Here is a 115,343-nt window from a genome sequence, read left to right as displayed (position 1 = left end):
ACACAGACCCCCCCGATCACCGGGCGCAGCCACACCGGAATGCGGACGAACAGCCGCTCGACCGTCGGCGAGGCGCGCATCACCAGGATGCCGATGCCGGCGACGAGCAGCGCCAGCACGAACAGCGCGATGTATTGCTCGAAGCCGACCGCGCCGACCTTGGCGACCTCCAGCGAATACGGCGCGCCGGCGAGATATTGCGAGGTCAGCGCACCCGCCAGCGAGGCCGCCAGGATCGGCGCCGCGCTGCCGACGGAGTAGACGCCGACGATCAGCTCACAGGCATAGAACGCCCCCGTGATCGGCGCGCCGAAGGCGGCCGCAATGGCGGCGGCCGCTCCGCAGCCGAGGATGAGGCGCAGATCGTTGCGGCGGAGCGTGAGATACTGCCCGAGCAGCGAGGCGACGCCGGCCCCGATCTGGGTGTAGCCGGCCTCGAGCCCGACCGACGCGCCGGAGCCGTTGGAGACCAGGGTCTGGCCGCTCACCACGATGCTGTCACGCATCGACAGCCGTCCGCCGCGCAGCGCATTGGCCTCGACGGGGTCGACCGCGGCCGCGATCTTCCAGCGCCGCCGCAGCCATTCCATGATGCCGAGCGCAAGGCCGCCGCAGGCGGGCGCGATCAGGGCGACCACCGGGTTGACCCAGGTATGAGCGCTGAGCCGGACATCGATCGGGATGCCGTAAATGACCACATGCGCGACTTGCGCGATCAGGCTCATCACCGTCACGATCGCACCCGTCGCAACGCCGATCACCAGGGCCAACGGTATCAGGTAGAACTCATTGCTGCGCAGCAGTGCCCGCAGCCGCGTGACCACCCGGTTCGAAGCCTTGCGATCGATGATATGCGACAGCGTCGACAGCACGGAGAGCCGTTTCTTCTAAGATGAGGCCTCGCCGTGGCAATAACCCGTCGCAACTAGCGGAACAAGCGCGAATTCCTTTCCGGTCGAAACGTGGTTGACTGGTCCGGAAAGTGGAACCGCCGCGGCTCGCGCGATCCTGCGCCTCAACTGCGCCACCGCCAAAATCACAAATTGCCGGAGCACAAGACGACGGCGCCCGCCGCGGGAATCTCCGCAGCGGGCGCGCGCACCTCAAATCGAGGAGATGTACCGTTCAGACCCGCTCGATGATGATCGCGGGTGCCATGCCACCGGCCGCGCACATCGTGACCAGGCCGCGCTTGAGATCGCGCCGCTCGAGCTCGTCGAGCAGCGTCCCGATCAGGATGGAACCGGTGGCGCCGATCGGATGTCCCAGCGCGATCGAGCCGCCGTTCACATTGACCTTGGCGCGGTCGAGCTCGAGGTCGCGGATGTACTTCTCGGCGACGACGGCGAACGCCTCGTTGATCTCGAACAGGTCGATGTCATCAAGCTTGAGCCCGGCCTTGGCCAGCACCTTGCGCGTCGCCGGCACCGGGGCGTTCAGCATCAGGGTCGGGTCATCGCCCATATTGGCCATCGCCACGACGCGTGCCCGCGGCTTCAGGCCATGGGCGTGGGCATAGGACGGCGACGCCAGCAGGATCGCGGCCGCGCCGTCGACGACGCCAGAGGAATTGCCGGCGTGATGCATGAAGTCGATCTCGAGGCCGGGATAGCGCTGCAGGATCAGGTTGCGATACGTCGTGCCCTTCTCGTCCAGCGCGTAGTCGGCGATCGCCGGAAACGCCGGCTTCAGCCCTGCCAGCGCCTCGGCCGTGGTCTGCGGCCGCGGGTATTCCTCGTGGTCGAGCGCGAGGCTGCCGTCCTCGCGATGCACCGGCACCAGGCTCTTCTTGAAATGGCCGGCCGCAATCGCAGCCGCCGCGCGCTTCTGGCTCTCCAGCCCGAGCGCGTCGACGTCGGCGCGGGTGATGCCTTCCATGGTGGCAATGGCGTCGGCACAGACGCCCTGGTGCGACTGCGGATGCAGCGCGCGCAGATGCAGATTGCCGGCGTCCATCATCAGCGGCCCCTCGCCGCGCCGGCCCTCCATCGACATCATCTCGCAGCCGCCGGCGACGACGAGGTCCTCCTGCCCGGCCATGATCGAGCTTGCTGCGATGTTGACGCTGGTGATGCCGGAGCCGCAGAAGCGATCGAGCGTGACGCCCGAGGCGCGGATGTCGTAGCCGGCGTCGAGCGCCGACATGCGGCCGAGATCGCCACTCTGCGGACCGCGCTGCGACGAGCAGCCCCAGATGACGTCCTCGACGTCGCCGGTGTTGATGCCGGTGCGATCGGCCAGCGCGCGCAGCACGGTGGCGCCGAGATGCTGCGGGTGCAGCCCGGCGAGCGCGCCCTTTCCGGCCTTGCCAATACCGCGCGGCGTTCTGCAGGCATCGATGATGAGCGCGTCGACCATGGTGTTTCCCTTGCCCGATATTGTTGTGAGCTGACAGCCGCGCAGCATCTCGGCGCCCGCACGCCTCTCTTTGCTGTCGCATAGCATTGCGCATGCGGTCTTCACAACGGCGCTTGAAGCTGCCGGCGCATGACCAAAACGCACGCCACGGCGTTGACGCAACTCACCTTTCCGTCGCACGAACAATTCTGCAGATCGGCGCGCTCGGGCTGCCTTCTCGCAGACTGGTTGAAGAGCACTCGCCCAGTCGCGCTGCAACGCAGCTCGAACGGAGGGTCTCAGCAACGTTGGCAGTTGGACTGCAGAGCATTGTCCAAACAAGCGAACTGACCGTTCACCCAATACTTCTTGTCATGCTGCAGAGGCTGCAAGATCCTCGATCAGGAACAACTGGGACCACAGCGATCCGCCGGCTCCGGATCCGAAGCACGCCATGATCACGACGCCACGTTGAGAGGTCGCCTGACCTCTCCATCGTGGCGTGACGATAGCAAACACGAACGATGCCGGAGCCCGGCAGGCGCCGCCTGCCCGCGACCACAGCCATTCCGAGGAGGACGCTCTGATGTTGAGACGAAATCTGCTGGCCACCATGGCCGGACTGGGAGCGGCGAGCGTGCTCGGCGCTGTCCCTGCGCAACTCTCCGCCGAAGAGGTCAAGATCCCCAGCATCGCCGGCCCGGATCCGGCGACGAAGACCCCGAGCTTCCTGCCGCCGCTCGGCAGCGTCGATACCCACACGCACATCTTCGGGCCGGCCTCGACCTATCCGTTCTCGCCCACCCGCCCCTACACGCCGCCCGATGCGTCACTGGAGATGTTCCGGGCGCTGCACGCCAAAATCGGTGTCGAACGCGCCGTCATCGTCAACGCCACCGTCCATGGCACGGACAATCGCGTCGTCACGGACGCCATCGCGCAGAGCAACGGCAACTACAAAGGCGTCGCCAACATCAACGCGGCGATGTCCGACGCCGACCTCACGGCGCTCGGCAAGGCCGGCATCTGCGCCTGCCGGTTCGCCTTCCTCCGCCGCCTCGGCGGCGTCGGCGACATGAACGTCTTTCGCACCCTGGTGGACCGCGTCGCGGCGATCGGCTGGCACGTCGACATTTATCTCGAGGCCGGGACAATCCAGGAATTCGTGCCGATCCTGAAGGCGCTGCCGGTCACCTATGTGATCGACCACATGGGCACGATCAGCGCCGCCAAGGGCATCGACGATGCGGAGTTCAAGGCGCTGCTCGACCTGCAGGCCAGCGACGGCAAGTGCTGGATCAAGATCACCGGTCCCGAGCGCGCCTCGGCCTCCGGACCACCGTTCCACGACGCCGTGCCGTTCGCCCGGAAACTGATCGAGAATGCGCCCGATCGCGTCATCTGGGGCACGGACTGGCCGCATCCGAACGTCAAGATCATGCCCAATGATGGTGATCTGGTCGATCTGATCCCGCTCTACGCCCCGGATCCGGCCATGCAGCGAAAGCTGCTTGTCAGCAATCCCGAACGGCTGTTCAAGTTCGAGCCCAAGAGCTGAGTCACCGCCAGCTGCAACTTCGAGCCCTTCAGCGACAGGACCGATCATGACTGCCACGACCCTCACCGCCGACAGCAAGGCAGGCGCCCGCCGCGGCTGGTGGAAGGAGCTTTGGGTCCAGGTCATGATCGCGATGGCAGCGGGCATCCTGCTCGGTGCCGTCAAGCCGGATCTCGGCGCCCAGATGCAGCCGCTGGGCGATGCCTTCATCAAGGCGATCCGGATGCTGATCGCGCCGATCATCTTCTGCACGGTGGTCAACGGCATCGCCCACATGGCCGACATGGCCAAGGTCGGCCGCGTCGCGATCAAGGCGCTGATCTATTTCGAGGCAATCACGACGCTGGCGCTGATCATCGGCTTGACCGCGGTGAACCTGTTTCAGCCCGGCGTCGGCATGAACATCGACCCGGCGACCATCAACTCCGCGACCATCGAGCCCTATGTCAAGCAGACCGCTGCGGTCGGCTTCGTGCCGTTCCTGCTCAACATCATCCCGCAGACCTTCGTTGGCGCCTTTGCCGAAGGCAATATCCTGCAGGTGCTGTTCATCTCGGTCATGTGCGGCTTTGCGCTGATCTGGCTCGGCGACCGCGCCAAGCCCGTGACCGACGTGATCGATGTCGCCGGCCAGATGATCTTCGGTGTCGTTCGGATCGTGATGTGGGCCGCCCCGCTCGGCGCATTCGGCGCCATCGCCTTCACCGTCGGCAAGTTCGGCCTGGGCTCGCTGGCCAAGCTCGGCCTGCTGCTCGGCAGCTTCTATCTCACCTGCCTGATCTTCATCGCCGCCGTGCTCGGCCCCATTGCCGCCCTCACCGGCTTCAGCCTGTGGAAGCTGATCCGCTACATTCGCGATGAGGTGCTGGTCTGCATCGCCACCACGTCATCGGAGACCGTGCTGCCGCGCATGCTGGCGAAGCTCGAAGCCGCCGGATGCGAGCGCGGCATCGTCGGCCTGGTCATCCCCACCGGCTACTCGTTCAATCTCGACGGCACCTGCCTCTACCTCGCCACCGCCGCGGTGTTCCTGGCGCAGGCGACCAACACTCATCTCGACATCAGCCACCAGATCGGGCTGCTGCTGATCCTGCTGGTGACGTCGAAGGGCGCAGCCGGCATTGCCGGCGCCGCTTTCGTCGTGCTGGCAGCGACGCTCGCCGCGACCGGAACGATTCCGGTCGCCAGCGTCGCACTGGTGCTCGGCATTCACCGGTTGATGTCGCAGGGGCTGACGCCGACGAATTTGATCGGCAACGCCGTGGCCACCATCGTCATTGCCCGCTGGGAAAATGCGCTCGACAAGACGCGTCTCCAGCAGGTGCTCGATGGCGAAGCCGGCAGCGAACTGACCGAATCAGTCTGATATCAGCGAGGCGACCGATGGACTGCGCAGCTACCATCCTGAGGCAGGCCGTCATTGTCGCTTTCGTCGCGTGCGCGACGCTCGCTCCGGTTCGAAGCTATTCCGCTGATGTCGACGTGGCACGCACTCTCGCGCCGACCGGACATCTGCGCGCGGGACTCTATCCGGGCACGCCGACATCGATCCTGCCCGACGGGACCGAGAATCCCCGCGGCGTCGGCTACACCATCGGCAAGGAAATGGCGCGCCAGCTCCATGTCGACTACGAGCCGGTCGTGTTCGCCAAGAACGCCGAGGTGCTCGAGGCCGTCAAGACCGGCGCGGTCGACGTCGCCTTCACCAATGCTTCGCCGGCGCGCGCAAAGGAGATGGATTTCGGTCCTGTCTATCTCGAGATCGAGCTTGGGTATCTCGTGCCCGACGGCTCCCCGCTTTCCGACGCCGGCGATGTCGACGCGAGCGGCCGCAAGATCGGCGTCACGACCGGCAGCACGTCGGATGCGACGCTCGGGCGCGAGCTGAAGAACGCGACGCTGGTCCGGGCGCCGACCTTGAAGGATGCGGTCGCCATGCTGACGAGCCGCCAGATCGATGCCTTCGCCACCAACAAGGCGACGCTGTTCGAGATCGCCGAGCAGGTGCCAGGATCGCGCGTGCTCGACGGGCGCTGGGGCGAGGAGCGCCACGCCATCGCGATCCCCAGGGGCCGCGACGCCGGGCTCGACTTCCTGCGCAGCTTCACGGCCGAGATCCAGTCGTCTGGCCTCGTCAGCGCCGCTGCTGAGCGCGCCGGACTGAAGGGCATTGTGTCGCCAGGGAAATCGCCCTGACGCGTCGGCGCGCAGTGCCGCCGGGGATCGCGGTGTTCTCCGCATCGGACAGCGACAGACTGCGGATAAGTGCGACACCGACATGAGAAGCGAAGCGCATCGCCAAGGGCCTCTCACAATGACGCGCTGAAGTCCGAGATGAGCGCGTCATCCTGAGATACCGCCGCTATCTCGTTTCAGCCGGTCACCGAGAAACGTCAGTCGTGAATTGACATCATTTGCATAGACACCGATTTGCTTTCGCCGCATTGACGCCGATCAAACGGCGCATGACCTAAAATTAATGGTTATCTCCTTTCGTATGAGTGGTGCGCTCGGCTAATGAAAGCGCAACGGCGGCGGACTGATCTCGCAGCGTCGTCCAGCAAGAAACGATCTGAAACTACGGAGTGAGCGCCTGCGGACAACAGTCACGCCGCGTCGTTCGTGTGTGTGACGATCACTCGACGATCACTTGGCGAATACTTGGAGACGATCATGAACAAGCAGCTTCTGCTCAAACTTCACCGCTGGATCAGCCTCGTCTTCGCGCTGCCGCTGCTTGTCGTCATCGTGACCGGACTGATCCTCTCCTTCGAGCCGATGGCGCAGGTCGCTGCCGTCAAGCCGCAGAGCGTCGATCCGGCGCGCGTGATCGCGCTGATCAAGCAGCATGATCCCGACGGCAAGGCACGCGGCCTGTCGATCGATGCGTCCACACAGCACCTCACCTTGCAGGGTACGCCGGGCGCCGAGGTCGACATCACGACCGGCGCCGCGGTCGAGAAGCCCGCGATGGCGAGCGTCTTCCTGTGGGCGCGCAGGACCCACGAGCATCTGATCGGCATCCCCGGCCTCACCCTGATCTCGACCATCGCAATGGTCACCATCATGATCATCGGCATCCTGATGGGACTGCCGCGACTGCGCAACACGCTGTCCGGCTGGCACAAGGGCGCGGCCTGGTTCACGCTGCCTCTGATTCTGCTCAGCCCGCTCACCGGACTCTGTCTCGAGCTCGGCCTGACCTTCGCAGGCAGCGCTCCGCCCACCGCAGCCAAGCGCATCTCGCTGCCTGACGCCGTCAGCATCGTCGCCAGGGACCACGACCTTTCGGCGGTCAACTCGATCGGCAATCGCGGCGGGCGGATGATGGCGAGGATCATCGAGGACGATGAGCTCAGGGCCTATGCTGTGACGTCCGACGGGCTCTCCGCGTTGCCGCGCAACTGGCCGCGCCTGCTGCACGAAGGCAACTGGTCGCTGATCGGCAGCGCGGCCAACGTGCTGATCTCGATCGCGCTGTTCGCACTGCTGATCACAGGCGTGCTGATCTGGGCGCAGCGCCGGCTGCGGCGCCCGAATCGCGCGCGCACCGTGCCGGCAAAGCCGGTGGTCGCATCCTCGATGCCGTCCTGACGAGCGGCGACCGCCCCACGGAGCCGGCTCGACGCTGCGAGCCGGCCTCCAACTCCGTCTCGCGCGCTGCTTCGCCAAAGGCCGGCCCGCGCCGCGCGAGCTCGGCGGCAGACCTTTTTCGATCATTGTGACAAGAACGACGTCGCTGCCCGACCGCTGCGGAAATGGAAGCGGCGCGTTGTCTACTCTCACCTCAAAAATGATGCGCCCGTCCGGTGCAAGCGAGCACCGGCGCCGCGCAGGACGAAGCTGTGCGCATCACCGCCCTGTCATCAACGTGACTTGACTACGTCTGTGCTGCCCCGCATGGTCCGGATAGAAAACGAAACGGTTTAGTTTTATGTCAGATCATGTCCGAATGTTTCCCGCGCGTTTGAGGGGGGTCCCGACAGGCCGCGCGATGTCCGTCCCGCTCGGCCTTTTTGGCTGCAGCGTGCTGCTCGCATCCTGCGCCGTCGGCCCGGACTTCATCTCCCCCGAGGCGCCGGTCGCGACCGGTTACGTCGCCGAGCGACGCCTCGCCGCGACCGCCAGCGCCTCGACGCCGGGCGGCAATGTGCAGAGCTTCGCACCCGGAGGCGATCTGCCCGGCACCTGGTGGGCGCTGTTTCATTCCCGGCAGATCAACGCCTTCGTCGAGGAAGCGATTCGCAACCACCCGGACATCGAAGCCGCGCAATTGGCGCTGCGTGCTGCGCGCGAGAACGCGCTGTCGCAACAGGGCGCGCTGTTTCCGCAGCTGAGCGCGAGCGGATCCGCCGAACGCACCCAGGGCTCCACCACACAGAACGGGCAATGGCCCGGCCAGACCTCGCTCTACACGCTCTATGGCACGTCGGTAAGCGTCAGCTACGCGCTCGATCTGTGGGGCGGCACGCGACGCCAGGTCGAGGCGCTGCAGGCGCAGGCCGACTACCAGGCGTTCAAGCTGGAGGCGACGCATCTCGCGCTGACCGCCAATGTCGTCACCGCCGCGATCAGCGACGCCTCGCTGCGCGATCAGATCGCAGCGACCGAGGAGATCATCAAGGCCGAGACCGACCAGCTTGGCCGGATCCAACACCAGTTTGATGTCGGCGCCATCTCCAAATCCGACGTGCTGGCGCAGGAGGCGACGCTGGCGCAGGCCAAGGCGACCTTGGCGCCGCTGCAGAAGCAACTCGCGCAGCAACGCAATCAACTGATGGCCTATCTCGGCCGGCTGCCGAGCCAGGACCGCGGCGAGCATGTGACCCTCGCGGAGCTGCGGCTGCCGCGCAAGCTGCCGGTGTCACTGCCCTCCTCGCTCGTCCGGCAGCGTCCGGACATCCGGCAGGCCGAGGCTACGTTGCACCAGGCCACAGCGACGGTCGGCGTCGGCGTCGCCAATCTGCTGCCGCAGGTGACGCTGTCGGGCAGCTACGGCGCAAGCGGACCGGGCCGGCTGTTCTCGCCGACGACCATCGTGTGGGATGCGGCCTCGAGCGTCAGCCAGAAGCTGATCGACGGCGGCACGCTGTATCACACCAAGGAGGCTGACGTCGCCACCTTCGAGCAGGACTTGTCGCTCTACAAGAGCACGGTCATCACCGCGTTCCAGAACGTTGCGGATTCGCTGCGCGCCATCCAGTACGACGCCGAGGCGCTGAAGGCCCAGGCCGCCGCCGAGAAGGCCACCGCCGACAGTCTCGCCATGGCGGTCGAGCAGTTCAAGAGCGGCGCGGTGCCCTACGCCAACGTCATCAACGCGCAGCAATCCTATCTCAACGCGCGCGTCTCCCGCATCAAGTCGCAGGCCACGCGCTTCACCGACACCGCGGCGCTGTTCCAGGCGCTCGGCGGCGGCTGGTGGAATCGCCAGGACGAGACCCCGGCGGCGCTGCCCCGCGCCAATCCCGGCTACTTCGCCGGTCCCAATCGTACGACCCAGGAAGCAATGTAATGAAGAAACGCATGACGATCATGCTGGCCGCCATGGCGGTGCTGTTCGGCGGCCTCTACGGCTTTCAGACATTCAAGGGCATCATGATCGCCAAGGCGATCGGCGCCATGGCCAACCCGCCGCAGACGATCTCGACGGTCGTTGCGGCGACCGCTCCATGGCGCTCCAACCTCACCGCGGTCGGCTCGCTGCGCGCCGTCAACGGCGCCGATCTGGCGCTGCAGGCCGCAGGCATCGTGCAGGGCATCCAGTTCAATTCGGGCGACACCGTCGAAGCCGGCCAGCAATTGCTGCAGCTGGTCGCGACCGACGACGTCGCCAAGCTGCAGTCGCTGCAGGCGACTGCCGAGAACTATGCCATCGTCGTCAAGCGCGACGAGGAGCAGATCAAGTTCAACGCGGTCAGCCAGGCCACGCTCGACAGCGATCGCGCCAATCTGAAGAACGCGCAGGCCCTGGTGACGCAGCAGAAGGCGATCGTCGAGCAGAAGACCCTGAAGGCGCCCTTCGCCGGCCGGCTCGGCATCCGCGCCGTCGATCTCGGGCAGTATCTCGGCGCCGGCACCACCATTGTCACCCTGCAGAGCCTCGATCCGATCTTCGTCGATTTCTATCTGCCGCAGCAGTCGCTCGCCGACATTCGGATCGGCCAGGACGTCGCCATCACGGTGGATGCCTTCCCATCCGAGCGCTTCACCGGCCAGATCTCGGCGATCAACGCCAAGGTCGATTCCACCAGCCGCAACGTCCAGGTCCGCGCCACCCTGCACAACGAGGCCGCCCGGCTGTTGCCGGGCATGTTCGCCAAGGTCGAGATCGCGACCGGCAGCCCGGAGCAACTCGTCACGCTGCCGCTGACGGCAATCGTCAGCAACCCCTACGGCGATCTCGTCTACGTCGTCGACGATCTCAAGGACGGCCAGGGCAAGGCGCGGCAGATTTTCGTCAAGAGCAAGCCGGCCAAGGGCGACCGGATCGCGATCACCGACGGCGTCAAGCCGGGCGAGGCGGTCGTGATCGCGGGACAGATCAAGCTGCGCAACGGCAGCCCGGTGAGAATCGACAACTCACACGTACCGGTCGCGGAAGCCGCGCCGGATGTCGTCGACCAATAGTCCGGCCAGCCCGCGCTCATCAGAGTCATCACCATGCGTTTCACAGACATCTTCATCCGCCGGCCGGTGCTGGCGCTCGTGGTCAGCGCCCTCATCCTGGTGCTCGGCCTGCGCTCGATGACGACGCTCGCCATCCTGCAATATCCGCGCACGCAGAACGCCATCGTCACGGTGAGCACGGCCTATGCCGGCGCCGATTCCGACATCATCGCCGGCTTCATCACGACGCCGCTGGAGAACGCGATCGCCCAGGCCAACGGCATCGACTACATGACGTCGACCAGCGTCACCGGCAGCAGCACCATCACCGTGAACCTGCGGCTCAACTACGATTCCGGCAAGGCGATGACCGAGATCAACGCCAAGGTGAACTCGGTGCTCAACCAGCTACCGACCGGCACGCAGCAGCCGACCCTGACCTTGAAGGTCGGCCAGACCATCGATTCGATGTATATCGGCTTCGCCAGCGACGTGCTGGCGCCGAACCAGATCACCGACTACCTCACCCGCGTGGTGCAGCCGAAGCTGCAGGCGGTCTCCGGCGTGCAGACCGCCGAATTGCTCGGCGCCAAGAAATTCGCCCTGCGCGCCTGGCTCGACCCTGACAAGCTCGCGGCCTATGGCCTGACCGCGACCGACGTGTCGACGGCACTGTCGGGCAACGACTACATCTCCGGGCTCGGCACCACCAAGGGCCGCCTCGTGCAGGTCGACCTCGCCGCCGCGACAAATCTGCATTCGCTGGAGCAATACCGCAATCTCGTCGTCAAGCAGGTCAATGGCGCCATCATCCGCCTGCGCGATGTCGCCAATGTCACGCTCGGCAATGACGACTACGACAGCGCGACGCGCTTCAACGGCAAGACCGCGGTCTACATCGGCATCCAGGTGGCGCCAACGGCGAACCTGCTCGACGTCATCAACGGCGTGAAGGCCGTTTATCCGGAGCTGCAGCGACAGCTGCCGAACGGCATCACCAGCGAGATCCTGTACGACTCCACCGATTTCGTGAACTCGTCCATCGACGAGGTGATCCATACGCTGGTGGAAGCGATCGGGATCGTGATCGTCGTCGTGTTCATGTTCCTGGGCTCGTGGCGCTCGGTGCTGATCCCGGTGATCGCCATTCCGCTGTCGCTGATCGGCACCTTCGGCCTGATGCTGCTGATGGGCTTCTCCATCAACCTGCTGACCTTGCTGGCCCTGGTGCTGGCGATCGGCCTCGTCGTCGACGACGCCATCATCGTGGTGGAGAGCGTGCACCGCCTGATCGACGAGGGTGTACCGCCGGTCGAAGCCGCGATCCAGTCGGCGCGGGCGCTGGCGAGCCCGATCATCGCGATGACCGTGGTCCTGATCGCGGTCTACGTGCCCGTCGGCTTCCAGGGCGGCCTGACCGGGGCCCTGTTCACCGAGTTCGCCTTCACGCTCGCCGGCGCCGTCACCGTCTCGGCGGTGATCGCGCTGACGCTCTCGCCGATGAACTGCGCCTGGCTGCTGCGCCGGACCGAGCGCGACGCCACCACGTTCGAGGCGCGTTTGGTGAGGACGATCGACCATGTGCTCGAACGGCTCGCCCACTTCTATCGCCGCTGGCTCGAAAGCGTGTTCGCGACCAAGCCGGTGGTGGTGGTGTTCGCGCTGCTGCTGCTCGCGATGATTCCCTGGCTCTATGTCAGTTCCACCAGCGAGCTTGCGCCGGACGAGGACCAGGGCATCGTGCTGTCGCTGACGAATTCGGCGCCCTCGGCCACGCTCGAGCAGCGCCAGTTCTACGGCCAGCAGCTGTATGGCTTGATCGCCCAGCGCCCGGAGACGCGCACCGTGTTCCAGATCGACACCTCGACACAGGTGATCGGCGGCTGGGTTCTGAAGCCCTGGGATCAGCGCAAGGCGACGACCAAGACCCTGCAGCCGGAATTCCAGCAGCTCCTGAACGGCATCGCCGGCGCCCGCTCGGTGGCGTTCCAGCCCTCGCCGCTGCCGGGCAGCAACGGCCTGCCGGTCCAGTTCGTGATCGGCACCACCGGCGCGTTCGGCGAACTCAACGACGTGTCGCGCGATTTCATGGCCAAGGCGCTGGCGAGCGGCCGATTCATCTTCCTCGACAGCGATCTGAAGATCGACAAGCCGCAGACCACCGTGGTGTTCGATCGCGACAAGGCCGCCGATCTCGGCCTCAAGATGAGCGATCTCGGCGGCGCGCTCGCGACCATGCTGGGCGGCAATTATCTCGACTATTTCAGCCTGGAGGGCCGCTCCTACAAGGTGATCCCGCAGGTCCGGCAGAACGACCGCCTCACCGACAGTCAGTTGCTCGACTATTCGATCCGCACCAGCGGCAATGCCATGGTGCCGCTGTCGACCGTGGCCCGGCTCGAGCGCAAGACGATCCCTGAGTCGCTCAATCACTTCCAGCAGATCAATGCGGCAACCATCTCCGGCGTGGCGATGCCGGGTATCGCGATGGGCGACGCGCTCGCCACCTTGAAGGAGATCGCGAAGTCGCTGCCATCGGGTTACTCGATCGACTATGGCGGCGCGTCGCGACAGCTCGAGCAGGAATCCGGCGGCTTCGTCACCACCTTCGTGTTCGCGCTGATCATCATCTTCCTGGCGCTCGCCGCCTTGTTCAACAGCTTCGTCGATCCGATCATCATCCTGGTGTCGGTGCCGATGTCGCTGGCGGGCGCGCTGATCTTCATCAGCCTCGGCATCGGCGGCGCCAGCATCAACATCTACACCCAGGTCGGCTTGGTCACCCTGATGGGCCTCGTCAGCAAGCACGGCATCCTGATGGTCGAGGTCGCGAACGAGCTGCGCGAACAGGGCAAAGACCGCACCGAGGCGATCATCGAAGCGGCCACCGTCCGCCTGCGGCCGATCCTGATGACCACGGCGGCGATGGTGCTCGGCGTGATCCCGCTGATCACCGCGAGCGGCGCCGGCGCGGTGTCCCGCTTCAACATGGGGCTGGTGATCGCCACCGGGCTCGCGATCGGCACCCTGTTCACGCTGTTCGTGGTCCCCGTCGCCTATGCGCTGATCGCTCATCGCGGCACGACGCATGAGATGACGGTTCATGGCGGCGAGGCGGCGGCCGTGCGTTGAGATGCAGATGAAATGTGTGAGTTAGTCGGAGATCTTGGAAGTCACATCGACCGTCATCGATGCGGGTGACGGACAGCAACGTCCCTCGATAGCATCCGCGGTATGGGTCCCGGCGTTCGCCGGGACGACACCGTTGATGCGGCGCGGTCGAGCCAAACACACTGCTGTCGTCCCGGCCTTGAGCCGGGACCCAAACCGCGTGATGGTCGTTGGCGGAATAGCTCTCGGTCATCACCTTCCGCACCAAAAACCCCGCTGGAGCCGCTACACCGGCTCCAGCACCATCAATCCCGTCGCGGTATTGGAGATCGGGATGTGATAGTTGGAATGCTCCTTGCGGACCTTCTCCGGCAGGGTGCCGCGCGCGACCATCCAGTTCAGCAATTCGACACCCTGGGTGCCCGACAGCTCGACCAGCTCGGCGGTCGAATACTTCGTCGCCCAGGCGGGATCGTCGACCATGCTGGCCATGAACTTCTCGTCGAAATCCTTGTTGATGAAGCCGGCGCGCTCGCCGTCGAGCTGATGCGACAGGCCGCCGGTGCCCATGACGACGACGCGTTCGTCCTTCGGCCAGGATTGAATCGCCCGCGCCAGCGCCTGGCCGAGCCTGTAGCAGCGCGCGGCCGACGGCAGCGGCGCCTGCACCGTGTTGACGACCACGGGCACCACCCGCACCGGCCATTTCTGATCGGGCCAGCACAGCGCCATCGGCAGCGTGAAGGCGTGATCGACCACCATCTCCTGGCAGGTGGTGAGGTCGAAATCCTCCTTCACCAGATGCTCGATCAAATGCCAGGACAATTCGCTGTCACCCTTGAACGGCGCGGTCTGCGGAATGCCCCAGCCTTCGTCGGCATTGCTATAGCTGTCGGCCGCGCCGACGGCGAAGGTCGGCATCTTGTCGAGGAAGAAGTTGAGGCCGTGGTCGTTATAGACGAGCACGACCACATCGGGTTTGGCCTTGGCGAGCCATTCGCGCACATGCGGGAAACCGTCGAAGAACGGCTTCCAATACGGATCCTGCTGCAACCCCTTGGCAATCGCGCCGCCGATCGCCGGAACGTGGGACGTGGTGATGCAACCGACGATCTTCGCCATGATCAACCCCTTGCCGCCAGAAGCTTGGCCTTGAACTGCTCTTTCGTCAGCCCGGTCTGCTGCGCGCCGATGTCCTGCATGTCGAGCCCGAAGATGCCGGCGAACTTGGCGAGGTAATAGGCGTTGCCGCCGGCCTCGATCAGTTCCAGCACGTTGCGGTTCCTGATCGCCGCGCGCTGCTGCGCGTTGAGGCCGTATTTGGCGCAATAGCCGTCCTCGTCGGCGACGAAGGCCTTGCGGTTGGCGGCATCGTTGAACGAGTAGCACATCTTGTTGAGGGCGTAGCCTTTGCGGGCCTGCTCGCCGTCGAAGATGGTGGTGCCGGGCACGGGCTGCCGGGCTGACGTGGTGGACATCTGAGCCTCCCCTGGTCGTGTTTCGAACGGCCGCGCTTGATCTGGATCAAACGCGGCGTCGTTCGTGCCCGCCAGTATCGCTGACAGACACCGTCAATAAAGGCCGCGCGACCGATCCGATCCATGAGCCAATTCGATCATTTGGACCTCGACGGCCACCTGCTGCAGCTCCTGCTCGCCGTCATCGAGGAGGGCTCGGTCACCCGCGCTGCGCAGCGGCTCGGCGTCACGCAGTCGGCCGTCAGCCATCTGCTCGACAAGCTGCGCGCGATCACCGGCGATCCGCTGTTCGTGAAGTCCGGCCGCGGCATCGTGCCGACCGCGCATGCGCAGCTCTTGGCGCTGCGCGCCCGCGCGCTGCTCGACGACCTCCGGAGCTTCTCGCACACCGCTGCATTCGAGCCGGCGAAAATCTCCGCGCAAGTGACGATCGCGGCCAATGATCTGCAGCGCGACCTGCTGCTGCCGTCCCTGCTCCGCTACGCCCGCGCGCAGGCGCCGGGCCTCAGCCTGCGCGTCATCCCCTCCGGCGCACCGACGCCGGAGATGCTACGGGAAGAGCACTGTCAGCTCATCATCACGCCGCGCCCGCCCGAGGGCAGCGACATCCTGCAGAAGCGGCTGTTCGAGGACAGCTATCGCGTGTTCTACGATGCGGGCCAACGCGAGCCGCCGCAGAGCCTTGAGGACTATCTCGCCAGCGACCACGTCACGGTACTGTACGAGCCGAGGCGCCGCCTCGACATCGACGAGATCATGGCCGAGCGCGGCATCGTCAGGCGGTTCGCGGCGCAGGTGCCGGGCTTCGGCGGCATCGGCCCGTTCCTGCGCGGCAGCCGCATGATCGCGACGCTGCCGAGCCTCCTGCGCGCCTACATGCTGCGCGGCCTGGCGGTGGCGCCGGTGCCGGTCCCCTGCCCGGCGATGCCGATGTACATGGTCTGGCACCTGCGACACCACGAGGATCCGATGCACCGCTGGCTGCGCCAGCAGCTCGAGATCGTGGTCGCGCCGAGCTTGGCCGCGGCTGCCGAGCACATGCCGGTGATGGCGTGACTCATCCCGAGGGGTGAGCGGCCCTCACGCCGGCGCGTGGCACACCGCCTCGATATTGTTGCCGTCGGCGTCGCGCACGAACGCGCCGTAATAGTTCTCGTGATAATGCGGCCGCAGTCCAGGCGCGCCGTTGTCCCGTCCGCCTGCCGCGATCGCCGCCTGATAGAACGCATCGACCGTGGCGCGATCCTTGGCGTGGAATGCGACATGCGTCGAGGTCGCGGCCGTCCCGCCGGTGCCGATCCAGAAATCCGGACGACCGTCGCCGAAGCCGGCGTGATCACCGTGGCCGCCGGTCTGCTCGTTGGTGATCTCCATCATCAGGACGTAACCCAACGGCGCCAGGGCCGCCGCATAGAAGGCCTTGGCGCGGACAAAGTCGGAGACAGGGAAACCGACGTGATCGAGCATGACGATCCTTTCCATGGTGATCGGCGAATGCTAGCGCCGTGGGCCTACGGGCGCAACATCATGCACGCGGCGCGCGATCACATCGCGAGGATGCGCCGCGCCGTCTGTTGCCCGCTGGCCAGCGCCGCCTCGACCGTTCCCATGTCGCGTCCGCGATACAGTGCTTCGCCGGAGATCAGGACACGACCGTCATCCCAGCGCGAAAGCGTATCCTGCGCCTCGCGGGATCCTAGCGTCGCATAGGAATAGGCCCCGCGCGCGAACGGATCCTTCGCCCAATCCGTGACATGCGACGCGACGAGCTGCTGCCTCAGCGAGTCCACCGGCTGCGAGAAAATACTCGCAAGCGCCGAGAGACCCAACTCAATCAAGGCGACATCGTCGAGCGCGACGAAAGCGCCGGCCGGCGGCCCGGCGAGCCAGCCGGTCAGCACCGCATCATCGTTCGGATGCTGCGTCCACCACACCGGCACGTCGGCATCGGACAGCACGAACAGCATATCGGAAAGATTCTCGGTCCGAGCCTCCCGCCACCACCGGCGCTCGAAGCGCAGCAGCAGCTTGATGACGTTGCCGAAGCCGATGGCTTCGGCTGCGGCCAGTTGCGAGCGCATCGCCGGCGGCAGCGCGATGGTCCGCAGCAGCGGCAGCGGCACGGTCAGGAGGACGATATCGCCGCGCTGCGCGCGGCCGTCGGCGCAGCGCACGACGACGCCATCATCGGAGCTCTCCACCGCGCGGACCACCGCCTCGAACTGCATCGCCACGCCATGCGCCCGGCACTCCGCCAGGAGATGATCGAGCAGCGCCGCGTAGCCGCCGACGATGCGTGCCTGAGCACCGCGGTCGCCGCCCATCCACTCGTCGCGCAGCGCGAACACGCTGGCACGACCAGGATCGGCGGCATCATAGCCCTGCACCATCCCGAGCACCGACTTGCGCAGGGCGGCAAACTCCGCGCCGGCGAAATGACGCTCGAGCAGCGCCGTGACGGTCATATCCTGATCGAGCTGCCGCGCCACGCCGTGCAGTTGGCGCATCTGCCGATCGGCCGGATCCTCGCGCGAGAACGCGCCGTCCGTCACGTACCAGCGCGCGCCATCGACCGGCGTCGAGGTGAGCCCCGCCTCGGCCATCAGCGCGTGGGTGACCGGCGCCTCGCCATGGATGAATTCCGCGCCGGCATCCGCGCGATATCCAAACCTGCTCGCGGGCAGCGGATGGATGCGCCCCCCGCAGCGGTCGCGCGCTTCCAGCAGCGTCACTCGCTTGCCGGCGCGGGCCAGCTCACGCGCCGCCATCAGGCCCGCGGCACCGCCCCCGACGACGATGACGTGCATTCGCCGCTCAGCCATGACTTGCCTGGGCCGGCAAGGGCGAGCCGTTGGTGATCTTGTAGCGCAGCCACAGCGCGCCGCCCTCCAGCGCCGTGCTGCTTTCGAGCGTCATCGCCGTGATCGGCGCGCGCTCGCCGGACTCGGCTTCAGTCGAATCGAACACGCTGGGTGCCCCCTTGGCGCCGTCCACGGCCGGACACAGAACGAGGTTGAACTCGTCGACCAGACCCGCGCGCAGAAACGCGCCGTTGGCGCCGCCGCCGCCCTCGAGCAGCAGGCGCTTCACGCCGAGCTCCAGCGCGACGATCTCGAGCACGCGTGAGAGATCGAGTTTCGACTGGCCGGCGAAGACGTAGGAGACACCCTCGCCGCGCAGTCCCGCGAGATGCGCATCCGACACCGCCTCGGTCAGCACGACGACGATCGGATCACCGCCGATGTCGGCGCGGCCCCAGCAGATCTTGCCATGGGGATCGAGCACGATGCCGTAGGCCTTGGCGCCGCGTCGTGCGATCCAATGGGTGCGCGGGATTCGCTCCGTGGTCTCGGCCGGATAGGCCGAGCCCTTGGCGAACTCTTGGCCGGTGACGCGGCCGATCAGCCAGGCATCGCCCCCGAGCTGGTCATGCACCTGCTCGAACAGATCGCCCGATCCCTTCGGACGCCAGCGGCTCGGCAATGTCCGGCCGTCGACGCTCGACGCCATCAGGCAGATGACTTCCGGTTTCATGCATCCTCCTTGTCGCCGCTGAACGGGGTCACCGAATATCGCCTCGGCGGCGTTGTCAACGAAACGGCGTGCGTTTCGTTCGATCGCGGCCGCAACGCTCGCCTGCGCCGTCGCTGTAACCGCACGAGTTCCTGCGCCAGTTTTGGGATTGAAACGGAGCCGATCATGGACGCTGCGCCGCGCAGACGAGACGCCATCGGTTTGCGCGGGGCACGGCGCGGTGCCCTGCATGCTGGCCGACAGCATCGCCAACCAGGGCGGCCACGCCGCGCCGTGGCGCACCGTGTGGATTCGCGCCGCCTTCCTGGCCTCGCTGGGCGGGGCAGTCGCGCTCGACCTCAAGCGGCTGTTCTTCCTGCTCATCATCATCCCCGTGATCGTGCTGTTCCTCATCGTGTTCGGCGTGATCGGCGGCTGTGTCGGTCGCAGGACGTGCTCGCCGCTGGCCGAAGGCTTGGGTCTCGGCCTGATCCTGGCGTGGTCGCTCGGGGTGTCGTTTCCGATGTCCCTGCCGGGCTAGCGCGCGTTTCCGACGTGTGCGAACGAACGTGCTGTACGACGATCCGAAACGCGGACATGAAGCACGCGCTTGTGCCGCGCCGTCGCCCCTCGCAGACCCGACATGCCTCGCCTACGATCCGATGGAGTCAGCATGGCAAAACACCGCATCTACACGACGAGCTTCGCGAGCGTGTACCGATTGTACGTCGCGAAGGCCGAGAAGAAGGGACGCACCAAGGCAGAGGTCGATCAGGTGATCTGCTGGTTGACGGGCTATGGCCAAAACGAGCTTGAGACCCGGTTGGAACGTCAGACGGACTTCGAGACCTTCTTCGCGCAGGCGCCTGCGATGAATCCCGCGCGGACCTTGATCAAGGGCATGATCTGCGGCGTCCGCGTGGAGGATGTCGAGGAACCGACGATGCGGGAGATCCGCTACCTGGACAAGCTGGTCGATGAGCTGGCGCGGGGAAAGGCAATGGACAAGATCCTGCGCAAGGCATGATCGCGACCCGCGACGCGATCTTCCTCAGTCCTGCTCCTGCCCTGGCGCCTGCCGCAGCATGAAATGGCCGAAGGCGGTGGCGATCGGCTTCGTCGCATCGTCCTGCCAGGCGCGGGCCTCGAAGGCGACGACGCGGCGGCCCTGCTTGACGATCGACGCCGATGCGACGGTGTCGAGCGCGCGCCCCGACCTCAGATAGTTGATGGTGAGGCCGACCGGCTTCGGCGGCGCCGTGGCGCCGAGCTCGCGCATCACGGTGACGATCGCCGCGGTTTCGAGAAACGCGCCGGTCATGCCGCCATGGATCGCAGGCAGCACGGGATTGCCGATGATCCGGTGCGAGAACGGCATCACCAGCGTGTCGTTCTCGGCGAAGCGGATGCCGAGGCAGCGCGCGAACGGACTGGTGGGAAACGGCCCCATCGGATCGTCCGGTGCGTCGAGCGGCGGTGGCGCGCCGTCGAAGGCCGCCCGGTCGGTCAGCATGTTGGTGCGGTTGGCGCCAATCATGAAGCAGGCGGTCGCGGTGGCGACCGGTGCGGTCTCCTCCTCCTGATAGGCGGTGGCGCGCACGAACGCGATCGAGCGGGTGACGCGGAAGCATACCGCATGGGCCTTGATGTCGAGACCGGGGGTTGCCGGCTTCTGATAGTCGATGCGCAGATCGAGCGTGGCGATCGCCCGGCTGCCGTCGAGCGCGAGTTGCACCGCCATGCCACAGCTCTCGTCGAGCATCGCGGTGACGACGCCGCCATGGATGACGCCGGTCTCGCTGTCGCCGACGAACACCGGACGATAGGGCAAGGTCGACCAGGCCTCACCGGGCGCGAAGCGATCCATCCTGAGCCCGCTGATATGGCCATAGACCGAGCGGCGCTGCCTGATGGCCTCGGCGAGCTCGTCGAATGCCGGCGGTGTGGCGATGGGCGGAATGTTGGACATGCGCGATTTAGATCACGATCCCGAGGACGCACGAAGCCTTTTCCGACGGATTCGAATTGTGTGCCGGCGATCCAGGCCGGATCATCGCCGTCCTGCATCCGCACGATTGAGCGCCGCCGATCGTGCTCACGACTCAAGGCTGCGAGCCTGCATTCCCGCAAAACTACGTGGATGAAATGTTCCGCCGGCGCGGCGCGCTTAGAACATTGGCAACCTTAATATGATCATAATTGCTGCCATCAAATCCCGGAGACCTGTCGATGCGCAGACCCACCAAGACGCCGGACGCCCCGCCGAGCAGCGGCACGGCCTCTCTACGAATTGTCCTGAGCCTGGCGCTCGCAGCCAGCGCCGGTGCGATGTGGTGGAGCAGCGGCGGCGCCAACAGCTTCTCCTTCGGGACCGGAGCGCCTTCGCTCGAGACCCGCGTCGCCGCCCTGACATCGGAGCTGACGCAGCTCAAGGCCGAGACCGCCCAGTTGCGCGACCGCCAGAGCGACACCTCCGGCGAGCTTCTGCAATTGCGCGCCAGCCTCACCACGGCCGAAACGGGCCTGGCCGCCTTGCGCACCACCGCCGACGAGACCGAGGCGCGCCGCCGCGATACGGCCGACAAGATCGAGTCCGATCTCGCGCTGCTGAAGCGCCAGACGATCCGCCTCCGCGGCGCCCAGGAAGATGCGGCGACCGAGCTGAGCGGGCTGCGCACCGCGGCCGCGAACAGCGACGTCACCATCGAGCAGCTCCGGACCTCCACCGGCGAGATGCGTCAGCAGTTGGCACGCATCGAGACCGCCCGCGAGGCGACCAGCTCGATCTCCCGCAGGCCTCACCGTGTCAGGCGCGTGGCGCGCGCGACCGAAGCGCAGCAGCACGAGCCGCAGCCTTTCCTGATGCAGTGGCCCGGCGTCATCCCCGCAGGTCGCAACTGATTTGAAGTGCCATCCGGCCTGACCCGCGAACCCAGTCGGGCATCAGGCCGGCTGGTCACCACCAGCCCGGCTGCAGCGGCCGGTAATAGGTCGGAGGCGGACCGCGACGGCGCGGCGCCGCGACGGGCTGGCCATCCCAGCTGCGCTGGAAGAAGCTGCCGAAGCCATCGTCATATTCGTCGCCGCTGGCAACGTCGACATTGGTCGTCGGCCGGCGCGTGATGAAGCCGCCCTGCGGCTGGTTGCTCAGCACCGCGACGAACTCGGTCCGATAATTGGTCTCGCTCGACAGCGGCTCGTCCGAGACGATGATCGAGGAGCGCGGCACGGCCGTCGGCGCGATCCGGGCGAGCACGTCCTTCGGAATGGTGATGCGGTCGAGCGCGTCCTTGGCGGTGTCGCCGTCGTCGATGGTCACCGCCGTCCAGCGCAGCCCCGCGCCGTTCTGTGCCACTGCGGTGAACACATGCGTCCCAATCGGCCGGTCGGGATCGCGGATGGTCACCGGCGCCTCGATCGAGGTGTCGAACACCTCGCCGCCGCCATCGGGGGCCGGCTTGTGCGTGTTGCGCCTGACATAGAGCATCTGCGTGGAACGGCTGATATAGACCGAGACCGGCTCGGTCGCGAGCCTGGCGTCCGTCGCAGCCTTGCTCGTATCGGCCTTCCTGGCCGCAGCCGCCTTGGCGGCATCCTTGGTCGAGGTCGCCGCAGCGAGCTTCGCGGTCGCGTCCGACTTGGCGGCCTCGAGCTGCGCCGCCGCGTCGGTCGCCTTGGCGGCGGCCTTCTGCTTCGCATCCTCGGCCAGCGTCCTCGCCTGATCGGTCTTGGCGGCGGCCAGCTTCCTGTCGGCGAATTTGAACTCGGCCTCGCTGCGCACCTTGGCCTGCTCCAGCTTGCGCAAGGACGCCTTCAGAGCCTTGGCCTCGCGCTCGGCCGCGACAGCCGCCGCCTTGGCCTCGTCGGCGAGCCTGGCGGCGTCCTCGGCTTCGCGGCCGAGCGTCGCGGCGCGCGAGGGCACCGCGGCGAGCGCCTCTGCGGTCGGCACGAACAAGGCGGGATGGGAGAACTCGACCGGCGCCGGGTCACCGGGCGCGATGATCACCCGCATGCCGATCCAGGTCCGGTCGAACAGCTTCTCGGCAAAACCATAGGGCATGCGGACGCAGCCATGCGAGGCGGCATAGCCGGGCAGCGGCCCGCCATGCAGCGCCACCCCGTTCCAGGTGATGCGCTGCATGTTCGGCATCCAGGCGTCGTCATAGAGCGTCGAGCGGTGGTCCTTGTCCTTTTCCAGCACGGCGAACACGCCGGCCGGCGTCTCGCGGCCGGAGACGCCGGTCGACACTGGCGCCCGCCAGATCCAGCCGTCGGCGTCGTAGAACGTCACCTTCTGGGCCTTGATCGATACGATCGCCATGATCGGATCGCCATGCGCGCGCGGCGCCGTCGCTTCGGTCGCCGGCGCGGGGCGCGCCTGCCGCGCGTTGGCCGCGGAGCTGGGCATCGCCAGTGCCGCCAAGGCCGCAAGGGTCATCAAGACCGGTCCGCGACGCCGCATCGCTGCAAGGTTCTGAGCCGCCGTGGATCGTGTCACCATGCCTTGTCCCGATTCGTCATTGCTGTTCCGCCCGCGCCGGCGCGATCGGCGCAGGACGATCTATACGCTCGATCAAGTCTTGGGGTGAAGTGAGGCGAAGAAGCGTCCCCGAATCACGAGGCCCTCGCCGCAATTGTGTCAGGCTCAGGCAACAAATTAGACTCAAAGCACGCCGGTCTGCCTCTCATCGCTGGAACCCAACCCTCATCCAATCACCCGCCGGTTGCCCATCGCTTAACGCCGAGCAGGCCGACGGGGTCCGTCGCAGAGGTCCCCTAGCAATTCGCCGACCACAAGGCGCTCGCGTTCCTGAAGCCCGATGCACGAGCGCCGAGCGTCACGGGAGATCGACCTCAAACCTGCTTCTCGAAGAACAGATCCGGATACGGATCGTCGTTGAAGCGGTCGATCTCGGTCCAGCCGGTGCGGCGATAGAGCTGGACGGCCTCGGTCAGCGCGCTGTTGCTGTCGAGGCGGAGCGTCGTGATCGAGAGCTTTCGCGCGGCGTCCTCGGCCGCATCCATCAGCCGCCGGCCGAGGCCAAGCCCGCGCGCCGCGGGCGCGACCCACAGCCGCTTGATCTCGGCGACATCGCCGCCGCTGCCCTTCAGCCCGACGCAGCCGAGCGGCAGGCCGTCGGACAGCGCGACGAAGAAGGCCCCGCGCGGGGCCGCCATGTCGGAGGCATCGGGATCGCGCGACAGCGAAACGTCGAATCCGCGTTCGAACCGTCTCGACAGCTCGGCGTAGTACTCGCCGAGGCAATAGCGCGATTGCTCGCCGCGCGGATCAGCCTCGTCGATGGCGATGCGGCTGCGTCCGAGCGCGGCCGCGACCAGGTCCATCGCCGCCAAGAGCGCCTCGGGCTGCCCGTGACGCGCCAGCATCGATTCGGCCTGGGCGTTGGAGAGCGTCTCATAGGCCTCGAATTCGCGCCGCCCGGCGGCCGTGAGCCTGGCGATGCGGCGGCGTGCGTCGTCGGGATGCGGCCTGGTCGTCACCAGCCCCTCCTCCTCCAGGCTGCGCAGCAGCCGGCTCATCAGCCCGGAATCGAGCGCGAGATAGTCGCGCAGATCGGCGACGTCGCTGCGGCCATGGCCGATCGCATTGAGCACGCGGGCCGCCCCGAGCGGCCGCCCGCGCCCGAGAAACGAGGTGTCGAGCGCGCCAACCTCCGAGGTGACGGCGCGGTTGAAGCGGCGGACGCGAGAGATGGGGTCGAGCATGATGTCTGACTTTAGTCAGATATATCCCTCTGTCAATCGTCCGGGCCCGTGTTGCCCGCACTGTCATCATCCGCCACCGGGTCTCGCCTTCGGCGAGCCCAATGACAGGCTCCGGCGGATGATCCAGCACGCCGCGGCGTCTCGATTGCCCACGACCGTCTCTGGAATACTGGATCGTCCGCCGTCGCGGACGATGACAGTGTGGTGGAGGCGATCAGCAGCGTCTTCGTGGAGCGAGACAACGCAAACGCAGGCCGTCTTTGGTGCCCGCTCCACGCGACAAAAGCATCCCCAAACAAAAAGGGCGGCCCAGCCGCCGGCCGAAGCCGGTTGCCGGACCGCCAGGTTTTCCCCGGGAGGAACTCAGTTCAGGAGCTTGGCGACGTTGTCCTTGGTGACGAGGTCGAGGCCGGTGTAGATCACGTCCGGCACCTTCTCGCCCTTCTTGATCGCGAGCAGCGTGTCCATCGCCTTCTCGCCCATCTCGAACGGACGCTGGCCGGTCAGCGCGTTGGAATAGCCGTCACGCAGCAGTTCGAGCTGCATCTTGAGCGTGTCGGCGACGACGAGGGTCAGCTTGCCGGCGTCGATGTCCTTGCGGTTCTTGTTGACGAAGGCCTTGTAGCCCTCGGGCGCGAACATCGGCCAGCCGCCGATCGGCACGATCGCGCCGAGATCCGGCGTCGCGGTGCGCAGATCGGCCATCTGCTGGACGGCGAGCGCGGGATCGTCGTTGCAGAAGGTCGGCGAGCCCGCCACCTCCGTCCACTTCGAGCCCTTGAGCGCCTCACGCACGCCATCGACGCGCTCGGCAAGGTTCTTGGCGCCGGGGCCGCCGGAGACGACGGCATATTTGCCGCCGTCGGGTCGGAGCTGCAGCAGCTGCTTGCCGAGCGCCAGCCCGAAATCCTTGTTGTTGGTGCCGATATAAGCGATGCGCTTGGAGCCCGGCGCATCGGCATCGAAGGTGATCACCGGAATGCCGGCGGCGGTCGCCGCCTCGATCGACTTCGTCATCGCGGCGACGTCGGCGACCGAGATCGCCAGGCCATCGACCTTCTGCGTGACGAAGTCCTGGATGATCTGCGCCTGCGTGGCCGGCTCGTGCTCGACCGGACCCTTGTAGATGCACTCGACATTACCGAGCTCCTTGGCGCGCTTCAGGCAGCCGTCCCGCGCGACGTCGAAGAAGGGGTTGTTCATCGCCTTCGGCACGATGGCGAAGCGGTATTTGGTCTCGGCCTGCGCCGGGGCCAGCATGATCGCGAGCGACGCGACCGCATAGAGCAGCTTCTTCATGGGTTTCCCTCCTCCATGTCTATCCCTGATGATTGTCTGTTCCGGGTGAGGATAGACGCGCTTGTCATCCCGGCCAGTATTCGTCACAGCAGGCGTGCGCGGATGCGATCCACCAGCACGGCGGCGATGATGATCACGCCGACCAGCGTCTGCTGCCAGTAGGAGTTGACCTGCGCCAGCACCAAGCCGTTCCTGATCACTTCGAGCAGCACGCAGCCGACGATGGCGCCGAGCGGTCCGCCGAGACCGCCGGCGAGGTTGGCGCCGCCGATCACGGCCGCCGCGATCACGTTGAGCTCGTAGGACGTCGCCATGTTGGCGGGCGCGGAGCCGAGCCAGCCGGAGATGATGATGCCCTGCAGGCCGGCGGCGAGCGCGCCGATCACATAGACCTCGATCTTCACGCGGGGCACCGAGACGCCGGTCAGCTCCGCCGCCTTCTCGTTGCCACCGATCGCGAACACGTGGCGGCCGAACGCGGTGTGGTGCAGCACCAGCGCCATCACCAGCGCCAACGCAATCAGATAGATGAAGGGCGCCGGCACGCCGTAGACATCGCCCTGCGTCAACGCATAGAAATAATCGGCGTCGGGGCCGCCGGGGAAGCTGCCCTTGCCGTTCGAGATCACGTAGCTGAGACCGCGCACGATCGACAGCATGCCGAGCGTGGTCACGAACGGCGACAGCCCGAGCAAGGCGATGCAGACGCCGTTGATCAGGCCGACGACGAGCGAGACCGCAAGGCCTGCCAGCACCGAGACGATCAGGATCAGGCCGGGCACGTTGGCGACCACGGTCTTGCCGTCCGCGGCGACATGCACGAACAGCGATGACAGCGGCATCCCCGGTGTCGACAGCGTCGTCATCACCATCGAGGTGATCATCGCCGCGAAGCACATCATCGAGCCGACCGACAGGTCGATGCCGCCGGTGATGATCACGAAGGTGATGCCGAGCGTCGCAATGGCGATGAAGGAGAAGTTCTTGGCGACGTTCTGCAGATTGCCCTCGGTCAGGAAATAGGGACTGGCGAAGCTCATCACGATGATGAGGGCGATGAGCGCCAGCGTGACATAAGCGGTCTGCGAGGCGAACACGCCACGGTGCCACCATCTGATGGCGCCGACATTGGTGAAGGTGACTTCGGTGCCGGCGGAGCGGGTCTCGGATGGAACGGACATCACGCCGCCTCCTTGGCGCCGGTGATCAGCGCAGTCACTTCCTCGGGGCTGGTCTCGCCGACCGGCTTGTCGGCCTTCTTCTCGCCGCGACGCATCACCACGACGCGATCGCACACCGCGAAGATGTCGGGCATGCGGTGCGAGATCAGGATGACGGCGATGCCCTGCTCCTTCAGCCGATGGATCAGGCTCAGCACCTGCTCGACCTGGCGCACCGAGATCGCCGCGGTCGGCTCGTCCATCATCACGAGCTTGGCATTGGACAGCCGCGTGCGCGCGATCGCCACCGCCTGGCGCTGGCCGCCCGACATGTCCTTGACCAGATCATGCGGGCGTGTCTCCGAGCGCAGCTCGCGGAACAGCTCGAGCGCGCGCGCCTCCATGCCCTTGTGGTCGAGCAGCACCAGCGGGCCGAAATTGCGCTTCAGCTCGCGACCGAGAAACACGTTGGCGGCGGCGGTAAGGTTGTTGGCGAGCGCCAGGTCCTGGTAGACGACCTCGATGCCGACGCTGCGCGAATCCATCGGACGATGGAAATGCACCTCGCGGCCGCCGAAACGGATGGTGCCCTGGCTCGGCGGAAAATTGCCGGCGATGATGCGCACCAGGGTGGACTTGCCGGCGCCGTTGTCGCCCATCAGGCCGACGACCTCGCCGGCGTCGATCGAAAGATCGACGCCGTGCAGCGCGCGGATCGCGCCGAACTGCTTGCCGAGGCCCTTCAGCTCCAAGACCGGCTCCAAGACTGGCTGCGCGGCGGTGCTCATCACGGCTCGCTCAGCCTCATTCGTCATCGTGCGCAGGCCGCCGTCATCAGACATAGCGATTCACCACGCTTTCGAGATATTCCTGCCGGCCGGAGCGCGGCTGCGGATCGAGGCCGGTGTTGACGGCGCGGTCGGCGAGCTCGGCGAGCGAGCGGCGGCCGGCGAGGATCGCCTGCCCCTCCTCGCCGTCCCAGCCAGCGTAGCGCTGCGCGAGCGGCGCCGTCAGAGCACCGTCCTCGAGCATCTGATCGGCGGCGATCAGCGCACGCGCGCAGGCGTCCATCGAGCCGACATGGGCGTGCAGCAGATCATCCGGATCGATCGACTGCCGGCGGATCTTGGCATCGAAGTTCAGCCCGCCCGTGGTGAAGCCGCCGCCCTTGAGCATGTCGTGGAACACCAGCGCCAGCTCCGGCACGTTCATCGCGAACTGGTCGGTGTCCCAGCCGAGCAGATCGTCGCCGCGGTTGATGTCAAGCGAGCCGAACACGCCGAGCGCCTGCGCCAGCGCGATCTCGTGCTGGAACGAGTGGCCGGCGAGGATGGCGTGGTTTTGCTCGATGTTGAGCTTGACGTCGTCGAGCAGATCGTAGCGCCGCAGGAAGGCGTAGCAGGTGGCGACGTCGAAATCGTACTGATGCTTGGTCGGCTCCTTCGGCTTCGGCTCGATCAGCAGCGGCCCCTTGAAGCCGATCTTGTGCTTGTGCTCGACCACCAGCGAGACGAACCGGCCGAGCTGGTCGAGCTCGCGCTTCATGTCGGTGTTGAGCAAGGTCTCATAGCCCTCGCGGCCACCCCACAGCACGTAGTTCTGCCCGCCGAGGCGGTGCGTCACTTCGAGCGCGGCGCGGACCTGCCCCGCCGCATAAGTGAAGACATCCGGGTCCGGATTGGTCGCGGCGCCCGCCATGTAGCGGCGGTGCGAGAACAGGTTGGCCGTGCCCCACAGCAGCCGCACTTTCGCACTCGCCATCTTCTGCTCGAACAGGTCGGCGATGGCGTTGAGATTGGCGACCGACTCCTTCAGCGTCGCGCCTTCCGGCGCGGCGTCGACGTCGTGGAAGGTGAAGAACGGCACGTCGAGCAGCCGGAACAATTCGAACGCGACGTCGGCCTTGGCACGCGCCATCGCCATCGCATCATCGCCATGCTGCCACGGCCGCAGGAAGGTCTCGCCGCCGAACGGATCGCCGCCCGGCCAACAGAACGAATGCCAGTAGCAGACCGCGAAGCGCAGATGATCCTCCATCCGCTTGCCCCGGATGACGCGATCCTTGTCGTACCAGCGGAACGACAGCGGGCTGCGCGACTCGGGCCCGCCATAGGTGACGGTTGCGCCGGTCTGGAAGAAGGGAGCCTGAACGTTCACGAGGGTTTACTCCTTGAGAGCGGGATAGAGCTTGCGCCATTGCGCGTAGGCGGCGTCGTATGCCGCGCGCTGCGTGGCGCGGGGTTCGAAACTCTGCAGCCGCTGCGGCTTGCGGCAGACATCGGCCGGTGCTGCGCCGGTCGCGGCGAGACGGCCGAGCCGCGCGGCACCGATGGCGGCGCCGACCTCACCCTCCTCGACCCGGTGCACGGTGACGCCGAGCACGTCGGCCATGATCTGCGCCCACAACAAGGAGCGCGAGCCGCCGCCGACCAGATCGAGCTCTTTGATCGGCTGCGCGCTACGCGCGAGCGCGGCGAACATGTCGCGTGAGGCAAACGCCACGCCCTCAAGCACTGCCTGCACGAGATCACCACGGCCAGCGGCGCTGCGCAGGCCGACGAAGGCGCCGGCGGCATGGGCATCGTTGTGCGGGGTGCGCTCGCCGTCGAGATAAGGCAGGAACTGCACCGGGCTCGGACGTTCGACGCGCGTGCCGAGCGGCGCCAGCAGCGCGGCTTCCGGCGTCTCGAGAATGCGCGCCAGCCACGCCAGCGAGGCCGCGGCCGACAGCATCACGCCCATCTGATGCCACAGCCCGCCGAGCGCATGGCAGAACGCATGCACGGCCGCTTCCGGCGCCGGCGCGAAGCGGTCGGTCACCCGGAACAGCACGCCTGACGTGCCGAGCGACAGGAAGGCATCGCCAGGCCGGATGGCGCCGAGTCCGATTGCGCTCGCCGCGTTGTCGCCGGCGCCCCCTGCGATCACGACATCAGCGCCCATGCCCCAGCGCCGCGCCAGCTCGGGCGACAACACGGCGCTGCGCTCATTGCCCTCGACCAGGCGCGGCATGTGATCGAGACCGAGCCCGGTCGCCGCCAGCAGTTTCTCCGACCAGCGCCGCGCGCCGACGTCGAGCCACAGGGTGCCCGCCGCATCCGACATGTCCTCGACCATCTCGCCGGACAGCCGATAGCGCACATAGGCCTTCGGCAGCAGCACCGTCGCGACCTCTGCAAAGATCTTCGACTCGTGCTTCGCCACCCAGACGAGCTTCGGCGCGGTGAAGCCGGGCATCGCGAGATTGCCGGCGATCGTGTGCAATTCGGGGCAGCGGCGTTCGAGCTCGGCGCATTCGGCTTGCGAGCGGCCGTCATTCCACAGGATCGCGGGACGCAGCGGCCGGCCGTCGCGACCAAGCAAGGTCGCGCCGTGCATCTGGCCGGACAAGCCGATGCCGCGCACCGCTGACGTCTCACGCGGACGCTCACGCGCGAGATCATCCACCGCGCCGATGACGGCCTCGACCCAGTGATCCGGATTCTGCTCGGACCACAGCGGCTGCGGATGCGACAGCGACAGCGGACGCGAGGCGTTCGCGATCAGCGCGCCCGTCTCGTCCTCCAGCACGGCCTTCACGCCGGATGTGCCGACATCCAGTCCGAGAAACACGACTCCACTCCTCCCACACGGACCGCCAGGCGCCTCGGCGATCTGCGTCGCCTCGAAACCAGCGCCTCGGTCGTTTCTCATTCCGTGTTCGGGCCGACCGCGTCACCGCGGCCACCCGCTCACGGCAGATTGTCCCGCATCACGATGTCGATGCGGATCGTCTCCTGTTCGCTCAGGATCGGCTCGCCGCGCGCCAGCGCCAGGAGCACGCGCACCGCGGAGCGCGCCTCGTGTCCCGGGTTCTGCGAAATCGCCGCATCCATCACGCCGTTCAACAGCAGCTTGCGCGTCAGCGCCGTCACGTCATGGCCGACGAACACGATGTCATCGGCCCGCCCCGACTCGGTCAGCGCCTTGGCGACGCCGGCCGTGCCAGCGCCGACATTGTAGAGCCCGACGATGTCGCGATACTCGGTCAGCAGCTCGCGCATGAGGTGCTCTGAGCGATCGTCCACATCATGCCCCTCAGCAACCGGCAAAACCTCAAGTTGCCGAAACTCCGCCGCCAGAACCTGGCCGAAGCCGAAGATGCGCTCGGCATGATCGCGCAGGCCTTGCGAGCCGGCCATGATCGCGACCCGCCCCGCCCTGCCGCCGGCGAAGCGTCCGACCAGCGCACCCGCGGTGCGGCCAGCGGCGATGTTGTCGATGCCGACATAATGATGCCGCCGCGACGACGGCACGTCGGAGACCAGAGTCACGACCTTGGCGCCGGACTCGACGAGATCATTGATCGCGGCGCGCACGCTCGGATGGTCGAGCGCCACCACCGCCGCACCGTCTACGCGACCGACCAGATCTTCGAGCTTGCCGGCCAGCACAGCCGGATCGAACACGTCCGTCGTGACGACATCGACCGAGAGCCGGCGCGCGGCCATCCAGCTCGCCAACTCGCCGAGATGCGCCTGAATCTGCTGCATGAAGGGATTGGCACCGGACGGCATCACGAAGGCAAAGCGCCGCGAGCGGGCACGGGCGAGTTCGGAGGCCGCCGCATGCGGCTGAAACGCGCTGCGCGCCATCGCATCCTTGACGCGCCGCACCGTGTCCGGGCGCACGCCCGGCCGGTTGTGCAGCACGCGGTCGACGGTGGCGAGGCTCACGCCCGCCTGCCGCGCAATATCCCGCAATGTCAGCGGCGCGTTCATGATCCTCCCCTTTGGGTTGAGGACCATAGCGCGGTTTTTGAGGTGCGCAACTCATTTTTCAGGGCGCGCGGGGAGGCCGACAGACTTTAGCAGTTGGCGCTAATCCAACAGCGCGCCCCGATCATCTGTCCCCCGATCTCGAGCTGAGCGAAGTTGCACCAGCGAAACACGGCGTCATCCTCCAAGCGGCCGCGGAGCGGTGACGGGGCTGACGGTCGCGTGTTCGATCAAGATGCTGCATCCTGCTCATGGGGCTCGCGGGCAGCCGACGTTCCTGCGCGGCATTGAACGCGATCTGCCCGGCCCCCTTCGAAAATTTTCCGCTTTTCAGAAAATTTCTCTTTCGTCTTATCGGAAGATGTGCTTATCTCCGGCCATCCCGCCTCAACGAGAGGGGCGTTGCGCGCGATCGTCACGACACGCGAGGCGGGGATGCGGTGGCCGCGAGAGTTCGAGAGCAGGCTCGCGAGAGCATGCGGACGAGCGATCTCTTGCGGACGTGAAGTCGCAGCGTCCTGACACCCCGATGCTGGTGTTTCGTTCGCGACGGCGCTCGAGGCGCCGCGCGGATCATGGTGGCCAGAAAGCCCGGCGCACCAGGGAGACTGCGTATAAGCGTGAGACTGCCGCGCAGGGAATGCCGGAGTGTTCGGCTGCACCTGTGGTACCTGCCGCCTGCACTTTCTTACGCAGGCGGGCCATGGGTGAGGCCTTCACCCGGCATTCCCTGCGCCCTCTCGATTATGGGAGGGGCGAGTTGATCGCAGACCTCGGGCATCATGTGCCGCGAGACCGCGTTGCCACGTCCTGCCTGCGCTGTTTGAGACGTGAATCCGATCTATCCCAACCGTCGTCCCGGGCAAGCCGTGAGGCGCGAAGCGCGTCACGGCGCCGACCCGGGACCCACACTCCGCGGCAGTCATGATGGGCACAAAGCCAATCGCCAGCCTGCCTCAAACCGCTCCCTGGGGGTATGGGTCCCGGCGTTCGCCGGGACGACAGCGAGGCGACTGATGCGTGGTGCCATCAAGCAGCGCAGGCGAAACGCGTCGCGTTGACCTCGCTCAGAACGGCAGTCCGACATAGTTCTCCGCCAGCGACCGCTGCGCGGCCTCCGACGAGAACAGATAAGCGAGCTCGGTGTCCTGCAGTCTGTCGTCGTAGGACAACCGGTCGGGGAAACGATGCAAGAGCGTCGTCATCCACCAGGAGAAGCGCTGCGCCTTCCAGATCCGCGCCAGCGCCCGCTGCGAATAGCCGTCGATGCCGCGGTCGTCGCCCTTTTTGTAGTGATCGAGCAGCGCATGATAGAGATAGTAGATGTCGGACGCAGCCGAGTTCAGCCCGCGCGCACCGGTCGGCGGCACGATGTGGGCGGCGTCGCCGGCGAGGAACAGCCGGCCGTAGCGCATCGGCTCGGCGACGAAGCTGCGCAGCGGCGCGATGCTCTTCTCGATCGAGGGCCCCGTGATCAGCTTGGCCGCGATCTCCGCCGGCAGCCGGCGCTTCAGCTCCTCCCAGAACGCATCGTCGCTCCAGTCCTCGACCTTGTCGGTGAGCGGCACCTGGACATAGTAGCGGCTCAGCACCTGCGAGCGCAGCGAGCACAGCGCGAAGCCCCGCTCGTGCTTGGCATAGATCAATTCCGGCGACACGGGCTTGGTGCGCGACAGCACGCCGAGCCAGCCGAACGGATACACCCGCTCGTATTCCGTCAGCTTGTCGTGCGGGATCGATTTGCGGCTGACGCCGTGGAAGCCGTCGGCGCCGATGATGTAGTCGCAGTCGATGCGGACGACCTCTTCGTCCTGACGGTAGGTGACGTAAGGCTTGTCGGAGGCGATGTCGTGCGGCGTCACGTCGGTCGCGTTGTGCACGACCTTGCCGCCGAGCTTGTCGCGGGCCTCGTAGAGATCGCGCGTCAGCTCGGTCTGGCCGTAGACCATCACCGAGTTGCCGCCGGAATATTTGTGCAGGTCGACGCGGTCGAGCTTGCCGTCATGGGCGATGTAGAAGCCGTGATGAATCTCGCCCTCGCGGTCCATGCGCTCGCCGCACTGCGCCTCGCGCATCAGCTCGGCAAAGCCGTGCTCGAGCACGCCAGCGCGGATGCGCGACAGCACGTAGTCGCGGCTGGATTTCTCCAGGATGATCGTATCGATGCCCTGCAGGTGCAGGAGCTGCGACAGCATCAGGCCCGACGGGCCTCCGCCGATGATGCAGACTTGGACTTTCATGGGCGTGTTCTCCCGGATTCGTAGACGCAGGCTTGTTGGGTATGCTTTTCAATCGCTGATTTTAGCAAGGAATGTGCTGGGATCACTTGGATGGACGCGGCATTCTCTTGCACTTTTCCGACACCATGCCGCGATGCAAAACGAATGCGAAGGTGGTATCGGGCGGCGCCGATCACCCTTACGGCGGCGCCGCGCCGTCCCCCACCCCCATCGCACGGCGATAGTCGCGCGGGCTCGCCCCGGTGTGCCGCTTGAAGAAGCGGCAGAAATAGGCCGGGTCCTTGAAGCCGAGCTCGAACGCCAGCTTCGACACCGGCGCTGCAATATAGGTGAGCCGCCGGCACGCCTCGCGCGCCAGCCGCGCATGCACGATGTCGAGCGCGGACTGGCCGGTCTCGGCCCGCGTCAACCGATTGAGCCGCTCCGGCGTCATGCCGAGCTCGTCGGCGTAGCGCGCCACCGACCAGTGATCGCGGTGATGCGCCTCGACCAGCACGATGAAGCGGGTGAACAGCGCCGCGTGCCCGCTGCCGCGCCGCGCGCCTTGCGACTGCCGCGCGCTCTGCTGCGCCAGCCGCCACACGATCGAGCGACCGAGCCAATGCGGCACCGGCGAGGCCGCGGAATCGGCGGCGGCGAACTCGTCGGCGAGGTCGACGAACAGCGCGGCGATGCGCCGCGTCGCGACCGCCTGCGCATCGAGATGCAGGATCTGCGCGGTTGCGAACAGGTCGCGCAGCGCCTCGCCGGTCGCCGGGACGTCGCCCTCCACCACCGCCCGCGGATTGAACGTCAGCACATAGCCGTCGGTGTCGCGCGAGAAGCGGAAGGCATGGACCACGCCGGGCGGAATGATCACGGTGACCGGGCCGGTGCAGCGTTCGCGGCTTTCGTCCAAGGCGATCTCGGCCGGACCGGAGGCGACCCAGAGGATCTGGTGCAGGCCCTGGTGCGTATGCGCCTCGATCTCCCAGCGATAGAGCTTGCTGCGCACCTGGATCGGCTCGACATGCAGCATGTCCGGCTGCGCGGCCGACGCTTCGCCGTAGAGCGCGAACGCGGGGATCGACGGCTTGGTGCGAAAGCGGGGCATGAGCGAGAGCTAACCCTGAATGTCGGAAAAGTACAAGTCTTGGCCGGCTTTCGTGTCTCACGCCGCGGCCACGGCTCGGCTAGATCAGTGAAAAGAACAACAACGACCACACTCAATGGAGAGGAGGCCCAACATGTTCGCGTTCGACCCGTATTCGCCTGCGGTCGATGCCGACCCGTTCCCATTCTACAAGACGCTGCGCGACGAGCACCCATGCTTCTGGAGCCCGCAGGCCCAGGTGTGGATTCTGTCGCGCTATGCCGATGTGGCGGCGGCCGGAACGAACTGGCAGACCTATTCGTCGGCCAAGGGCAACCTGATGACCGAGCTGCCGAACCGTGCCGGCGCGACGCTCGGCACCACCGACCCGCCGCGCCACGACCGGCTGCGCGGCCTCGTCCAGCATGCCTTCATGAAGCGCAATCTGGAAAGCCTGTCAGGCCCGATCCGCGACATCGCGCGCGACTGCGCCGAGGCGCTGCGCGGCCAGGACCGGTTCGACTTCATCGAGGCGTTCTCCTCGAAATTCACTGTGCGCGTGCTGTTCGCCGCGCTCGGCCTGCCGCTCGGCGACGAGCAGACTGTGCGCGACAAGGCGGTGCTGATGGTGCAGAGCGATCCGGTGAGCCGCGCCAAGGGACCGCAGCACCTCGCAGCCTACAACTGGATGCAGGACTATGCAGCCGGCATCATCGCAGAGCGCCGCGCTCGGCCGCAGAACGACCTGATCTCGCATTTCAGCATGGCCGAGATCGACGGCGACAAGCTCGACGAGCGCGAGGTGCTGCTGACGACGACAACGCTGATCATGGCCGGCATCGAGTCGCTCGGCGGTTTCATGACGATGCTGGCTTACAATCTCGCCGATCACGCCGAGGCGCGCCGGGCCGTCGTCGCCAATCCCGACCTGATGGCGGACGCCGTGGAAGAGTCGCTGCGCTTCAACACCTCGGCGCAGCGCTTCCGCCGCTGCCTGCAGAAGGACGTCACCTTGCACGGCCAGACCATGCGCGAGGGCGATTTCGTCTGCCTCGCCTACGGCTCCGCCAACCGCGACGAGCGGCAGTTTCCCAATCCGGATGTCTACGACATCGCGCGGAAACCGCGCGGCCATCTCGGTTTCGGCGGCGGCGTGCACGCCTGTCTGGGATCGGCGATCGCGCGCATGGCGATCAGGATCGCGTTCGACGAGCTGCACAAGGTCGTGCCGGACTATCGCCGCACCCAGGAGCAATTGCCCTGGATGCCGTCCTCGACCTTCCGCAGCCCGATGTATCTCGAGCTGACGGTGCATTAGTCCGTCGCAAGGACGGGATGGCAGGCTCGAGCTCGCGCCTCGCTGACGGTACGCCCCCTCGCCCCGCTTGCGCCGGGCGAGGGGCACCAACGGGTCGACAAGAGCTTACACCAGCGCGCCGAGATCCGCCGCGCTGAAGCCCTTCAGGCCCGCCTTGTCGCCGGACTTGATCTTCGCGACCCATTCGGCATCGCTGATCAGCGCGCGGCCGACCGCAATGAGGTCGAACTCCTCCTTGGCCATGCGCTCCAGCAGCGCGTCGAGATCGGCCGTCGTCGACGGCTTGCCGGCAAACGCCGAGAAGAATTCATCGGACAGGCCGACCGAGCCGACGCTGATGGTCGCAGCCCCCGTGATCTTCTTGGCCCAGCCGGCAAAGTTCAGGCCCTTCTCGCCGTCCACGTCCGGGAATTCCGGCTCCCAGAAACGGCGCTGCGAGCAGTGCAGGATGTCGACGCCGGCCGCGACCAGCGGCTGCAGCCAGTCGGCCATCAGCGCCGGCGTCTCTGCGAGGCGCGCCGCATAGTCCTGCTGCTTCCACTGGCTGACGCGCAGGATGATCGGGAAATCGGGACCCACCGCCTTGCGGATCGCGGCGACGACCTCGCCAGCGAAGCGCGAGCGCTCCTTGATGGTGGCGCCACCATAGCGGTCCTCGCGCTTGTTGGTGCCGGACCAGAAGAACTCATCGATCAGATAGCCGTGCGCACCGTGGATCTCGACGGTGTCGAAGCCGACCCGCTTGGCATCGGCCGCGGCTTGCGCGAAGGCGGCAACGGTGTCGGCAATGTCGTTCTCGCTCATCGCGTTGCCGCGCGGCTTGCCCGGCGCAACCAGCCCGGACGGGCTCTCGACCGGCGCATCGGGCTCCCAGCGGCTCATGCCCCTGGTCGAGCCTGTGTGCCAGATCTGTGGCGCGATGCGGCCGCCGGCGGCGTGCACGGCCGTGGCGATGCTCTGCCAGCCGGCCAGCGCGGCATCGCCGTGGAAGAAGGGAATATTGGGCTCGTTGCGCGAGGCCGGGCGGTTGACGACCGTGCCCTCGGTGAGGATCAGCCCCACGCCACCTTCGGCGCGGCGGCGGTAATAAGCGGCGTTGGCCTCGCCGGGAATGCCGTTCGGCGCCGCATTGCGGGTCATCGGCGCCATGACGATGCGGTTCTTCAGCTCCAGCGTCTTCAGGCGGAAGGGACGAAACAGCACGCTGGTATCGAGGTCGGACATTCAGGGGGCTCCATTGCGTTCGGAACCGCTCCAGTATACTTCGTAAACCTGAAGTCAATCAGGCACCCAAAGTCGCTCAGGTATATCCGAGGAAACCGCTGTCGTGACCGCCACGTCGACATCAGAGACCGCCCCGCTCCGCTGCAAGCCGCAGCACTTCTCGTCGGAATGCCCGAGCCGGGTGCTGATCGACCAGATCGCCGACAAATGGTCGATGATGGTGCTGGCGGTGCTCGACTCCGGACCGCTGCGCTTCAACGCGATCAAGAAGCAGCTCGAGGGCGTCACCCAGAAGGCGCTGACGCAGTGCCTGCGCCGGCTGGAGCGCAACGGCCTCGTCGCCCGCGAGGTGATCGCGGACTCGCCGGTCGCGGTTCAGTACGAGATCACGCCGCTCGGCCGTACCCTGCAGCCGCCGTTCCGCGCGCTCTATGCCTGGACCATCGCCAAGATGCCGGAGGTCGAGCAGGCGCGTCAGGCGTTCGACGGGCGCCGGGGCCGCTGATCCCAGGCAGCCACGGGCCGCTATTGAAATGCGACTTCGGCGAAGCTGCGCAGCTTGCGCGAATGCAGCCGCTCCGACTCCTGGTGTTTCAGGAGCTCCAGCGCCTTCAGCCCAATCTGGAGATGCTGGCCGACGCGCTGCCGGTAGAAGTCGCCCGCCATGCCGGCGAGCTTGATCTCGCCATGCAGCGGCTTGTCGGACACGCAGAGCAACGTGCCGTAAGGCACGCGGAAGCGATAGCCATTGGCCGCGATCGTTGCCGACTCCATGTCGAGCGCGATGGCGCGCGATTGCGACAGCCGCCGGATCACCGCCGGACCGCTGATCTCCCAGTTGCGATTGTCGACGCTGGCGACGGTGCCGGTGCGCATCAGCCGCTTCAGCTCGAAACCGGAAAAGCCGGTGACCGCCTCGACGGCCTCTTCCAGTGCGACCTGCACCTCCGCAAGCGCCGGGATCGGCACCCAGGGTGGCAGCTCCTGGTCCAGCACGTGATCCTCTCGGACATAGCCGTGTGCCAGCACATAGTCGCCGAGCCGCTGCGTGTTGCGAAGACCCGCACAATGGCCGACCATCAGCCACGCATGCGGCCGCAGCACCGCGATGTGGTCGGTGACGTTGCGTGCGTTCGAGGGCCCGGTGCCGATGTTGATCAGGGTAATGCCCTGGTGCCCGGGCTCGACCAGGTGAAAGGCCGGCATCTGCGGCGTGCGCGCCGGCGCCGCGCCTGTCGTGCCGCCGCCGAGCCGCGCATTGCGCGTGATGACGTTGCCCGGCTCGACGAACGTCTCGGCGGCGCCCTGCCCCGCCGCGAGCTGCTGACGGCCCCAATCCGCGAAGGCATCGACGTAGAACTGGTAGTTCGTGAAGATCACGAAGTTCTGGAAGTGGTCTGGATCGGTCCCCGTATAGTGATAGAGACGGCGCAGCGAGTAGTCGACGCGCGCGGCCCGAAACAGCGACAGCGGCTCCGGCATGCCCGGCGTCAGCTCGAGCGTGCCGTCGGCGATGGCGTCGTCCATGGTCGACAGATCCGGCACGTCGAACACGTCGCGCAAGGAGCGCGTCACCAGCGGGCTCTCGTGATGCGGCAGCGCCGTCTCGATGTTGATGTCGCGCCGATAGGCGAAATGGACCGGGATCGGCTCAGCCGACTCGCCGATCTCGACCGGTACGCCGTGGTTTTCGATCAGCAGGCGGATCTGCTGGGTCAGGTACGAGCGGAACAGGTCCGGCCGCGTGACGCTGGTCTCGTGCACGCCAGGACCCGCAACGAAGCCGTAGGCGAGACGCGAATCGAGCCGGGCGTGACTTGCGGTGGTCAGCCGCACGAAGGGATAGGTGGCGCGGATCCGTGTCGCCGGCACGACGCCGTTGGCATAGGCCTCGAAATGGCCGCGCAGGAAAGCGGTATTGCGCTCGTAGATCTCCTCGAGCCGGGCCACCGCGGCGGCCGCGTCGGTGAAGGTTTCTGTTGCCACGGGTGGCGGAGATTGGACAGTCAATGGCGATCCTTTGGGTCCGGCGGACGGTCGTCGAGGCAGACTTGCGCAATCATAGAAATCACCCCTGGCTTTGCCCAGGGGGCGGGTCACGCGATGACGCCTATGAACTGGACATTGAGCCATGATGCGCTGCATTGCGACAAGGATTTGTGGCCGAATGTTTCAATTGCCTGTGCGCGTCATTGCTCATAAGACGGTTTCACATTGGCCGGGACAGGCCGATATCTGAAAAGGGAGGTCATCGCGCAGCATGTCGCAAGCGAATGGATTCGGATTGGCCGGCGTCATCGGCATGCCCGTTACTCACTCCCGCTCCCCCACGATCCACAATTTCTGGCTCAACGCGCACGGCCTGCGCGGCGCCTATGTGCCGCTCGCGGTTCAGCCGGAGCGGCTGAAGGATGCGCTCGCAGGACTGGTGGCGCTCGGATTCCGCGGCTGCAACGTGACCATGCCGCACAAGCAGACGGCGATGCCGCTGCTCGATCGGGTGAACGAAACCGCACGCCGCATCGGCGCCGTCAACACCATTGTCGTCGAATCCGACGGCACGCTGAGCGGCTTCAACAATGACGGCAACGGCTTTGTCCAGAGCCTGCGCGACGCCAGGCCGGACTGGCGCGCCGACGAAGGCCCTATTCTTCTGCTCGGCGCCGGCGGTGCAGCGCGCGCGGTCGTTGTGGCGCTGCTTGAGAATGGCGCCCGCGACATCCGCATCAGCAACCGCACCGCCGAGAAGGCGCAGGCCATTGCGGCCGAGTTCGGGTCGGCGATCAGCACGGTGGCGTGGGACGACCGCTCGGCGGCGGTGGCCGACGTCGCGGTGCTGATCAACAGCACCGATCGCGGCATGATCGGTAAGCCGGCGCTGGAGATCGATCTGGGGCGGCTCTCAGCCAAGACGCTCGTGGCAGACCTGATCTACACGCCGCTGGAGACGCCCTTCCTCGCGGACGCGCGCGGGCGCGGCTGCACGACGGTGAACGGGCTCGGCCTGCTGCTCAACCAGGCCCGCCTCGCCTTCCAGGCCTGGTTCGGGGTGCTGCCCGACGTCACGCCCGAACTGATCAAGGCAATTCAGGCGACGTTCTGAACGTCGGTCAGAGAGGGCTCGACCATGGCACTTCCGGCAGGCCCCAGGATCGATTGCCACATCCACGCCATCGATCCCGCGCGCTTCCCCTACGCGCCGGATACGCCCTATCGTCCGACCGGCCAGGAAATTGCGCCCGCCGCGCATCTCATTCGCGTGCTCGACGTCTTCGACGTCCGGCACGCGCTGATCGTCGCGACCAATTCCGGCTATGGCTTCGACAGCCGCATCCTGCTCGACACACTCAGGCTCGGAGATGGCAGGTTCAAGGGCGTCGCGGTCGTCGAGAAGGACGTCGACATCGGGGAACTGGAGCAGTTGAAGGCCGCAGGCGTCATCGGCGTCGCCTTCAACGTGCCGTTTCATGGCACCGACTATTACCGTGACGCCGCGCCGCTGCTGGACAAGCTGACCGACCTCGATCTGTTTCTGCAGGTCCAGGTCGAGCAGGATCAACTGCTCGACTTGCTGCCGCTCATTGAAAGGTCAAAAGTCCGTCTCGTGTTCGATCACTGCGGCCGGCCTGCCGTCGAACACGGGCTGCAGCGCGCCGCCTTCCAGGCGCTGCTCGCACTCGGCCGCGAGCGTGATGCCTATGTGAAGCTATCCGGCTACTACAAGTTCGCGCGGCAGCCCTATCCCTACGCCGATACGTGGCCGTTCATCGCCGCGCTCGTCGATGCCTTCACGCTCGATCGTTGCGTCTGGGGCTCGGACTGGCCTTTCCTGCGTGCGCCTGAACGGCTCGACTACGGGCCGCTGCTGGCCGGCATCACCGCAATCTTTCCAGATCCCAACGACCAGCATCGGCTGCTATGGCGAACGCCATCGCGGCTGCTGGGCTTTGCAGAGATACCGATGAGTTCGTCACCATAAGCAAAAAACAAGGGGGAGGATATCGTGAGACATCTGGGACGACTGAGCGGCGTTGCGCTGGCCGCTTCGCTGTGGGGCTTCCATGCGCATGCCGAGAACACTGTCTACATTCCGGACGTCGTCGAGCTGTCGGGCCCAGGCGCGGTGTCGGGGACGAACTGGCGCGATGGCGTCGCGCTTGCGGTCGACGAAATCAATGCCGCTGGCGGTATTCTCGGCCGCAAGATCGCGACCGAGCATCTCGACACCCAGAGCAATCCCGGCGTCTCCCGCGCCCAGGTCCAGAAGGTGCTCGACCGCGAGCCTTACGTCGTGCTCGGTCCGATCTACTCCGGCTCGGTCAAGGTCAACATGGCGCTGACGCAGCAGGCCGAGGTGCCACAGATCGTCGGCGCCGAGGCGGCCGACATCACCACGCAGGGCAACCCCTGGATCTTCCGCACCGCCTTCGGCCAGCAGTTCAGCATGCCGAAGATCGCCAACTATCTGCACGACCAGCTGAAGGTGAAATCGGTCGCCGTGGTCTGGGTGAATAACGATTTCGGCAAAGGCGGCCGCGACAGCTTCGTCAAGGAGATGAAGACCCGCGGCATCGAGGTGGTGTCGGACATTTCGACCGAGCAGGGCCAGGTCGATTTCGGCTCGGACGTGATCAAGCTGAAGAACGTCAAGGCCGACGCGATCTTCGTCTACACCAACGAGGAAGAAAGCGCGCGTTTCCTGATCGAGGCCAAACGTCAGGGATTGTCGGTGCCGCTGTTCGGAGAGACGACGCTGCTCAGTCAGAAGGTCGTGGAGCTCGCAGGCCCCGCCGCCAACGGCGTGCGCGGCCATGTCGGCCTGAGCGCGGATGCGCCGGTCCCAGCCATCCAGGCCTTTGCGAAGAAGTTCAACGAGCGCTACCGCTACTGGCCCGACCATAACGGCATCAAAGGCTATACCGCGGTCTATCTCATCAAATACGTGACCGAGATGATCGGCAAGTTCGACGGCCACGCTTTCGGCGCCACCATGAAGGGATTGACGCTGACGCCGGACAAGGCACCGGGCATGCTGATGGAGGCAAGCTGGGACCAGAACGGCGACATCGACCGTGAGAGCTTCCTGGCCGAGATCGTCGACGGCAAGCAGAAGATTGTCGCGACGCTGCCGAAGCTGAAGCCGTCCAAGGCGCCATAAGCGGCCGCGGGGCCGCGCCTGGGAAGTCCCCTCCCCGCGCCTACCACGCGAGGAGGGATAGTGTCAGCCCTTGGCGAGCTGCTCGTCGAGATCGTGCAGCACCTGGTAGCAGGGCAGCACCTGGGCCACGGAGGCGTTGGGCTCGCGGCCCTCGCGGATCGCGGCGAAGAACTCGCGGTCCTGCAGCTCGATGCCGTTCATGGAGACATCGACCTTGGAGACGTCGATCTTCTCTTCCTTGCCGTTCACCAGATCGTCGTAGCGGGCGATGTAGGTGCCGGTGTCGCCGATGTAGCGGAAGAAAGTTCCGAGCGGGCCGTCATTGTTGAACGACAGCGACAAGGTGCAGATCGCGCCATTGGCGGTCTTGAGCTGGATCGACATGTCCATGGCAATGCCGAGGTTGGGATGAATCGGTCCCTGCACAGCATTGGCCTTCACGATCGGCGAGCCCGCCTGATAGGCGAACAGGTCGACGGTGTGCGCGGCGTGGTGCCACAAGAGGTGATCGGTCCAGCTGCGCGGCTGGCCCAGCGCGTTCATGTTGGTGCGGCGGAAGAAGTAGGTCTGCACATCCATCTGCTGGATGTGGAATTCGCCGGCCTTGATCTTCTTGTGCACCCATTGATGACTGGGGTTGAAGCGGCGGGTGTGGCCGCACATCGCGACCAGCCCAGTCTCCTTCTGCAGCTCGACGACCTGCTGCGCGTCCTTCAGCGAGTCCGCCAGCGGGATCTCGACCTGTACGTGCTTGCCGGCCTTGAGGCAGTCGATCGCCTGCGCCGCATGCATCTGCGTCGGGGTGCAGAGAATGACGGCGTCAACCTCCGGCAGCTTCAGGCTGTCGGCGAGTTCGGTCGAGACGTGCTTGATGCCGTATTTGTCGGCGACTTCCTTGGTCTGGTCGAAGCGGCGCCCGACCAGCGACACCACCTCGACACCGTCGATGTTCTTGATGCCGTCGAGATGCTTGATGCCGAAGGCGCCGGCGCCGGCGAGCGCGACCTTGATGGTCTTAGAACCGTCTTTGGCCATATCAGTTGTTCTCCAGGATCAGATGGCCGACGGCGGTGTTACTGGCCGGCACATGGTAGAAGCGGTGACGCACGGTCGGCGCGTTGCCCTTCTTGGCTTCGTTGACGTCGCTCATGGCGCCGCGCGCGATCAGCCACATCACGAGCTCGATACCCTCGCTGCCGGCCTCGCGCACGTATTCGATGTGCGGCACCTTCGACAGCCCTTCCGGATCGTTGATCAGTCGGTCCAGAAAGGCGTTGTCCCACTCGCGGTTGATCAAGCCGGCGCGCGGCCCTTGCAACTGGTGGCTCATGCCGCCGGTGCCCCAGATCTGCACGTTGAGCGGCTCGTCATAGCTCTCGATCGCCTTGCGGATCGCCTTGCCCAGCATGAAGCAGCGGCGGCCCGACGGCACCGGATATTGCACGACGTTGACCGCGAACGGGATCACCGGGCACGGCCAGGCATCCACCTGGCCGAAGATCAGGCTCAGCGGCACGGTGAGGCCGTGGTCGACGTCCATCTTGTTGACGATCGTGAGGTCGAAATCGTCCTGGATCACCGACTGCGCGATGTGCGCAGCGAGCCGGGGATGGCCGATCACCTTCGGCACGGGACGCGGACCCCAGCCCTCGTCGGCCGGCCGATATTCGGCCGCAGTGCCGATCGCGAAGGTCGGGATCATCTCCAGGCTGAAGGCGGTGGCGTGGTCGTTGAAGACCAGGAACACGACGTCGGGCTTCTGCTCCTTCTCCCACTGCTTGGCGAAGTCGTAACCGGCGAACACCGGCTTCCAATAATCCTCGCCGGTCTTGCCAAGGTCGAGCGCGGCGCCGATTGCCGGCACGTGCGAGGTGAAGACGCTTGCGGAGATATGGGCCATTTACTTCTTCTCCCCGGTGTAGCGGTTGCCCTCGACCGAGCGGCCGCCCTTGATCATCATGTCGCGATATTGATCTTCGGTCATGCCGGTCATGCTGCCGGCCATCTGCTGAAAGCTCTTGCCGTCGGTCGCGCCGATCTTGGCGAGGAAGTAGATGTTGCCGCCGAGCGAAATGCAGCGGTTGAGGTCGCGGTCGAGCACGGCCTGCTTCTGCTCCTCGGTCATCGGCCATTCGTCGAGATAGGCACGCTCATTGGCCTTGAAGCGGGCGCGGTTCTCCGCCTTCATCAGCGACATGCAGAACTGGTTGAGGTGATAACCCATCCGCGACATGTCCGCGTCGAAGATGGTCGTGCCGGGAACGTCGGTATAGGGTTTGTCGAGCGACATCGCTTCTCTCCTTCAGGATTCGTCCGGCCAGTAAAGCCGCATCGGATTGTCGACCAGGAGCTTGTGCTGCAGCTCCGGCGTGACAGCGATATGCGGAATGAAATCGACCAGGAGGCCGTCGTCGGGCATGTGGTCCTTCAGGTTCGGATGCGGCCAGTCGGTGCCCCACAGCACGCGATCCGGGAAGGTCTCGACGATGCGCCGGGCGAACGGCACCACGTCGCGATAAGCGTTCTGCTCGCCGTTCAGCGCCGGCGGTCCCTTGACCGAGAGACGCTCCGGGCAGCTCACCTTGGACCAGACGTTGCCGTGCTCGCGCATGAACTTCACGAACAGCTCGAACTCGGGACCATCGACCGGCTTGGTCACATCGGGACGACCCATGTGGTCGACGACGACGGTGGTCGGCAGCGAGGTGAAGAAGTCCCACAGCTCCGGCAGGTCGACGGCTTCGAAGTAGATCACGACGTGCCAGCCGAGCTTGTTGATGCGGTTGGCGATCTCGATGAGCTCATCCTTGGGCGTGAAGTCGACCAGGCGCTTGACGAAGTTGAAGCGGACGCCGCGCACGCCGGCGTCGTGCATCGCCTGCAGCTCGGCGTCGCTGACGCTGCGCTTCACCGTGGCGACGCCACGGGCCTTGCCGTTGGAATGCACGAGCGCATCGACCATGGCGCGGTTGTCGGCGCCGTGGCAGGTCGCCTGCACCACGACGTTGCGCGCGAAGCCGAGATGGTCGCGCAGCGCATAGAGCTGCTGCTTGGAGGCGTCGCAGGGGGTATACTTGCGCTCGGGCGCATAAGGGAATTTGGCGCCAGGGCCGAACACGTGGCAATGCGCATCGACGCTGCCGGCCGGCACCTTGAAGCGCGGCTTCGACGGGCCGTCGTACCAGTCGAGCCATCCCGGGGTCTTCTGGAACTCCATGAGGTTCCCTACTCCTTGGACTTGATCTTGTTGAGAATGCGATCGGCCTCGGTGCGCCAGTCCGGGCTGCGCGCGAACTCCTTGCTGCCGCGCGTGCCGAACAGGCCGTCATCGGCGAGATCGGCGACCCAGGCCTGGCGCTCGGCGGTGCCTTCCGCCGACCACGGCGTCAGCCCGATGTCGCGCACGGTCTCGGCGACCTCCCTTACCTCCTCGGCGCGGCGGCGGCCATGCTCGATCACGCGCTGAAAGAAATAGGCGCCCTGCTTCTCCCAGTCGATGCCGGGGAACGTCTCCTGCAGCGAAGCCAGCACCGCATCCTCGACGCCATAGGCGCGCGCGGTGGTGAAGCTCTCGATCACCATCGCCTCGAGACCCTTGATCATGATGCTGCGGCACATCTTGGTCGCCGAGGCCACGCCGAGCTTGTCGCTGGCGAACTTCGCGGCGAAGCCGAGATCGTTGAGCAGCGGCGCCAGTTCGCGCGCGCCGGAGCCGCCGAGCAGCAGCGGCACCTTGATGCGATAGGGCGGCACCGACGTCATGACCGCGCCTTCGACATAGCGTCCACCGGCGCCGTCGATCAGCGCGGCGGCGCGCTGCTTGGCGCCGGGCGAGGCCGAGTTGAAGTCGAGGAACCAGGCGCCTGGCTTGATCGTGGCAGCACAGGCCTGCGCCACCGCCACGTCTTGGCTCGCGGTGACCGCGGAGACGATGAAGTCGGCCTGCGCTGCCAATTCGGCATGCGAGGCTGCGAGCGTCACGCCGATTTCAGCGGCGTGGCTGCGCATCGCGTCGCCCCTAGCGTCAGCCAACTTCACGTCGAAGGCGGAGACGCGCACGCCGTCCTTGCGCAGATCCTCGGCGAGGATCTTGCCGACCTCGCCGTAGCCGATCAGCCCGACATGCCATCGGTTCGAAGGACTTGGGTTGGGCGCTGCAGTCATTGCTGCTCAATCGATATATTTGAGCCCGGCCTTCGCCAAGGGCTCGCGCATCTTGTACATGTCGAGTCCGAGCACGCCGGACGCCAGCTTCTCGCGCTTGTCGGCCTCGTTGGCCTCGCGCGCGGCGGCGGCGTCCGCGGCCTGATGCGCGACCGCGGCCGGCACGACGACGATGCCGTCGACGTCGGCGACGATCACGTCGCCCGGATTGACCGCCGCACCGGCGCAGACGATCGGGATGTTGACCGAGCCCAGCGTGGCTTTCACCGTTCCCCGTGCGGAAATTGCGCGCGAGAACACCGGAAACTGCATCTCGGTGAGATCAGCGACGTCGCGCACGCCGCCGTCGATCACGAGGCCCTGGGCACCGCGGGCGCGGAAGCTGGTGGCCAGGAGATCGCCGAAGAAGCCGTCGGTGTTCTCGACCGTGCAGGCGGCGACGACGACGTCGCCGGGCTGGATCTGCTCGGCCGCGACATGCAGCATCCAGTTGTCGCCCGGCTGCAGCAGCACGGTCACGGCGGTGCCGCACATCTTCGCCGTCGGATAGATCGGACGCATATAGCACTGCATCAGCCCGACCCGGCCCATCGCCTCGTGGATGGTGGCGACGCCGAATTTCGACAGCTTCTCCACCGCGGCCTTGTCGGCGCGGGTGATCTTCGTCTTGACGATGCCGAGATTGTTCATGGGGGTGCTCATCGCTCGTCTGCCCTTAAATCACTTGCCCTTGGCCTTCAGCGCGGCGTCGAGACGCGGGAATACGCGCCGCGCATTGCCTTCGTAGATCTGGTGGCGCTGCTCGGGCGTCAGCTTGGCGGCCTCGATGTAGCGCTTGGTGTCGTCGTAATAGAAGCCGGTCTCGGGATCGATGCCGCGGACGGCGCCGATCATCTCGGACGCGAACAGGATGTTGTCGATCGGAATCACGCCGGTCAGCAGGTCGATGCCCGGCTGATGATAGACGCAGGTGTCGAAGAAGATGTTGTTGAGGAGGTGGTCCTTCAACAGCGGCTTCTTCAGCTCCTGGGCAAGGCCGCGGAACCGGCCCCAGTGATAGGGCACCGCGCCGCCGCCATGCGGGATCAGGAACTTCAGGGTCGGGAAATCCTTGAACAGGTCCGAGGTCAGGCACTGCATGAACGCCGTGGTGTCGGCGTTGAGATAATGCGCGCCGGTGGTGTGGAAGCAGGCGTTGCAGCTGGTCGAGACGTGGATCATCGCGGGGATGTCGAGCTCGACCATCTTCTCGTAGATCGGATACCAGTGCCGGTCCGACAGCGGCGGCGAGGTCCAGTGGCCGCCGGACGGGTCCGGGTTCAAATTGATGCCGACGAAGCCGTACTCCTTGATGCATTTCTCCAGCTCGGGAATGCAGGTCTTGGGGTCGACGCCGGGTGACTGCGGCAGCATCGCGACGCCAATGAAATTGTCCGGGAACAGCTTGCTGACCCGATAGCACAGCTCGTTGCAGATCGCGGCCCAGGTCGAGGACACCTGGAAGTCGCCGATGTGGTGGGCCATGAAGCTCGCGCGCGGCGAGAACACGGTGAGATCGCTGCCGCGCTCCTTCATCTTCTTGAGCTGGTTGCTCTCGATGCTCTCGCGCAGCTCGTCATCGCTGATCGAAAGCTCGGAGGCCTTCGGCATCACCGAGGGATCCTTGATGCCCGCGATTTGCCGGTTGCGCCACTCTTCGAGCGCCTTCGGGGCCGTCGTGTAATGGCCGTGCACGTCGATGATCACGTCAGTCTCTCCCTCAAGCTTCTCTGTCTTCCGGGGCGCCGCTCAATGCGCAATCACAGGGCTGCCGACATCCTTGCCGCTGGCGCGGCCTCCCGGTCCCACGGCCTGCTTTACCACAAGGGCGAGCGCCGCGATCAAGCCGGGAACTGCGATCACGGTGAAAATCTCGCTGAAGGTCAGATGGCGGGCCGTGAGCTCGGCGACCAGGAAGGAGCCGGCAATACCGCCGAAGCGGCCGATGCCCATCATCCAGGCCACGCCGGTGGCCCGGCCCTGGGTCGGGTAGAAGGAGGCGGCCAGCGCCGGCAGCGACGACTGGGCCGTGTTCATGACCACGCCGGCGACGAACACGATCACCACCAGCAAGCCGATGTTACCGACCGCCTGGCCGATCAGGAAGATCGTCACCGCGGTCAGGGCGTAACCGACCGCAACGATGCGGTTGGCGTTGAAGCGGTCCATCAGCAGGCCGAAGAACACCGCGCCGACGCCGCCGAGCGGGAACAGCGCCGAGATCAGGGTCGCTGTCTGCGGGTTGAGCCCGACATCCTTGAACAGGACCGGCATCCAGTTGATCAGCGAGTAGAAGATCACGAGCCCCATGAAATAGGTGACCCACAGCATCAGCGAGCCGACGCGCAGCACCGGCGACAGCACCATGCCGATGCCGGTGGCGTTGACGCGCCGGGTGGTCTCGGCATGCTCCGGCTCGAGCATCACGAACTGGCCGACATCGACGGCCGCGGCAGAGATCCTGCGCATCACCTTGCGCACGCGCTCGACGCTCGCGCCGCGCGACAGCAAATAATGCACGGATTCCGGCAGGATCACGATCAGCAGCACGGTCAGCACCAGCGGCGTCACGCCGCCGAGCACCAGCACGCTGCGCCAGCCCCATTGCGGGATCATCCAGGCGGCGAGAAAGCCGCCGCAGGCCGCGCCCAGCGGGAAGCCGCAGAACATCAAATTGGTCATGGTGGCGCGCAGCCGGCCCGGGCAATACTCGCTGAGCAGGGTCACGGCATTCGGCATGGCGGCGCCGAGGCCGATGCCGGTGACACAACGGAGCACGGTGAGTTCGGTCAGGTTGGTCGCGAACGCCGAGGCGAGACAGGCAACGCCGAAGATCAGCACCGAGCCGACCAGCACCAGCTTGCGGCCGAGACGGTCGGCCACGGGACCGGCAAACAGCGCGCCGCCGGCAAGGCCGAACAGGGCCGCGCTCAGCACCGGCCCCAGCGCCGACTTCTCGATGCCCCACTCCTTGAGCAGCGACGGCGCGATGAAGCCGATCGCCGCGGTGTCGAAGCCGTCGAGCAGCACGATGACGAAGCCGAGCGCGAAGATCAGCCACTGGAAGGCGGAGAACTTGTGATCGTCGAGAAAGGCCTGGACGTCGACGCGGCCGGTCGTTTGCATCGTTTCTGCTTTCCTTGGGGTGCTGTTCTGGCTCGTTCGCCGAGGTCCGCAAGGAGCGCGCGTCCGTGCGCGATCAGCCCTGCGCCTGCGGCGGCTTGACGAGATATGTGACCGGGCGCGACAGGGCGCGCCAGCGCCGGGCTGCGTCTATCAGCTATTCCAAAACGGCATAAGATATCAAATGAGCCATGCTGATTTTAGAATGGGTCTCAACGGGTCTGGGCTGCGGATTGCGCACCACGTCGACGCCCCGGTCTCCACCCTCCCCTGGAGGGGGAGGGTCGGCTCACTTGAGCGCAGCGCAAGTGAGCGGGGTGGGGTGATCTCTCCAGATGCACCGGTGCCCATGGCTTCACCCCACCCCGCTCGCCCGCTTCGCGTGCGAGCGCCCCTCCCCCTCCAGGGGAGGGTGGCACCGGTTGCGCGGCGCGAGTTGGCTACCGCGGCAGCTTCCTGATCAGCGCCGTCGCCAGCTTCATCGTGTGCTGCGCCAGCGGCGTCGGGCGCTTGTGCGCCGAGGTGACGAGGCACAGCACGCTGGTCGGCGCCGGCTCGGTCAGTGGACGGATCGCGAGCTCGCTCGCGCGCCCGGACGCGGCGACGCCGCTCGGGGTCAGCACGGCGTGGCCGTAGCCGGCGCAGACGAGGTCGATGATCGAGGGCACGCTCGACACTTCCCAGGCGATGTCGAGCTTGATCCCGGCGAGCGCGGCTTGCGTCTCCAGCAGACGCCGCATCGCATGCACCCGCTCCGGCATGATCAGCTGATAGCGCGACAGCTCGGCCATCGGCAGCGGCGCGGTGACGCGGCGCTTGCCCTTCGGCGCGTGGCTCACCAGCGCCAAGGGCTCCTGCAGCACCGGCGTAATTTCGATGCCGGCCTGGGCCTCGGGATTGTAGACCATGCCGACATCGATACGCCCCGTGGTCACCCACTCCACCACATGCGTCGACAGGCCTTCGACCACGGCGAGCCGCGCCGCCGGAAACTCCTTGCGGAAGCGGTCGATCAGCGGCAGCGTCAATTGCCGCGCGATGCTCGGCGGCAGGCCGATGGTGACGCGGCCGACCGGCGCGTCGCGGCTGGCGCCGAGATCCTCGCGCGCATGCGCCACCAATTGCAGCACGCCGACGCTATGGTCGAGCAGCCGCTTGCCGGCCTCGGTCAGCGCCACCCCACGGCCGTTGCGCGCGAACAGCTGCTGCTTCAGCTCGGATTCCAGCGCCCGCACCTGCCGCGACAGCGCCGGCTGCGCCACGTCGAGCACGCTTGCCGCCTTGCTGAACGAGCCGAGCTCGGCGACCTGCACGAAATATTCGAGCTGCTTGAGGTTCATGGCTGGAGGCCTCGAACATCATGCCTCAGTATGCCCAGCCGGCTGCCCCACCCTCCGCTGTCGTCCCGGCGAACGCAGGGACCCATAACCACCGGGGCCCTCTGTCGAGAAAGAAAGATGACGCAGAGCCGTTTCCAACAATCGGCCGTCCGCGGTATGGGTCCCGGCGTTCGCCGGGACGACAGCGGAGGATGCCGCGGCAGCCTGGCCAACCGTCCTAAGCTTCGCCCCATCAGCCGCCTCATCTCAGTTCAGCACGTTCACCGAAAAATTCAGCGCGGACGCAAACGCGACCCAGCAGGCATAGGGCACGAACAGCAGCGCCGCGATCCGGTCGTCGCGCCATTGCATGACGATGAAGGTCACGATCAAGACGAACATGCTGACGATGATCGCGAACGCCACCCACATCAGATGCGCGGTGAAGAACACAGGCGACCACGCGAAGTTTAGGACCAATTGGCCCCACCACACCTGCATCACGGCACCGCTGTCGACACGTTCATAGGTGCGCCAGCCGGCGAGCGCGATCATGATGTAGAGCGCGGTCCAGGCGATCGGAAACAGCCAGCCGGGCGGGGTGAACCACGGCTTGTTGAGCGAGCCGTACCAGGCGCCGGGCAGGTTCGAGGCGCCGATGATCCAGCCGCCTCCGACCACGAGGACCAGGAGGACGATGAGATGCAGGATGGATCGGTTCATATTCCGCTCGGCGTGATTTTCGGGGTCCGTCGATCCGGGACAGGCAGCCATGCTGCCCTGCCGACGCGCCCGCACTGGACAAGGATGGGCCGGGCGCGTAGCCAGGACATAACACAAAGCCAGCAAATGTCAGGGGTTTCGCCTGACGGGCATCGCAGGGACCGGACCGCCGATCACGTCAGCTCCAGGTCCGACTGCCCAAGGAAACGGAGTTCGATCAGTGGCTGATTCCCCGGCCCCCTCTTCAGCCATCGCCTCGATCGCGGCCGTCGAAGCCGGCCTCGCCGCCCAGGGCTATATCGCCAGCCGCCAGATCGCCACCGCCGTCTACCTGTCGCAGGCGATCGACAAGCCGATCCTGGTCGAGGGTCCCGCCGGCGTCGGCAAGACCGAGCTCGCCAAGGCGATCGCCGCCTGGCGCGGCCTGAAGATGATCCGGCTGCAATGCTATGAGGGGCTCGACGAGGCCAAGGCGCTGTATGAGTGGAAATACGCCAAGCAGCTGCTCTACACTCAGATCCTGAAGGACAAGCTCGGCGAGGTGCTCGGCGGCGCGCAGACGCTGCACGCGGCGCTGGCCCAGCTGCATGATTTCGGCGACGTGTTCTTCTCCAAGGAATTCGTCGAACCCCGGCCGCTGTTGCAGGCCCTGCTCGAGCCTGATGGCTGCGTGCTCCTGATCGACGAGATCGACAAGTCGGATGCCGAGTTCGAGTCGCTGCTGCTGGAGATCCTGTCGGACTTCCAGGTCACGATCCCCGAGCTCGGCAGCATCGCCGCCGCGAAGCCGCCGACCGTGATCCTGACCTCCAACTCCGAGCGCAATCTCGGCGACGCCCTGAAGCGGCGCTGCCTGCATCTGCACATCGGCTTCCCGGAGCAGAAGCTGGAGGAGCGCATCGTCGAGAGCCGCATCCCCGGCATCTCGCAAACCCTGCGGCGGCAGCTCGTGACTTTCATCCATGACATCCGCACGCTCGACTTGAAGAAGCAGCCGTCGGTCAGCGAGACCATCGACTGGGCGCGCGTGCTGGTGCTGCTGCAGGCGGCCGAGCTCGGCCATGACGTGGTCAAGGATACGCTCAACGTGCTGCTGAAATACGAGTCCGATATCGAGGTGGCGCTGCCGCAGGTGACGACCTTCGTCGCCAAGGCGCTGCGCCAGAACATCTTCGGATAGGGCCCCATGCAGGAGAACCTGCATCGCTTCTTTCGCGCCGCTCGCGGCGCCGGCGTGCATGTCTCGCCGGCCGAGAGCATCGACGCGATGCGGGCAGTGGCGCGCGTGGGCCTGTCCGATCGCACGGTGCTGCGCGACAGCCTGCTGCTGACCTTGGCCAAGAGCGAGGACGAGAAGAAGGCGCTCGGCGCCTGCTTCGACCTGTTCTTCGCCCATGTCGATCCGGCACAGGCAGAGACGAACGAGGGATCAGAGGAGGCGGCGCAGACCGAAGCCCAGCCAGCGCCGACGTTGGGGCAGCAGACCGGCAAAGCGAATACCGAGCTCGGCCCCCTTGCCCAGATGCTGCTCGCGCAGAGCACGGCCGAGATCTCGGCTGCGATCGCCAACGCCTCCAGCGCCGTCGGCCTTTCCGAGATCCGCTACTTCACCCAGCGCGGTCTGTTCTCCAGCCGCATGCTGGAGACGATGGGCATCCAGCGACTGCGCGACGATCTGGACGCACTGACCGAAAGCAATCCTGCGCTGGCCGAACGGCTGCAGGCCGGGCTCGATGGCCTGCGCGACACCGTGCGTGATGCCGTTGCGCAGGCGCTCGCACTGTACGGCCGCGAGGAAACCGAGAATTTGCGCCACGAGATCCTGCGCAACGCGCAGCTATCGCGCATTGAGCCGCGCCAGGTCGCGGCGATGCGGGCGCTGATCCGGCAGATCGCCCGCCGCCTGCGCGAGCGCTACAGCAAGCCGCGCAAGCGCCAGCGCCGCGGCCATCTCGACGTCCGCCGCACGCTCCGGCGCAACGCCGCCTGGGGCAGTGTGCCCTTCCTCACCGCGTGGAAGCGGCGGCATCGCGACCGCCCGAAGATCGTGGCGCTGTGCGACGTCTCCGGCTCGGTCGCGCGCGTCTCCGACTTCTTCCTGCTGCTGATCCACAGCCTGCACGACGTCGTCAGCGACGTCCGCTCGTTCGCGTTTTCCGGCCATCTGATCGAGGTCAGCGAGATCCTGGAGCAGAAATCCGCCGAGGAGGCGATGGCCGAGATCATGGACAAGGTCGGCTTCGGCTCGTCGGACTACGGCAGCTCGCTGGTCGATTTCGAGAAGCAGTTCATGGCCTCGGTCACGCCGCAGACCACCGTGATCGTGCTCGGCGACGCCCGCAGCAACAAGCTCGACCCACGCGCCGACATCCTGAAAGCCATCTCGGAGCGCGCCAAGCGCGTGGTCTGGCTCAACCCCGAAGGGCGCGTGACCTGGGGCTGGGGCGATTCCGAGATGCCGCGCTACCAGACCTTCTGCAACGTGGTCCGCCCCTGCGCGACCGCGCAGCAGCTGGAGCGCGCCGTCAGCGATATCGTGTCGGCGTATCAGTAGCCCCCGCTCTCACCCCGTCATTGCGAGCGCAGCGAAGCTGCGCGCCTCCCAATGACAACATGATGGAGCAGCGCGTCGGGGCCTTGGATATCTCTCCCATTCGGGCCCAAGGAAAGTCCCGCGGTTGGGGTCCCGGCGTTCGCCGGGACGACAGCGGTGGTTGTCGCTCGACTGGGGCAGTCCTACGCAGCTGTGCGCCCCACTCACAACCGTCGTCCCGGCGAACGCCGGGACCCATAACCACCGGCCGGAACGTGAGGCACAACTGGTTCTGACACCTGATGACACCGGTCCCGAGTCCACGGGGCGCGCCGACTAAAATCTATCAGCACAAGATGGTCAGCACGGCTGCTATCACACAGCATCGACAAACAGGCAATCGCGCAGGCACGCCTTTGCCCACGCTATTCAGCGGATCGCTGATCTACCGTCCCCCGGCCGCCCGCTTCAGCAACGCCGCGCGCTGCTGATCGGTAAAACTCACGCCGGACTTCTTCTCTACCACTTTCACCGCCCATGATCGCATCGGATCATCATCCACCCGCGCCGGCTCGCGCAGGATAGCGACGCCGATTTCCAGCATCTTGGCGTCGGCCTGATGCTCGATGCCGCCGCCACCAGCACTTGCCAACGCCAATGCACCGGCCGCAGCCCCGATGGCGGCAGCCAGCGCCGTCGTCACGAAGAATTTCCAGTCCAAATCTGCCCCCTGCTCTCACCCGCCACTGCGCTGCCACGCTCGAACAGGTTTTTGTCTGCGGCATGGCGATCCGGAGTCCGTCGTTCGGCGACATTCTCATCTGACGACCACATTTGTTCGTTCCACGAATGGCTCCGCACGAGATCCGTGACCTGCTATGTGACTGCCCGTCGCGTTACCATGTCGCAGCGTCACAGCCTTGTGTCGTCGGGCAAATCAGGACGATGGTTGCGCTCATCCTGCCTCGGCGAAGAGGGACGTACGCGTCGTCACGATACGTGGGGCAGGCTGCGATGGACGTGGTTGCATCATGCGCATCTCGCGCAGACGAGTGATGTAGCGGCGTACGGTGAAGTCGTGATGTCCTGATACCCCGATGCTGGTATCACGTGCGTGACAATGCCCAGCGCATTGCGCGCGCCATGGTGGCCAACAAGCCCGGTGCACCAGGGAGACCACGTATAAGCCGTCAGACCATCGCGCAGGGAAGGCCGGAATGTTCGGCCCACCTGTGGTTCCTGCCCCGTGCACTTTTTCGCACGGGGGCCGCGGGTGTGGTGGACACCCGGCCTTCCCTGCGCCCTCGATTTCAGGAGGGCGAACGAGACCAGCACAGCTCGGACGCATCTGCGCCGCGAGAGGGCAATGTCGCACGCCGAGGTGTGGTCGAAACCGCGTCGCGGATTTTGCTTCAATTATCTCCGAGCCCAGACCGGTGGGAGGAACGCATGCGCACGGCGGAGCCCGGCTTCGCAGCATTTTACGGAGATCTCCATGGTCTCGCGCCTCCCGCTCGAACGTCGCCCTCAGCGCGGCACCACCGCGGTCGCCTCGATCTCGACGCGCGCGGCCTTCTCGACCAACCGCACCACCTGCACCAGCGCCATCGCCGGATAGTGGCTGCCGAAGATCTCGCGATAGATCCTGCCGAGATCCTTCAGATTGGCGAGATACTCGTCCATGTCGACGACGTACCAGGTCAGCCGCACCAGATGCTCCGGCCCGGCGTTGCCCTCGGCCAGGATGGCGGCAATGTTCTGCAGCGCCTGCCGCACCTGCGCCACGAAGCCCTCGGCCAGCGTCTCGTTCGCGTCCCAGCCGATGACGCCGCCGGTCACAACGATCCGTCCGTCCGCGCTGATGCCGTTGGCATAGCCCTTCGGCATCGGCCAGCCGCTCGGCTGCAGGACGCGCAGGCCTTCGCCCTCCTCCTGCTTCACCACGGCGAGCGTGGGCGCTTTGGTCGTGCTCACGAACGTCTCTCCCTGTCTCTGCTACGCGCCCGTGCCCGACGATGGCGCAGCGGCGGCCTGTGCGATCGCGCGCAGGGCGAACCGCTTCAGCTTGCCGGTCTCGGTCTTGGGCAGCTGCGTCACGAACTCGATCGCGCGCGGATATTTGTACGGCGCGATCTCGCGTTTGACATGCTCCTGCAGCTCGGCCACCAGCGCCGGGGTGCCCTCGGCGCCTGGCGCCAGCACGACATAGGCCTTCACGACCATGCCACGGGCCTCGTCGGGCGCACCGACCACGCCGCATTCGGCGACCGCGGGATGCGTCAGCAGCGCCGCCTCGACGTCGGTCCCGGCGATGTTGTAGCCGGACGACACGATCATGTCGTCGGAGCGCGACTGGTACCAGAAGTAGCCGTCCTCATCCATGACATAGGTGTCGCCGGTGACGTTCCAGCCGTTCTGTACGTATTTGCGCTGACGCTCGTCGGCGAGATAGCGGCAGCCGGTGGGACCGCGCACCGCGAGCCGCCCCATGGTCCCCGGCGGCACGTCGCGGCCTTCATCGTCGATGATCTTGGCCTCGTAGCCCGGCACCGGTTTGCCGGTGGCACCCGGACGGATCTCGTCCTCGACGGCGCTGATGAAGATGTGCAGCATCTCGGTCGAGCCGATGCCATCCATCAGCTTGAGCCCCGTGGCCTTGAGCCAAGCGTCGAAGGTCGGCTTCGGCAAGGTCTCGCCGGCGGAGACGCATTTGCGCAGCGAGGAGATGTCGCGCCCCTCCAGCTTGCTCAGCATGGCGCGATAGGCGGTCGGCGCCGTGAAGCAGACGGTCGCCTTGTAGCGCTCGATCGCACCGAGCAGATCGTCTGGCGTCGTCTTCTCCAGCACGACATAGGAGGCGCCGATATGCATCGGAAACAGCACTCCACCGAAGCCGAAGGTGAAGGCGAGCGGCGCCGTGCCGATGAAGCGGTCGCCCTGATTGGCGCGCAGCACGTTGCGGGCGTAGCCGTCGCAGACCGCCAGCATGTCGCGGTGGAAATGCATCGTGCCTTTCGGATCGCCGGTCGTGCCCGAGGTGAAGGCGATCAAGCAGAGATCGTCGGAGGCGGTATCGACCGCGGTGAACTCAGGGCTAACATCCGCAATCAGCGCTTCCAGCGAGTCGGGCTTTCCATTGCCCCAGTAGACGACCTGCTTCAGCGCCGGCGCGACCGCGCGCGTCTTTTCCATCTCGTCGGCGAGCTTGCCGTCGCACAGCGCCAGCGCGATCTGCGCCTTCTGGATCGGATAGGACAGCTCCTTTGCGCGCAACAGCGGCATGGTGGCGACGACGATGCCGCCGGCCTTGATGACGGCCAGATAGGTGGCAACCATCATCGGGTTGTTGGCGGAGCGCAAGAGCACGCGGCCGCCGGGCACCAGGCCGAGCTTGCTGACGAGCACGTTGGCGATCTTGTTCACCAGGGCCTGCAGCTCGGAATAGGTGTAGCTGACCTCGGTGCTGATGATGCAGGGCGCATCGCCCCGCCCTTCCTCGACCCAGCGGTCGACGAAATGCGTCACACAGTTCAGCCGTGGCGGATAGTGGAATTCGGGCCGGCTGAACACGAAGTCGGGCCACAGCTCGCGCGGCGGCAGATTGCCCTGAGCGAAGGTGTCGACATGGGCGCTATGCGCCTTTGCGCTGTCCGGAAGTTGAGCTTTGGCGGCGGCGGCCATCACAGGCTCCTGTCTGAAAGGAAAGACGCCCGGTACGTTTCAGTCCTAAACATTTTAGACTTAAAACATCTGGACGCAAGAGCCGAAGATTGTGCACTGCCAGCAAATTGTTTGAGCGTTTGCCGCGCGCAGCAGCGTCGCCTGCGACGTCCTGTCAGGCTCGCGTCAATCCTGCCGGCGCTGCACGGCTTTCTGCGCCGATCCCTTGGTCTTGGCGAGCAGCCGCATCAGCTCACGCACGTCCTTCTCCGTGAGATCGCCGAAGATGTCCGCGATCCAGGTCTCGTGCTCGGCCGCCATCTTGCGGAATTCGGCGCGGCCGAGCTTGGTCAGGCGGATCACCTGAACCCGACGATCGGTCTCCGAAGTGCGGCGATCGAGATGGCCGGATTCGACCAGGCGCTCGACCAGCCCGGTCACGTTTCCATTCGAAACCATCATGCGCTTGGAGACATCGGACAGGGTCATGCCATCAGGCGCCTTGTCGAGCTGCGCCATCAGGTCGAAACGCGGCAGGGTCACGTCGAAGCGCTCGCGCAGCCGGCTGCGGATCTCGCCCTCGATCAGGGTCGTGCAGGTGAGCAGGCGCAGCCACAGCCGCAGCTCCTCGGCATGGTCCTCGGGCAGCTCGACGGCCTTGGTCTCGGAATCAAGCGTCATGACGGAATCACTTGGGCACGTTCAGCCTCGTCCAGCGAGGCTCGTGAGTTTGACCTTCAGGACCTTCCGGGAGCAAGGAAAAACGTACCGTCCTCGCGGCGGAGCATGAAGGGACGACAATTCCTTTAACCTTCAAGCAATTGGCGCGGCGCTTGCATGCACGCCGAAACCACCCTTTCCGCCAGCAGCTCGCTTGCGGGTAAGGGCGTCATCGGACTAGGCTTGAGACCAAGCTGCGGTCTGACGCATCATCTGGTCAGGTGCAAAAAACATAAACCTGAATTTCCGCATCCGGGGGAGTTGTCATGAAAGTGAGTTCGAAGCTGGTCGGTCTCGGCGCTGGACTTGGCGTCGTCGCGTGCCTGCTGGCGCAGCCGACGCTGGCCGCCGACAAGATCAAGATCGGCGTCATCGTCACCCTTTCGGGGCCGGCCGCCGCGCTCGGCGGGCAGGTCCGCGACGGCTTCAATCTCGCGATCAAGGACCTCGGCGGCAAGATGGGCGGCAAGGACGTCGAGGTGGTCGTCGCCGACGACGAGCTGAAGCCGGACGCCGCGATCACCAAGGCCAAGGGCCTGCTCGAGCGCGACAAGGTCGACTTCGTCGTCGGCCCGATCTTCTCCAACATGCTGCAGGCGATCCACCGCCCGATCACGGAGAACAAGACCTTCCTGATCAGCCCGAATGCCGGTCCGTCGAGCTACGCTGGCAAGGAGTGCAGCCCGTATTTCTATGTGACGTCGTACCAGAACGACCAGGTGCACGCGGTTCTCGGCAAGGTCGCACAGGACCACGGCTACAAGAAGATGTATCTGCTGGTGCCGAACTATCAGGCCGGGCGCGATAGCGTCGCCGGCTTCAAGCTCGACTACAAGGGCGAGATCGTCGAAGAGTCCTACGTTCCGCTCAACACGCTCGACTTCCAGCCCGAGCTGTCCAAGATCTCCTCGCAAAAGCCGGACGCCGTGTTCACCTTCATGCCGGGCGGCATGGGCGTGAACCTCGTCAAGCAATTCAAGCAGGCGGGCCTTGCCGACAGCGTCCCGGTGCTCTCCGCCTTCACCGTCGACGAGTCCACGCTCCCTGCGCAGCAGGATGCCGCGGTCGGAATGTTCGGCGGCGCCAACTGGACACCGAATTTCGACAATCCGCAGAGCAAGAAGTTCGTCGCCGGTTACGAGGCCGCCTACAACAGCGTGCCCGGCACCTACGCCATGCAGGCCTATGACGCCGCGCTGCTGATCGACAGCGCCGTGAAGGCGGTCGGCGGCGACCTCAGCAACAAGGATGCCGTGGCCGCGGCGCTGAAGAAGGCCGATTTCGCCTCGCTGCGCGGCAACTTCAAATTCAACACCAACGGCTACCCGATCCAGGACTTCTATCTAACCAAGGTCGCCAAGCGTCCGGACGGCAAGTTCCAGACCGAGATCGTGCAGAAGGTGTTCGAGAACTACGCCGACCGCTACGCCAAGGACTGTGCGGCCAAGTAAAAACACGGAGCGAAACCAACATGAGCCATCCGGAAATCGCCGGCATCACCCGGGCCAATGAGGGCATCCAGGGCATCTCCTGGAACATCCTCGGCCAGATCTATGTGCCGAAGAACCGCACCGAGCACAGCTTCTCCTGGCATGCGACGTTCCCGGTCGGCACCTTCGTGCCGCCGCACATCCATCCCGACCAGGACGAATATCTCTACATCCTCGAAGGCCGGCTCGACTTCTTCCTCGACGGCGCCGAGGAATACGCCACCGCCGGCGACACGGTGCGGCTGCCGATGGGCAAGCCGCACGGCATCTTCAACAAGTCGCAGCAGACGGCCAAGACGCTGTTCTGGGTGTCGCCAACGCGGCGGCTCTACGAGCTGTTCTGGGCGATCCACAACATGCGCGAGCAGAACCCCGACGACGTGGTCAAGCTCGCCGCCGAGCACAACATCCACTTCCTGCCCCCGCCTCCGGGGGCGTGAGGATCTGATGCTACGAGGCTTGCCGCGTGACCATCCGCGCGGCGAAGCCGGCCCGGCTGGCATAGCCGCGCACGATGCCCTCGCGGGCCTCGTAGTTCAGGATGGTGTTGATGTCGGTGAAGCCCTGCGGCGCAAGCTGCTCGACGGCATCGATGACGCCCTCGGGACCGCCGCGGCGGTTCGACGCGACGATCTCGGCGGTCATCGGCAGCCGCTTCTGCTCATAGGCCATCAGCGCCTGGCGCGGATGCTCGGAGCGGGCCAAGGCATCGGCGAGCGCGCGGGCATCGAGAATGGCCTGCGAGGCGCCGTTGGAGCCGACCGGGTACATCGGATGCGCGGCATCGCCGAGCAAGGTGACGCGGCCGCTCGACCAGGTCGGCAGCGGATCGCGGTCGCAGCAGGGATATTCCCAGAACTCCGGCGTCGCCCGCACCATGGCGGCGAAGTCGACCTGGGGAATGGAGAAACCGTTGACATGCGGCATCAGCTCGTCCGTCTTGCCGAGCCGCGACCAGTCCTCACGCCGCGGCGGCGCAGTGTTGGCATCGCCGATGCGCACCAGCACGGCCCAGTTGGTGAGGCGGGTCGCGGGGCTCGAGCCCTCGGCGATCGGATAGATCACCGCCTTGGCGTTCAGGCCGCCGGCGATGATCATCGACCGCCCGGTCAAAAACACCGGCCAGTCGGTGGCGCCGCGCCACAGCATCAGGCCGTTCCAGCACGGCGCGCCCTCGTTGGGGAACAGCGTCTGCCGGACCTTGGAATGGATGCCGTCGGCGCCGATCAGCACGTCGCCACGGACGGTGTGGACATGAGACCCGCTGCGATCGAAGAAATAGGCGGTGACCCCGCCCTCGTCCTGGGTGAAGGCGCCGAGCCGGCAGCCGGTGTGGACCTTCTCCGGCCCGAGCCGCTCCACCACCGCCTGGTGGATCACGCTCTGCAGCCGGCCGCGATGAATCGAGAATTGCGGCACGTCATGGCCGGCGTCGAGCCCACGCGCTTCGTGCCAGACCTCCTGGCCGCGCCGAGTCAGGTAGAACAGCTCGGAGGTGCGGATGGCGACCTGGTCGAGCCGGTCGAGCAGTCCGAGCTGGGCGAGCTCGCGGATCGCGTGCGGCAGGGTGTTGATGCCGACGCCGAGCTCGCGGATCGCATCCGCCTGCTCGAACAGCTCACAGTCGATGCCGCGCGCCCGCAGCATCAGCGCCGTGGTCAATCCACCGATACCGCCGCCAACGATGATCGCCTTCATCGCGCCCTACTCCACTCGCTCAGGACGTACCTGGCCGCAGCGTGGCACAGCGGCTTACTCCGCCGCAAGCGGCTTCGCAGCCTCGGCCTTCAGCTCCGCCCGCGTTTTCGGCTTAGCCTTAATCTTCAGCTCCTCGAAATCCTGCCGCTCCCGCACGCTGTTGCGGAAGATCTGCTCTTTGCCCGGCAGATATTGCGGCGGACAGAACATGTCGGCGCCATACCAGGCCGCGGCCTTCATGGTGAAGGCGGGGTCGACCAGATGCGGGCGGCCGAGCGCGACGAGATCGGCGCGGCCGGCGGCGAGGATGGTGTTGACCTGATCGGCCGAGGTGATGTTGCCGACGCACATGGTGGCGACATGGGCCTCGTTGCGGACCTGATCGGAGAAGGGCGTCTGGAACATGCGGCCGTAGATCGGCTTGGCCTCGCGCACCGTCTGACCGGTCGAGACGTCGACGAGATCGACGCCCGCCTCGCCGAAGGCGCGGGCGATCAGCACCGCGTCGTCACCAGCGACGCCGCCCTCGGCCCAGTCGGTGGCCGAGATGCGCACCGACATCGGCTTGTGCGCCGGCCACGCCGCGCGCATCGCGGCAAACACTTCCAGCGGGAAGCGCAGCCGGTTCTCCAGCGCGCCGCCATACGCGTCGGTCCGCTTGTTGGTCAACGGCGAGATGAAGCTCGCCAGCAGATAGCCGTGGGCGCAGTGCAGCTCGAGCATGTCGAAGCCGCAGCGCTCGCCACGCTCGGCCGCGGCGACGAAATCGGCCTTGATCGCGTCCATCGCCGCGCGGTCGAGCTCGCGTGGCACCTGGCTGTCAGGGAAGTACGGCAGCGGCGACGCCGACACGATCTCCCATCCGCCCTGCTCCAATGGCCGGTCCATGCCGTCCCACATCAGCTTGGTCGCGCCCTTGCGTCCGGCATGGCCAAGTTGCAGCGCGAACTTGGCTTGCGAGTTGGCGTGAACGAAATCGACGATGCGCTTCCAAGCGGCCTCCTGCGCGTCGTTCCACAGACCGGCGCAGCCGGGCGTGATGCGGGCCTCGCGGCTGACGCAGGTCATCTCGGTGAACAGCAGACCGGCGCCGCCGATCGCGCGCGAGCCATAGTGCACGAGATGGAAATCGCCGGGCACACCCTCCGCCGCCGAGTACATGCACATCGGCGACAGCACCGCGCGATTTGCGATCGTCATCTCGCGCAGCTTGAGCGGCTGGAACATCGGCGCGACCGGCTTCTCGACGTCGACGTCGAAGCCCTTCGCGCGAACCTGCCGCGCGAACGCCTTGTCGACCTCGGCCACGAAATCCGGCGCGCGCAAGGTGAGATTGTCGTAGGTGATCGCCTTCGAGCGCGTCATCACGCCGAACGCGAACTGCACCGGATCGAAATCCCAGAAGCGGTCGACGTGCTCGAACCAGACCAGCGACACGTCGGCGGCATGCTGCGTCTTCTCGACCTCCTCGCGGCGGCCATGCTCATAAAGATCCAGTGCGGCCGGAATATTGGGCGCGCGCTGCATGGCGTCAGCCAACGCGATCGCGTCTTCCATCGCGAGCTTGGTGCCCGAGCCGATCGAGAAATGCGCGGTCGACTTGGCGTCGCCGAGCAGCACCATGTTGTCCTTGACCCAGCGCTTGTTGCGGATCATCGGGAAGTTGCGCCACATCGAGCGGTTGATCAGCAGCGGATGATCACCGAGGAACCAGCCGAAGATCTCCTTCATGCGGTCGGCGGATTGCCGCTCATCGAGCCCGGTCAGGCCGGCCCGCTCGAAGGTCTCTGGATCGGTCTCGAAGATCCAGGTCGAATGGCCCGTCTCGTACTGATAGGCGTGCGCGATGAACGGGCCCCACTCCGTCTCCTGGAAGATGAAGGTGAAGGCGTCGAGCGGCTTGGTCGATCCCATCCACGCGAACTTGTTGGCGCGCAGATCGACCTCGGGCTGGAAGTGATCGACGTATTTCTGGCGGAAGCGGCTGTTGATGCCGTCAGACAGGATCAGGAGATCCGCATCAGCGAATTGCGACTCGTCCTCGAGGTCGACCTCGAACTGCAGGGTCACGCCCAGCTCGCGCGCACGCTCCTGCAGGATTCGCAGCAGCGTGCGGCGCGAGCAGCCGCAGAAACCATTGCCGCCGACCCGGTGGACCGTGCCGCGGAAATGCACGGCAATATCATCCCAGTAGGCGAATTCCTGGGTGATCCGCTGGTAGCTCGGCAGGTCATGCTTCTCGAAATTGTCGAGCGTGGCATCGGAGAACACCACGCCGAATCCGAACGTGTCGTCGGCGCGGTTGCGCTCGTAGACCGCGATGTCGGCGCTGGGCCGCTGCTTCTTGAGCAATATCGCCGCATAGAGACCGGCAGGTCCGCCGCCGATGATCGCGATCTTCATGAGCGCCTCCACTGGAGAGCCGAGCCAATGAAAATTATTTTAACCCTAAAATATCTCCTGGCAAGCCCCTTCGGTTCCCTCCGCTTGTCAATTGCCCTGGAAGACCGGCTTCGACTTGGCCGCGAAGGCCTCGAAGGCGCGGTTAAAATCCTCCGTCGTCATGCACAAGGCCTGGGCAACTGCCTCGGCTTCGATCGCCTCCTCGACCGACATCGCCCATTCCATCGCCAGCATGCGCTTGGTCATCGTGTTGGCGAAAGTCGGGCCGTTCGCGATCTCGGTTGCCAACACCACGGCCTGCGCCAGCACGTCGGCGGGTGCGACGATGCGGCTGAAGAAACCCCAGCGCTCGCCCTCGTCGGCACTCATGAAGCGGCCGGTGTAGAGCAGTTCGGACGCGCGGGACTGACCGATGATGCGCGGCAGGATCGCGCAGGCCCCCATGTCGCAACCGGCAAGGCCGACCTTGTTGAACAGGAACGCGACCTTGGCACCGGTTGCAGCCAGCCTGATATCGGAGGCCATCGCAACGATCGCGCCAGCGCCTGCACAGATTCCTTCGACCGCCGCGACGATCGGCTGCGGACAGGCCCGCATCGCCTTGACGAGATCGCCGGTCATCCGGGTGAAGGCGGTCAGACCCTTGGTGTCCATCTTCACCAGCGGACCGATGATCTCGAACACGTCGCCGCCGGACGAGAAATTGCCGCCTGCACCGGCCACGATGATCGCCTTGACGTCGTCGTCGAACGCGCAGGCCCGAAAGAAGTCGGTCAGTTCGCGATAACTCTCGAAGGTCAGCGGGTTCTTGCGCTCGGGCCGGTTCAACGTCACGATCGCGACGCGATCCTTGACCGCTAGCAGGAAATGGCTGGGCTTGTAGTCCGCCAACGGCACGGTGACGGGATTGGCGTGTCTCGACATGTCGGCTTCCTTCCTTCAAATCTTATCGTTGGGCGCTACGGTCTACACCTCGCCGCCGGCCACAGCGATCGCCTGTCCCGTGATCGCACCGGCACCGCTGCCGCACAGCCACAGCACGGTATCAGCGACTTCCTGCGGCATGATGAGCCGCCCCTGAGGATTATGCTTGGCAAGCTCGGCGATCGCCTGCTCCCGGCTGCGGCCGGTCTTCTTCATGATGTTGTCCACGCTGTCGGCGACGAGATCCGTATCGGTGAAGCCTGGGCAGACTGCGTTGACTGTCACGCGCGTCGCAGCCAGCTCCAGCGCGAGCGAGCGCGTCAGGCCCACGACAGCATGCTTCGCTGCGGTGTAGGCGCTGACGTAAGGATAGCCCTTGAGCCCTGCCGTCGACGCGACCGCAACGATGCGGCCATACGACTTTGCCCTCATCGCCGGCAGCACTGCCTGCACGGCATGCACGACACCCATGAGATTGATGTCGATCATGCGACGGAACAGCGCGGCATCCGATTTCAGGAACGGGGCGGACTCGGCACTTCCGGCATTGGCAATCAGGATGTCAATCGGCTGGCGCGCAACAGCGGCGGCAACGGCCGCGTTCAGCGCGGCCTGATCGGCAACATCGGCAATGGCGGCGTAATCGGCGCAGCCGGCTGCGATCGCCTCATCGAGCGTTGCGCCGTTGCGCCCGACGATCGTCACGGTTGCGCCGGCAAGCTTCAGGGCTTGCGCGATCTCGCGGCCGATGCCGCGTCCGCCGCCCGTCACCATCGCATGCGCAGCTGCAGGCAATCCCGACACGCGCGCCTCCTCATCTCTTGCAATACGATCGCGGCCTCGAAGTTATTTTAAACTTCAAATTTTTGCAACAACACGCCCGAAGCGGCTTGACACCTCGGTTACCGCGACTAGCGTTCAAGGGCCTGGAGCGAGCAGCGTAGCGGTATACAGGCATATCTCGGAGGTCTGCGTGCCTGCGTCGCAAATCACCACCACGAAGGACGGCCGCTTCGGCTACGAGGCGTCGGGGGCGCCCGAGCGGCAGACCGTGGTGTTCCTGCACGGCATCGGCGGCGCGGCACGCGCCTGGCGCGGTCAGCTCGACTATTTCGGCGAGCGCCGCCATGCGGTGGCCTGGGACATGCCAGGCTATGGCCAATCCGCCCGGCTCGAGACGGCCAGCATCACCACGCTCGCCGCTGCGCTTCAAGATTTCCTGAGCCAGATCGGCGCCAAGCAGCCGATCCTCGTTGGTCATTCCATCGGCGGGATGATCGTACAGGAATGGTTGACGACGCATCCGCAGGCCGCGTCGGCCGTGGTGTTGGCTCAGACCAGCCCGGCCTTCGGCAAGGCCGACGGCGACTGGCAGAAGTCGTTCATCGAGGCGCGTCTCGGACCGCTCGATCGGGGCGCGACGATGGCGTCGCTGGCGCCGGACCTGGTCAAGGAGTTGGTCGGCGACGATCCCGATCCGCGCGGCCTTGAAATTGCAACCTCCTGCATGGCCGGTGTACCCGAGGCAAGCTATCGCACCAGCATGCTGGCCCTGCTCGGTTTCGACCGGCGACAAGCCTTGAAGGACATCAAGGTGCCGACGCTGGTGCTCTCGGGCTCGAAGGATCGCAACGCGCCGGCGCCGATGATGGAGAAGATGGCGAGCTTCATTCCCTCGTCGGACTACGTCGAACTTCAGGGCGCCGGCCATCTCGTCAATCTCGAACGGCCCGGCGAGTTCAACGCCGCACTCGATACGTTCCTGACGACACATGCAACACCAGCGACAGCGGAGAGATGATGACGATCCCGGTCCAGAAGACGGCGATGGCCTCCGGCGAAGCCCTCGATGCGCCGATGTTCGATCCGGCCGCATATCGGCTCACGGCCGAGCAGGCCGACATCATCACACGGGCCCGGGAACTCGGGCAGAGCGTGCTGGCGGGCCGCGCCGCGACCTGGGATCGCGAGGCGAGCTTTCCGACTGAGAACTACAAGGACCTGCATCGCGCGGGCCTGCTCGGCATCTCCGTTCCCAAGGCTCTCGGCGGCCTCGGCGCGGGCTACCAGACCTATGCACTCACCGCCGCCGAGATCGGTCGCTATTGCGGCGCCACGGCGCTGACCTGGAACATGCACGTTTGCTCGACCTTATGGTCCGGACCGCTCGCCGACGATCTCGACATGGACGAGGACGTCCGCGCCGAGCACGAGCGGCGGCGCGCGATCCACTACAAGCGCATCGTCGACGACGGCGCGATCTATTCGCAGCCCTTCTCGGAGGGTGGCGCGGCGGCAGCGGGCGGCGTCGCGTTCGGTACCGAGGCCAAGCCGGTCAAGGGCGGCTGGCTGGTCAACGGCAAGAAGATCTTCGCCTCGCTCGCCGGACACGCGGACTATTATGGTGTGCTATGCACCGAGGTCAGCGAGGGCGAGAAGGCGTCCCGCCGCAACACGCTCTATCTCGCGGTGCCGGCGAAAACGGAGGGCGTCTCTGTCGTCGGCGACTGGGATCCGCTGGGCATGCGCGGCACGGTGTCACGCACGCTGCTTTTCAAGGATGTCTTCGTCGAGGAGGACGCCGCCTTGATGCCGCGCGGCGTCTATTTCCAGGCGGCGATGCGCTGGCCGCACATGTTCATGACGTTGTCGCCGACCTATATGGGGCTGGCGCAGGCTGCGTATGACTTCACCGTCAGATATCTGCGCGGCGAGGTGCCGGGCATGCCGCCGGTCAAGCGGCGGATGTACCCGACCAAGCAGATCGCGGTCGCGCAGATGCAGATCAAGCTGGAGCAGATCAAGGGAATCTGGTTCCAGGCCGTCTCCGAGGCGCGAGCCAATCCGAGCAAGGAGCAGGTGCTGCGCGCGTATGCGGCGCAGTACTCGGTGATGGAGGGCGCCAATGACTTGGCGGCGCTCGCCATCCGCACATGCGGCGGGCAATCGATGCTGAAGACGCTGCCGCTGGAGCGCATCTATCGCGACAGCCGTTGCGGCTCCCTGATGCTGCCCTGGACCGCCGAATTGTGCCTCGACCGCATCGGCCGCGAGGCACTGTACGAGCCCGGCGAGACGGACGACTGAGCGTGGACCTCTGCAGCCTGATCGAGCGCAACGCGGCGTTCACGCCGGACAAGCCGGCGATCCACTTCGAAGGCAGGACGCTGAGCTATGCCGATTTCAGCGAGCGCATAGCGCGGACAGCGCGGGCGCTGAAATCCGAGTTCAGCGTCGGACGCGGCGACCGCGTCGCGATTTTGAGCCTCAACCGGCCGGACTATCTGGTCTTGCTCTATGCCTGTGCGCGACTCGGCGCGATCTTGGTGCCGCTGAACTGGCGGCTGGCGGTGGCCGAGCAGGTCTTCATTCTCTCGGATGCTGCCGCCAAGGTGCTGGTGCTGGAGCAGGCGTTCGCGCCGGTGCTGCCGGCGCTCGCCCAGAGCCATCCGGAGACCGTGCCGGTCGGCATCGACTGTTCGCCGTCGAACGGATTGCAGATCGACGATCTGCTGGGCCGCGGTCACGGCGATGATCGCAACCCGCACATCGACCTCTCCTGCCCGCTGCTGATCGTCTACACCTCGGGCACCACGGGCCGGCCGAAGGGCGCGGTGCTGCGCCAGGAGGCGTTGCTGTGGAATGGGGTGATGAGCCAGCACATGCATGGCCTCACCTCCGACGATCACGTGCTGACGGTGCTGCCGCTGTTCCATGTCGGCGGCCTCAACATCCAGACTACGCCGGCGCTGCATCACGGCGCCACCGTTACGCTGCACACCCGCTTCACGCCGGATTCGACACTGGCGGCGATCGTCAACGAACGGCCGACGTTGACCGTGCTGGTGCCGGCAACCATCCAGGCCGTCACCGAGCATCCCGATTGGAATGCGACGGACCTGTCCTCGCTCAGGGCTGTTGCGACCGGATCGAGCATCGTGCCGCCGGCGCTGATCGAACGCATCACCGCGCGCGGCGTGCCGGTGCTGCAGGTCTATGGCTCGACCGAGACCTGCCCGATCGCGGTCTACACACGGCTCGGCGGCGACCTCTCGCGCGCAGGCTCGACCGGCCTGCCCGGGCTGTGCTGCGAAGCCAAGATCATCGACAAGGACGGCGACGAGCTTTCGGCGGGCAAAGCGGGCGAGATCGCCGTGCGCGGGCCCAATCTGTTCTTCGAATATTGGGGCAACGCCAAAGTCACGCAGCAGGCGATCCATGACGGCTGGTACCGCACCGGCGACATCGCCCAGCGCGATGCCGAGGGGTACTTCTTCGTGCTCGAGCGCAAGAACAACATGATCATCTCCGGCGGCGAGAACGTCTATCCGGCCGAGATCGAGCGCGTGCTCGGCGAGCATCCCGACGTCGTCGAATGCGGCGTGATCGGCCGGCCCGATCCGCGCTGGGACGAGGTGCCGGTAGCGTTCGTCGTCAAGCGCCAGGGCTGCGCGCTCGATGCGGACACCTTGCGCGCGCATCTGCAGGCGCAGCTCGCGCGCTTCAAGGTGCCGCGCGACATCGTGTTCGTCGACGACCTGCCGCGCACTGCGCTCGGCAAGGTGCAGCACCATCTGCTGCGCCAGATCGATGGCCCCAAATGATCGGCATGGAGACGCGCTCTTGAAAATTGCAGTGCTCGGCGGCGGCAACGGCTCCTTTGCAGCGGCAGGCGATTTCGCGCTCGGAGGTCACGAGGTCCGGCTGTGGCGCCGCGATGTGGACGCTGTCGCGCAGCATCGCGCGGCGGGCTCGACGATCATCGTCAAGGACGTCAATGGCCGTCATGAGGCCAGGCTGGCGCTGGTCACGACGGATATCGGCGAGGCCGTCTATGGCGCCGAGCTGATCCTCTGCCCGGCACCGGCCTTCACGCAGGCAGCCATCGCGCACCAACTTGCGCCGCATCTCGTCGACGGTCAGGTCGTATTCCTGCCGCCGGCGACCTTCGGCACGATGATCTTCGCGGCGGCCGCGCGTGATGCCGGCAATGAAGCCAACATCAGCTACGCCGAGACCGGCACGCTGCCCTGGCTGACGCGCAAGCACGGCCCGTTCGAGGTCGCGATCACCATCCGGGCCAAGCGGCTGCCGGTCGGCGTGTTTCCGCTGAACACGGCCGCACATGCGCTCGATGTCATCGGCCGCGCCTTCCCCGGCGTGATCGAGCCCTGTGGCGACGCGCTGTCGGGCGCGCTGATGAATGCCGGCTGCATCATCCATCCGCCGCTGATCGTGATGAATGCAGGTCCGATCGAGCATTTCGAGCGCTGGGACATCCACAAGGAGGGCACGCAACCTTCGATCCGCCGCGTCACCGATGCGCTCGATGCGGAGCGGATTGCGGTGCGCGAAGCGCTCGGCTACGGCGCGCCGCATTTTCCGCTGGCGCATCACTACGCCAAGGAGGGCGAGATCTGGATGTACGGCCGCGGCTCGCACGACCGGCTCACCGATTCCGGCGATTGGCGCGAGCAGCTCGTGCTGATGCAGCACCGCTACATGCGCGAGGATCTCAGGCTCGGCCTGTCGTTCCTGATCTCGGCCGCCGAGCTGAGCGGCACGCCGACGCCGCTCGCCCGCGCCTTCCTGGCCATCGGCGGTGCGATCTGCGGCGAGGATTTCATGGCAACGGGACGCACGCTCGCCCGCCTCGGCCTTGGTGGTCTCGACCGGACCGCGCTGCAGGCGCTGCTGCGTGATGGATTTGCTCAATGAGCGGGCGCGGTCATATCGCCTGCCTCGGCGCCGGCCGCATGGGCCGCGGCATCGCCGTGGCCTTCGCCTATGCCGGCCATCCCGTGACGATGATCGACATCAAGTCGCGCACGCCGGAGGAGTTCGCCGGGCTGGAGCGCGACGCGCTCGGCGAGGTCGGCGCGACGTTCGCGACCTTGGCGCGGCTCGGGATGCTGCAAGCCGCCGATGCCGAAAAGCTGATGGGCAATATCGCCGTCGCGCCGGCCAGCGCGAGCAGCGATGTGCTGGCGCAGACGACGCTGGTGTTCGAAGGCGTGCCGGAGATCGTGGACCTCAAGCGCGAGGTGCTCGGGGCAGCGTCGCGCGCGGTCGCGCCCGACGTGATCATCGCCTCGACGACCTCGACGATCCTGGTCAACGATCTCTCCGGTGCGGTGGAGCGCCCTGAGCGCTTCCTGAATGCGCACTGGCTCAACCCGGCCTATCTGATCCCGCTGGTCGAGATCTCGCCGGGCCAGGCGACGGATCCCGATGTCACGGCGCGGCTGAAGGCGCTGCTCGAAGGCATCGGCAAGGTGCCGGTGGTCTGCGCGGCCACGCCGGGCTTCATCGTGCCGCGCATCCAGGCGCTCGCCATGAATGAGGCGGCGCGCATGGTCGGCGAAGGGGTCGCCAGCGCCGAGGAGATCGACAAGGCGATCCGCTACGGCTTCGGCTTCCGCTACGCCGTGCTCGGCCTGCTCGAATTCATCGACTGGGGCGGCGGCGACATCCTCTACTACGCCAGCCGCTATCTCGAGGGCGCGCTCCACAGCGACCGCTATCGCGCGCCCGAGGTGATCGAGCGCAACATGGCGGAGGGCCGCATCGGCCTGCGCACCGGCGCCGGATTCCTCGATTATTCCGGTATGGATGTCGCAGCCTATCGCGAGCAGCGGCTCGGCGCGCTGGTCGACATGCTGCGGCATTTCAAGCTCGCCCGGCCGCCGGTTGTGGATTGAGCACGCAGCGAGGCTGATCGTCGCGTGGCGCATAGCCGTAGGGTGGGCAAAGGCGCGCAGGCGACACTGCGCGCCTCATGCTGCGCTCCATCGCGCGCCGTGCCCACCATGTCGCTCCGCATGCCTGGATGCACGGTGGGCACGCAACCGCCCTGCGGGCGGCTGCTTTGCCCACCCTACAGCGGTGTCGCTGCCGGCCCTTTGCGGGTATCAACTGCAACTGCATCAACAAACTCTGCCGTCGTCCCGGCGAGCGCCGGGACCCATAACCCCAGGGAGGAGTTTGGGGACGCGCGTCGATCATCTCGCAAAACAATGACTGCCGCGGAGTATGGATCCCGGGTCGGCGCCGCGACGCGCTTTGCGCGTCACGGCTTGCCCAGGACGACAATGGTGGGTGGATCGGAACACGGGTCAAACAGCGGGCGGCATGACGTCTCGTTCTCGCGGCGCATTTGCGCCCGAGCGTTGCGATCAGTTCGTCCCTCTTCAAATGCAGAGGGCGCAGGGAAGGCCAGGCGTCGGCTGACGCCTGCGGCCCGCCTGCGAAAAAGAATGCAGGCGGCAGGTACCACAGGTGCAGCCGGAAACACCCGGCCTTCCCTGCGCGACGGTCTTCACGCTTATACGCAGTCTCCCTGGTGCGCCGGGCTTGTTGGCCACCATGGCAACAATGCGCTTTAGGCGCATTGCGCTGGACACCAGCTTCGGGGTGTCAGGACGCTGCGACTTCACGTCCGCAATCGATCGTTCGTCCGCGCCCTCATGAGAGGACGCTGCGATCTCTCGCGGCCATCGCTCCCCGCCTCGCGTGTCGTGACGATCGCGCGCAACGCCCCTCCGCAGTGAGGCGGGATGGCGAGAGAGAACCATGAATTCCGAAAAATAGCAAGTAAATTATTTTTTTCGGAATACGCCCCGGGCATCTTCCGTTGCTCATCGCGGACGCTTCGCCATTTAGGGCGATCTACCCACCACGGTGACGGTGCGCTCCCCTCCCCGCAAGGGAGAGGGGAGTACACTGCCCGCTGGGCGCGTGCTCGCGAGCCACAACGAGAACTATCCGAACACGTCCTGCAGCACGCCCTCCTTGATCACGGCCACACCGTCCAGCTCGATCGTGGTGCCCATCATCGGCAGGTCGAAATGGCCAGCCGTGTAGCGGCCGGCGAATTCGTTGGCGCCGGTGGAGAACAGGAAATTGCCGGGGACGGCGCGCAACTCGGTGCCGTTGGTGTCGCGCTGGTCGTACATGGTCAGCGCCTCGTAGCGCGCGCCGGGGTTCATGCCCCAGCCGACATGCGACACCGCATAGGCCTCGCGGTCGCCCCAGGAGGCGAGATAGGAACGCATCATCGCGGCATCGGCACCCTCGCCGTCCAGCCCGGTGACGTAGTCGTCGCAGAGGGTCATCGTCACCGGTGACGTGAGATAGCGCTTGAAGGTGAGGTTGATGTCGCCGGACGCCATCACGATGGTGCCGTTGACGGAGCCGCTCTTGGGGAAGCTGACGACGATGCCGCCCGGCCAATGCGCGAGCGTGCCGGGACGGTCGGTCCAGCCCCAGACGCCGACGGTGGAGGCGCCCTCCATGATCACGTCGAGATCGGTGCCGGCCTTCGAGGTCACGCGCATCCGCTTGGTGCCGCGCAGCATCTTGGCGGCGGCGCGCACGCGCTTCTCGAGCGCAGAGTCGGGCACCATGCGCTCGAGCGCCTCGGGATGCTCGTTGGAGATCACGAGAATGCGCGCGCCGGCTTTCAGGATCTCCGGCGTCTCCACCGCATGCATCAAGCCTTCGATGGTGCAGTCGACGACAAAGCCGGCCTGCTGCAGCGCTGAGACCACCGGCCCGAGCTTGCCGATCGCCTCCGACGCGCCGGTCGAACGGACGGGAACGGGATGCTTGTTGCGCGGGGTCGGCACCACGACATGGAACGGACGCGCCCCCATCCGCAACAGCGCCAACTCCGCAAGGTGGACGTTGAGGGCGCGCGACTGCGTTTCCGACAGGATCGCGGCGGTGTCACCCGCCTTGACGGCACAGCGCTCGAAGATCTCGCAGAATGCGTCGATCCATTTCGCCTCGATGCGATCCGCCAGCATGGTACGTTCTCCCGATTGTTGTTGGTGTTGTTATCAGACTGAGGGAAAGCCGCGCAGCAGATAAGCGCGCAGGCCTTGCAGCAGGGCGTTGAGAATGAGACCCAGCAGCGAGATCGTGATCAGCGGCACGAACATGTCGACAGCCTGGAAGGTGCGCGCGGCGGTCACCAGCACGTGACCGAGCCCGTCGGTCGAGGTGATCATCTCGGCCAGGAACACGACGATGCAAGAGATCACGAGGCCGATGCGGCAGCCGGTCAGGATCGACGGCATCGCGGCCGGCAGCACCACCTTCCACAAGACGTCGCGCGGCGGCGTGCCGGCCGCGAGCGCCGACCAGATCAGCTTCTGCTCGACGGTCGTCGCGCCGTAGTAGGTCGACAGCAGGATCGGAAACAGCGCGTCCGCCGCCACCAGCATGATCTTGGATTCGTGGCCGAAGCCGAGCAGCAGCAGGAACGCCGGATAGAGCGCGACCTTCGGCAGCGGCGCCAGCACGCGCACGATCGGCTTGACGGCGGCGTTGACAAGCGGGCTCACCGCAGCGGCAATTCCAAGGGAAACACCGAGCGCCACGGCGATCGCAAAGCCGGCGAACAGCCGGAACAGCGTTGCCGCGATGTCCTGCTGAAACGTGACACTGGTGAGCTGCTGGCCCATCCGCAAAAACACCTGCCCCGGCGGCGGCAGCAGGGTCGGCGGCGCATAGCCGAACGACACCAGCCCCTGCCACAGCAGCAGGACCAGCACGATCGGCGCGGCGCCAAGGAGGATGTCGTTGGAGGTGCGCGTCATGAGAAGCTCAGCGGCATGTCGAACTGCGGCTCGGACCAGCGCACCAGCCAGCGCCTGACGACCTCGAACGCCGCATCGAGGCAGATGCCCATGGCGCCGATGATGATGATCATCGCGAACACCGTGTCGTACTGGCCCATGTCGAGCGCGTTGAACAGGATGTTGCCGGCGCCGGACTGCCGCGCGATCATCTCGCTCGTCACCATCGTGATCAGCGCCAGCACGATTCCGGTGCGGCAGCCGGTGAGGATCTCCGGAAGCGCCGCGGGCAGGACGATGCGCAGCAGGCGCTCGCCGGCCGAGAGCCCCATCGCCGCACCCGACCACAGCATCTTCTCCTCGACCGCCTTGGCGCCCTCGAAGCTGTGGTAGATCACCGGAAGGCTGACGCCGAGGAAGATCACCAACGTCTTGGAGATGTCGCCGACGCCGAGCCACAGCATAATGATTGGCATCAGCGCCGCCTTCGGCACCGGATAGATCAGCATCAGCAGCGGATTGAAGAAGGCGGCTGTCGACCGGCTGCGCCCCATCAGGAGCCCGAGCGGAATCGAGAACGCAAGCGCCAGCGCGAAGCCGATCGCCATCCGCCGCAGCGAGGCCAGGATGTTGATCAGGGATTCCTTGTCGGTGAGGATCGGCGGGATCGCACGCAGCGATTCCAGCGCGGTCGGAAAGCTGTCGTTCTTCAGCCCGAGCGAGGCGAGCTGCCACGCCAGCAGCAGACCGCAGCAAGCCAGCACCGGCGCGAGCGGCTTCAGCAGGCCGTTCATGACGGCAGCTCGTTGTCACCGGAATCGTCGAACATGCGCTCGATGTCGACGATGTATTTCTGGTAGCGCGGGTCCAGCAGAAGCTCCTCGCGGCGTCGAGGGCGCGGCAGGTCGATGTCGATCACCTCGCGGATGCGGCCAGGCGAGCGCGACATCATCACGACCTTGTCGGACAGGAACACGGCTTCCTCGACCGAGTGGGTCACGAACAGCACCGTCTTGCGGTCGCGCTCCCAGATGTCGAGCAGGTCGTTCTGCAGCCGCGTGCGCGTATGCGCGTCGAGCGCGCCGAACGGCTCGTCCATCAGCAGCACCTCCGGCCCGTAGGCCAGCGTGCGCGCCAGCGCGACGCGCTGCTTCATGCCGCCGGAGAGCTCCTTGGGATAGAATTTCTCGAAGCCGGTAAGTCCGACCATGGCGAGCAAAGTCCGCGCGAGCGCCTCGGCCTTCGCCGGCTTCTTGCCCTGCTGCAGCGGACCATACATGACGTTGCCGAGCACGCTCTTCCAGGGAAACAGCGCGAACTCCTGGAACACCGGGCCGCGATCAGTGCCGGGACCGGTGATCGGCTTGCCCTTCATCTTCGCCGTGCCTTTGGTGGGGCTGACGAAGCCACCGACGATGTAGAGCAAGGTCGACTTGCCGCAGCCGGAGGGCCCGAGGATGGAGACGAAGGCGCCCTCGCCGACCGAAAGCGAAATGTCCGACAGCGCAGTGTGGTCGCGGCGCGACGACGTCTTGAACACCTGCGACACGTGATCGATCTCGATGATCGGCGTGGCCGCGCGGCGGCCGAGCGGAGCGCCCGCGAGCTGGCCGGGTCGGATCGGGGTCACGCCCATGTCGGCTTCTCTTTCCGATGCAGCACGCTTAGAGGCTCCGTGATATCAGGCATGAAGACTGCCGCAGACGATCGTTTTAAACCACATCCGCCGTCATTCCGGGGCAAGGCCGAAAGGCCTTGAACCCGGAATCTCGAGATTGCCTTGCGTCATGCTCAACAAGCTCGAGATTCCGGGTTCAATCATCGAAGCGCAACCGCTTCGCGTCTGCGCCTCGACGATTGCCCCGGAATGACGGGGACCTGGAAAGATTAGCAAGAACCCTGCCAATCGTCCCACGCGCGCCGCTCATTGCTGCTCCTGATCGAACCAGGGCCATTCGGCCGGTCCCTCATGCGTGACGGCGCCGAGCGGCGCCTGCCCGACCAATTTCGCATACTTCGCCAGCGCTCCCGCGCGGTGCCGCGGCGGCCGCTGCGTCCAGTGCTTGCGGCGCGAAGCCAGCTCAACGTCATCAAGCAGCACATCGAGCGTGCGCGCCTTGGCATCGATGCGGATCGGATCGCCGTCTTGCACCATCGCCAGCGGACCGCCGACGAAGGCTTCCGGCGAGACATAGCCGATGCACATGCCGCGGGTGGCGCCGGAGAAGCGGCCGTCGGTGATCAGCGCAACCTTCTCGCCCATGCCCTGGCCATAGATCAGCGCGGTGACGCCGAGCATCTCGCGCATCCCCGGACCGCCGACCGGACCTTCGTTGCGGATGATCAGCACCTCGCCCGCCTGATAACTGCGCGCGCGGACCGCGGCGACGCAGGCCTCCTCGTCCTCGAACACCCGCGCGCGGCCCTCGAACACCAGGCTCTTGAGGCCGGCAATCTTGATGACGGCGCCGTCGGGCGCGAGGTTGCCCTTGAGGACGGCCACGCCGCCATCCGCCATGATGGGCTTGGCCGGGCTGAAGACGATCTCGCCGTCCGGCGGGTTGGCCGAGCCGTATTCATCAGCCAGCGTGCGGCCCGTGACAGTGATGCAGGAGCCGTCGATGTGGCCGCTCTCGATCAGCGCGCGGATCACCACGGCGGCGCCGCCGACGTCGTAGACGTCCTTCGCCGTGTACTTGCCGCCCGGCCTGAGATTGCCGATCAGCGGCGTGCGCGCGAACACCTCACCGACATCGTCGAGGGTGAAGCGGATGCCGGCCTCATTGGCGATCGCCGGCAGATGCAGCGCGGCGTTGGTGGAGCCGCCGGTAGCCGCGACGATGGCCGCCCCGTTCTCCAGCGCCTTCCGGGTCACGATGTCGCGCGGCAGCGGGCCGCCATGCGCGAGCATCTGCATGATCAGGCGTCCGGCCTGCCGCGCGACGTGCGCGCGCTCGGCATAGATTCCGGGGATCATCGAGACGTTGGGCATCGACAGGCCCATCGCCTCCGACAGCATGCCCATGGTGTTGGCGGTGAACTGCCCGGCGCAGGCGCCGATGGTCGGCAGGCAGGTCCGCTCGATGCCTTCGAGCGTCTGTGCATCGATCTCGCCGGTCATGTAGCTGCCGACCGCTTCATACGAGTCGAGCACCGTGAGCGTCCTGCCCCGGTACTTGCCGGGCAGCGCGCTGCCGCCATAGATGAAGATCGACGGAACGTTGCAGCGGACCATGCCCATCATGACGCCGGGCAGGGTCTTGTCGCAGCCGCCGAAGCCGATCAGCGCGTCATAGGCCAGGCCATGGACCACGGCCTCGATGGAGTCGGCAATCAGCTCGCGCGAGAACAGAGAGAACTTCATCCCCTCATGGTTCATGCTGATGCCGTCGGAGACCGAGACGGTGGCGAATTCCCGCGGCGTGCCGCCGGCTTCGGAGACGCCCGTCTTCGCCGCATCGACCTGGAAATCGTGCGTCATGTTGCAGGGCGTCTGCTCGCCCTTCTGGCTAACGACGCCGATCATCGGCTTGGCGATGTCGGCATCGTCCAGCCCCATCGCGCGCATGAAGGCCCGGTGCGGAGCGCGATCGAGCCCTTCCACCGTCACACGCGATCGCAGCTTCCTCATCGACAAGGCTCCGCGTGAAGCCGCCTACTGGATCGGCGCGACGATCGTGGGATGCTTGAACTGGGCGACGTCGAGCTTCGGCAGCATGCCGGTCTCGGCGTAGATGTCGAGCATCTTCTGGATCGCCGGGAAGTTCGGCGCGGCGACCGGATCGCGGCCGAAATCATTGTCCTTCAGCAGATAGGTGTCGATCACGGCGACCGGCGCCTTCATGACCTCCGACACCACCTTCAAGGTCTCGTCGCGATTGGCGAGCGCCTTCTTCATGCCGGCGGTGATGTCGCGGACATAGGCCTTCACCAGCTCCGGGTTCTTGTCGACGAAATCGGCGCGACAGGCCTCGAGGATGTGGACGATGTTCGGCATCGCCTCGGACAGCGAGAACAGCTTGCGGGTGCCGCCCTTGGCCTCGGCGCGCGCGGCAAAGGGTTGATTCATGTTGACGGCGTCGACACGGCCCTGGCGCAGCGCATCTTCCGACACCGCGAAGCCGACTTCGACAAGCTTGATGTCCTTGGCCGGATCGAGCCCGGCCTGCTTCAGCAACATGTTGAACGGCCCTTGCGTGCCGCCGCCGATCACGGAAATGCCGACCGTCTTGCCCTTGAGATCGGCGATGGTCTTGATCGGGGAATCGTCCTTGACCGCCCAGTAGACCGAGAAGCCGCCCGGCTTCTCATAAACGTGCTGGGCGACGATGTAGGCCTTGAGGCCGCCGCCGACGACGCCGTTCGCCAGTGACAGCGGCGCTTGCGTGGCACAGTCGAGCGCGCCGGCGGCGAGCGCCTGCGTCATCGGTGCCGTTCCCTGGAACTGGGTCCATTCGATGTTGTAGGTCTTGCCGAGATCCGGAAATTCGGTCGGCCGCTTCATCATCCAGTATTTGGATTCTTCCGCCGGGATGGTCCAGCCGACGCGGATCGTCTGCTGTGCGAATGTCGGCCCCGCGCTCGTCACCAAAGCCATCGCCGCGAGTGCCGCCAGCATCAACCGTTTCCGCATCACGCCCCTCCGCCATTTCAAAAAGGAACCTCGCGGAGAATGTTTCATGTCTCAAATATCTGTGCAAGCGCGGAAAACGCCCCGCCTTTGCCTGCCCCATGGGCAAGCCCGCTTTGCAGCGCGACAAGGCCGGGTCATCGTGAAACGCCCCGCGGTCCGTGTGCCGCGGCGCGGTCGACAACGCAAGGTCGCATGCTCCAAGCTGGCGAAAGTGGCCGTTCAGCCGACTGGCGTCGCCGCGTCGCACGCGCTAGGGAGAAGCCCCGAATTGACCTTTTGAGGAGTTCTTCGATGTCGATCCAGCGTTTCGAAATTGGCCCGCGCATGAGCCAGGTCGTGGTTCACGGCAATACCGTCTATCTCGCGGGAGTCGTCGCGCAGAAGACGGCCGGTGAAAGCGTCACCAAGCAGACCGAGGAGATTCTCTCGATCATCGACGGCCACCTCGCCAAGGCCGGCACCGACAAGTCGAAGCTGTTGTCCGCGACGATCTACCTCACCGACATCAAGACCTTCGGCGAAATGAACGCCGTGTGGGATGGCTGGGTCTCGGCCGGCAACACCCCGGCGCGCGCCACGGTCGAAGCCAAGCTGGCTGCGCCGCAATACACCGTCGAGATCATGGTGATCGCGGCGAAATAGGCGCGCTGGGTCGCCGCGCACTAGTCAGTGTCGCGGCGACCAGTATTGCGATTGAGCGGACCACGCCGCTCGCGCATGAGCCCTTCCGGAAGCACCGGCTCGGTGCCGGGCAACGGCTCGGCCCGCACGTCGGCGCCCCACTGCTCCTGCTGGCGGGGCGTCGTTTTGTCCTTGACCTGGTGCGACTGCGGCAGACCGTCCTTGCTGACGGGGTCGTAGGCGCCGGAGCGCAGGTCGCGGGTGTCTCTGCCTGTCATGATCTTTCAACAAGCGGTGTCCAGCATTCGTTCCTGATCGCCGGCATGGAACAGATGCCCTCCTGCCGCCGCAGGACCAGCCACGGTCAGGACTGCGGCCGCAGCGGCGCGCCCTCGCGGACGCCGTCGACCTTCACGGCCAGCCGTTTGATCTTGTCGTAAAGCGTCTGCTTCGGAATGCTCAGCAGCGCCGCAGTCGCCGGCACGTCGCCGAGCTTGCGGCGCAACGCATCCTCGATGATCGAGCGCTCGATGTTCTCCAGCTGCCGTGGCAGCGACAGCTCCGAGGCCGCGGCGCCCGAGCGGTCGAGGACCTTGCGGTCGAGCACACCGAGCACGAAGCGGTCGGCGACGTTGCGCAGCTCGCGCACGTTGCCCGGCCATGAGTAGCCGAGCAGCAGCGACATGGTCTGCTCGTTCACGATCGGCGCGTCGCGCTCGAACCGCTTGGCAGCCTCGAGGGTGAAGTGCTCGAACAGGATCGGGATGTCCTCGCGGCGTTCGCGCAACGGAGGCAGCTCGATGAACGCGACGCCGAGACGATAATACAGATCGGCGCGGAACAGCTTCTGCTCGCTGAGCTCGAACAGATTGGCCTTGCTGGCCGCCACCACGCGGCAATCCACCGCCACAGGCTTGTTGGAGCCGACGCGCTCGACCGAGCGGTCCTGCAACGCCCGCAGCAGCTTCACCTGCACGCTGAGCGGCATGCTCTCGATTTCGTCGAGGAACAGCGTGCCGCCATGGGCATATTCGATCTTGCCGATCCGCTGCTTGGTCGCGCCGGTGAAGGCGCCGGCCTCGTGGCCGAACAATTCGCTCTCGACCAGCGACTCCGGCAGGCCGCCGCAATTCACCGCGACATAGTTGCCGCCGCGCCTGGCGCTGTGAGCGTGCAGGCAGCGGGCGACGACGTCCTTGCCGGTGCCGGTCTCGCCATAGATCGTCACGTCGACATTGGTCGAGGCCAGGGTCGAGACCAGGCGGCGCACCTCCTGGATCTGCGGCGAACGCCCGAGCAGGCTCGCCTCGATGCCCTGGCGGTCGGCGAGCGCCGAGCGCAGCGCGCGGACTTCGAGCGTCAGGCGGCGCTTGTCGAGCGCGCGGCGAACGACGGAGACGAGCTGCTCCGACGAGCACGGCTTCTCGATGAAGTCATAGGCGCCGCTGCGCATCGCTTCCACGGCCATCGAGATATCGCCGTGTCCGGTGACCAGGATGACCGGCAGGTCCGGATCGAGCCGGTGCAGCTCGGACAGCCACTCGGTGCCGCTCTTGCCACGCAGCCGCACGTCGGAGACCACCACGAACGGCATGTCGGCGCGAACGGTCGTGCCTGCGGCTTCGGCGGAGGCGAACGGCGTGACCGAGAGCCCGGCGAGCTGCAGCGCCTGGACGGCGCCGATGCGGACATCCTCGTCGTCCTCGACATAGATCACGCCGACCGGTTGCTCAGGAGTCATGCGGGAACCTCTTCAATCGGCAAGCGGCAGCAGCACAATGAACTCGGCGCCGGACGGTTCGAGATTCCGCGCCCGCAGCTCGCCGCCGAACGACCGCGCGATGTGATTGGCGATCACGAGCCCAAGTCCGAGACCCTTGCCGGCCGGCTTGGTCGTCACGAAGGGCTCGAACAGGCGCGGCAGGACATCGGCGGCGATCGCCGGGCCGCTGTTGGCGATGGTGATGCGGCACTGGCCCTCCTCACGCACGGCGCGGATGTGGATGGACTTCCGCGCCGCGCCCTCGACGGCATCGAGCGCGTTGGCGATGATGTTGCAGAGCAGTTGCTCGAGCCGGATCTGATCGGCCCTGACATGAAGCTCGGGCGCGAGATCTATGGTGACGTCGACATTGCCGTCCTTCACCCGCGCGCCGAGGATCTTGAGCGTCTCGGACTGCGCCTGCTCGACCGAGACGGCGTCGAGCGGCGCGTTCGATTTGTAGGCGAACACGCGCAGCTGGCCGGTCAGGCGCGCCAGACGGCGGACCAACTCGCCGATGCGGATGAGATTGCCGCGGGCGTCGCCGATCATGCCGCGATCGATGAATTGCACGGCATTGTCGGAGGCGGTCTGCAGCGCCGCCAGCGGCTGGTTGATCTCGTGCACCATGCCGGCCGACATCTGGCCGAGCACGGCGAGCTTGCCGGCATGGACGAGTTCGTCCTGCGCGGCGCGCAATTCGGCGGTGCGCTCCTGCACCCGCATTTCCAGCCTGTCATTGGCGGCCTGCAGCGCGGCCTGGCTCGCCAGCCGCTGCCGGATCTCGCGGCGTCGCTGCGCCAGCAGGCCGAACGCCAGCAGCGCCACGATGCTGGCGAGACCCGAGAGCGTGCCGATGATCAAGGCCGTCCGCCGGATCGGCGCCTCGTCGTCGAGCAGCAGCAGCTGCCATTGCCGCCCGTTGAGCGGACGCTCGTCGACGCTGTAGACCGCGCCGCGCTCGGTCGCGACCTGGCCGCCGCGATCGGTCCTCTCCGTGAAGCTCCAGCCGAGCGGCGCGAGGCTGGAGCTGCCATAGGGCTTGGACGTCGCGATCTCCTCGAGCGCGTCGGCCGAGAGCGGCGTCAACGGGCGGAAACGCCATTCCTCGCGCGAGGCGAGAATGGTGACGCCGCGGGCGTCGACCAGCAGCATGTCGGCACCGCGGTTGCGCCATTCGCGCTCGAAGGCATCGAGATTGACCTTGACGACGGCGACACCGATCGTCCGTCCCTCTTGCTTGACGGCATAGGACAGGTAATAGCCGGCGCGCGCGCTGGTGATGCCGATGCCGAAGAACACGCCGCGGCCGGTCGCCAGCGCCTGGCGCATATAGGGGCGGTAGGACAGGTTGCTGCCGACCGGCGTTCCCGGCTGATCGAAGTCGGCGGCGGCGATCGCATCACCGGCGACGGTGAGGACATAGAGGTTGTCGGCGCCGGCCAGCAGATTGATCGACTTCAGATGCAGGCTGACGCTCTGCTGCAGCGCGCGATCGTCCGGCGTGCCGAGCAGCCGGAAGACATCGGGCGAGGTCTCCAGCAGCGAGGGCAGATATTCGAAGCGCGAGAGGTAGCCGTCGAGCTGCGCGGCCTCGACCGCCAGCCGCTGCTGGGCCGCGGCGTGCCGCTGATCGAGCCCGCGGGAAAAGGCAATGGCATAGCCGAGCCATGCCGCGACGCCGACCAGCGCAGCCGCCATCACTCCGCGAGCGACCCAGCCCACGCGCCTGCGGACCACCGCGGTGACGTCGGGATGTCCCTCGAGGCCGATCCGGAATGGAAGGTCCGTCATTCCCTTTTCCAGGCCCATCACGTTCCAGGCCCATCACTTCCCAGGCCCGTGTACCGGGCCGCGGCTGCCGTATCCGTAATTGTGCTGCAAGTCTAAGGTCTTGCCGGGCAATAGGCGACAACAAAATCGGCCGGGCCGACGCCAAGGCGCCCTCGTCAGTGCAGCTTGACGTGCGGCTCGGTGCGGCGGGTGATCAGGCGCGCCAGCGTGTCCAGCGACACCTTCGCGAGCCCGTGCAGCGCGTATTCGTGCATCTTGTAGAGCGACAGATACATCATCCGCGCGAACAGGCCTTCGAACACCAGATTGCCGCCGACCAGCGCGCCCATCATCGAGCCGACCGTGCTGAACTCGCCGAGTGACACCAGCGAGCCGAAATCGTGATAGCGGTAGTCCGCCAGCGGCTCGCCTCTGACGAAGCGCGGAATCTGCTTGTAGAGATGCGACGCCTGCTGATGCGCCGCCTGCGCCCGCGGCGGCACGTTGCCGCGCTCGTCCCAGGAGCAGGCCGAACAGTCGCCGATCGCGAAGACGCGTTCGTCGCGCGTGGTCTGCAGGGTCTGCCTGACCACGAGCTGGTTGATGCGGTTGGTCTCCAGGCCCGCAATGTCCTTCAGGAAGTCGGGCGCCTTGACGCCCGCGGCCCAGACGATCAACTCGGCCGGGATGACACGGCCGTCGACAAGGCTGACCTTGTCGGCGCCGACCTCGGCGACCTTGGCGCCAACCAGGACCTCGACGCCGAGCTTTGCGAGCAGCTTCTCGGTCTCGCGCGAGACCCGCTCAGGCAATGCCGGCAACACCCGGCCCGCGGCCTCGATCAGCGTGATCCTGATGTCCTTCTCGGCGTCGACCTGGTCGAGACCATAAGCCACCACCTCCCGCGTCGTCCGATGCAGCTCCGCGGCCAACTCGACCCCCGTGGCCCCCGCCCCGATGATCGCGACCTTGAGCTGATGCGCGGCGATCGGCGACGACTGCGAATGGACGCGGATGCAGGCGTTGACCATGCGCTCGTGGAAGCGCCTGGCGTCGCGCTGCGACTCCAGCTTGATGGCGTGATCGACCACGCCCGGCGTGCCGAAATCGTTGTTCTGGCTGCCGATGGAAATGACGAGCACGTCATAGAGGATGGTCCGCTGCGGCGTGACCTCGCGCCCCTCGGCGTCGAGGTAGGGCGCCACCAGCACCTCGCGCTTGTCGCGATCGAGCCCGATCATGTCGCCGATGCGGTAGTGGAAGCCGTGCCAATAGGCCTGGGCGAGATAGTCGACCTCGTGCGCGGAGATGTCCATGCTGCCGGCCGCGATCTCGTGCAGCTTCGGCTTCCAGACATGGGTGCGGTTGCGCTCGACCAGCGTGACGTCGAGCTTGCCCTTGCGGCCGTATCTGTCTCCGAGACGGGTCGCGAGCTCCAAGCCGCCGGCGCCGCCGCCGACGATCACGATGCGAGGAACACCAGACTGCGCAACGGCCATCATCCAATCTCCCCGAGGGTGACCGCGGCGCGACGGAATGACTGCGATGTCACTCCGGCTGCGTCATCGCTTCGGCACCGCCGCCCCAGCCAGCGCGACCATGTTCACGATACGCCGTATCGTCGCGATGGTCAGACCATGCCGGCCTTGCGGCACCAGGCAGGATGCCTCCACGGTAAACCCCTGCCTGCCGCCACCTTAGCAGATTATCCGAGATGTTGGCGGCATCGCGATTGGGCAGGGCCGCGGCCGGCGCTACCGACGCTGGAATGCGACAGCAGCGCCCACCGCGACCGCAGGCCTATCCCGTCGTGACTGCGACTTCGACATCGGCCGGATCGATATCGCGATCGAGCGCGATGCGCAGCTTGTCGCGATCGAGCTCGCCTTCCCACCACGCCACGATCACGCAGGCGACGCCGTTGCCGCACAGATTGGTCAGTGCGCGGCACTCGCTCATGAACTTGTCGATGCCGAGCACGATCGCCATGCCCGGAACGAGCTCCGGCCGCACGGCCGCAAGCGTTCCGGCCAGGGTGATGAAGCCGGCGCCGGTGATGCCCGAGGCGCCCTTCGAGGTCAGCATCGCGACCAGCAGGATCGTGATCTGCTCGCCGAAGGAGAGGTGAACGTTCATCGCCTGCGCGATGAACAGCGTCGCCAGCGTCATGTAGATGTTGGTGCCGTCGAGATTGAACGAGTAGCCGGTCGGAACCACCAGGCCGACGACCGGCTTGGAACAGCCGAGCCGCTCCAGCTTCTCCATCATCTGCGGCAGCGCGCTCTCGGATGACGAGGTGCCGAGCACGATCAGCAGCTCGTCCTTGATGTATTTGAGGAACTTGAAGATCGAGAATCCGGCGATGCGGGCGATGATGCCGAGCACGATCACGACGAAAGCGAGTGACGTGAGATAGAAGGTCGCGATCAGGCCGGCGAGGTTGCCGAGCGCCTGCGGCCCGTAGCGACCGATGGTGAAGGCCATGGCGCCGAAGGCACCGATCGGAGCGGCCTTCACCACGAGGGCGATGACGCCGAAGATCGCGTGCGCGGCGTCGTCGATGAAGGCGCGCATCGTATGGCCGCGCTCACCGAGCGTCATCAGGGCGATGCCGAACAGGATCGAGAACAGCAGCACCTGCAGGATATCGCCCTGCGCGAACGCTCCGACCACCGTGTCCGGGATGATGTGAAGCACGAAGTCGACCGACTTCATCTCGCTCGCCTGCTTGGCGTAGTTGGCGACGGCGGCGGTGCCGGCGTTGCTCTGGCCCTGGAACCCTGCCCCCGGCTGAATGAAATTGCCGACGATGAGCCCGAGCGCAAGCGCGAAGGTCGAGACGATCTCGAAATAGATCAGCGCCTTGACGGCAACGCGCCCGACCTTCTTCACCTCGGAGACGTGCGCGATTCCCGACACGACGGTGCAGAAGATGACCGGCGCGATCACCATCTTGATCAGCTTGACGAAGCCGTCGCCCAGCGCCTTGATCCATTCGTTCTTGCCGAGCTCGGGCCAGAGCCAGCCGACGATGACACCGAGCACGATCGCGAACAGGACCTGCACATAGAGGACCCGGTAGAACGGCTTCTGCGGTGGTGCCGCGGCCGCTGTGGTGGTTGCAGACATCGTATCTTCTCTCCCTGATCTTACTCGGTCTATCTCTCTGGTCTGCCTATGACCCGCTTCCGCGCCGGCTCCATTGCATGCCGGAGCAACGTCATGCGTCCGGACGCGAGCCGGGCCGGGGGGCGGACCCGCGAAGCTGCGCAGGCGGAATCGCCTGTCGCCGGGTCTCAGGTGAGGGATGGGCTGTGGGCTGGCATCCGGACGTCCCCTCGCATCTGTTGTTCTGGAGCTGGCGCTCGTTTGGCGGCTCACTAAGCAGCAATCGTGCCAGCGGCGCGGCGCAGCATGGGGCGCCTGCATGTCCTTCAGTTTGCTACGATTTGTGAACCATCACGCGGCGGGCGGTCAAGGCACAGCGCGCGGTTTGTCTGGACTTCCGGAATTTTGCCGTCGCAGGCACCCGAAACATCGGACGTACCGGCGACATTGTCCCACGGGCGATATCCAGCCCTGCCTGTCGGGCGCTCGACCTGGCTGGGGCGGGAGGGATCGAACCTCCGAATGGCGGGATCAAAAGCTACGGGCGTCCGCTGTAAATCAACGCCAATTCTGAATTTGGCGCAGATTCTAGCCCTGGTACCCGGCGGACAGAACCTGGGATGTGGCGGTTCCGGCATCAACTGCGCCACGCTGTACATCCGCAATGCTGGCCGAGACCAGCTGCGTTCCCGCCGCCGCGTGCTGGACATTGCGCGAGATATCCTGCGTGACAGCGCCCTGCTGCTCCACGGCCGATGCGATCGTCGACGAAATCTCCTGCAGCTTCTCGATCGTGATGCCGATCTCGCGGATGGCACCGACCGATTGCTGGGTGGCGGACTGGATGCTCGAGATCTGCTGGCCGATCTCGCCGGTGGGCCGCGTCGTTCGCGACTTTGACATGGCCGGCAGCCGGAAAGAAGGACGCACGGCGGCTCCCCTTGGTCAAAGCTCGCGGACCCGGCGAGGATGCGCCTTCGTATGCCATGCCCAGGCTGACCTGATGATCGTATGCAGGTCCGATCGCAATGGGCGGAACTGGAGATCGTCGTTGGCAGCTGTGGGGTCCGCCACCAACGTGGAGGGGTCACCGGGGCGACGATCCTTCATCGTTGTGGGCGGCGCAGAACCGGTTTCCCGCTCAATGGCGTGCAACACCTCTTTGACCGAATAACCCTTGCCGGTTCCGAGATTGAACGCTCGTCCGACAATTTTCCTTTCGTTTCTCATCAAGGCATGGATCGCCCTCACATGCGCATCTGCCAAATCGCTGACATGAATGTAGTCCCGGACTGCCGATCCATCGGGAGTATCGTAATCATCCCCGTAGACGGCGAACTCATCCAGGTGTCCCTGAATGACCATCAGCGCCCGCGGAATCAGATGAGTTTCGGGGTCCCGAAGTTCGCCGATGAGCCCGCAATCATCTGCCCCGCAAGCATTGAAATAGCGCAACCGAATCGCGTTGAACCCATATGAAGCCTCGAAGTCCCCGATGATCTGCTCGGCCATCCATTTCGATCTGCCGTATGGATTTACGGCATGCCCTGCTTGGGCTTCTCTGATGGGCATCAGAGGTACTTCGCCATAGACTGCGCCGGTGCTCGAAAAAACAATGTTGGAGCATCCGGCCTTGCGCATGGAGTCGAGCAGCGTCAGCGTGCCGACCACGTTGTTACGATAATAGATGTGAGGATGCGATACAGACTCACCCACCAGGCTCGATGCCGCCAAATGAAGAACGGCCTGGATCTCAAACTCCCTCAACGCTGCAACGAGGCTCCGCTCGTCCAGGATGTCCCCCGTAACAAGAGGTCCCCAGTTCACAAACGATCGATGGCCGATTGCAAGGTTGTCGTAGCAGACAGGCTCAAATCCAGCTTCCTTAACTGCCTTGCAACAATGTGACCCGATGTATCCGGCTCCGCCCGTAACAAGAATCCGCCGCCCAGCACCCATGCAAGAACTCGCTTTCTTCAGCCGCAACCTTCCCGCCTCGCAACCTCAACCAATGCGATCAAATATCGACACGACACCTTTCGGTCGATACCATGGGTTATCGTTGTGGTCGACCGGCTTGCTCGAGTCCCGCTCATTCGGGTGACGGCCTCCAACGTGCTGCAGTCGTCGTAGCGATCCACTCAAGGCAACGATCCGGCCAGTTTGCGACCTCGCCGCCATGAATTCCGAGGCCAAAGCCATGGCCGCCGTGATCACAGATCATGGCCTCCACAGGCACGGCCGCCCCGCGCAGCGCCTCAAGATAGACGAAGCTATTCCCTGGCTTGGCGACGGTGTCGTCCCGAGCGTGAACGACAAATGTCGGACAGACGCCTGGCGTGACGGCCCGCTCAAACGAGTAACGTCCGGCCACGGCATCGGATGGAGACTTCCCGAGCAGGGCCTCGCGTGATCCAGCATGGGTAATAGCTCGATCCATTGAGATTACGGGGTAGACCAGGATGGCAAAGGCCGGCGATCCTGCCGACCGCGAGGCCCATGCCACCATATGCCCGCCGGCCGAGAAGCCCATGGCGCCGATCCGATCGGAGCGGATCCCCCACACCGTCGCATGGGCGCGCGCTACCGCCAGCGCTTCGTCGAGATCGGCCATCGGCAACGGCAGGGCGGTGTCCGCCCGATCCGATTGCGGCAGCCGGTATTTCAGGACAAGGCCGGCGATGCCCCGCGCCGCCAGCCAGCGCGCGACGTCATGACCTTCCTTGTCGATGGTGACGCCGGCATAGCCGCCGCCCGGACAGATGACGATCGCCGTTCCGGTCGCGATCCGCCGCTCGGGGAGGAACACCGTCAAGGTCGGCCGGCCGACGAGGCGCACCGACCGGTCGGGACGACTGACGCCACGCTCTTCGATCCGATCGGCCATCGCCGATCCGCCGTTCCTGGTGCCCAGCGCCAACTCGATCGGCAGCCGCCCGTCGCCCGTCGTCGTCCACGACGATCCCATCTGCAGGACCCCGCGCAGGACATGCTCGACGCCCTCGATGGCTGGCAGTGCCAACGTCTTGGCAGAAGATGTCTTGGCTGAAGACGCCGCTGCCTCCAAGCCCACAGCGGCATAGCGGCCGCGAACCAGCCGCACGAGGCGCGCAATGCCGGGTTGGGGACTGTCCGTCACGACGGGAATGCCGAACAGGACGCCCAAAACGGCGCCCCAGTTCGCACCGCGCGACGACGGCGCGTAGAGAGCCGCGGGCCGACGGCTACGCAACTGCCAAGCCAGCCGCATCAGGCCGGAGAACCGCGTGACTCCGGCCGGCCAGAGTTCCGGCGCAAACCAAGTGGGATCGAAACCGTCGCGCAAGGTGGCGGCTCGCGCCAGCGATGCCGCGTCGGCATCGTCGAACAGAATTGCCAATCGGAACGGTGTGGGCGCCTTCATCGCCCCGGCCGAAGCGCACGTTGTGCTGTTCATCGCGTCCGCAGACCGTCAGACCACGTCGGCGAAGCCGCGCTTCGTGCGCATGAAGAAAGCATAGCCAGCGACAGCGACAACGACGCCAGCGGCGAACATCGCGCCCAGCCTCCCCCATTCCGGCGCAAGCCCCAGCACGGCGACCTTGCGCGCATCATCGACCAGCGCGGCAATCGGATTGAGATCGAACAGCCATCGGAATTCCGAGGGGACGCTGCTCAGTGAATAGAAGATCGCGCTGGCAAACATGAGCACTGTCAGCAACAATGGCACCATCGCGTTGAGATCCCTGACAAACACGCCGAGACTGGACAGCAGCCAGCTAAAGCCCAATGCAAAGCAGATCAACGGCGCGACCACGAGCGGAAGCAGCGTCGCCGTGGCCGGAACCGTACCGTGCGCCAGCAGGACGCCACAGAAGAATGGGACGAAGCTGACGATCATCTGCACGAGCGCGGCCGCCACGGCCGACAGCGACAGAATCTCCAGCGGGAAAACCACCTTGGTGACGAAGTTAGGTTTCGAGACGACCAGAGCGGGCGAGCGTCCGACCGCCTCGGCGAAGAAATCGAATAGGATCAGCCCGCAGAACATCGAGAGCACGAAGTCCAGCTTGCCCGTGCCACCGCCGAGTTGCGGCTGCAGGATGAAGCCGAAGACGACCACATAAACAGTCAGCATCCCCAGCGGCCGCAACAGCGACCAGACAACGCCCAGATACGAGCCGCGGTAGCGCGCCAGAATATCCCGCAAGGTAAACTGCCGAAGCAGCGTGCCGTGCGCGACCAGTCTGCGCACGATTTCCCACGGCAACAGCAGTTGCGGCCAGGAAAAATGATCTCGCGATTGCTGCACGGCCGCCATGTTACGTCGCCCCCGCTACAAAACCATAAGTATCAACAAGTTTGACAGTAGCGCCAAACGAGTGCAAGCAAATAGCTGAATTTCGCAAGCCGACAGCGACGATTCCGCATCCTTCTCAGGCACAGCGCTCATGACGACCGAGCATCAGGATCGCTTTCCGCCTTGGGCTCTGGCGCTCTTGACCTTCGTCGGATCAGCGCTGATCGCGTTGCCCTCGTTTCCCGGACGGATGAATGCCGATGCGCTCGACCTGTATGGCCAGGCACTCGGCGACCGCTTTCACGACTGGCACGCTCCTCTCGTGGCCTGGCTGTGGAGAACGATCGGCGCCTCTCCGTCCCTGGTCGCGGGGCATACCACGCTGATCGTCTTTGCGATCGTTTATGCGGTCGTCCTCACCTTACGCGCCAATGGCCTTTCGTCGCCGGCGGCGTTGCTGGCCGCGTTCGGATTCGCGTTGTCCCCCCCCGTACTCAACCACCTCGTTGCGGTCTCGAAGGACACCTGGGTGGCCGCGCTATTCGTCGCGACCTTCGCGATGTCCTCAGCGGCCGCGCCAGCCAGGCTCGTCCATACGCGCGCAGCCCTGATTGCGCTCGCGCCATCGATACGCCCGGAGACCGTTCTCCTGCTGCCGCTGTTCATTTGGGGCGAGTACGTCCTGGCCGGACGAAAATTGCTCCCCGCCGTCCGCTTCGCCGGGGTCTTGCTCCTCACCGCCGCCGCGCTAGGCCTGTTCGTCGCAAAAGTCGTCAAGCCTGAAGCCCGGCATGCCGAGGGCGGGATCTTTCTGTTCGACCTCGCCGGCATTTCGATCCGGACCGATCAGCTCTTGCTGACTCCCGCGAGCTTTCCCGCCAACGATCTTGCTGTGCTGCAGCGGCACTACTGGAGCGACAGCCTGTCTCCGATCGCATGGGCGAATCCCGAAAGCGAAATGGTGCGGTTCGTCGTCGGCGACGACTTGGCAGAACTGCGTCGCCGCTGGGAGAGCGCCGTTGTGGCCTATCCGCTCGCATATCTCGACACCCGCAGCGTCATCGTGCGCGAGTACCTGCGCGGGCATTGGACGTACCATCCCGGCATCGATTCAAATCCTCGTATTCACCTCTTTTGGCCGAAGGCGAACGGAATGGTGAATGCCTATCTCGATGCCGCGCCTCAATGGCTCTCCAGCCATTGGCTGCCGATGATCGGAGCCGTCGTCCTTCTGGCGGCCATAGTGCGGCTGAAGCTGCATCGGCGTCGACCGGAGTGGATGGTCTATCTGGTCGTGGCTATCGCCTATCAGGTCATGCTGCTTCCCCTCATCGTCGTGCCGGATTATCGGTTCGGATATGCGGGCGTGATCCTGTTCTTCCTGATCCTTGGGTTGACGTCGCGCGATCTCGCGCTGATGGAACGAGCGCGGACTGTGGGCGATGACCATGGGACCAAGGCGGAGGGCGTCGCCGGCGTGTTGGCCGCGCCGGCGTCGACGTCCGCGGGATTACCGGGTCAGAAGCCAATAGACCGCGCGCTGCACCGGTGAGCCCCGACGATTGCGGCCGGCGTGCCAATAATCGTGCCGGAGCACCCATCGGAACGACTGCGGTCGCGCCAGCATCCGCAGACTGTGCGGATAGGCCAGCAGTCGTCTTGCGTATACGGCACCGAATCCTTCTCCGTGCGGAATATCGCCGACATGACGCGCCTCGGCTTCGGTCGGATACTGCAGGAAGCGCTTCAATTGCGCCGCCGCCGCGTCCCTGGACAAGGCGAGGTCCGGAAACCGGACCTTCAGCGCCAGATAGTCGTCGACGAATTGCATCGCCCCTTGTTGCATGCGCACGATACTCTCGACCCTGTAGGGCTCGAGATCGGTGGACGCCCTAACGGGAAAATAGTTGCCGTCGGCGTCGCGCTCCATACGAACGATCGTGCCCTCCGTCGCCGAAAACAACAATTCGACGACTTCGACCCCCTCCCAGATCAAGCGCCGGTAGTCGTCCGGTTCGCCCCGCCGGAAAAGATAGGCGTCGTGGGGATATTTCTCGTCGGGCAGAACGATCTCGTGCGCGAACCCATATGTGCCGAGGTAGAGTCCGGTAATCTCCGGGCAATCCCCCCTCTCGCGCAGCATATCGGTGATCGACCGCTGCATCGTACCATGCCACCCGACGTCGATCAGGCCAACGCGGCGGCCCCCCACCAGACCGGAAGCGCTCAAATAGTCCAGCAGAACCTCACGTTCCTCGCGCGCGTTCTCGCAGATCGGTCCTGCAAGCCCGAGGAACAATTGCCGCAGGCGCCCATAGTCCGCTTCCGTCTTGACCTCGTGGTCGGGGCCGCTAAATCCAGCCGCACCGAAAGCTCCCTGATGTTTGCGCCAGTCGACGCCAGCGCGCTCGATGAATTGCGCCGCTGTAAGCACCGATGTCCCGCCCGACAGAAACCGGATGACATCCTCATTGAGGTCCTTGATCGCCGCCACGTTAAGCGCACGCCTCGAACCATAAAGATAGTGCGTCTCTTTGACCGCTCCATCTGTCGCGGCGGCCAGCTTGTCATAGACCTGCTGCATCACGAGCCCTTCACGGGCCAGGAAATACAGGGCGTCCAAGCGGCGCGCCTTAGCCTGCTCAATCAACCATTCCGTGAAGCCGACAAACAGCGGACCGGCCGTTGCATAGCCGAAATCCTCCCAAAAGCTCTCCTCGCGCGAGACCGGCACGGCGTCCCGCCTTGCATGGGTGATCCGGTTGGCGATCAGCCCCTGCGCGACCGACCTTGCCGCAGATACAGGCTCCGATGTCTTCCACACCTTCGAGGCGCGGTGAGAGCTCATATACGCGTCCATGCAGCGCCGGTAATGCCAGGTCGACATTCCATGCTTCCGTCCCATCTCGATATCCGCGCGGATGTTGTCGCCGATGTGGAGCCAGCGCTGACCTTCACCGGGCAGGCGCGCTCGCGCTTCGGCATGGAGCTCGCCGGTTGACTTCGTCTTCTTCGAGACCGACGAAACCAGCAAGGCTTCATGGCCGTCGTAGCCCGCATTCCGCAGCAGATCGGCGATCACGCGCTCCGGAAGGTACGAATCGGAGATGAAGGCGATTCGCTTGCCGCGATCGCGGCACCAGCGATAGGCATCATGAATGAACGGATTGCGCCGGCAGACGTCGAGCTCCGCCTCGATCTCCATTTGAGCAACAGCCTTAGCTAACTCCGAATCGATAGCCAGGGACTCGGAAAGGGTGCCGTAGATTTCGTCCAACGTGACTTCCCGGGCACGATGGCTTTGCCAGGCGCGTTCGCGCGCCAACCGCTCCGCATCGCGCCGCGCCCTCGCGAACTGTATTGAATCTGCGCCGAGCCTGCGGCGCACAGCCGGCTCCATCAACAGAAAGAGATCATCGGGCTCCGCCAACGCGCGAAGAATCGACGTATCGAAGACGTCGAATGAAACGACGTCGGCGTCATCAAGTCTGGATTGGAGTTCCGCGTCCATGTCGCTTTGCATGCTCAATCGTATTTTTTCCGGCGAAAGACGCGATGAAGAAAGCCCTTGTCCTGGCGCCGCTTTCGAAGCCACGCCTCCAATAGAAACATCTGCCACGAAATATTGGCCAGGGTGCCGATCCCGGTGCGGCCGCTATTCAGTTCCTGACGAAGCCATTCGTTGCGGAGGAAGACGCTGTAGTTCTCATGCTGGTGGCTCTGATCGACGACCGAATTGCTGTATTCGACCGCGCCTGCCGGCAAACGATGGTGATAATAGGCCAGGCATTCGCACAGCACTCCGATCTCGAAGGATTGCAGGAATCGGACATTAAATTCCCAGTCACCCAGAACTGGAAGATCCTCCCGAAACGGGCCGATCTTCACCAGCGCATCTCTCCTGAACAGGAACGAGATCGGCGGGAACATGTTTTGCGCCAACATGCGAAACAAATGCACCCCCTTCACCCAGGAATTGAAATCGTGTCGTTGCACGGTCTCGATCCGGTCCTCCCTGATGGACTCGACGACTCTCTCCGTGTGGGTGATCACGCCGGCCAGTTTCGGAAACGTCGCATTCGCCTCCATATAGGCCACAGTCTTACTGAGGAAGTCCGGTCGCCATGCGTCATCATCGTCGTGAATAACGATATAGCGGCTGGATGACGCTTCAACGCCTTGATTTGACGCGGCTTCCATGCCGCGCGATGTATTATTGTGGATGACGTGGCAACGACCTGCATAGCGGCCCGTGCGCTGGGCGATCAGTCCGTCGACCGTGGCAGGATCGCCGCCGTCGTTGACCACGACGTGAATCCAATTCTCGAAGCTCTGGTCCAACACGCTGTCCAGGGCGCGCGGCAACAGCAACGGACGGTTCCTGGTCCGCGTGATCACCGCAACAGTGTCATCCATCTGCCGATATCCCCAATCCATCCCGTCAATCACCGTCGGAGCGACGAACGAGGCCGATCGCGCGCAACCAGCCAGAAGGCTGCCGTCTTTCCAGTTCGCCGACGCGCTGTTTGAATCTCTCGCTTTCCTGCCACCAGCGGTCGGTCTGCTCCCTCTGCCATTGCAAGTCGATGGCGGCGCGGTAGCGATCGACGAGCCATTCGCCGCGATAGAGATAGCCGCGGATCTTGTCCGGCACGCCTTCCGCGAGCCCGGCGCGGTACCAGCGTTCGCCCTTGGGAAAGAGGATGCCGAGCCCCCACCGGTTCAGGAATTCGAAGTGCGGATGGCGCTGCTTGATCTCTGCCCAGAAACGGGCGGACTCGTAGCCTGATGACGGCGCGATATCATGCATCAGGACGATTCCGTCCGGGGCAAGCTTTGGCAACCAGGTGGTGAAATCGCTGCGAACCGCATCATAGGTGTGCAGGCCGTCGATATGCAGCAGATCGATTGAATCGTCGTCGAACGCTTCCGTCGCCTGATCGAAGCGGGCGCGATGCAGCACAAAGCGATCATCGGCGAACGAGCCAGCCATCGTCTTCGCTGCCGTCTCGTACACTTCGCCGCCGTAGTGGCCGCAGTGCTCGTCGCCTTCCCACGTATCGATGCCGACGACCCGGCTCGGCAGATCGCGATCTTTGACCGCCTGGCAGAAGGCAAAATAGGAGCAGCCGTAGTGAACGCCGAGTTCGACGATCAGGCGCGGCCGCGAAAAGCCGACAAGATCATACGCGAAGTCGCGGTGCCCCTGCCAGGGGGATATCGCGAGCTGCGGGTTCAGGACATCCGACTCGTAAGCTGGTTCGCTGACGACCCAGGCTGGTTGCTGCGACAAGTCGGCGGAATGCTCGGGCTCGATCATACGCCGCACCGGATTGATGGAGGCGCTGCCGAACCGGGGGCTGGCCAGGCCGTGGAATCGCCAAACGGCACGATGTCGAGCTTCGTTATCGGGTTGTTGAAGATGCCGTGGATCGCCAGACCAGGACTGATGGCGTTGAGCTTGACGACGCTATGAGCCCAGCATTGGACGACGTGCCGCAGCGGATCCGTGCCCTCCCCAATGCCGACCGTAAGGGTGTAGTCGCCCGGCTGGATTTCCGGCCAGACAAATTCGAGCCGCACCAGGTGTTCGCCGGGATCGAGTGCGACGACGCCGCGGGCGAGGCTACAACTGTTCTCGCCGCAGATTTGATTGCCGTGACGGTCGCAGAGCAGATAGCCGACGATCACGTGCGTCTTCGTTGCGGCGCACCCCAGCAACAGATCGACGCTGATCCGGTCCCCCGCCTGAACCGTACCGGCCGGAGCAAGATCAGGTTTGGTGACGGCGACCCGCCTGATCAGAACGTCCCCCGCCCCGCTCAATTGCGACGATTTGAGATCAATCCATGGCAGCCGCTCGAACCTATTCGCGTCCATGTCCGCGCCCGGCGCGGAGCGTCTGCCCAGCGCTGCGGAGCCGGCGTCCGCCACGGAACGGTCGCGTCCGTCGGAGACGCGGTGCGACATCCTGATGTAGAAATCGACTGCATCCCTGGAGCTTCCGGCGAAGACGATTTCGCCGCGGTCGAGCACATAGGCGTATTCGGTCACGCTGCGGATCGCCTGGAGGTCGTGCGTGACGAAGACCTTGGTGACATCAGCCATCGCCTCCCTCATGTGGCGGATGCACTTCTGCTGGAAGAAGATGTCGCCGACGCTCAGCGCCTCATCAACCAGCAGCACCTCCGGCTTGAGACAGGCGGAGGTGGCGAACGCCAAACGGACGGTCATGCCGCTGGAATAGGTCTTGGTCGGTTGGTCGATGAAGTCGCCGATGTCCGCAAACGCGGCGATTTCGTCGAATTTCGCGTCGGTTTGCCGCCGGCTCATACCGCGGATGGCCGCATTCAGATAGACATTCTCACGCCCCGAAAAGTCCGGATCGAAGCCGCTGCCAAGCTCGAGCATGGCGGCAATGCTGCCGACGACGGCGATCTCGCCCTGGCTCGGCGTCAGCGTCCCAGCGAGCAGCTGCAAGAGCGTGCTCTTGCCTGAACCATTGCGGCCGATGATGCCGACACTGGCGCCGCGCCGCACCTCGAGCGAGACGTCATGCAGGGCGTAGTAGTTGCGCACGGCGCCATGCGACAATCGCTCGCAGGTGTCTCGCACCGCGGCCGGCAGGAACGGCAGTTGGCCAAGCCGCCCGAGCATCGGCCCATGTAGGCGCGCCGCCGGCGACGACCAGACCGTATAGGCTTTGGAGACGTTCTCGACTTTGATGGCGAGTGATGGCATCTGCGCAGACTGCGGACGAAGGCCATGCCATCAAACATCAACGAGCAGGCCCTGGCAATTGCAACCTTGAAGATGTCCGATATCTATCAATCCGGGGCGAAGAACGGTAGAGAAGAACGACGGAATCGTTGAATACAATTCGTACCGGTATTCTTTCTTGATCTGGGACAACACATTGCCCCGCTGGGCGCCGCTTCTGCCGGCCAAGCTTCGCTTCCGGCACATGCTGGCGGCGCATCACGGCGGACGGACAAAGGGCCGGTTCGTGGCTGTCCCGGAGGAACCGCCGCCCGACCCGCGCCGCGCGCCACTCCGCATTCACTTCTGGACACCCAATCCGTGGCCCAGCACCGCCATCCATGTCGATCGGGTCGTACCGGAGTTGCGCCGTCAAGTCGCAGCTCTCGGTCTGCCTTGGCAGATCGATGCCGGAGGCCTCCCCACCGCGCCGGTGGATTGGCTGCTCTGCCTCAAGGCCGTCCCGCCGCGTGGCCTGTGCTCACCGCATCGTACCGTCCTGCTGCAGCCCGACGACGCGGACCGGGTCTGGGCGAATCTCGACCGCTTCGCTCATGTCGTCTCGGTTTCCTCTCCGGTATTCGCATCGTTCTTAGGGACTGCCCATTCCCGCACCTGGTTCATCGAGGAGACCGAAACGGTCGATCTCATCGAAAGCGGCGGCGCCGCGCTCGACGCTGCGGCACCCTCGCAACGACCGCCACTCTTGTTGTGGCATGGTACGCGGGAAAGCCTCGATGGTCTCGTCGCCCTGAAGGACGCGCTCGCTTCGCTCGGCCGCGACACCGATGCCGAACTGGTCATCCTCACGAACCTTCCGGAGCGGAGCGAACGGTGGGGTGCTCTGCCAGTCCGCTACGCCGCCTGGTCGCCCAAAGCGCTGTGCGCGCTGGCAGCCCAGGCCCGGCTGGGCATCGTCCCGGCGCGGCCGTCAGTTCCCGATTCCTATCTCAAGTCTGCCGGCCGCATGCGTGGTCTGTTCGCCCGGGGATGTCCGGCCATCGGCGACGCCCGGTCGCCGGATGTTGTCGCCTTCAGCGAGATCTGCGGCATGCCGTCGGCGCAGACCGCGGATCAATGGCGCGACGCGATTCGGCAGATCTGGAACGATGATGTGCGGCTGGATCGCATTGCGCGTCAGGGACATGCCCAGATGCGCGCGCATTACAATACGGCTCGAACCGCGGCCCAGTGGCTTTGGTTCCTCGGCGGTGGGGCCGAAGGGCCCGACCGCCACGGCAGCCCCCATCCCGCTGCCTTGCCCCGAGACCGCACATGACCGCAACCGGCGAGAACAGCCGCTCCTCTTCTGCGGTGGTGCATCGCCGCACGACCTCGTCGCCGCTGACGATCGAGCAGGTCCACACCCGCGCGCAATTACACGATTTCATCGTCCTGCCGCGAGTGATCTACAACGGGATGCCGGGTTTCGTCGCTCCGCTCGACTACGAACGGCGGCAGATGCTTGATCCCCGGCACAACTCATTCTTCACGCATGGGCAGGCAGCCTATTGGATCGCCATGCGGAATGGTCGGCCGCAGGGACGCATCTCGGCCCAGATCGATCACGCTGCCACCGGGCCGGAAGCGGCCGACATCGGACTGTTCGGGTGTCTCGACGCGATCGACGACGGCGACGTCGTCAACGCGCTGTTCGTGGCCGCGGAGGCTTGGCTGCGTCGGCAGCGGCGCAAGGTGGCTCGGGGACCGTTCCTGCTGTCGATCAATGGCGAATCTGGCCTCCTCCTGGAAGGGCAACAGGAGCCGCCGATGACGCTGTTCCCATGGCATCCCGGCTATCTCGATGGTCGCGTTCGCGACGCCGGATACGCGCTCGTCCGAGAGTTGCTCTGCTTCGAGTACAATAGAATGGACGTCGGCACCGAGGGGCGTTTCGAACGATTCTCCTCCATGCGACGTCACGCCGGCATCACCACGCGCGACATTCATCTCGACGCCCTCGACGCCGACATGGAGCTGGCGAGGCAGATCTTCAATGATGGTTGGCAGGACAATTGGGGCTTCACCCCGACCACGCAGTCCGATGTGCGTGCACTGACTGCCCAATTCAAGCCGATGCTGTTTTCGGACGCTGGATTCTTCATCGAGGTCGATGGCGAGCCTGCAGCATTCATGCTGGCGATTCCCAACTTGTTCGATGCCGCCGCCGGGCTCGGGCCTGTCCCGAGCCTCGTCGGCTGGCTCAAGCTGTTGATCCGCATCAAACGCGCGAAGTACCGTTCCTTCAGAATTGTCCTGCTCGGCATGGCCTCGAAATACCGCAGCAGCGCTCTCCGCGCAGCGATTGCGGCCGTCATGGTCGAGGAACTCTGGAAGCGCGGATCGACGCTGGGCATCGACCGGGCAATAGCCGGGTGGGTTCTCGACAACAACCCCCTGGCGCAATCCCTGACGCGGATCGGATTGCGACAGTCCCACACCTATGGAGTCTACGAGAAGAGCATTGTAGACTGACTTGAAGTTGCCGCAACAAAGCAGCGCAACCGAGCACGCAATCGGAGGCACGATTGACCCAATCGAATGTGGAAAAGGCCGCTCCTGCCGCCTCCCTGGCCGACCAGATCCTTGAAGTCATTGTCAGCGAAGGGAAGATCGACCCGGCCAAGACGACCCCCGATGCGACGCTGGAGAGTCTCGAGATCCAATCCATCGACGTCGTCATGATCCTGATGGCGATCGAGGAGAAGTTCGGCGTCTATGTGCCGATCGACGGCGGCATCGCTGACGTCAAGGACCTGAGCGGATTCGTGCAACAGATCGAAGCCCGCATTCTGGTGGAGCGCAGCTGACGTGTCGCGCCCTCGCGTCGTCGTCACCGGCATGGGCGCGGCTTGCGCGACCGGCAAGGGCATTGACGCCCTCTGGCGCGCAGCCCGCGACGGACAAAGCGCCGTGGGACCGCTCGAGTTCGAGCGGCCGGGCTCGAACCAGATCAAGCTCGCAGCGCAGATCAAATGCTTCGCCCCGGAGAGCTATGTCGAGGCCAAGGTTCTGCCGTTCTGCGACCGATACGCGCAGCTTGCCATCGTCGCTGCGGACGAAGCCCTGTCCCAGGCAGGCCTTGCGCGCGAGGAGCGCCAAGGGCCGACGACCGCCGTGATTCTCGGAACCGGCGTCGGCGGCATCACCACCATCGACGAGCAGTGCTACAGCGCCTACGCGACGAAGTCCCGTCTCAATCCGCTGGCCATTCCGCGCATCATGAGCAGCGCCGCCACCTCGCACCTGAGCATACGCTACGGCTGCACTGGCCCGACCTTCACCATCACGAGCGCCTGCGCCTCATCGGCCCAGGCGATCGGAGTAGGTACCTCGCTGGTCCGGTCCGGCGCGGTGGAGCGGGCGATCGTTGGCGGCAGCGAATCGTCGATGACCGCGCTGAATATCCGCACCTGGGAATTGCTGCGAGTGCTGACCCCGGATGCCTGTCGGCCCTTCTCCACCGGCCGCAACGGCATGGTGCTCGGCGAGGGCGCCGCCATCATGGTGATCGAAAAACTCGAGACCGCGCGCCGACGCAACGTCGAACCGCTGGCCGAGATCGTCGGCTATGGCACGTCGAGCGATGCTTTCGACATCGTTCGTCCCGACCCCAATGGCGCTCGGTCCGCGATCGAACAGGCGATCGCCGACGCCGGGCTGACGCCCGGCGATATCGACTATGTCAACGCCCATGGCACCGGCACCGTCGCCAACGATATCGCCGAGGCCGAGGCGCTGCAGCGCGTGTTCGGCGACCGGCTGCCCCGCCTCGCAGTGTCGTCCACGAAGCCGATCCACGGCCACGCACTGGGCGCCGGCGGGGCGATCGAGCTGGCGATCACCATCATGGCGATGCGCGACAACATTGCGCCGCCGACCATCAACTGGCTCGGTGCCGATGCGAAATGCGGCATCGACCCGGTCGCCAATGCGGCGCGCGCAATGCCGATCCGCGTCGCCATCTCGAACTCCTTCGCCTTCGGAGGCGTCAACGCATGCCTCGCCGTCGCGCGGGCGGATTGACCCTGAGGGATCTGATGTGAGCGGGCCGGACAGCGCGCAGGATCAGGTCAGCATCGGTCCGATTGCCGTCCGCGCTGACAGGGCGGACGTCGCTGCCTTCGTGTCCGCGCTGGGGCTGCAGCGCCGCTTCGGCCCCGTACCGTTTGCCTTTCCGATCCGCTGGCTCAGCCTTCCCGCAATCCGACCGACCGTGATCGGCAGGCTCGGGCTCACCGATGAAATCGTCGTGCAGCAATCGCAGACCTTCACCTATCATGAAGGCCTCGGCCCCGATCGCGACTACGGCTTCGCAGTCGAAGCCCGTCGCGAGCGGACCCCAACGGACCGGACGCTCTTGCGCGGGACCGTGTGCGATTCCGAAGGGCGGATCGTCGCAACGCTCGACACGCTGTTGCGCACGTTTCGTCCCGACGCAGCACGCGACGCCGCACTCCGCTCGCGCCCGATGCCGGACTCGAGCTTTCCGGTGATCGAGACCGGGCCGATCGACATCGCGCAGACCGAGAGCTACGCGGCGGCATCGCTCGACGACAATCCGCTCCACAGCGATCCCGCGACGGCTCGCGCCGCAGGTCTCGACGGCCTGATAATCCACGGCATGCTGGCGATGGGGCAGATCGAAGGCGCGCTCCGCGACTGGATGCCGGCACTGCGGATCAATCGCATCCATGGCAATTTCCTGTTGCCCGTTCCAGTTGGCAGCCGCCTCCTCTTCTCCGGCCGTGTTGTCAAGCGAATGCCATCGGACGTGCCGGGTAGCGGTCGCGCCGAGCAGTTGATCCTGCGCGTTATCGTCTCGACCGATGCGGGGTACGCAGCATGCGTCGCTGAAATCGCGGCGCGCCACGACGGCTGAGGATCGCACATCATGTCCGCCTCCAGTTCGATCGTCATCACCGGAGCCAGCAGCGGCATCGGCCGCGCGCTCGCGATGAACTATGCCGCGCCAGGGATCCACATGGCGCTGTCCGGTCGGGACGAGGGCCGCCTGGAAGAAACGGCAGCACAATGCCGGGCCAACGGCGCAGCCGTCACGACCGCGTCGATCGATGTCCGGGATCGCAATCGAATGGCGGGATGGATCCGCGCCGTCGACGACGCCGCCCCGATCGGGCTCGCGATCGCCGGCGCCGGGGTCACCGCTGGGCTCGGCATCGGCCGGCTGCGGGAAGATCCGGCCGTCGTGCGCAACGTGATCGCAATCAACCTGATCGGCGCCATCAACACCATCGATCCCCTGGCGGAGCGGATGTGCATGCGCGGGCGCGGGACGATCGCCGTCATCGGGTCGATCGGCGCCTTGCGCGGCCTGCCCTCCTGTCCCGCATATAGCGCCAGCAAGGCCGGCCTTCACGCCTATGCCGAGTCGCTTCGTCCCACTCTTGCCGCCCAGGGCGTCACCATCAGCACCATTGCGCCTGGATTCGTCGACACGGCGCTCAATCGCGACACCGTCTGTCCGAAGCCCCTCATCATGAGCGCCGACCGTGCAGCCACCATCATACGGCGGCGGCTGGAGCGCGGCGATGCGGTCATCGCATTTCCCCGCCTGCTGGCCTTCGGTCTGCATTTGACCCGCCTGTTGCCGCGGCGCTTGACCGACCTTGCGTTCGCCGCAGTCCATGTCGACGTGCCCGAGCGCACCGAACTCTACAACGAGTGACAGGCGACGGCGATGGACGCGCTCTCGATGCTCCCGGTCGCCGCAGCGGCATGGTGGGCGATCTCCTGTGCTCTTCGCATCACGACCATCTCTGCCGCATTGGCGCACCCTCGCTTGCGGCACAGGTTGGCTACGCGACATGATCGACCGCCGGTCTCGATCGTGATCCCAATCCGCCGGCTGGAGTTCGAAGCCGGAGCGGCCTTCACGTCCGCCTTCGCGCAAGTCTATCCGCAAAGCGAGATTCTGGTCGCCGCCGCGGAAGACCACTCGCCGATGATCGAGATCGCCCGGCAGGTCGCTGCGCAATTCCCGGCGGTCGGCGCGCGGATCCTGACCGGAAACGAGCGCATCACTCCGAACCCGAAAGTCAGCAATCTCGCGCCGGCCATCGCAGCGGCGCAGCACGACCTGATCCTGATCAAGGATTCGAACATTCTCCTGAGCCCCGACCAACTCGCCGATCTGATGACGAACCTGACCGCCGGCGTCGGCCTCGTCTGCGCGATCCCGGTTGCCGTCGCCCCGACCGGATTCGCCGCCGAACTCGAGCGAGCATTCCTCAATGGGCAGGCCGCTCCGCTGACGCTGGCACTGTCCGCCGCCGGCGCAAACGTCGGCTTCGGCAAGGTCATGCTGTTCGACCGGCGAGATCTGGCGCGGGCGGGCGGCATCGGATTGATGGCTTCGGCCTTCGGCGACGATCACGCGCTGTCGCAAGGGCTGGCACGCCTCGGCCTGCGAACGGTGTTCGCCGCCAAGGAGATCCGTCAGCCGATCGGCCGGCGGCCGTTCAGCGAAGTCTGGGACCGCCACCAGCGCTGGATGGTCATTCGTCGAATCCAGGCGTCGCTGGCCTTCTGCGCCGAACCGCTGGTCAGCGGCGCTTTCACGGCCCTGTGCGGTGCCGTGGGCGCTGCAGCCTTCGGAATGCCATGGTGGCTGATGGCGGGCGCGACCCTGCTCGGCTGGGTCTTGCTCGACGTCACCTTCTTCGCGGCCAAAGGCTGGGGCTGGTCCTGGATGTCCCCACTCTCTGGATTGTGCCGGGAAGTCCTGCTTCCCGTGATGTGGCTGAAGGCGCTGCTCGACCGCCGCGTGACCTGGGCCGGACTGCCGTTCGACGTTCCCGCCAAGACCACCTGACTAGACCGCCTGACAAGACCGCCTGATCAGAGGCCCGATCGGACCGCCGCCTGACCGATCGCCGCCGGCGGTTCATGCCGCCGCGCAAGGCCGGCATCGATTGATCCGATCTGCCGGTTCAGGCTTGCGATCACCTCTTTGGAGAACGGCCCAACATGGAGGTAGAGTAGAAATAGCGAGACCACCTGTTTGAGCGCCCTCGGATTGCGGATTGCGCATTCGGCGATGGTCGCAAGGAATCCGCTCAGGAGGTCCGGCCGCCGCGCGGCCACGAACCAGAGCAGGCGCACGACCGTCGCCGCATCGTTCAAAACCACCCGCCAGGGCACCGAGGCATTGATGCGAGCCGGGACCAGCAGGCGGGCGACCGCCCGGATCCGGCCGAAGAAGGCCGCAGGCCGATTGACCCGTTCCAATATCGAGCGGTAGTCGCCCAACACGTCGCGCCGCGCCCGGGCGGTTCGGAAATTGAGGCCCTCGGTGCATTGATCGCCGCCATCGGCGCTGCTGACGAAGCTGAAATCGACGTCAGGGTTCAGCCGCCCCTCGCGTTCGAGTCGTCGCGAGAGCTGGGTCTGCGGCAGCGCGGTCAGCAGGCCGACCATACAGATCGGCAGCCCGGCCGTTTCGATGCAGGAGACCATCTCGTCGGCGATCCGCTCGTGTTCGTTGTCGAACCCAACCACGAAACCTGCGGTCACGAACATTCCGGCACGGTAGACCTTGTGGACGCAGTCGGCGAGATTGCGCCGCATATTCTGCTTCTTCTGGGTGGACAGCAGCGCGTCCTCGTTGGGGCTTTCGATCCCAATGAAGACCGCCCCGAAATTCGCGTCGCGCATCAAGTGCAGGAGGACGTCGTCGTCGGCGAGGTTGATCGAGGCCTGCGTGCTGAACGTGAAGGGATAGCCGTGCGCCTTTTGCCAGGCACAGAGATACGGCAGAAACTGCTTCACCGCCTTCTTGTTGCCGATCAGATTGTCGTCGACGAAATCGACATGGCCGCGATAACCGAGCCGGTAGAGGCTCTCCAGCTCACCGAGCAACTGTTCAATGGTCTTGGCGCGCGGCACCCGTCCGTAGAGCTCGATGATGTCGCAGAACTCGCAGATGAACGGACAGCCCCGCGAAAACTGGACGGACAAAGCCAGATAATGGTCGAGCTTGAGAAGGTCGAAACGCGGGGGCGGACTCCTGGTCACATCGACGGTGAATTTCTCCGCCTCGAACAGCCCACGGCGCTCGCCCGCATTCCAGGACTCTATGAAGGCAGCCATCGTCGCCTCGACCTCACCCGGCATGCGAAAGTCCGCATGACCGTAGGCATCCGGACTGGAGGTGATGTCCGGCCCGCCGACGACGACCGGCTTGCCGCGGGATTGACCGAGTTCGATCAGGCGCAGCGTATCGGCCCGCTGCGGGATCATGCCCCCGGTCATGACCATGTCGGCCCAGGCGAGATCGGATTCGCCGACCTCCTCCGCATTGCGGTCGATAAGGCGGACCGACCATTCCTTCGGCAGCATCGCCGCGACGGTGATCAGGCCGAGCGGAGGCTCCATGCGCCGCTTGCCGGCGATCCGGCACGTCGTCGTCAGGCTCCAGAACGACGTCAGATCGAAACGAGGATAGACGAGGAGGACGTTGCATCGTGTCGCTGCCATGAACTCCCTCCAGATCCTGCCGACCGCAGCCGCTCAGTATCCCATCAGACCGCAACAGCGGGCGCAGACGGGCATGAGCCCGTCGCGACCGATGCTCGCCCGGAACTTCCTGTATGGCTCGGAATTCCATAATTCGGTGATCGTCGACGTCTTGACGTTGCCGACGACGTAGTCGTGGTAGTCGCGGCACGGCGAGACATCGCCGTTGCTGTTGATCTCGACCGCCTGGAAGATCGCCGCACATTCGTCATAGCCGAAGTGCTCCTGGTGATCGGTGTAATACGTCGTCAGCTTGTCAGAGCCGGAGATCGGCGGAATCAACGCGACCGCAGGCGATGACCAGCCGGACGATCGTTCCATCACCGCCCGTAGCTGATCGTCCAGCGCCTCCGTGCTGCTGGGCTTCCAGTTTCCGACCCAGCCGTGGTGGCGGGTCGGATAGAAGCCGAAGCGGCGAAAGAAATCCTTCTCGTGCGCCTCCGCGTTACCCTGGTCGATCCACCATGACAGATAGAAGACAAACAGATCGACCTTGTCCCGAAAGGCATCGTAGATGTCGACCAGATGCTTGCAGTTGGCCTGCGAGATCACGGTCAGGGCGGCGATGAAGGGCAGCCCGCGGCCGTGCTTCGCTCGCGCCTCGGCAACCGCATCCAGCCCGCGGCAAAGCTCGTGGAAATTGTCGCCGCCGCCCCCCGCGGCCGGTCGCAGCGCATTGTGCAGGTCAGCGCGATGGCCGTCGACCGACACCTGCAACAGGAAGAGCGGCGCCTTGGCCAGCCGTTCGGCGGAGGCAGCCACCCGCGTACCGTTGGTCGCGATGCTCACCGGCAGCCCGAGTTCGGTAGCGCCCTCGATCAGGTCGAGGATGCCGTCATAGAGCATCGGCTCGCCGCCCCAGAAGTAGACCAGCGGGCCATGACCATGGTCGACGAGGTCGTGCAGCAATTCGAGATAGCGACCGGTCGGGATCTCGCGCTCCTTCAGATGCCGAAGGCTGGAGTTGAGCAGATAGCCATTGTCGCCCCACTGGCCGCAGGTATGGCAGCGCAGATTGCAGCGGTCGGTCAGACGGAAGCTCGCTTGGCGAATCCTACCGGCCTCGCCTTCCGCACGACTGATCCGGAACTTGCTGAAAATCCGCTTGTCAGCCTCCATCTGGATCAGCTTGGTTGCGATCCATGGATGCGGAAGGACTCGTCGCGCGTAGCGCGCCGCAGTTAGTATCCCCAGGCTGCTCGTCTTTGCCATGACTTCCCGACCGTCGTCGTCCCATCAAGCCCGATCCGAAGCCGCGACGCCGTGCGGCGCCAGCATCATCTTCCAATCAAGCCAGCTTCACCAACTTCGACACCTCGGCTACGGCGTCGACCGCCGCCCGGATCTGATCCGGCGTGTGGGCAGCGGAGACGCTGAAGCGCAACACCACGTCTCCGTCGGGTGTCGCCGGCGGCACCAGCAAATTGACGTAGATGCCGCGATCGAGCAGTGCCTTCCAGAATTCATAGCCGGCGGCCAGCCCCGGCATCCGGATGCTCCCCACGGGGCCGGGGTCCGCGCATGGCCGGATGCCGATCCCGGCGAGGCCGTCATGCATGGCTCGCGCGTTGCGCCAGAGGTCGTCCCGCAATTTCGGCTCCCCTCCGATGAGGTGAAGCGCCCGCCGCGCCGCCGCCACGATCGGAGGTGGGAGCGATGCGGTGTAGAGATACGGCCTGCTCATGAAGCGCAGCGCGCGCAACGCACTCGAATCGCTCACGGCGTAGCCACCGATTCCGCCAAGGCTCTTGCTGAAGGTGCCGACGATCACATCGACATTGGCTTCGACGCCGAGGTGTTCGGCGATGCCGCGGCCGTAGCGCCCATAGATGCCGAGCGAATGGGCCTCGTCGACGATGACCACCGCTCCATGGCGCCGCGCGACGGTCGTCAGCCCCTTGAGCTCGCCAAGGTCGCCTCGAACGCTGTAGAGCCCCTCGCAGATCACCAACGTCTGCGGTCCAGGGACGTTGCTGCGCGCAAATCGGCTGTCGAGATCGCTGCGGTCATTGTGAGCGAAGCTCTCCACCTGGGCGCCACTCAACCGACAGGCATCGAAGATGCTGGCGTGGCAATGGGCATCGACAAAAATCATGTCGCCCTTGCGGGCGAGCGCCGAAGTCACGCCCAGATTGGCCATGAATCCCGTGCTGAAAATCACCGCGTCGCGCCGACCATAGAGGGTCGCGATGTCCTCCTCGAGCATCACGTGGAGACGGTGATTGCCTGCAGCGACCCGCGAAGCCGTGGAGCCCGTCCCGTAGTGTCGCGCAGCCTCGACCGAGGCCTCGATGCACGCCGGATTGAAGTTGAGCCCAAGATAGCTGTTGGTACCGAACATCAACGTTCGGCGGCCTGCGACCATAGCGGTGACGGTGTCCACGACATCATCGACGACGATGCTCAGCGGGTTGGTTCGCGAATCGGCCAGCCTCTCCAGCGAGCTGCCGAGGCGATCTGCACGCGCCAATATCCCGTTTCCGCCGTTGTCCATAAGCCGATCCGTCCAAGTAATCGATGAGTCGCCCGAACTACCCGTCAAGGACACGGCGGCGCGATCGCGTTCGGCAATTGATCGTGCGGTCCATTGGCAAAAACGGCGGCGCCCCCGTCCCACAAAGCTAGTCCGGCGTGCAGCGCCGGCACGCCGGTCATTCCGAGCCGCATCGAAACGGCGGGCGTGGCAGACGGTGCGGCCATCGCCCCGCCGCGGCGCCTGAGGGCGAGGATGAGTGCCAGCGCCAACTCGGCCAGAAAGAGCCCGCCGACCGCCCATGTCGTCCGCAAGTCCACCAGCGTCTGCTCGATGGTGAGCACCATGAAGAAATGCAGCGCCCCGATCGCGGCGCAGACGAGCAAGGCACGCGGACCTCGGCGGTCGCCGAAGCTGCGCCAGACGGGAAGCAGTTCGAGGCCGAGCCAGGTGTGGAGGAGCGCGAGAAGCGGGATTCCCAGGCGGTTGAGAGCCTCATGAATCCATTCGCGCGCCGTCCCCGGGTCGGCCATGGCCTTGGAGCGGCCATCGAGGAAGTCCTGCAGGGGCACTTCGTCGATGATCGTATAGTCACGCTTGACGCCTCCGAAGCCATATTCGTTCAGTGGTACGAATATACGAGCATAGGCGACGCTCCTGACCTCCGACTGTCCGTTCCGCAAGCTCTGAACGGTCCCGTCGAGCAGCACTAAGCCGCTTTCTTCCCCCTGCCTTTCGAACACCGCGTAACGAGCTTTGAAGACCCGCTCCTCGCCGTCGGACATCTCCTGCCGGATGAAGACATCGGCAAGCTCGTTGCCCTTGATGTAGTTCCTGAAATAGAAGACCTGACGACCATGATCGAACTGATTGAAAACGCCGACCTTGAGCAACGCCGGATTTACCCCGCGCCGCAGCGAGAACAGCACGTCGTGGAGATGCCCTGAGGTTAGCGGAACGACCCAACAGGTCAGCAAATAGCCGAGCGCCACCGCGGCGAACGCGACGGCAAAACCCGGCAACCGCGCAGCGAAGGTCGAGCGACCGCTCGAATAGATCACGATCAGGATCCCATCTGCTGCAAACCTGCCGTAGGACCAGACGATCGCGATCGCAACCAACGCCGGGAGAACATGGAAGAGGATCATCGGCCCAGTGCTGGCGAGCGCGGGCCACACCAAGCTGGTATAGAGCGCCTCTTCGCCCAGATGGCTGATCAGAGAGATCAGAATCACCGGCGCGACGACAGCCGCAACGGCGACGGCCGAAGCAAGCAAAATCTGCCGTGTCAGATATCTGTCAATGACCCCAACTAGCACGCTTCGCCCCTGGCAGCAGTTCCACTCCGGGGGGACGGTCCTTCCTAGGAATCGTTCCCACCACGGCCCCCAAAGCCGTATTGCCGGCGACTGTCTCTTACCGCCGACACTAGACATACGAAAATTATACTATCTTGGCGAGCATGTCATGAAAACGCCGCCGGCCATCCACATTTCGCGCCGCTCTTGCGGGCAGCGGCCGAATACGGTCAATGGTTCGCGGCAATGACGTCTTTGGACAATTTTCCACGTCCACAGCCATCCGACCCGCCGTGTGGACGCCCCGACCAACCGCCGACGGAACCGACCGACGCGGTACTGTCGTCACGAAGCGTAGGCTCACTGAGCAGCAATGCAGAAGCTCATCAATCTCGCGATTTTCATCGACGATCTTGGTGTCGGCGGGACCCAGAACTGGCTGACTCTCCTGGTGCCGGCGCTGGCCGCGCGCGGTTTCGCAGTGCGCGTCTACGGCATGCGTGCAATCGCGCATCCCGAAATCCTCGAACGTCTGGCGCCTTACGCCGAAGTTCAAATCATCGGCGAAGGCCGCCTGTGGGCAGGACCCGGACTGCTGCGCCTGGCGCAGGAGCTCCGAACCTGGCCGGCACAGGTCGTGCAGACGGCACTGCCGACCTCCGACATGATCGGCCGCTTGCTGGCATGGCTGACGGGGGTACCGGCGGTCTTTTCTACCATCCGTGGCCGGAACGTCGACAAACCAAGCTGGCAGAGGTGGCTCGATCGCCGCACCGCACACTTGGCCAGGGCGGTCGTCTTCAATGACCGCGAGGCGGTGCCGTTTGCGATCCGCCACGAGGGTATACGCGCAGGCCAGGTCGTCTACATTCCCAATGGCGTTTCGATCACGACGGCGCGCCGGCCACCCGGCGACGTGCGCAGGGAACTACAGACGTCCGCGGAAGCGACCGTGCTCGCGACCGTCGCCCGCCTCCATCCGTCCAAGGGACAACAATATCTGTTGCGCGCCTTCCGTCTCGTTCGCGAGCGCTACCCCGGCGCGGTTCTGTGGCTCGTCGGCGACGGTGAGTGTCGAGCAGCCTTGGAGCGCGAAGCTGACGAGCTCGGGATAACGACGTTCGTCCGCTTCGCGGGCACCCGGCGCGACGTGCGCGACATCCTCGATGCCGTCGATCTCTTCGCGCTTCCCTCGTTGTGGGAAGGCATGCCCAATGCACTGATGGAGGCCATGGCCGCGAGCCGGCCGGTGGTCGCTTCCGATGTCGACGCCATCCGCGAACTGGTGATCCACGGCAAGACCGGCTGGATGGTCAGACCGGGCGACGCCGACGCTCTTGCACGCTGCATGATGGATATCCTGGCGGATCCCGCCCGGGCAGCCGACATCGGCCAGGCAGGCTTGCGGCACGTTCGCGAGCATTTCTCACTGGATGGCATGGCGGATGCCTACGCGACATTGTATCGCGACGGCCTGAAGGACGCGGCACTGCGCGTGGGAGCCCCGTTGCGATGAAGATCGTTCATATCCTCGACAATCTCGATCGCGGCGGAGCTCAAACCATGCTGCGCAGCGTGGTGGCCGGCCTCACGGCGCGCGGCCACATCCAGCACATCATTTGCCTCAACGAGATATTCAACGAAGAGGTCGTCGCTGCCATGCGCGCCGCCGGAGCCAGCGTCGAGATCATCGGGCGGCCGCGCCTGTACGGCCTGATCGGTCTTTGGCACCTCGCCGCGGAATTGCGGCGGCGCCGGCCGGATCTCGTCCACACCGAACTCCCGTGGGGCGATCTGATCGGACGTACCGCCGCGCGCGTCGCCGGCATTGCCCCGATTGTCTCGACTGTGACCGCCCGCTACGCGGACAAACCGCGGCTGCAATTGTGGTTCGATCGCAAGACCGCGGCCTGGGCCGACCGCGTGGCCTTCCAGAGCGCCGAAATCGTTCCCTTCTCGCTCGCGCATGAAGGTGTCCGGCGCGACCAGGTTCAGGTCATTCCGAACGGGGTCGATGCGGACGACCGTGACCGTTCCGTTGCAGCATCCGCCCTGCGCCGGGACCATGGCGGCGGCGCCACCACCATCCTCGGCATGGTCGCACGGTTGCACCCACAGAAGGCCCACCCCGATCTCCTCGAGGCGTTCGCAAAGCTGGCGTGTTCGGACGTTCGCCTCTGGCTGGTTGGCGACGGACCCGATCGCGCGCAACTCATGGAGCAGGCGCGCGCGCTCGGCATCGCCGATCGCGTGGTCTTCGCCGGTGACCGCGGCGACGTTCGCGACTGGATCGCCGCGATGGATATCTTCGTTCATCCGACTTATTTCGAGGGCCTGCCGCTCGCAGTCCTCGAGGCCATGGCCATGGGCAAACCGGTGATTACCTCGCCGGTCGATGGGCTTCGCAGCCTGATCACCTCCGGCGTCGACGGCTGGCTGGTGCCGCCCGGCAATCCCGACGCGCTCGCCGAGCTCATCGGCCACGTCGTCGCCCATCCCGAGGAACGGGCCCGCGTTGCCGCGACGGGCGCGATCCGCGCGCTGTCGCAATACGGCTCGGATCGAGTGGTCGAAGCCTATGAAACGCTATTCAAGTCCGTGCTCGAGGCCCGGAGCGCGGGGAGCGGCGCCAACGGCCGTCGATGAACGCATCGATCGCCGCAAAGGCCGCATCGTTGCCGCAGAAATCTCCGCAACCGATCCGATCGCGATAGCTCTCCAGCCGCACCTCGAATTCGTGCAGGGTCCGCGACGAGAAAGTCGCCAGATCGGCACGCATGCCGTAACCGAGCCGCTCCAGATAGTACGCGTTGAGAAACTGCTCGAAGGCGCCACGGACCGGAATCGACAACACCGGCTTGCCGAGATGCAGCGCCTCGGAGATGAGCGTATGGCCACCGCCGCAGACGACGAAGGCGCAGGACGCCAGATCATCGAGAAACGATTGCTCGTCGAATGCCTTGAAGTCGACGCGACCCAGGCTGCAGCGCTCGCCCAGGCCGTAGACGCGGACAGGCCGGCCAAGCGTGGCGAGATGCTCGACGAAGGCCGGGAACGTCGGATAGCCCTGATAGGCGACGACGTGGTCACCCGTCGTCGGCCGGCGCGCAACGACGTCGCGCCGCAGCAGCGGCGGCAGTTGCCGAAGCCAGGGGCTCGCCGCCCGCGCGGGAACGTCGAAGAAATTGCAGACGAGGTACTGGTCGGCCGAACTGAACAGAAGCCGGACCGCCGCAGCCGTCGCTAACCGGCTCGACACCTGGCCCAGAGGGCATGTGATCCGTCCCATGGTGATGACATGTTGATTGTCGAGCGACAGGCAGGCCACTCCCATCCTGCGCGCCACCCGCGGCACGAAGAACTCGTAGTCGGTCATGGCAAAGTCCGGGACGAAGGCCTCGGCCGCCTGCTCGACCCGGCGGCGCCAATGTGCGCCATTGCTGAGTGTCGCCGCGGTACGCAGCAACGCCGCCGGAGCATCGACCCGATGCGAGCCCACGGGCGTAACCGGATTGGGACACTCGAATACCCGGAATTGGCCCCCGAGCAGGCGCGCCGCTTCTCCATGACAGACGAACAGGAAGTCGTGCTGGAAATAATGCTGAGCCAGGGTCAAGGCGCGGATCGCGTGCCCCCGGCCGGTCCCATGCACGCCATAGAGAATGCGCGCCATGACTTCAGACCGATGCGCCGGCAGGCGGGTGAAGCGGCGGCCAGCGCCGCGAAGGACAATTCACCATCGGCCGGTTCATTCCTTGTGCCGACAGTCCGCAGGACCGTCGCCTTGCCCTTCGACTCATCTTATGGTTGTTATTGGTTGCCGAACATTCTAACGAGCAAGGATCGTGTCGAGAAGAGCGTCCAGGCGCATCAGCGAGAACAGTTTGGTTACGGGCGGCGCCGGCTTCATCGGTTCGCATCTGTGCGAGCGACTGATTTCCGACGGCCATCAGGTCGTCTGCGTCGACAATTTCTTCACCGGCACACGCCGCAATATCGAGCCCCTTCTCGACGATAGGAATTTCGAGCTGCTTCGACACGACGTGACGTTTCCTCTCTATGTCGAGGTCGACAGCATCTACAACCTCGCCTGCCCCGCCTCGCCGGTCCATTACCAGCACGATCCCGTGCAGACGACCAAGACCAGCGTTCACGGCGCCATCAACATGCTAGGGCTGGCGAAACGGCTCAAGGCCATGATCCTTCAGGCGTCGACCTCGGAAGTCTACGGCGACCCGGAGAAGCACCCACAGACGGAGGACTATTGGGGCAACGTCAATCCGATCGGTCCGCGGTCCTGTTATGATGAAGGTAAGCGCTGCGCCGAGACGCTGTTCTTCGACTATTGGCGCCAGCACCGATTACAGATCAAGGTGGCCAGAATCTTCAATACCTACGGGCCTCGCATGCACCCCCACGACGGGCGCGTCGTCTCGAACTTCATCGTCCAGGCGCTGCTCGGCAAGCCGATCACCCTGTATGGCAACGGATCGCAGACGCGATCGTTCTGCTATGTCGACGACATGGTCGATGCGCTCGTCCGCCTCGCCGCGACACCCGACGATGTGACCGGACCGGTCAATCTCGGCAACCCCGCCGAGATCTCGATCCAGGAACTCGCCAGGACCATCATCGACTTGTGCAATTCGCGGTCTGCCATCGTATGCGGGAAGCGACCGGTGGATGATCCATGTCGGCGACGGCCCGACATTGCGTGCGCCGAAGCTGTCCTGTCGTGGCAGCCGAGGATTGGCCTTACCGAAGGCCTGACCAGGACCATCGCCTATTTCGACCGGCTCCTCTCCGAGGATGCTGTCCGCCGATCCCTGCTGGACGACCCGGATTGAGGTGACGGGCCTCGGTGTGGATCGGTCGACGGAATCTCGCTCGCCAGCGTCTGATGCCTGCGCGAGAAGTGGCAAGACGGGCTGGGCGGAGCACAGACTCTCGCTCAGGTCCAAGTAAATTGGCTGCCAGAAACAAGCGGGCATCATGAGATTGCAGGGCAATCTTTTCGCAGCAACCGCCTTCGGAGGGCCAGACTCCTGGCACGCCTGAGAGTTTCAGAACAACAAAATCGCGAAGAAATCTGGCTGGGGCGGGAGGGATCGAACCTCCGAATGGCGGAATCAAAATCCGCTGCCTTACCGCTTGGCTACGC

98 protein-coding genes and 1 pseudogene (1 of these 99 running past the window's edge) are annotated in these 115,343 nt (G+C 65.4%); 37 read left to right on the top strand and 62 right to left on the bottom strand.

The features are described 5' to 3' along the window. Positions 1–872, bottom strand: partial view of a chloride channel protein gene (locus QX132_RS29255; RefSeq protein WP_315812732.1) — the start only. The gene continues 916 nt to the left of window position 1, outside the view; only the first 872 of its 1,788 coding nucleotides appear in the window; it begins with the start codon at positions 870–872; its stop codon lies beyond the left edge, outside the window. 253 nt (positions 873–1,125) lie between these two features. After that, positions 1,126–2,358 (bottom strand): acetyl-CoA C-acetyltransferase, encoded by a 1,233-nt coding sequence (locus tag QX132_RS29250; protein WP_316163520.1) that lies wholly within the window; start codon positions 2,356–2,358, stop codon positions 1,126–1,128. A 565-nt stretch (positions 2,359–2,923) separates the two neighbouring features. On the opposite strand from QX132_RS29250, the gene QX132_RS29245 reads away from it, so the two are divergent. The 7 genes from QX132_RS29245 to QX132_RS29215 all read left to right on the top strand — a co-directional run bounded on the left by QX132_RS29245 (position 2,924) and on the right by QX132_RS29215 (position 13,636). After that, positions 2,924–3,895: an amidohydrolase family protein gene (locus tag QX132_RS29245; RefSeq protein ID WP_316163519.1), complete on the top strand. Its 972-nt coding sequence runs from the start codon at positions 2,924–2,926 to the stop codon at positions 3,893–3,895. Between the two features lie 46 nt (positions 3,896–3,941). Beyond that, entirely contained in the window at positions 3,942–5,261 is a 1,320-nt protein-coding gene (dctA, locus tag QX132_RS29240; protein ID WP_315776358.1) for a C4-dicarboxylate transporter DctA, read from the top strand. A gap of 116 nt (positions 5,262–5,377) precedes the next feature. Beyond that, positions 5,378–6,091 (top strand): ABC transporter substrate-binding protein, encoded by a 714-nt coding sequence (locus tag QX132_RS29235; protein ID WP_315737110.1) that lies wholly within the window; start codon positions 5,378–5,380, stop codon positions 6,089–6,091. A 477-nt stretch (positions 6,092–6,568) separates the two neighbouring features. After that, on the top strand, positions 6,569–7,489 hold the full coding sequence (locus QX132_RS29230) for a PepSY-associated TM helix domain-containing protein (RefSeq protein WP_315812729.1): 921 nt from the start codon (positions 6,569–6,571) through the stop codon (positions 7,487–7,489). Between the two features lie 400 nt (positions 7,490–7,889). Further along, complete coding sequence (locus QX132_RS29225) at positions 7,890–9,410, top strand: efflux transporter outer membrane subunit (protein ID WP_316163518.1); 1,521 nt, start codon at positions 7,890–7,892, stop codon at positions 9,408–9,410. Continuing rightward, positions 9,410–10,525, top strand: a complete 1,116-nt coding sequence (locus QX132_RS29220; protein ID WP_316163517.1) for an efflux RND transporter periplasmic adaptor subunit — start codon at positions 9,410–9,412, stop codon at positions 10,523–10,525. Before QX132_RS29225 ends, QX132_RS29220 begins: the two co-directional genes overlap by 1 nt. A gap of 33 nt (positions 10,526–10,558) precedes the next feature. Then, on the top strand, positions 10,559–13,636 hold the full coding sequence (locus tag QX132_RS29215) for an efflux RND transporter permease subunit (protein WP_315776354.1): 3,078 nt from the start codon (positions 10,559–10,561) through the stop codon (positions 13,634–13,636). 264 nt (positions 13,637–13,900) lie between these two features. On the opposite strand, the gene QX132_RS29210 is transcribed toward QX132_RS29215, so the two are convergent. Together QX132_RS29210 and QX132_RS29205 are read right to left on the bottom strand one after the other, a co-directional pair. Then, entirely contained in the window at positions 13,901–14,737 is an 837-nt protein-coding gene (locus QX132_RS29210) for a class III extradiol dioxygenase family protein (protein WP_316163516.1), read from the bottom strand. A 2-nt stretch (positions 14,738–14,739) separates the two neighbouring features. Continuing rightward, positions 14,740–15,093, bottom strand: coding sequence for a protocatechuate 4,5-dioxygenase subunit alpha (locus tag QX132_RS29205; RefSeq protein ID WP_315751972.1), 354 nt, complete (start codon positions 15,091–15,093; stop codon positions 14,740–14,742). A 123-nt stretch (positions 15,094–15,216) separates the two neighbouring features. Here QX132_RS29205 and QX132_RS29200 point away from each other — a divergent pair, with 123 nt between their 5' ends. Continuing rightward, positions 15,217–16,149, top strand: coding sequence for a LysR family transcriptional regulator (locus tag QX132_RS29200; RefSeq protein ID WP_316163515.1), 933 nt, complete (start codon positions 15,217–15,219; stop codon positions 16,147–16,149). Between the two features lie 24 nt (positions 16,150–16,173). On the opposite strand, the gene QX132_RS29195 is transcribed toward QX132_RS29200, so the two are convergent. From QX132_RS29195 to QX132_RS29185, 3 genes are all read right to left on the bottom strand, one after another. Then, complete coding sequence (locus QX132_RS29195; RefSeq protein ID WP_316163514.1) at positions 16,174–16,560, bottom strand: VOC family protein; 387 nt, start codon at positions 16,558–16,560, stop codon at positions 16,174–16,176. A gap of 77 nt (positions 16,561–16,637) precedes the next feature. Then, positions 16,638–17,915, bottom strand: a complete 1,278-nt coding sequence (locus QX132_RS29190; protein WP_316163513.1) for an NAD(P)/FAD-dependent oxidoreductase — start codon at positions 17,913–17,915, stop codon at positions 16,638–16,640. Further along, positions 17,908–18,627: a RibD family protein gene (locus QX132_RS29185; protein ID WP_316163512.1), complete on the bottom strand. Its 720-nt coding sequence runs from the start codon at positions 18,625–18,627 to the stop codon at positions 17,908–17,910. The genes QX132_RS29190 and QX132_RS29185 overlap by 8 nt, the downstream gene beginning before the upstream one ends. Positions 18,628–18,856: 229 nt before the next feature. Between QX132_RS29185 and QX132_RS29180 the strand changes: the two genes are divergently transcribed. Together QX132_RS29180 and QX132_RS29175 are read left to right on the top strand one after the other, a co-directional pair. Beyond that, positions 18,857–19,147, top strand: a complete 291-nt coding sequence (locus QX132_RS29180; protein ID WP_316163511.1) for a hypothetical protein — start codon at positions 18,857–18,859, stop codon at positions 19,145–19,147. Between the two features lie 132 nt (positions 19,148–19,279). Continuing rightward, positions 19,280–19,633 carry a DUF2200 domain-containing protein gene (locus QX132_RS29175; RefSeq protein ID WP_315758440.1) on the top strand — a complete coding sequence of 118 codons (354 nt, stop codon included), beginning with the start codon at positions 19,280–19,282 and terminating at the stop codon, positions 19,631–19,633. Positions 19,634–19,657: 24 nt separating this feature from the next. Here QX132_RS29175 and QX132_RS29170 read toward each other — a convergent pair whose 3' ends face one another. Further along, on the bottom strand, positions 19,658–20,575 hold the full coding sequence (locus QX132_RS29170; protein WP_315779462.1) for a PaaI family thioesterase: 918 nt from the start codon (positions 20,573–20,575) through the stop codon (positions 19,658–19,660). Positions 20,576–20,835: 260 nt separating this feature from the next. On the opposite strand from QX132_RS29170, the gene QX132_RS29165 reads away from it, so the two are divergent. Then, on the top strand, positions 20,836–21,507 hold the full coding sequence (locus tag QX132_RS29165) for a hypothetical protein (RefSeq protein WP_316163510.1): 672 nt from the start codon (positions 20,836–20,838) through the stop codon (positions 21,505–21,507). 55 nt (positions 21,508–21,562) lie between these two features. On the opposite strand, the gene QX132_RS29160 is transcribed toward QX132_RS29165, so the two are convergent. From QX132_RS29160 to QX132_RS29115, 10 genes are all read right to left on the bottom strand, one after another. Continuing rightward, the gene (locus tag QX132_RS29160) at positions 21,563–23,107 is read right to left on the bottom strand and encodes a L,D-transpeptidase (RefSeq protein WP_316163509.1); all 1,545 of its coding nucleotides are present in this window, start codon (positions 23,105–23,107) and stop codon (positions 21,563–21,565) included. A gap of 353 nt (positions 23,108–23,460) precedes the next feature. Beyond that, positions 23,461–24,333: a helix-turn-helix domain-containing GNAT family N-acetyltransferase gene (locus QX132_RS29155; protein ID WP_316163508.1), complete on the bottom strand. Its 873-nt coding sequence runs from the start codon at positions 24,331–24,333 to the stop codon at positions 23,461–23,463. A 363-nt stretch (positions 24,334–24,696) separates the two neighbouring features. Further along, on the bottom strand, positions 24,697–25,632 hold the full coding sequence (locus tag QX132_RS29150) for a sugar-binding protein (protein WP_315758434.1): 936 nt from the start codon (positions 25,630–25,632) through the stop codon (positions 24,697–24,699). An 83-nt stretch (positions 25,633–25,715) separates the two neighbouring features. Continuing rightward, complete coding sequence (locus QX132_RS29145; protein WP_315779456.1) at positions 25,716–26,813, bottom strand: ABC transporter permease; 1,098 nt, start codon at positions 26,811–26,813, stop codon at positions 25,716–25,718. Beyond that, on the bottom strand, positions 26,813–27,580 hold the full coding sequence (locus tag QX132_RS29140; protein WP_315779455.1) for an ATP-binding cassette domain-containing protein: 768 nt from the start codon (positions 27,578–27,580) through the stop codon (positions 26,813–26,815). Before QX132_RS29140 ends, QX132_RS29145 begins: the two co-directional genes overlap by 1 nt. 46 nt (positions 27,581–27,626) lie before the next feature. Beyond that, the gene (xylA, locus tag QX132_RS29135) at positions 27,627–28,949 is read right to left on the bottom strand and encodes a xylose isomerase (protein WP_316163507.1); all 1,323 of its coding nucleotides are present in this window, start codon (positions 28,947–28,949) and stop codon (positions 27,627–27,629) included. A gap of 6 nt (positions 28,950–28,955) precedes the next feature. Continuing rightward, entirely contained in the window at positions 28,956–30,404 is a 1,449-nt protein-coding gene (gene xylB / locus QX132_RS29130) for a xylulokinase (protein WP_316163506.1), read from the bottom strand. Positions 30,405–30,523: 119 nt separating this feature from the next. Next, positions 30,524–31,552, bottom strand: a complete 1,029-nt coding sequence (locus QX132_RS29125) for a LacI family DNA-binding transcriptional regulator (RefSeq protein ID WP_315741203.1) — start codon at positions 31,550–31,552, stop codon at positions 30,524–30,526. Positions 31,553–32,616: 1,064 nt separating this feature from the next. Beyond that, on the bottom strand, positions 32,617–33,789 hold the full coding sequence (pobA, locus tag QX132_RS29120) for a 4-hydroxybenzoate 3-monooxygenase (protein ID WP_315741202.1): 1,173 nt from the start codon (positions 33,787–33,789) through the stop codon (positions 32,617–32,619). 178 nt (positions 33,790–33,967) lie between these two features. Then, positions 33,968–34,882, bottom strand: coding sequence for a helix-turn-helix domain-containing protein (locus QX132_RS29115; RefSeq protein WP_316163505.1), 915 nt, complete (start codon positions 34,880–34,882; stop codon positions 33,968–33,970). A gap of 133 nt (positions 34,883–35,015) precedes the next feature. Here QX132_RS29115 and QX132_RS29110 point away from each other — a divergent pair, with 133 nt between their 5' ends. Continuing rightward, positions 35,016–36,179: a cytochrome P450 gene (locus QX132_RS29110; protein WP_316163504.1), complete on the top strand. Its 1,164-nt coding sequence runs from the start codon at positions 35,016–35,018 to the stop codon at positions 36,177–36,179. Positions 36,180–36,284: 105 nt separating this feature from the next. Here the strand turns inward: QX132_RS29110 and QX132_RS29105 are convergent, their stop codons facing one another. Continuing rightward, positions 36,285–37,403 carry an NADH:flavin oxidoreductase gene (locus QX132_RS29105; RefSeq protein ID WP_316163503.1) on the bottom strand — a complete coding sequence of 373 codons (1,119 nt, stop codon included), beginning with the start codon at positions 37,401–37,403 and terminating at the stop codon, positions 36,285–36,287. A 181-nt stretch (positions 37,404–37,584) separates the two neighbouring features. On the opposite strand from QX132_RS29105, the gene QX132_RS29100 reads away from it, so the two are divergent. Beyond that, positions 37,585–37,908 (top strand): helix-turn-helix domain-containing protein, encoded by a 324-nt coding sequence (locus QX132_RS29100; RefSeq protein WP_315741221.1) that lies wholly within the window; start codon positions 37,585–37,587, stop codon positions 37,906–37,908. A gap of 20 nt (positions 37,909–37,928) precedes the next feature. On the opposite strand, the gene QX132_RS29095 is transcribed toward QX132_RS29100, so the two are convergent. Further along, positions 37,929–39,413, bottom strand: a complete 1,485-nt coding sequence (locus QX132_RS29095; RefSeq protein ID WP_316163502.1) for an AMP nucleosidase — start codon at positions 39,411–39,413, stop codon at positions 37,929–37,931. 250 nt (positions 39,414–39,663) lie between these two features. Here QX132_RS29095 and QX132_RS29090 point away from each other — a divergent pair, with 250 nt between their 5' ends. Genes QX132_RS29090 through QX132_RS29080 form a run of 3 tightly spaced genes read left to right on the top strand, consistent with a single transcriptional unit; the run spans position 39,664 to position 42,561 of the window. Further along, entirely contained in the window at positions 39,664–40,506 is an 843-nt protein-coding gene (locus QX132_RS29090; protein ID WP_316163501.1) for a shikimate dehydrogenase, read from the top strand. 24 nt (positions 40,507–40,530) lie between these two features. After that, the gene (locus tag QX132_RS29085; RefSeq protein WP_315798916.1) at positions 40,531–41,382 is read left to right on the top strand and encodes an amidohydrolase family protein; all 852 of its coding nucleotides are present in this window, start codon (positions 40,531–40,533) and stop codon (positions 41,380–41,382) included. A 24-nt stretch (positions 41,383–41,406) separates the two neighbouring features. Continuing rightward, a complete protein-coding gene (locus QX132_RS29080) occupies positions 41,407–42,561 on the top strand; it encodes an ABC transporter substrate-binding protein (RefSeq protein WP_315798915.1) in 1,155 nt (384 codons plus the stop codon). Between the two features lie 63 nt (positions 42,562–42,624). On the opposite strand, the gene QX132_RS29075 is transcribed toward QX132_RS29080, so the two are convergent. The 10 genes from QX132_RS29075 to QX132_RS29030 all read right to left on the bottom strand — a co-directional run bounded on the left by QX132_RS29075 (position 42,625) and on the right by QX132_RS29030 (position 51,887). After that, positions 42,625–43,596 (bottom strand): Gfo/Idh/MocA family oxidoreductase, encoded by a 972-nt coding sequence (locus QX132_RS29075; RefSeq protein WP_315741194.1) that lies wholly within the window; start codon positions 43,594–43,596, stop codon positions 42,625–42,627. A 1-nt stretch (position 43,597) separates the two neighbouring features. After that, positions 43,598–44,461 (bottom strand): class III extradiol dioxygenase subunit beta, encoded by an 864-nt coding sequence (locus QX132_RS29070; protein ID WP_316163500.1) that lies wholly within the window; start codon positions 44,459–44,461, stop codon positions 43,598–43,600. Beyond that, the gene (ligA, locus tag QX132_RS29065; protein WP_315773072.1) at positions 44,462–44,851 is read right to left on the bottom strand and encodes a protocatechuate 4,5-dioxygenase subunit alpha; all 390 of its coding nucleotides are present in this window, start codon (positions 44,849–44,851) and stop codon (positions 44,462–44,464) included. It abuts the gene before it with no gap. Between the two features lie 12 nt (positions 44,852–44,863). Next, entirely contained in the window at positions 44,864–45,778 is a 915-nt protein-coding gene (locus QX132_RS29060; protein ID WP_316163499.1) for an amidohydrolase family protein, read from the bottom strand. Between the two features lie 8 nt (positions 45,779–45,786). After that, entirely contained in the window at positions 45,787–46,725 is a 939-nt protein-coding gene (locus QX132_RS29055) for an NAD(P)-dependent oxidoreductase (protein WP_316163498.1), read from the bottom strand. Positions 46,726–46,731: 6 nt separating this feature from the next. Then, positions 46,732–47,427, bottom strand: a complete 696-nt coding sequence (ligK, locus tag QX132_RS29050) for a 4-carboxy-4-hydroxy-2-oxoadipate aldolase/oxaloacetate decarboxylase (RefSeq protein WP_011925385.1) — start codon at positions 47,425–47,427, stop codon at positions 46,732–46,734. A gap of 18 nt (positions 47,428–47,445) precedes the next feature. Further along, positions 47,446–48,471: an amidohydrolase family protein gene (locus tag QX132_RS29045; RefSeq protein WP_315779435.1), complete on the bottom strand. Its 1,026-nt coding sequence runs from the start codon at positions 48,469–48,471 to the stop codon at positions 47,446–47,448. Positions 48,472–48,513: 42 nt separating this feature from the next. Then, positions 48,514–49,890: an MFS transporter gene (locus QX132_RS29040; protein WP_316163497.1), complete on the bottom strand. Its 1,377-nt coding sequence runs from the start codon at positions 49,888–49,890 to the stop codon at positions 48,514–48,516. Between the two features lie 437 nt (positions 49,891–50,327). Then, the gene (locus QX132_RS29035; RefSeq protein WP_315773063.1) at positions 50,328–51,227 is read right to left on the bottom strand and encodes a LysR substrate-binding domain-containing protein; all 900 of its coding nucleotides are present in this window, start codon (positions 51,225–51,227) and stop codon (positions 50,328–50,330) included. 246 nt (positions 51,228–51,473) lie between these two features. After that, the gene (locus tag QX132_RS29030; RefSeq protein ID WP_316163537.1) at positions 51,474–51,887 is read right to left on the bottom strand and encodes a TspO/MBR family protein; all 414 of its coding nucleotides are present in this window, start codon (positions 51,885–51,887) and stop codon (positions 51,474–51,476) included. A gap of 262 nt (positions 51,888–52,149) precedes the next feature. On the opposite strand from QX132_RS29030, the gene QX132_RS29025 reads away from it, so the two are divergent. Both QX132_RS29025 and QX132_RS29020 read left to right on the top strand, forming a co-directional pair. Continuing rightward, on the top strand, positions 52,150–53,109 hold the full coding sequence (locus QX132_RS29025; protein WP_316163496.1) for a MoxR family ATPase: 960 nt from the start codon (positions 52,150–52,152) through the stop codon (positions 53,107–53,109). A gap of 6 nt (positions 53,110–53,115) precedes the next feature. Then, positions 53,116–54,483, top strand: coding sequence for a vWA domain-containing protein (locus QX132_RS29020; protein ID WP_315773061.1), 1,368 nt, complete (start codon positions 53,116–53,118; stop codon positions 54,481–54,483). A gap of 424 nt (positions 54,484–54,907) precedes the next feature. Here the strand turns inward: QX132_RS29020 and QX132_RS29015 are convergent, their stop codons facing one another. The 4 genes from QX132_RS29015 to QX132_RS29000 all read right to left on the bottom strand — a co-directional run bounded on the left by QX132_RS29015 (position 54,908) and on the right by QX132_RS29000 (position 58,803). Beyond that, on the bottom strand, positions 54,908–55,183 hold the full coding sequence (locus QX132_RS29015; RefSeq protein WP_315741183.1) for a hypothetical protein: 276 nt from the start codon (positions 55,181–55,183) through the stop codon (positions 54,908–54,910). 806 nt (positions 55,184–55,989) lie between these two features. Then, entirely contained in the window at positions 55,990–56,436 is a 447-nt protein-coding gene (locus tag QX132_RS29010) for a RidA family protein (protein ID WP_315741182.1), read from the bottom strand. Between the two features lie 21 nt (positions 56,437–56,457). After that, positions 56,458–58,143 carry a benzoate-CoA ligase family protein gene (locus QX132_RS29005; RefSeq protein ID WP_316163495.1) on the bottom strand — a complete coding sequence of 562 codons (1,686 nt, stop codon included), beginning with the start codon at positions 58,141–58,143 and terminating at the stop codon, positions 56,458–56,460. A gap of 165 nt (positions 58,144–58,308) precedes the next feature. Then, positions 58,309–58,803 (bottom strand): MarR family transcriptional regulator, encoded by a 495-nt coding sequence (locus QX132_RS29000; RefSeq protein ID WP_315741180.1) that lies wholly within the window; start codon positions 58,801–58,803, stop codon positions 58,309–58,311. A gap of 305 nt (positions 58,804–59,108) precedes the next feature. Between QX132_RS29000 and QX132_RS28995 the strand changes: the two genes are divergently transcribed. Both QX132_RS28995 and QX132_RS28990 read left to right on the top strand, forming a co-directional pair. Further along, entirely contained in the window at positions 59,109–60,293 is a 1,185-nt protein-coding gene (locus QX132_RS28995; RefSeq protein ID WP_316163494.1) for an ABC transporter substrate-binding protein, read from the top strand. Between the two features lie 20 nt (positions 60,294–60,313). Beyond that, positions 60,314–60,772 (top strand): cupin domain-containing protein, encoded by a 459-nt coding sequence (locus QX132_RS28990; RefSeq protein ID WP_008963203.1) that lies wholly within the window; start codon positions 60,314–60,316, stop codon positions 60,770–60,772. Between the two features lie 10 nt (positions 60,773–60,782). Here the strand turns inward: QX132_RS28990 and QX132_RS28985 are convergent, their stop codons facing one another. From QX132_RS28985 to QX132_RS28970, 4 genes are all read right to left on the bottom strand, one after another. Further along, entirely contained in the window at positions 60,783–62,030 is a 1,248-nt protein-coding gene (locus QX132_RS28985) for a flavin-dependent oxidoreductase (RefSeq protein WP_316163493.1), read from the bottom strand. A 54-nt stretch (positions 62,031–62,084) separates the two neighbouring features. Then, a complete protein-coding gene (locus QX132_RS28980; protein ID WP_316163492.1) occupies positions 62,085–64,433 on the bottom strand; it encodes a bifunctional salicylyl-CoA 5-hydroxylase/oxidoreductase in 2,349 nt (782 codons plus the stop codon). Between the two features lie 87 nt (positions 64,434–64,520). Next, positions 64,521–65,357, bottom strand: a complete 837-nt coding sequence (locus QX132_RS28975) for an enoyl-CoA hydratase family protein (RefSeq protein WP_315776324.1) — start codon at positions 65,355–65,357, stop codon at positions 64,521–64,523. A 42-nt stretch (positions 65,358–65,399) separates the two neighbouring features. Continuing rightward, positions 65,400–66,161: an SDR family oxidoreductase gene (locus tag QX132_RS28970; RefSeq protein WP_316163491.1), complete on the bottom strand. Its 762-nt coding sequence runs from the start codon at positions 66,159–66,161 to the stop codon at positions 65,400–65,402. Between the two features lie 169 nt (positions 66,162–66,330). Between QX132_RS28970 and QX132_RS28965 the strand changes: the two genes are divergently transcribed. Genes QX132_RS28965 through QX132_RS28945 form a run of 5 tightly spaced genes read left to right on the top strand, consistent with a single transcriptional unit; the run spans position 66,331 to position 72,058 of the window. Then, entirely contained in the window at positions 66,331–67,158 is an 828-nt protein-coding gene (locus QX132_RS28965; RefSeq protein WP_316163490.1) for an alpha/beta hydrolase, read from the top strand. Then, positions 67,158–68,444, top strand: a complete 1,287-nt coding sequence (locus tag QX132_RS28960) for an acyl-CoA dehydrogenase family protein (RefSeq protein WP_316163489.1) — start codon at positions 67,158–67,160, stop codon at positions 68,442–68,444. The genes QX132_RS28965 and QX132_RS28960 overlap by 1 nt, the downstream gene beginning before the upstream one ends. Positions 68,445–68,446: 2 nt before the next feature. Beyond that, positions 68,447–69,961 (top strand): long-chain fatty acid--CoA ligase, encoded by a 1,515-nt coding sequence (locus QX132_RS28955; protein ID WP_316163488.1) that lies wholly within the window; start codon positions 68,447–68,449, stop codon positions 69,959–69,961. Between the two features lie 19 nt (positions 69,962–69,980). Then, a complete protein-coding gene (locus QX132_RS28950; RefSeq protein ID WP_316163487.1) occupies positions 69,981–71,075 on the top strand; it encodes an NAD/NADP-dependent octopine/nopaline dehydrogenase family protein in 1,095 nt (364 codons plus the stop codon). Continuing rightward, a complete protein-coding gene (locus QX132_RS28945) occupies positions 71,072–72,058 on the top strand; it encodes a 3-hydroxybutyryl-CoA dehydrogenase (RefSeq protein WP_316163486.1) in 987 nt (328 codons plus the stop codon). Before QX132_RS28950 ends, QX132_RS28945 begins: the two co-directional genes overlap by 4 nt. A gap of 1,059 nt (positions 72,059–73,117) precedes the next feature. Here the strand turns inward: QX132_RS28945 and QX132_RS28940 are convergent. The 6 genes from QX132_RS28940 to QX132_RS28915 form a co-directional block, all read right to left on the bottom strand. Then, positions 73,118–74,164 (bottom strand): peptidase M29, encoded by a 1,047-nt coding sequence (locus QX132_RS28940; RefSeq protein WP_316163485.1) that lies wholly within the window; start codon positions 74,162–74,164, stop codon positions 73,118–73,120. 33 nt (positions 74,165–74,197) lie between these two features. Next, entirely contained in the window at positions 74,198–74,959 is a 762-nt protein-coding gene (locus QX132_RS28935; protein ID WP_316163484.1) for an ABC transporter permease, read from the bottom strand. Beyond that, positions 74,956–75,732 (bottom strand): ABC transporter permease, encoded by a 777-nt coding sequence (locus QX132_RS28930; RefSeq protein WP_315741105.1) that lies wholly within the window; start codon positions 75,730–75,732, stop codon positions 74,956–74,958. The genes QX132_RS28935 and QX132_RS28930 overlap by 4 nt, the downstream gene beginning before the upstream one ends. Next, entirely contained in the window at positions 75,729–76,574 is an 846-nt protein-coding gene (locus QX132_RS28925; protein WP_315741104.1) for an ABC transporter ATP-binding protein, read from the bottom strand. The genes QX132_RS28930 and QX132_RS28925 overlap by 4 nt, the downstream gene beginning before the upstream one ends. Before the next feature lie 288 nt (positions 76,575–76,862). Then, on the bottom strand, positions 76,863–78,569 hold the full coding sequence (gene ilvD / locus QX132_RS28920; RefSeq protein WP_316163483.1) for a dihydroxy-acid dehydratase: 1,707 nt from the start codon (positions 78,567–78,569) through the stop codon (positions 76,863–76,865). A gap of 24 nt (positions 78,570–78,593) precedes the next feature. Continuing rightward, complete coding sequence (locus QX132_RS28915; RefSeq protein WP_315741102.1) at positions 78,594–79,571, bottom strand: ABC transporter substrate-binding protein; 978 nt, start codon at positions 79,569–79,571, stop codon at positions 78,594–78,596. 291 nt (positions 79,572–79,862) lie between these two features. Here QX132_RS28915 and QX132_RS28910 point away from each other — a divergent pair, with 291 nt between their 5' ends. Beyond that, positions 79,863–80,213, top strand: coding sequence for a RidA family protein (locus QX132_RS28910; protein ID WP_315741101.1), 351 nt, complete (start codon positions 79,863–79,865; stop codon positions 80,211–80,213). A gap of 20 nt (positions 80,214–80,233) precedes the next feature. On the opposite strand, the gene QX132_RS28905 is transcribed toward QX132_RS28910, so the two are convergent. From QX132_RS28905 to QX132_RS28865, 9 genes and pseudogenes are all read right to left on the bottom strand, one after another. Beyond that, the gene (locus QX132_RS28905; RefSeq protein ID WP_315741100.1) at positions 80,234–80,470 is read right to left on the bottom strand and encodes a hypothetical protein; all 237 of its coding nucleotides are present in this window, start codon (positions 80,468–80,470) and stop codon (positions 80,234–80,236) included. 86 nt (positions 80,471–80,556) lie between these two features. After that, positions 80,557–81,933 (bottom strand): sigma-54 dependent transcriptional regulator, encoded by a 1,377-nt coding sequence (locus QX132_RS28900; RefSeq protein ID WP_316163482.1) that lies wholly within the window; start codon positions 81,931–81,933, stop codon positions 80,557–80,559. 12 nt (positions 81,934–81,945) lie between these two features. Continuing rightward, a complete protein-coding gene (locus tag QX132_RS28895; RefSeq protein ID WP_316163481.1) occupies positions 81,946–83,748 on the bottom strand; it encodes an ATP-binding protein in 1,803 nt (600 codons plus the stop codon). Between the two features lie 155 nt (positions 83,749–83,903). Next, positions 83,904–85,226, bottom strand: coding sequence for an NAD(P)/FAD-dependent oxidoreductase (locus QX132_RS28890; RefSeq protein ID WP_315776314.1), 1,323 nt, complete (start codon positions 85,224–85,226; stop codon positions 83,904–83,906). Positions 85,227–85,527: 301 nt separating this feature from the next. Beyond that, positions 85,528–86,856 carry a dicarboxylate/amino acid:cation symporter gene (locus tag QX132_RS28885; RefSeq protein WP_315741096.1) on the bottom strand — a complete coding sequence of 443 codons (1,329 nt, stop codon included), beginning with the start codon at positions 86,854–86,856 and terminating at the stop codon, positions 85,528–85,530. Positions 86,857–87,438: 582 nt separating this feature from the next. Then, positions 87,439–87,777: pseudogene (locus tag QX132_RS28880) on the bottom strand (methyl-accepting chemotaxis protein); the annotation flags it as partial. Between the two features lie 3 nt (positions 87,778–87,780). After that, positions 87,781–88,794 (bottom strand): UDP-glucose 4-epimerase GalE, encoded by a 1,014-nt coding sequence (galE, locus tag QX132_RS28875; protein ID WP_316163480.1) that lies wholly within the window; start codon positions 88,792–88,794, stop codon positions 87,781–87,783. Positions 88,795–88,927: 133 nt separating this feature from the next. Beyond that, positions 88,928–90,160, bottom strand: a complete 1,233-nt coding sequence (locus tag QX132_RS28870; RefSeq protein ID WP_316163479.1) for an alpha/beta hydrolase — start codon at positions 90,158–90,160, stop codon at positions 88,928–88,930. Positions 90,161–90,286: 126 nt separating this feature from the next. Then, positions 90,287–91,135: an ABC transporter permease gene (locus QX132_RS28865; protein ID WP_316163478.1), complete on the bottom strand. Its 849-nt coding sequence runs from the start codon at positions 91,133–91,135 to the stop codon at positions 90,287–90,289. Between the two features lie 130 nt (positions 91,136–91,265). Here QX132_RS28865 and QX132_RS28860 point away from each other — a divergent pair, with 130 nt between their 5' ends. Continuing rightward, positions 91,266–92,666, top strand: a complete 1,401-nt coding sequence (locus QX132_RS28860) for a hypothetical protein (protein WP_316163477.1) — start codon at positions 91,266–91,268, stop codon at positions 92,664–92,666. Here QX132_RS28860 and QX132_RS28855 read toward each other — a convergent pair. The 4 genes from QX132_RS28855 to QX132_RS28840 are packed head-to-tail and all read right to left on the bottom strand — an operon-like array spanning position 92,625 to position 97,693. Continuing rightward, positions 92,625–94,637 carry a hypothetical protein gene (locus QX132_RS28855; RefSeq protein ID WP_316163476.1) on the bottom strand — a complete coding sequence of 671 codons (2,013 nt, stop codon included), beginning with the start codon at positions 94,635–94,637 and terminating at the stop codon, positions 92,625–92,627. The genes QX132_RS28860 and QX132_RS28855 overlap by 42 nt on opposite strands. Before the next feature lie 2 nt (positions 94,638–94,639). Next, a complete protein-coding gene (locus QX132_RS28850; protein ID WP_316163475.1) occupies positions 94,640–95,530 on the bottom strand; it encodes a glycosyltransferase family 2 protein in 891 nt (296 codons plus the stop codon). A 25-nt stretch (positions 95,531–95,555) separates the two neighbouring features. Continuing rightward, positions 95,556–96,434: a class I SAM-dependent methyltransferase gene (locus tag QX132_RS28845; RefSeq protein ID WP_316163474.1), complete on the bottom strand. Its 879-nt coding sequence runs from the start codon at positions 96,432–96,434 to the stop codon at positions 95,556–95,558. Next, positions 96,431–97,693, bottom strand: a complete 1,263-nt coding sequence (locus tag QX132_RS28840; protein ID WP_316163473.1) for an ABC transporter ATP-binding protein — start codon at positions 97,691–97,693, stop codon at positions 96,431–96,433. Before QX132_RS28840 ends, QX132_RS28845 begins: the two co-directional genes overlap by 4 nt. Before the next feature lie 319 nt (positions 97,694–98,012). Between QX132_RS28840 and QX132_RS28835 the strand changes: the two genes are divergently transcribed. From QX132_RS28835 to QX132_RS28805, 7 genes are all read left to right on the top strand, one after another. Next, positions 98,013–99,152 (top strand): glycosyltransferase, encoded by a 1,140-nt coding sequence (locus tag QX132_RS28835; protein ID WP_316163472.1) that lies wholly within the window; start codon positions 98,013–98,015, stop codon positions 99,150–99,152. Continuing rightward, positions 99,149–100,348, top strand: coding sequence for a hypothetical protein (locus QX132_RS28830; RefSeq protein WP_316163471.1), 1,200 nt, complete (start codon positions 99,149–99,151; stop codon positions 100,346–100,348). Before QX132_RS28835 ends, QX132_RS28830 begins: the two co-directional genes overlap by 4 nt. 68 nt (positions 100,349–100,416) lie before the next feature. Beyond that, a complete protein-coding gene (locus QX132_RS28825) occupies positions 100,417–100,683 on the top strand; it encodes an acyl carrier protein (RefSeq protein WP_315741085.1) in 267 nt (88 codons plus the stop codon). A 1-nt stretch (position 100,684) separates the two neighbouring features. Further along, on the top strand, positions 100,685–101,899 hold the full coding sequence (locus QX132_RS28820) for a beta-ketoacyl-[acyl-carrier-protein] synthase family protein (RefSeq protein WP_316163470.1): 1,215 nt from the start codon (positions 100,685–100,687) through the stop codon (positions 101,897–101,899). Between the two features lie 190 nt (positions 101,900–102,089). Beyond that, entirely contained in the window at positions 102,090–102,755 is a 666-nt protein-coding gene (locus QX132_RS28815) for a MaoC family dehydratase (protein ID WP_316163469.1), read from the top strand. A 12-nt stretch (positions 102,756–102,767) separates the two neighbouring features. Then, a complete protein-coding gene (locus tag QX132_RS28810) occupies positions 102,768–103,562 on the top strand; it encodes an SDR family NAD(P)-dependent oxidoreductase (RefSeq protein ID WP_315758013.1) in 795 nt (264 codons plus the stop codon). Between the two features lie 12 nt (positions 103,563–103,574). Beyond that, positions 103,575–104,708: a glycosyltransferase gene (locus QX132_RS28805; protein WP_316163468.1), complete on the top strand. Its 1,134-nt coding sequence runs from the start codon at positions 103,575–103,577 to the stop codon at positions 104,706–104,708. Positions 104,709–104,734: 26 nt separating this feature from the next. Here QX132_RS28805 and QX132_RS28800 read toward each other — a convergent pair whose 3' ends face one another. From QX132_RS28800 to QX132_RS28785, 4 genes are all read right to left on the bottom strand, one after another. Then, positions 104,735–106,270 (bottom strand): B12-binding domain-containing radical SAM protein, encoded by a 1,536-nt coding sequence (locus tag QX132_RS28800; protein WP_316163467.1) that lies wholly within the window; start codon positions 106,268–106,270, stop codon positions 104,735–104,737. A 135-nt stretch (positions 106,271–106,405) separates the two neighbouring features. Next, positions 106,406–107,623: a radical SAM protein gene (locus QX132_RS28795; RefSeq protein WP_315717191.1), complete on the bottom strand. Its 1,218-nt coding sequence runs from the start codon at positions 107,621–107,623 to the stop codon at positions 106,406–106,408. A 76-nt stretch (positions 107,624–107,699) separates the two neighbouring features. Continuing rightward, positions 107,700–108,905: a pyridoxal phosphate-dependent aminotransferase family protein gene (locus QX132_RS28790; protein WP_315776280.1), complete on the bottom strand. Its 1,206-nt coding sequence runs from the start codon at positions 108,903–108,905 to the stop codon at positions 107,700–107,702. Between the two features lie 44 nt (positions 108,906–108,949). Continuing rightward, on the bottom strand, positions 108,950–110,203 hold the full coding sequence (locus QX132_RS28785; RefSeq protein WP_315782541.1) for an LptF/LptG family permease: 1,254 nt from the start codon (positions 110,201–110,203) through the stop codon (positions 108,950–108,952). Positions 110,204–110,555: 352 nt separating this feature from the next. Between QX132_RS28785 and QX132_RS28780 the strand changes: the two genes are divergently transcribed. Beyond that, positions 110,556–111,698 carry a glycosyltransferase gene (locus tag QX132_RS28780; RefSeq protein ID WP_315776278.1) on the top strand — a complete coding sequence of 381 codons (1,143 nt, stop codon included), beginning with the start codon at positions 110,556–110,558 and terminating at the stop codon, positions 111,696–111,698. Further along, a complete protein-coding gene (locus tag QX132_RS28775; protein ID WP_316163466.1) occupies positions 111,695–112,828 on the top strand; it encodes a glycosyltransferase in 1,134 nt (377 codons plus the stop codon). The genes QX132_RS28780 and QX132_RS28775 overlap by 4 nt, the downstream gene beginning before the upstream one ends. Here the strand turns inward: QX132_RS28775 and QX132_RS28770 are convergent. Then, the gene (locus tag QX132_RS28770) at positions 112,773–113,855 is read right to left on the bottom strand and encodes a glycosyltransferase family protein (protein ID WP_316163465.1); all 1,083 of its coding nucleotides are present in this window, start codon (positions 113,853–113,855) and stop codon (positions 112,773–112,775) included. The genes QX132_RS28775 and QX132_RS28770 overlap by 56 nt on opposite strands. Positions 113,856–114,027: 172 nt before the next feature. Between QX132_RS28770 and QX132_RS28765 the strand changes: the two genes are divergently transcribed. Next, positions 114,028–115,029, top strand: a complete 1,002-nt coding sequence (locus tag QX132_RS28765; protein ID WP_315741074.1) for a UDP-glucuronic acid decarboxylase family protein — start codon at positions 114,028–114,030, stop codon at positions 115,027–115,029. Positions 115,030–115,343: the final 314 nt, after the last annotated feature.

The sequence above is a fragment of the Bradyrhizobium sp. SZCCHNRI20481 genome (genome assembly GCF_032485055.1).
Taxonomy (GTDB): Bacteria; Pseudomonadota; Alphaproteobacteria; order Rhizobiales; family Xanthobacteraceae; genus Bradyrhizobium.
This window is presented reverse-complemented; position numbering and strand designations above follow the sequence as displayed.

Coding starts and splice junctions, on each gene's coding strand:
- QX132_RS29250 (WP_316163520.1), bottom strand. CDS start 2,358: ATGGTCGACGCGCTCATCATCGATGCCTGCAGAACGCCGCGCGGTATT.
- QX132_RS29245 (WP_316163519.1), top strand. CDS start 2,924: ATGTTGAGACGAAATCTGCTGGCCACCATGGCCGGACTGGGAGCGGCG.
- dctA (WP_315776358.1), top strand. CDS start 3,942: ATGACTGCCACGACCCTCACCGCCGACAGCAAGGCAGGCGCCCGCCGC.
- QX132_RS29230 (WP_315812729.1), top strand. CDS start 6,569: ATGAACAAGCAGCTTCTGCTCAAACTTCACCGCTGGATCAGCCTCGTC.
- QX132_RS29225 (WP_316163518.1), top strand. CDS start 7,890: ATGTCCGTCCCGCTCGGCCTTTTTGGCTGCAGCGTGCTGCTCGCATCC.
- QX132_RS29220 (WP_316163517.1), top strand. CDS start 9,410: ATGAAGAAACGCATGACGATCATGCTGGCCGCCATGGCGGTGCTGTTC.
- QX132_RS29215 (WP_315776354.1), top strand. CDS start 10,559: ATGCGTTTCACAGACATCTTCATCCGCCGGCCGGTGCTGGCGCTCGTG.
- QX132_RS29210 (WP_316163516.1), bottom strand. CDS start 14,737: ATGGCGAAGATCGTCGGTTGCATCACCACGTCCCACGTTCCGGCGATC.
- QX132_RS29205 (WP_315751972.1), bottom strand. CDS start 15,093: ATGTCCACCACGTCAGCCCGGCAGCCCGTGCCCGGCACCACCATCTTC.
- QX132_RS29200 (WP_316163515.1), top strand. CDS start 15,217: ATGAGCCAATTCGATCATTTGGACCTCGACGGCCACCTGCTGCAGCTC.
- QX132_RS29195 (WP_316163514.1), bottom strand. CDS start 16,560: ATGCTCGATCACGTCGGTTTCCCTGTCTCCGACTTTGTCCGCGCCAAG.
- QX132_RS29190 (WP_316163513.1), bottom strand. CDS start 17,915: ATGGCTGAGCGGCGAATGCACGTCATCGTCGTCGGGGGCGGTGCCGCG.
- QX132_RS29185 (WP_316163512.1), bottom strand. CDS start 18,627: ATGAAACCGGAAGTCATCTGCCTGATGGCGTCGAGCGTCGACGGCCGG.
- QX132_RS29180 (WP_316163511.1), top strand. CDS start 18,857: ATGCTGGCCGACAGCATCGCCAACCAGGGCGGCCACGCCGCGCCGTGG.
- QX132_RS29175 (WP_315758440.1), top strand. CDS start 19,280: ATGGCAAAACACCGCATCTACACGACGAGCTTCGCGAGCGTGTACCGA.
- QX132_RS29170 (WP_315779462.1), bottom strand. CDS start 20,575: ATGTCCAACATTCCGCCCATCGCCACACCGCCGGCATTCGACGAGCTC.
- QX132_RS29165 (WP_316163510.1), top strand. CDS start 20,836: ATGCGCAGACCCACCAAGACGCCGGACGCCCCGCCGAGCAGCGGCACG.
- QX132_RS29160 (WP_316163509.1), bottom strand. CDS start 23,107: ATGGTGACACGATCCACGGCGGCTCAGAACCTTGCAGCGATGCGGCGT.
- QX132_RS29155 (WP_316163508.1), bottom strand. CDS start 24,333: ATGCTCGACCCCATCTCTCGCGTCCGCCGCTTCAACCGCGCCGTCACC.
- QX132_RS29150 (WP_315758434.1), bottom strand. CDS start 25,632: ATGAAGAAGCTGCTCTATGCGGTCGCGTCGCTCGCGATCATGCTGGCC.
- QX132_RS29145 (WP_315779456.1), bottom strand. CDS start 26,813: ATGTCCGTTCCATCCGAGACCCGCTCCGCCGGCACCGAAGTCACCTTC.
- QX132_RS29140 (WP_315779455.1), bottom strand. CDS start 27,580: ATGAGCACCGCCGCGCAGCCAGTCTTGGAGCCGGTCTTGGAGCTGAAG.
- QX132_RS29125 (WP_315741203.1), bottom strand. CDS start 31,552: ATGAACGCGCCGCTGACATTGCGGGATATTGCGCGGCAGGCGGGCGTG.
- pobA (WP_315741202.1), bottom strand. CDS start 33,789: ATGAAAGTCCAAGTCTGCATCATCGGCGGAGGCCCGTCGGGCCTGATG.
- QX132_RS29115 (WP_316163505.1), bottom strand. CDS start 34,882: ATGCCCCGCTTTCGCACCAAGCCGTCGATCCCCGCGTTCGCGCTCTAC.
- QX132_RS29110 (WP_316163504.1), top strand. CDS start 35,016: ATGTTCGCGTTCGACCCGTATTCGCCTGCGGTCGATGCCGACCCGTTC.
- QX132_RS29105 (WP_316163503.1), bottom strand. CDS start 37,403: ATGTCCGACCTCGATACCAGCGTGCTGTTTCGTCCCTTCCGCCTGAAG.
- QX132_RS29090 (WP_316163501.1), top strand. CDS start 39,664: ATGTCGCAAGCGAATGGATTCGGATTGGCCGGCGTCATCGGCATGCCC.
- QX132_RS29085 (WP_315798916.1), top strand. CDS start 40,531: ATGGCACTTCCGGCAGGCCCCAGGATCGATTGCCACATCCACGCCATC.
- QX132_RS29075 (WP_315741194.1), bottom strand. CDS start 43,596: ATGGCCAAAGACGGTTCTAAGACCATCAAGGTCGCGCTCGCCGGCGCC.
- QX132_RS29070 (WP_316163500.1), bottom strand. CDS start 44,461: ATGGCCCATATCTCCGCAAGCGTCTTCACCTCGCACGTGCCGGCAATC.
- ligA (WP_315773072.1), bottom strand. CDS start 44,851: ATGTCGCTCGACAAACCCTATACCGACGTTCCCGGCACGACCATCTTC.
- QX132_RS29060 (WP_316163499.1), bottom strand. CDS start 45,778: ATGGAGTTCCAGAAGACCCCGGGATGGCTCGACTGGTACGACGGCCCG.
- QX132_RS29055 (WP_316163498.1), bottom strand. CDS start 46,725: ATGACTGCAGCGCCCAACCCAAGTCCTTCGAACCGATGGCATGTCGGG.
- ligK (WP_011925385.1), bottom strand. CDS start 47,427: ATGAGCACCCCCATGAACAATCTCGGCATCGTCAAGACGAAGATCACC.
- QX132_RS29040 (WP_316163497.1), bottom strand. CDS start 49,890: ATGCAAACGACCGGCCGCGTCGACGTCCAGGCCTTTCTCGACGATCAC.
- QX132_RS29035 (WP_315773063.1), bottom strand. CDS start 51,227: ATGAACCTCAAGCAGCTCGAATATTTCGTGCAGGTCGCCGAGCTCGGC.
- QX132_RS29020 (WP_315773061.1), top strand. CDS start 53,116: ATGCAGGAGAACCTGCATCGCTTCTTTCGCGCCGCTCGCGGCGCCGGC.
- QX132_RS29005 (WP_316163495.1), bottom strand. CDS start 58,143: ATGGCCGCCGCCGCCAAAGCTCAACTTCCGGACAGCGCAAAGGCGCAT.
- QX132_RS29000 (WP_315741180.1), bottom strand. CDS start 58,803: ATGACGCTTGATTCCGAGACCAAGGCCGTCGAGCTGCCCGAGGACCAT.
- QX132_RS28995 (WP_316163494.1), top strand. CDS start 59,109: ATGAAAGTGAGTTCGAAGCTGGTCGGTCTCGGCGCTGGACTTGGCGTC.
- QX132_RS28990 (WP_008963203.1), top strand. CDS start 60,314: ATGAGCCATCCGGAAATCGCCGGCATCACCCGGGCCAATGAGGGCATC.
- QX132_RS28985 (WP_316163493.1), bottom strand. CDS start 62,030: ATGAAGGCGATCATCGTTGGCGGCGGTATCGGTGGATTGACCACGGCG.
- QX132_RS28980 (WP_316163492.1), bottom strand. CDS start 64,433: ATGAAGATCGCGATCATCGGCGGCGGACCTGCCGGTCTCTATGCGGCG.
- QX132_RS28975 (WP_315776324.1), bottom strand. CDS start 65,357: ATGTCGAGACACGCCAATCCCGTCACCGTGCCGTTGGCGGACTACAAG.
- QX132_RS28960 (WP_316163489.1), top strand. CDS start 67,158: ATGACGATCCCGGTCCAGAAGACGGCGATGGCCTCCGGCGAAGCCCTC.
- QX132_RS28945 (WP_316163486.1), top strand. CDS start 71,072: ATGAGCGGGCGCGGTCATATCGCCTGCCTCGGCGCCGGCCGCATGGGC.
- QX132_RS28940 (WP_316163485.1), bottom strand. CDS start 74,164: ATGCTGGCGGATCGCATCGAGGCGAAATGGATCGACGCATTCTGCGAG.
- QX132_RS28935 (WP_316163484.1), bottom strand. CDS start 74,959: ATGACGCGCACCTCCAACGACATCCTCCTTGGCGCCGCGCCGATCGTG.
- QX132_RS28930 (WP_315741105.1), bottom strand. CDS start 75,732: ATGAACGGCCTGCTGAAGCCGCTCGCGCCGGTGCTGGCTTGCTGCGGT.
- QX132_RS28925 (WP_315741104.1), bottom strand. CDS start 76,574: ATGGGCGTGACCCCGATCCGACCCGGCCAGCTCGCGGGCGCTCCGCTC.
- ilvD (WP_316163483.1), bottom strand. CDS start 78,569: ATGAGGAAGCTGCGATCGCGTGTGACGGTGGAAGGGCTCGATCGCGCT.
- QX132_RS28915 (WP_315741102.1), bottom strand. CDS start 79,571: ATGCGGAAACGGTTGATGCTGGCGGCACTCGCGGCGATGGCTTTGGTG.
- QX132_RS28910 (WP_315741101.1), top strand. CDS start 79,863: ATGTCGATCCAGCGTTTCGAAATTGGCCCGCGCATGAGCCAGGTCGTG.
- QX132_RS28905 (WP_315741100.1), bottom strand. CDS start 80,470: ATGACAGGCAGAGACACCCGCGACCTGCGCTCCGGCGCCTACGACCCC.
- QX132_RS28900 (WP_316163482.1), bottom strand. CDS start 81,933: ATGACTCCTGAGCAACCGGTCGGCGTGATCTATGTCGAGGACGACGAG.
- QX132_RS28895 (WP_316163481.1), bottom strand. CDS start 83,748: ATGACGGACCTTCCATTCCGGATCGGCCTCGAGGGACATCCCGACGTC.
- QX132_RS28890 (WP_315776314.1), bottom strand. CDS start 85,226: ATGGCCGTTGCGCAGTCTGGTGTTCCTCGCATCGTGATCGTCGGCGGC.
- QX132_RS28885 (WP_315741096.1), bottom strand. CDS start 86,856: ATGTCTGCAACCACCACAGCGGCCGCGGCACCACCGCAGAAGCCGTTC.
- galE (WP_316163480.1), bottom strand. CDS start 88,794: ATGGGTGCTGGGCGGCGGATTCTTGTTACGGGCGGAGCCGGATACATC.
- QX132_RS28865 (WP_316163478.1), bottom strand. CDS start 91,135: ATGGCGGCCGTGCAGCAATCGCGAGATCATTTTTCCTGGCCGCAACTG.
- QX132_RS28860 (WP_316163477.1), top strand. CDS start 91,266: ATGACGACCGAGCATCAGGATCGCTTTCCGCCTTGGGCTCTGGCGCTC.
- QX132_RS28855 (WP_316163476.1), bottom strand. CDS start 94,637: ATGCAAAGCGACATGGACGCGGAACTCCAATCCAGACTTGATGACGCC.
- QX132_RS28850 (WP_316163475.1), bottom strand. CDS start 95,530: ATGGATGACACTGTTGCGGTGATCACGCGGACCAGGAACCGTCCGTTG.
- QX132_RS28845 (WP_316163474.1), bottom strand. CDS start 96,434: ATGATCGAGCCCGAGCATTCCGCCGACTTGTCGCAGCAACCAGCCTGG.
- QX132_RS28830 (WP_316163471.1), top strand. CDS start 99,149: ATGACCGCAACCGGCGAGAACAGCCGCTCCTCTTCTGCGGTGGTGCAT.
- QX132_RS28810 (WP_315758013.1), top strand. CDS start 102,768: ATGTCCGCCTCCAGTTCGATCGTCATCACCGGAGCCAGCAGCGGCATC.
- QX132_RS28805 (WP_316163468.1), top strand. CDS start 103,575: ATGGACGCGCTCTCGATGCTCCCGGTCGCCGCAGCGGCATGGTGGGCG.
- QX132_RS28800 (WP_316163467.1), bottom strand. CDS start 106,270: ATGGAGCCTCCGCTCGGCCTGATCACCGTCGCGGCGATGCTGCCGAAG.
- QX132_RS28795 (WP_315717191.1), bottom strand. CDS start 107,623: ATGGCAAAGACGAGCAGCCTGGGGATACTAACTGCGGCGCGCTACGCG.
- QX132_RS28790 (WP_315776280.1), bottom strand. CDS start 108,905: ATGGACAACGGCGGAAACGGGATATTGGCGCGTGCAGATCGCCTCGGC.
- QX132_RS28780 (WP_315776278.1), top strand. CDS start 110,556: ATGCAGAAGCTCATCAATCTCGCGATTTTCATCGACGATCTTGGTGTC.
- QX132_RS28775 (WP_316163466.1), top strand. CDS start 111,695: ATGAAGATCGTTCATATCCTCGACAATCTCGATCGCGGCGGAGCTCAA.
- QX132_RS28770 (WP_316163465.1), bottom strand. CDS start 113,855: ATGGCGCGCATTCTCTATGGCGTGCATGGGACCGGCCGGGGGCACGCG.